103 protein-coding genes and 1 pseudogene (1 of these 104 only partly in view) are annotated in these 115,343 nt (G+C 43.8%); 73 read left to right on the top strand and 31 right to left on the bottom strand.

All coding sequences use genetic code 11. The features are described from left to right. The 12 genes and pseudogenes from A5867_RS07175 to A5867_RS07230 all read left to right on the top strand — a co-directional run. Nucleotides 1–1,005 (top strand): bacterial Ig-like domain-containing protein (locus A5867_RS07175; protein WP_140397124.1); only part of this gene is annotated, 1,005 nt, incomplete at its 5' end. 259 nt (nt 1,006–1,264) lie between these two features. Beyond that, a complete protein-coding gene (gene kdpA / locus A5867_RS07180; protein ID WP_087627242.1) occupies nt 1,265–2,941 on the top strand; it encodes a potassium-transporting ATPase subunit KdpA in 1,677 nt (558 codons plus the stop codon). A gap of 12 nt (nt 2,942–2,953) precedes the next feature. Then, nucleotides 2,954–4,984, top strand: a complete 2,031-nt coding sequence (kdpB, locus tag A5867_RS07185) for a potassium-transporting ATPase subunit KdpB (protein WP_087627243.1) — start codon at nt 2,954–2,956, stop codon at nt 4,982–4,984. A gap of 41 nt (nt 4,985–5,025) precedes the next feature. Next, nucleotides 5,026–5,562: a potassium-transporting ATPase subunit C gene (locus A5867_RS07190; protein WP_087627244.1), complete on the top strand. Its 537-nt coding sequence runs from the start codon at nt 5,026–5,028 to the stop codon at nt 5,560–5,562. A 12-nt stretch (nt 5,563–5,574) separates the two neighbouring features. Continuing rightward, on the top strand, nt 5,575–8,175 hold the full coding sequence (locus tag A5867_RS07195; RefSeq protein ID WP_087627245.1) for a sensor histidine kinase KdpD: 2,601 nt from the start codon (nt 5,575–5,577) through the stop codon (nt 8,173–8,175). Between the two features lie 11 nt (nt 8,176–8,186). After that, nucleotides 8,187–8,879: a response regulator transcription factor gene (locus A5867_RS07200; RefSeq protein WP_087627246.1), complete on the top strand. Its 693-nt coding sequence runs from the start codon at nt 8,187–8,189 to the stop codon at nt 8,877–8,879. Between the two features lie 219 nt (nt 8,880–9,098). After that, entirely contained in the window at nt 9,099–10,121 is a 1,023-nt protein-coding gene (locus A5867_RS07205) for a LacI family DNA-binding transcriptional regulator (protein ID WP_087627247.1), read from the top strand. A 150-nt stretch (nt 10,122–10,271) separates the two neighbouring features. Continuing rightward, nucleotides 10,272–10,373: pseudogene (locus tag A5867_RS07210) on the top strand (carbohydrate ABC transporter permease); the annotation flags it as partial. Nucleotides 10,374–10,392: 19 nt separating this feature from the next. Beyond that, the gene (locus tag A5867_RS07215) at nt 10,393–11,703 is read left to right on the top strand and encodes an alpha-glucosidase/alpha-galactosidase (protein WP_087627248.1); all 1,311 of its coding nucleotides are present in this window, start codon (nt 10,393–10,395) and stop codon (nt 11,701–11,703) included. A gap of 231 nt (nt 11,704–11,934) precedes the next feature. Then, nucleotides 11,935–12,774, top strand: a complete 840-nt coding sequence (locus tag A5867_RS07220) for a PRD domain-containing protein (RefSeq protein WP_231588407.1) — start codon at nt 11,935–11,937, stop codon at nt 12,772–12,774. A gap of 95 nt (nt 12,775–12,869) precedes the next feature. Continuing rightward, nucleotides 12,870–14,756 carry a beta-glucoside-specific PTS transporter subunit IIABC gene (locus A5867_RS07225; protein ID WP_087627250.1) on the top strand — a complete coding sequence of 629 codons (1,887 nt, stop codon included), beginning with the start codon at nt 12,870–12,872 and terminating at the stop codon, nt 14,754–14,756. 14 nt (nt 14,757–14,770) lie between these two features. Beyond that, nucleotides 14,771–16,177, top strand: a complete 1,407-nt coding sequence (locus A5867_RS07230; RefSeq protein ID WP_087627251.1) for a family 1 glycosylhydrolase — start codon at nt 14,771–14,773, stop codon at nt 16,175–16,177. A 158-nt stretch (nt 16,178–16,335) separates the two neighbouring features. Here A5867_RS07230 and A5867_RS07235 read toward each other — a convergent pair whose 3' ends face one another. Beyond that, entirely contained in the window at nt 16,336–16,767 is a 432-nt protein-coding gene (locus A5867_RS07235; protein WP_086338420.1) for a GNAT family N-acetyltransferase, read from the bottom strand. 284 nt (nt 16,768–17,051) lie between these two features. Between A5867_RS07235 and A5867_RS07240 the strand changes: the two genes are divergently transcribed. Continuing rightward, complete coding sequence (locus tag A5867_RS07240; protein ID WP_087627252.1) at nt 17,052–18,392, top strand: peptidoglycan DD-metalloendopeptidase family protein; 1,341 nt, start codon at nt 17,052–17,054, stop codon at nt 18,390–18,392. 76 nt (nt 18,393–18,468) lie between these two features. Here A5867_RS07240 and A5867_RS07245 read toward each other — a convergent pair whose 3' ends face one another. Further along, nucleotides 18,469–18,837 (bottom strand): DUF1801 domain-containing protein, encoded by a 369-nt coding sequence (locus A5867_RS07245; RefSeq protein ID WP_005225664.1) that lies wholly within the window; start codon nt 18,835–18,837, stop codon nt 18,469–18,471. A gap of 418 nt (nt 18,838–19,255) precedes the next feature. On the opposite strand from A5867_RS07245, the gene A5867_RS07250 reads away from it, so the two are divergent. The 23 genes from A5867_RS07250 to A5867_RS07365 all read left to right on the top strand — a co-directional run bounded on the left by A5867_RS07250 (nt 19,256) and on the right by A5867_RS07365 (nt 46,324). Next, nucleotides 19,256–19,768: a hypothetical protein gene (locus A5867_RS07250; protein WP_015509419.1), complete on the top strand. Its 513-nt coding sequence runs from the start codon at nt 19,256–19,258 to the stop codon at nt 19,766–19,768. After that, nucleotides 19,752–21,107 (top strand): PTS cellobiose transporter subunit IIC, encoded by a 1,356-nt coding sequence (gene celB / locus A5867_RS07255; RefSeq protein ID WP_016610408.1) that lies wholly within the window; start codon nt 19,752–19,754, stop codon nt 21,105–21,107. The genes A5867_RS07250 and celB overlap by 17 nt, the downstream gene beginning before the upstream one ends. 101 nt (nt 21,108–21,208) lie before the next feature. After that, nucleotides 21,209–21,937, top strand: a complete 729-nt coding sequence (locus tag A5867_RS07260; protein ID WP_015509421.1) for a GntR family transcriptional regulator — start codon at nt 21,209–21,211, stop codon at nt 21,935–21,937. A 778-nt stretch (nt 21,938–22,715) separates the two neighbouring features. After that, nucleotides 22,716–23,801, top strand: a complete 1,086-nt coding sequence (locus tag A5867_RS07270) for a DivIVA domain-containing protein (RefSeq protein ID WP_087627253.1) — start codon at nt 22,716–22,718, stop codon at nt 23,799–23,801. 137 nt (nt 23,802–23,938) lie between these two features. Then, nucleotides 23,939–25,246, top strand: a complete 1,308-nt coding sequence (locus tag A5867_RS07275; RefSeq protein ID WP_087627254.1) for a hypothetical protein — start codon at nt 23,939–23,941, stop codon at nt 25,244–25,246. Next, nucleotides 25,243–25,617, top strand: coding sequence for a hypothetical protein (locus A5867_RS07280; protein ID WP_005235091.1), 375 nt, complete (start codon nt 25,243–25,245; stop codon nt 25,615–25,617). The genes A5867_RS07275 and A5867_RS07280 overlap by 4 nt, the downstream gene beginning before the upstream one ends. Next, complete coding sequence (locus A5867_RS07285; RefSeq protein WP_087627255.1) at nt 25,550–26,929, top strand: glucosaminidase domain-containing protein; 1,380 nt, start codon at nt 25,550–25,552, stop codon at nt 26,927–26,929. Before A5867_RS07280 ends, A5867_RS07285 begins: the two co-directional genes overlap by 68 nt. After that, a complete protein-coding gene (locus A5867_RS07290) occupies nt 26,922–27,965 on the top strand; it encodes a hypothetical protein (RefSeq protein WP_087627256.1) in 1,044 nt (347 codons plus the stop codon). The genes A5867_RS07285 and A5867_RS07290 overlap by 8 nt, the downstream gene beginning before the upstream one ends. Nucleotides 27,966–27,978: 13 nt before the next feature. Beyond that, nucleotides 27,979–29,433, top strand: coding sequence for a hypothetical protein (locus A5867_RS07295; RefSeq protein WP_087627257.1), 1,455 nt, complete (start codon nt 27,979–27,981; stop codon nt 29,431–29,433). Nucleotides 29,434–29,471: 38 nt separating this feature from the next. Then, entirely contained in the window at nt 29,472–29,795 is a 324-nt protein-coding gene (locus A5867_RS07300; RefSeq protein ID WP_016610400.1) for a hypothetical protein, read from the top strand. 25 nt (nt 29,796–29,820) lie between these two features. Then, nucleotides 29,821–30,516: a prepilin-type cleavage/methylation protein gene (locus A5867_RS07305; RefSeq protein ID WP_087627258.1), complete on the top strand. Its 696-nt coding sequence runs from the start codon at nt 29,821–29,823 to the stop codon at nt 30,514–30,516. Between the two features lie 43 nt (nt 30,517–30,559). Further along, nucleotides 30,560–31,246: a type II secretion system protein gene (locus tag A5867_RS07310; protein ID WP_074536892.1), complete on the top strand. Its 687-nt coding sequence runs from the start codon at nt 30,560–30,562 to the stop codon at nt 31,244–31,246. Beyond that, nucleotides 31,233–33,281 carry a phage head-tail adapter protein gene (locus tag A5867_RS07315; protein ID WP_087627259.1) on the top strand — a complete coding sequence of 683 codons (2,049 nt, stop codon included), beginning with the start codon at nt 31,233–31,235 and terminating at the stop codon, nt 33,279–33,281. Before A5867_RS07310 ends, A5867_RS07315 begins: the two co-directional genes overlap by 14 nt. Nucleotides 33,282–33,295: 14 nt before the next feature. Continuing rightward, complete coding sequence (locus tag A5867_RS07320; RefSeq protein ID WP_249270028.1) at nt 33,296–34,870, top strand: GspE/PulE family protein; 1,575 nt, start codon at nt 33,296–33,298, stop codon at nt 34,868–34,870. A 91-nt stretch (nt 34,871–34,961) separates the two neighbouring features. Further along, nucleotides 34,962–36,272 (top strand): type IV pilus twitching motility protein PilT, encoded by a 1,311-nt coding sequence (locus A5867_RS07325; RefSeq protein WP_087627261.1) that lies wholly within the window; start codon nt 34,962–34,964, stop codon nt 36,270–36,272. Between the two features lie 3 nt (nt 36,273–36,275). After that, nucleotides 36,276–37,487 (top strand): type II secretion system F family protein, encoded by a 1,212-nt coding sequence (locus A5867_RS07330; protein ID WP_087627262.1) that lies wholly within the window; start codon nt 36,276–36,278, stop codon nt 37,485–37,487. A 74-nt stretch (nt 37,488–37,561) separates the two neighbouring features. Next, nucleotides 37,562–38,098, top strand: coding sequence for a prepilin-type N-terminal cleavage/methylation domain-containing protein (locus tag A5867_RS07335; RefSeq protein ID WP_167822923.1), 537 nt, complete (start codon nt 37,562–37,564; stop codon nt 38,096–38,098). 69 nt (nt 38,099–38,167) lie between these two features. Further along, the gene (locus A5867_RS07340) at nt 38,168–38,920 is read left to right on the top strand and encodes an A24 family peptidase (protein ID WP_008378680.1); all 753 of its coding nucleotides are present in this window, start codon (nt 38,168–38,170) and stop codon (nt 38,918–38,920) included. Nucleotides 38,921–39,027: 107 nt separating this feature from the next. Beyond that, entirely contained in the window at nt 39,028–40,074 is a 1,047-nt protein-coding gene (locus A5867_RS07345; RefSeq protein ID WP_087627264.1) for a hypothetical protein, read from the top strand. Nucleotides 40,075–40,076: 2 nt separating this feature from the next. Then, nucleotides 40,077–40,700: a hypothetical protein gene (locus A5867_RS07350; protein WP_074536887.1), complete on the top strand. Its 624-nt coding sequence runs from the start codon at nt 40,077–40,079 to the stop codon at nt 40,698–40,700. After that, nucleotides 40,693–41,319, top strand: a complete 627-nt coding sequence (locus A5867_RS07355) for a hypothetical protein (RefSeq protein WP_087627265.1) — start codon at nt 40,693–40,695, stop codon at nt 41,317–41,319. The genes A5867_RS07350 and A5867_RS07355 overlap by 8 nt, the downstream gene beginning before the upstream one ends. Nucleotides 41,320–41,340: 21 nt before the next feature. Further along, complete coding sequence (locus A5867_RS07360; protein WP_087627266.1) at nt 41,341–45,369, top strand: pectate lyase-like adhesive domain-containing protein; 4,029 nt, start codon at nt 41,341–41,343, stop codon at nt 45,367–45,369. 247 nt (nt 45,370–45,616) lie between these two features. Beyond that, on the top strand, nt 45,617–46,324 hold the full coding sequence (locus A5867_RS07365) for a demethylmenaquinone methyltransferase (RefSeq protein ID WP_087627267.1): 708 nt from the start codon (nt 45,617–45,619) through the stop codon (nt 46,322–46,324). A 105-nt stretch (nt 46,325–46,429) separates the two neighbouring features. On the opposite strand, the gene A5867_RS07370 is transcribed toward A5867_RS07365, so the two are convergent. From A5867_RS07370 to A5867_RS07390, 5 genes are all read right to left on the bottom strand, one after another. Beyond that, nucleotides 46,430–48,235, bottom strand: a complete 1,806-nt coding sequence (locus tag A5867_RS07370; protein WP_087627268.1) for an ABC transporter permease — start codon at nt 48,233–48,235, stop codon at nt 46,430–46,432. Nucleotides 48,236–48,248: 13 nt separating this feature from the next. Further along, on the bottom strand, nt 48,249–49,001 hold the full coding sequence (locus A5867_RS07375) for an ABC transporter ATP-binding protein (protein ID WP_005225671.1): 753 nt from the start codon (nt 48,999–49,001) through the stop codon (nt 48,249–48,251). A 7-nt stretch (nt 49,002–49,008) separates the two neighbouring features. Further along, nucleotides 49,009–49,371, bottom strand: coding sequence for a YxeA family protein (locus A5867_RS07380; RefSeq protein WP_010747916.1), 363 nt, complete (start codon nt 49,369–49,371; stop codon nt 49,009–49,011). A 167-nt stretch (nt 49,372–49,538) separates the two neighbouring features. Further along, complete coding sequence (locus A5867_RS07385; protein ID WP_005225673.1) at nt 49,539–49,889, bottom strand: hypothetical protein; 351 nt, start codon at nt 49,887–49,889, stop codon at nt 49,539–49,541. Continuing rightward, the gene (locus tag A5867_RS07390; RefSeq protein WP_087627269.1) at nt 49,886–51,187 is read right to left on the bottom strand and encodes a DUF1576 domain-containing protein; all 1,302 of its coding nucleotides are present in this window, start codon (nt 51,185–51,187) and stop codon (nt 49,886–49,888) included. Before A5867_RS07390 ends, A5867_RS07385 begins: the two co-directional genes overlap by 4 nt. Before the next feature lie 377 nt (nt 51,188–51,564). On the opposite strand from A5867_RS07390, the gene A5867_RS07395 reads away from it, so the two are divergent. Beyond that, complete coding sequence (locus A5867_RS07395; protein ID WP_087627270.1) at nt 51,565–53,358, top strand: oligopeptide ABC transporter substrate-binding protein; 1,794 nt, start codon at nt 51,565–51,567, stop codon at nt 53,356–53,358. Here the strand turns inward: A5867_RS07395 and A5867_RS17800 are convergent. Together A5867_RS17800 and A5867_RS07400 are read right to left on the bottom strand one after the other, a co-directional pair. Continuing rightward, a complete protein-coding gene (locus A5867_RS17800) occupies nt 53,355–53,627 on the bottom strand; it encodes a hypothetical protein (RefSeq protein ID WP_140397104.1) in 273 nt (90 codons plus the stop codon). The genes A5867_RS07395 and A5867_RS17800 overlap by 4 nt on opposite strands. After that, entirely contained in the window at nt 53,617–54,480 is an 864-nt protein-coding gene (locus A5867_RS07400) for an Rgg/GadR/MutR family transcriptional regulator (RefSeq protein WP_087627271.1), read from the bottom strand. Before A5867_RS07400 ends, A5867_RS17800 begins: the two co-directional genes overlap by 11 nt. Nucleotides 54,481–55,543: 1,063 nt before the next feature. Here A5867_RS07400 and A5867_RS07415 point away from each other — a divergent pair. From A5867_RS07415 to A5867_RS07425, 3 genes are all read left to right on the top strand, one after another. After that, on the top strand, nt 55,544–56,386 hold the full coding sequence (locus tag A5867_RS07415; RefSeq protein WP_008378663.1) for a PRD domain-containing protein: 843 nt from the start codon (nt 55,544–55,546) through the stop codon (nt 56,384–56,386). A gap of 169 nt (nt 56,387–56,555) precedes the next feature. Beyond that, complete coding sequence (locus A5867_RS07420) at nt 56,556–58,457, top strand: beta-glucoside-specific PTS transporter subunit IIABC (protein WP_087627272.1); 1,902 nt, start codon at nt 56,556–56,558, stop codon at nt 58,455–58,457. Between the two features lie 91 nt (nt 58,458–58,548). Continuing rightward, a complete protein-coding gene (locus tag A5867_RS07425; protein ID WP_015509445.1) occupies nt 58,549–60,018 on the top strand; it encodes a glycoside hydrolase family 1 protein in 1,470 nt (489 codons plus the stop codon). A 50-nt stretch (nt 60,019–60,068) separates the two neighbouring features. Here the strand turns inward: A5867_RS07425 and A5867_RS07430 are convergent, their stop codons facing one another. From A5867_RS07430 to A5867_RS07440, 3 genes are all read right to left on the bottom strand, one after another. Further along, nucleotides 60,069–60,254, bottom strand: coding sequence for a hypothetical protein (locus A5867_RS07430; protein ID WP_016613442.1), 186 nt, complete (start codon nt 60,252–60,254; stop codon nt 60,069–60,071). Between the two features lie 346 nt (nt 60,255–60,600). Continuing rightward, nucleotides 60,601–60,858 (bottom strand): hypothetical protein, encoded by a 258-nt coding sequence (locus tag A5867_RS07435; RefSeq protein WP_005235163.1) that lies wholly within the window; start codon nt 60,856–60,858, stop codon nt 60,601–60,603. A gap of 108 nt (nt 60,859–60,966) precedes the next feature. Continuing rightward, nucleotides 60,967–62,142 carry a helix-turn-helix domain-containing protein gene (locus A5867_RS07440; RefSeq protein ID WP_249270029.1) on the bottom strand — a complete coding sequence of 392 codons (1,176 nt, stop codon included), beginning with the start codon at nt 62,140–62,142 and terminating at the stop codon, nt 60,967–60,969. Between the two features lie 160 nt (nt 62,143–62,302). Between A5867_RS07440 and A5867_RS07445 the strand changes: the two genes are divergently transcribed. From A5867_RS07445 to A5867_RS07475, 7 genes are all read left to right on the top strand, one after another. After that, the gene (locus A5867_RS07445; protein WP_087627274.1) at nt 62,303–64,504 is read left to right on the top strand and encodes a glycoside hydrolase family 3 N-terminal domain-containing protein; all 2,202 of its coding nucleotides are present in this window, start codon (nt 62,303–62,305) and stop codon (nt 64,502–64,504) included. A gap of 19 nt (nt 64,505–64,523) precedes the next feature. Then, nucleotides 64,524–65,876: a PTS transporter subunit EIIC gene (locus A5867_RS07450; RefSeq protein WP_087627275.1), complete on the top strand. Its 1,353-nt coding sequence runs from the start codon at nt 64,524–64,526 to the stop codon at nt 65,874–65,876. A 9-nt stretch (nt 65,877–65,885) separates the two neighbouring features. Next, nucleotides 65,886–66,791, top strand: coding sequence for an ROK family protein (locus A5867_RS07455; RefSeq protein ID WP_087627276.1), 906 nt, complete (start codon nt 65,886–65,888; stop codon nt 66,789–66,791). Further along, nucleotides 66,784–68,148: a glycoside hydrolase family 1 protein gene (locus tag A5867_RS07460; RefSeq protein WP_087627277.1), complete on the top strand. Its 1,365-nt coding sequence runs from the start codon at nt 66,784–66,786 to the stop codon at nt 68,146–68,148. Before A5867_RS07455 ends, A5867_RS07460 begins: the two co-directional genes overlap by 8 nt. Nucleotides 68,149–68,151: 3 nt before the next feature. Next, complete coding sequence (locus A5867_RS07465; RefSeq protein WP_087627278.1) at nt 68,152–69,123, top strand: alpha/beta hydrolase; 972 nt, start codon at nt 68,152–68,154, stop codon at nt 69,121–69,123. A 2-nt stretch (nt 69,124–69,125) separates the two neighbouring features. Next, nucleotides 69,126–70,826, top strand: a complete 1,701-nt coding sequence (locus tag A5867_RS07470; RefSeq protein WP_087627279.1) for a DUF4091 domain-containing protein — start codon at nt 69,126–69,128, stop codon at nt 70,824–70,826. 246 nt (nt 70,827–71,072) lie between these two features. Further along, nucleotides 71,073–71,960: an SDR family oxidoreductase gene (locus tag A5867_RS07475; protein WP_086338394.1), complete on the top strand. Its 888-nt coding sequence runs from the start codon at nt 71,073–71,075 to the stop codon at nt 71,958–71,960. Nucleotides 71,961–72,042: 82 nt separating this feature from the next. On the opposite strand, the gene A5867_RS07480 is transcribed toward A5867_RS07475, so the two are convergent. Beyond that, nucleotides 72,043–73,548 (bottom strand): helix-turn-helix domain-containing protein, encoded by a 1,506-nt coding sequence (locus A5867_RS07480; protein ID WP_087627280.1) that lies wholly within the window; start codon nt 73,546–73,548, stop codon nt 72,043–72,045. Nucleotides 73,549–73,778: 230 nt separating this feature from the next. Here A5867_RS07480 and A5867_RS07485 point away from each other — a divergent pair, with 230 nt between their 5' ends. The 5 genes from A5867_RS07485 to A5867_RS07510 all read left to right on the top strand — a co-directional run bounded on the left by A5867_RS07485 (nt 73,779) and on the right by A5867_RS07510 (nt 79,383). Then, entirely contained in the window at nt 73,779–74,447 is a 669-nt protein-coding gene (locus A5867_RS07485) for a WxL domain-containing protein (protein WP_087627281.1), read from the top strand. 16 nt (nt 74,448–74,463) lie between these two features. After that, entirely contained in the window at nt 74,464–75,513 is a 1,050-nt protein-coding gene (locus A5867_RS07490; RefSeq protein WP_087627282.1) for a DUF916 and DUF3324 domain-containing protein, read from the top strand. A gap of 18 nt (nt 75,514–75,531) precedes the next feature. Beyond that, entirely contained in the window at nt 75,532–77,694 is a 2,163-nt protein-coding gene (locus tag A5867_RS07495; RefSeq protein ID WP_087627283.1) for a legume lectins beta domain protein, read from the top strand. A gap of 680 nt (nt 77,695–78,374) precedes the next feature. Next, nucleotides 78,375–78,743 (top strand): hypothetical protein, encoded by a 369-nt coding sequence (locus tag A5867_RS07505; RefSeq protein WP_087627284.1) that lies wholly within the window; start codon nt 78,375–78,377, stop codon nt 78,741–78,743. 277 nt (nt 78,744–79,020) lie between these two features. Beyond that, on the top strand, nt 79,021–79,383 hold the full coding sequence (locus A5867_RS07510; RefSeq protein ID WP_005225688.1) for a hypothetical protein: 363 nt from the start codon (nt 79,021–79,023) through the stop codon (nt 79,381–79,383). A gap of 76 nt (nt 79,384–79,459) precedes the next feature. Here A5867_RS07510 and A5867_RS07515 read toward each other — a convergent pair whose 3' ends face one another. Continuing rightward, on the bottom strand, nt 79,460–79,894 hold the full coding sequence (locus tag A5867_RS07515) for a MarR family transcriptional regulator (protein WP_015509453.1): 435 nt from the start codon (nt 79,892–79,894) through the stop codon (nt 79,460–79,462). A 58-nt stretch (nt 79,895–79,952) separates the two neighbouring features. Beyond that, the gene (locus A5867_RS07520) at nt 79,953–80,363 is read right to left on the bottom strand and encodes an Ohr family peroxiredoxin (protein WP_060792506.1); all 411 of its coding nucleotides are present in this window, start codon (nt 80,361–80,363) and stop codon (nt 79,953–79,955) included. Nucleotides 80,364–80,610: 247 nt separating this feature from the next. Here A5867_RS07520 and A5867_RS07525 point away from each other — a divergent pair, with 247 nt between their 5' ends. Together A5867_RS07525 and A5867_RS07530 are read left to right on the top strand one after the other, a co-directional pair. Then, nucleotides 80,611–80,823: a hypothetical protein gene (locus A5867_RS07525; RefSeq protein ID WP_005225691.1), complete on the top strand. Its 213-nt coding sequence runs from the start codon at nt 80,611–80,613 to the stop codon at nt 80,821–80,823. After that, complete coding sequence (locus A5867_RS07530; RefSeq protein WP_074535638.1) at nt 80,820–81,779, top strand: SPFH domain-containing protein; 960 nt, start codon at nt 80,820–80,822, stop codon at nt 81,777–81,779. Before A5867_RS07525 ends, A5867_RS07530 begins: the two co-directional genes overlap by 4 nt. 66 nt (nt 81,780–81,845) lie before the next feature. On the opposite strand, the gene mprF is transcribed toward A5867_RS07530, so the two are convergent. Next, nucleotides 81,846–84,392 carry a bifunctional lysylphosphatidylglycerol flippase/synthetase MprF gene (gene mprF, locus A5867_RS07535; RefSeq protein WP_074931775.1) on the bottom strand — a complete coding sequence of 849 codons (2,547 nt, stop codon included), beginning with the start codon at nt 84,390–84,392 and terminating at the stop codon, nt 81,846–81,848. Between the two features lie 2 nt (nt 84,393–84,394). Beyond that, on the bottom strand, nt 84,395–85,120 hold the full coding sequence (locus tag A5867_RS07540) for an alpha/beta hydrolase (protein ID WP_005225694.1): 726 nt from the start codon (nt 85,118–85,120) through the stop codon (nt 84,395–84,397). Nucleotides 85,121–85,386: 266 nt separating this feature from the next. Here A5867_RS07540 and A5867_RS07545 point away from each other — a divergent pair, with 266 nt between their 5' ends. The 3 genes from A5867_RS07545 to A5867_RS17935 all read left to right on the top strand — a co-directional run bounded on the left by A5867_RS07545 (nt 85,387) and on the right by A5867_RS17935 (nt 87,790). Then, nucleotides 85,387–86,412, top strand: a complete 1,026-nt coding sequence (locus A5867_RS07545) for an NAD(P)/FAD-dependent oxidoreductase (RefSeq protein WP_005225695.1) — start codon at nt 85,387–85,389, stop codon at nt 86,410–86,412. A 200-nt stretch (nt 86,413–86,612) separates the two neighbouring features. Beyond that, entirely contained in the window at nt 86,613–87,488 is an 876-nt protein-coding gene (locus A5867_RS07555; protein ID WP_087627285.1) for a cation diffusion facilitator family transporter, read from the top strand. Between the two features lie 131 nt (nt 87,489–87,619). Continuing rightward, the gene (locus A5867_RS17935; RefSeq protein WP_005225698.1) at nt 87,620–87,790 is read left to right on the top strand and encodes a hypothetical protein; all 171 of its coding nucleotides are present in this window, start codon (nt 87,620–87,622) and stop codon (nt 87,788–87,790) included. A gap of 116 nt (nt 87,791–87,906) precedes the next feature. Here A5867_RS17935 and A5867_RS07560 read toward each other — a convergent pair whose 3' ends face one another. Continuing rightward, entirely contained in the window at nt 87,907–88,170 is a 264-nt protein-coding gene (locus tag A5867_RS07560) for a hypothetical protein (protein WP_015509456.1), read from the bottom strand. Nucleotides 88,171–88,338: 168 nt separating this feature from the next. On the opposite strand from A5867_RS07560, the gene A5867_RS07570 reads away from it, so the two are divergent. The 8 genes from A5867_RS07570 (at nt 88,339) to A5867_RS07605 (ending at nt 95,772) form a co-directional block, all read left to right on the top strand. Then, on the top strand, nt 88,339–88,824 hold the full coding sequence (locus A5867_RS07570; protein ID WP_087627286.1) for a GNAT family N-acetyltransferase: 486 nt from the start codon (nt 88,339–88,341) through the stop codon (nt 88,822–88,824). Between the two features lie 306 nt (nt 88,825–89,130). Beyond that, a complete protein-coding gene (locus tag A5867_RS07575) occupies nt 89,131–90,429 on the top strand; it encodes a PTS transporter subunit EIIC (protein ID WP_005225702.1) in 1,299 nt (432 codons plus the stop codon). 28 nt (nt 90,430–90,457) lie between these two features. Next, nucleotides 90,458–90,709: a hypothetical protein gene (locus tag A5867_RS07580; RefSeq protein ID WP_005225703.1), complete on the top strand. Its 252-nt coding sequence runs from the start codon at nt 90,458–90,460 to the stop codon at nt 90,707–90,709. 1 nt (nt 90,710) lies between these two features. Further along, nucleotides 90,711–91,805 carry a MupG family TIM beta-alpha barrel fold protein gene (locus A5867_RS07585; RefSeq protein WP_034695473.1) on the top strand — a complete coding sequence of 365 codons (1,095 nt, stop codon included), beginning with the start codon at nt 90,711–90,713 and terminating at the stop codon, nt 91,803–91,805. A 4-nt stretch (nt 91,806–91,809) separates the two neighbouring features. Continuing rightward, complete coding sequence (locus tag A5867_RS07590) at nt 91,810–92,922, top strand: amidohydrolase/deacetylase family metallohydrolase (RefSeq protein ID WP_087627287.1); 1,113 nt, start codon at nt 91,810–91,812, stop codon at nt 92,920–92,922. Continuing rightward, a complete protein-coding gene (locus tag A5867_RS07595) occupies nt 92,906–94,012 on the top strand; it encodes a DgaE family pyridoxal phosphate-dependent ammonia lyase (RefSeq protein WP_010747946.1) in 1,107 nt (368 codons plus the stop codon). The genes A5867_RS07590 and A5867_RS07595 overlap by 17 nt, the downstream gene beginning before the upstream one ends. Beyond that, on the top strand, nt 94,009–94,758 hold the full coding sequence (locus tag A5867_RS07600; protein ID WP_074931736.1) for a KDGP aldolase family protein: 750 nt from the start codon (nt 94,009–94,011) through the stop codon (nt 94,756–94,758). The genes A5867_RS07595 and A5867_RS07600 overlap by 4 nt, the downstream gene beginning before the upstream one ends. 9 nt (nt 94,759–94,767) lie before the next feature. Continuing rightward, nucleotides 94,768–95,772, top strand: a complete 1,005-nt coding sequence (locus A5867_RS07605) for a sugar kinase (RefSeq protein ID WP_087627288.1) — start codon at nt 94,768–94,770, stop codon at nt 95,770–95,772. A 106-nt stretch (nt 95,773–95,878) separates the two neighbouring features. Here A5867_RS07605 and A5867_RS07610 read toward each other — a convergent pair whose 3' ends face one another. From A5867_RS07610 to A5867_RS07645, 8 genes are all read right to left on the bottom strand, one after another. Continuing rightward, nucleotides 95,879–96,457: a TMEM175 family protein gene (locus A5867_RS07610; protein WP_010747949.1), complete on the bottom strand. Its 579-nt coding sequence runs from the start codon at nt 96,455–96,457 to the stop codon at nt 95,879–95,881. A gap of 99 nt (nt 96,458–96,556) precedes the next feature. Beyond that, the gene (locus tag A5867_RS07615) at nt 96,557–97,117 is read right to left on the bottom strand and encodes a TetR/AcrR family transcriptional regulator (protein WP_010747950.1); all 561 of its coding nucleotides are present in this window, start codon (nt 97,115–97,117) and stop codon (nt 96,557–96,559) included. 2 nt (nt 97,118–97,119) lie between these two features. Continuing rightward, nucleotides 97,120–98,043 (bottom strand): phytoene/squalene synthase family protein, encoded by a 924-nt coding sequence (locus A5867_RS07620; protein WP_010747951.1) that lies wholly within the window; start codon nt 98,041–98,043, stop codon nt 97,120–97,122. Then, complete coding sequence (gene crtI / locus A5867_RS07625; protein ID WP_005235239.1) at nt 98,033–99,520, bottom strand: phytoene desaturase family protein; 1,488 nt, start codon at nt 99,518–99,520, stop codon at nt 98,033–98,035. Before crtI ends, A5867_RS07620 begins: the two co-directional genes overlap by 11 nt. After that, nucleotides 99,517–100,233 (bottom strand): ABC transporter ATP-binding protein, encoded by a 717-nt coding sequence (locus A5867_RS07630; RefSeq protein ID WP_005225713.1) that lies wholly within the window; start codon nt 100,231–100,233, stop codon nt 99,517–99,519. Before A5867_RS07630 ends, crtI begins: the two co-directional genes overlap by 4 nt. An 11-nt stretch (nt 100,234–100,244) precedes the next feature. After that, nucleotides 100,245–101,309: an ABC transporter permease gene (locus A5867_RS07635; protein ID WP_005235249.1), complete on the bottom strand. Its 1,065-nt coding sequence runs from the start codon at nt 101,307–101,309 to the stop codon at nt 100,245–100,247. A 314-nt stretch (nt 101,310–101,623) separates the two neighbouring features. Further along, nucleotides 101,624–102,283, bottom strand: a complete 660-nt coding sequence (locus tag A5867_RS07640) for an HD domain-containing protein (RefSeq protein WP_005225715.1) — start codon at nt 102,281–102,283, stop codon at nt 101,624–101,626. Continuing rightward, entirely contained in the window at nt 102,273–103,196 is a 924-nt protein-coding gene (locus tag A5867_RS07645; protein WP_087627289.1) for a dihydrodipicolinate synthase family protein, read from the bottom strand. The genes A5867_RS07640 and A5867_RS07645 overlap by 11 nt, the downstream gene beginning before the upstream one ends. Nucleotides 103,197–103,532: 336 nt before the next feature. Here A5867_RS07645 and A5867_RS07650 point away from each other — a divergent pair, with 336 nt between their 5' ends. The 3 genes from A5867_RS07650 to A5867_RS07660 are packed head-to-tail and all read left to right on the top strand — an operon-like array spanning nt 103,533 to nt 107,744. Then, nucleotides 103,533–105,365, top strand: a complete 1,833-nt coding sequence (locus tag A5867_RS07650) for a beta-glucoside-specific PTS transporter subunit IIABC (protein WP_015509471.1) — start codon at nt 103,533–103,535, stop codon at nt 105,363–105,365. A gap of 46 nt (nt 105,366–105,411) precedes the next feature. After that, nucleotides 105,412–106,875 (top strand): family 1 glycosylhydrolase, encoded by a 1,464-nt coding sequence (locus A5867_RS07655; protein ID WP_087627290.1) that lies wholly within the window; start codon nt 105,412–105,414, stop codon nt 106,873–106,875. Nucleotides 106,876–106,895: 20 nt separating this feature from the next. Continuing rightward, the gene (locus tag A5867_RS07660; RefSeq protein WP_005235258.1) at nt 106,896–107,744 is read left to right on the top strand and encodes a PRD domain-containing protein; all 849 of its coding nucleotides are present in this window, start codon (nt 106,896–106,898) and stop codon (nt 107,742–107,744) included. A 67-nt stretch (nt 107,745–107,811) separates the two neighbouring features. Here A5867_RS07660 and A5867_RS07665 read toward each other — a convergent pair whose 3' ends face one another. Continuing rightward, nucleotides 107,812–108,216, bottom strand: coding sequence for an HIT family protein (locus A5867_RS07665; protein ID WP_170927518.1), 405 nt, complete (start codon nt 108,214–108,216; stop codon nt 107,812–107,814). A gap of 170 nt (nt 108,217–108,386) precedes the next feature. On the opposite strand from A5867_RS07665, the gene A5867_RS07670 reads away from it, so the two are divergent. From A5867_RS07670 to A5867_RS07685, 4 genes are all read left to right on the top strand, one after another. Further along, nucleotides 108,387–109,367, top strand: coding sequence for an aldo/keto reductase (locus A5867_RS07670; protein ID WP_087627292.1), 981 nt, complete (start codon nt 108,387–108,389; stop codon nt 109,365–109,367). A 75-nt stretch (nt 109,368–109,442) separates the two neighbouring features. Then, nucleotides 109,443–109,847 carry a MerR family transcriptional regulator gene (locus A5867_RS07675; RefSeq protein ID WP_087627293.1) on the top strand — a complete coding sequence of 135 codons (405 nt, stop codon included), beginning with the start codon at nt 109,443–109,445 and terminating at the stop codon, nt 109,845–109,847. A 63-nt stretch (nt 109,848–109,910) separates the two neighbouring features. Further along, the gene (locus A5867_RS07680; protein WP_087627294.1) at nt 109,911–110,471 is read left to right on the top strand and encodes an NAD(P)H-binding protein; all 561 of its coding nucleotides are present in this window, start codon (nt 109,911–109,913) and stop codon (nt 110,469–110,471) included. Between the two features lie 164 nt (nt 110,472–110,635). After that, entirely contained in the window at nt 110,636–111,259 is a 624-nt protein-coding gene (locus tag A5867_RS07685; protein WP_016610336.1) for a YitT family protein, read from the top strand. A gap of 102 nt (nt 111,260–111,361) precedes the next feature. Here the strand turns inward: A5867_RS07685 and A5867_RS07690 are convergent, their stop codons facing one another. From A5867_RS07690 to A5867_RS07705, 4 genes are read right to left on the bottom strand one after another with little or no spacing between them, the layout of a single operon-like run. Continuing rightward, nucleotides 111,362–112,126 carry an ABC transporter permease subunit gene (locus A5867_RS07690; protein ID WP_087627295.1) on the bottom strand — a complete coding sequence of 255 codons (765 nt, stop codon included), beginning with the start codon at nt 112,124–112,126 and terminating at the stop codon, nt 111,362–111,364. Beyond that, nucleotides 112,123–113,034: an ABC transporter ATP-binding protein gene (locus A5867_RS07695; RefSeq protein WP_087627296.1), complete on the bottom strand. Its 912-nt coding sequence runs from the start codon at nt 113,032–113,034 to the stop codon at nt 112,123–112,125. The genes A5867_RS07690 and A5867_RS07695 overlap by 4 nt, the downstream gene beginning before the upstream one ends. After that, nucleotides 113,031–113,258 (bottom strand): PLD nuclease N-terminal domain-containing protein, encoded by a 228-nt coding sequence (locus A5867_RS07700; RefSeq protein WP_087627297.1) that lies wholly within the window; start codon nt 113,256–113,258, stop codon nt 113,031–113,033. Before A5867_RS07700 ends, A5867_RS07695 begins: the two co-directional genes overlap by 4 nt. Next, a complete protein-coding gene (locus tag A5867_RS07705; RefSeq protein WP_087627298.1) occupies nt 113,251–114,441 on the bottom strand; it encodes a helix-turn-helix domain-containing protein in 1,191 nt (396 codons plus the stop codon). Before A5867_RS07705 ends, A5867_RS07700 begins: the two co-directional genes overlap by 8 nt. Before the next feature lie 170 nt (nt 114,442–114,611). On the opposite strand from A5867_RS07705, the gene A5867_RS07710 reads away from it, so the two are divergent. Then, nucleotides 114,612–115,343, top strand: the 5' portion of a protein-coding gene (locus A5867_RS07710) for a glycerate kinase (RefSeq protein WP_087627299.1). 420 nt of this gene lie beyond the right edge of the window; the window shows 732 of its 1,152 coding nt (coding positions 1–732); its start codon is at nt 114,612–114,614; its stop codon lies beyond the right edge, outside the window.

Consider the following 115,343-nt stretch of genomic DNA (forward strand, 5'->3'; position numbering starts at 1 on the left):
AAAGCCGAAGCGACTGCCACGATCACCGTGTTAGCTGATCAAACGAGTGTCAAAGCCAAAGACAGTACTCTGTATGTCGGCGACGATTGGGAAGCTGCCGACAACTTTGTCTCAGCCACAGACAAAACGGGAGCAACGGTTGAATTATCAGGAGTAATGGTTACTGGTACCGTCGATACCAATCAAGAAGGCACATACGATGTCACTTATACGAATGGAAAAGTCAGCTCCACAGCGACAATCACTGTGGTTGCTCACCAAGAAACGGTCGTAGCAAAAGATAGTACAATCTATGAAGGAGAGAAATGGCAAGCCGTCGATAATTTTGTCTCGGCAACAGATAAAAGCGGACAAGCAGTTGATTATGATCAAGTATTGATTAGCGGTACAGTCAATACTGATGTGCCTGGAAAATACCAAGTCATCTATCGCAACGGCAAAGCCGAAGCAACTGCCACGATCACCGTTTTGGCAGACCAAACGTCTGTGACTGTGAAAGATAGCGTGATTGATGTCGGTGACAACTGGACAGCAGCCGACAATTTTGTCTCCGCTACAGATTGTGACGGTAAGTCACTCACGTTGGAGCAGCTGCTGGTGGACGGTTCGGTGGATACGAAGAAAACGGGCACCTATCAAGTCATTTATTCAATCGTCACTGATGAAGCAGCAACTCCTAACTTTTTCGCACGTTTATTTGGTACTCGCTCACAAGAAGCAGTCACCGCCACAGCGACGATCAAAGTCGTTGAAAAAGCAGAAGAACCAGAGGAGGACGATCAGCAGCCTACGAAAGATGATTCTGACAAAGGGCAACAAAAACCAACGGATGAAGGGCAGACTGGTAAACAAACCAAAGCGACCGCAAAGGACAAACGGGTGCTACCAAAGACTGGTACAGCCATCACTCAAGGCTATTCGATTGCAGGAGTGAGCCTTGTTGCTCTAGCGGGGATCGTCTTCTTTCGTAAGAAACACACGAACAAAAGCAGAAAAACGAAATAAGTCGCAATGACTCTAGCAGCGGATATCGTGAAGGATATCCGCTGTTTTTTTTAATACCTGCTGTATTGCGGTTTTCTTGTTCGATAAGCAGCCGTATAAAGAAGATATAAAGACTCTAGAAGAAGATTTACACTATTTTTATTTCTTTTTGCGTATGCTTACGTCATGAAGGAGTGAAGAATATGAATCTTGTTTTAGGAATAATCGGAGTGATCGTAATGATTTATCTCTTTTGGTATTTGTTTGAGGGGGGAGAACGATGAGTAGCTATTTTGTGCAAGGCTTTTTATTTTTACTGATCTTACTAGCAGCAGCGGTTCCTTTGGGCTGGTATATCAAAGAAATCATGCAAGGAAAAACACCGCGGTTTGTCCGCTTTATTCAACCCATTGAACGGTTGACCTATCGAGTGATTGGTTCGGTCAGCAAAAAAGAAATGACCGCCAAAACCTATCTATTCTCCGTCTTGGCCGTTAGTGTCTTTTCCATCATCGGCTTGACCGGATTATTGATGGTTCAGCACTGGTTACCGCAAGGGGCAGCCGTTGAGAATATGTCCTTTGACTTAGCATTGAACACAGCCGTCAGTTTTGTGACGAACACGAACTGGCAAGCTTACGCTGGGGAAGAAGCACTGACCAATCTTTCCCAAGCATTAGGATTAACGGTGCAAAATTTCTTGTCAGCGGCAGTAGGACTTGCCGTACTGTGTGCCTTGATTCGTGGGCTGCAGCAAAAACAAAAACGAACGGTAGGGAATTTTTGGCAAGACATCACCCGTTCCTTGCTCTATATCCTTTTACCACTCTCATTGATTTTAGCGATCTTGCTCCTGTCTCAAGGCGTCGTTCAAACGTTGAGCAGCGGCATGGAAGTCAATGGATTTGAGGGGGAATCCTTTTGGATGGCGCTCGGACCAGTAGCGAGTCAAATCGCCATCAAGCAATTAGGGACTAACGGCGGCGGTTTCTTCGGCGCCAACGCTGCTCATCCATTTGAAAACCCAACGATGTTCAGTAATTTTTTAGAAAACTTAGCGATCTTGTTGCTGCCAGTTGCTTTGATTTTTGCCTTTGGCTTTTGGATCAAAGAGTGGAAACAAGGACGTACGATCTTGATCACCGCAACCGTCTTTTTGATCCTGGCTTTTATTGGCGTAGTGATCAGTGAAGCTTATGGACCGCAATTCAGTCAAGTGCTTGGGAATGCCAATCTAGAAGGCAAAGAAGTACGCTTCGGTGTCGGTTGGTCGAGTCTCTGGGCAGTGAGTACCACCGCCGCTTCCAGTGGATCAGTCAATGCCATGCTGGATAGTTTCACACCACTCGGGGGTGCGATCCCGATGTTCTTGATGCAGCTGGGAGAAATCATCTTTGGCGGTGTCGGTAGCGGGCTTTATGGCATGATCGCTTTTCTATTATTGACGGTCTTTATCGCTGGTTTATTAGTCGGACGAACACCCGAATATATCGGCAAAAAAATCGAAGCCTTTGACATTAAAATGACGAGCATCGTTATTTTGACGCCATTGCTACTGACGCTTTTCGGGGCTATGTTGATGACCTTGCATCCTGACATCATGAGCTGGCTAACCAATCAAGGCGCCCATGGCTTTAGCGAACTGTTGTATGCAGCAACTTCCTTCAGTAACAACAACGGGAGTGCCTTTGGCGGCTTGACCGCAGATACTGTTTTCCTAAATAGTTTGGGTAGTATCTTGATGTTCGTTTCACGTTTCGTTCCCATCGCAGCCATCTTGTACATGGCAGAAAACATGGGGGCCAAAAAGAAAACCGTTCGTAATGAAGGAACCTTGTCAACCACGAGTCCAGTCTTTGTCACGATGCTGATTATTGTGATCATCGTGATCGGTGCACTGAGCTTTTTACCAGCGATGGCTTTAGGCCCAATCGCAGACTTCTTTACAACGAAATAGGAGAGAGAAAAAATGAAAAAAATCTATCAATGGGCGATCGGCGAATCCTTTAAGAAATTGGATCCTCGCCAACAAATCAAAAACCCCGTGATGTTTGTGGTTTACCTAGGGGCGATCTTGACAACGATTTTATGTTTTCAAGAACAAACGGTCTCGTTGTGGTTTAGCATCAGTGTGACCGTCTTCTTATGGTTGACTATATTGTTTGCCAATTTTGCCGAAGCAGTGGCAGAAGGGCGCGGCAAAGCACAAGCGGATAGTTTGAAGCAAGCCAAAAAAGACATCATGACCTACAAAGTCATGTCCTTGGAAGATGTCGCCAAAGAGGCTTTTATCGAAGTCCGTTCCTCCGATTTGAAAAAAGGCGACTTGGTTTATGTTCCTTCTGGCGAACAAATTCCTGCCGATGGGGATGTCGTGGAAGGTGCTGCTTCGGTGGACGAAAGTGCCATCACAGGAGAATCAGCACCTGTCATTCGTGAATCTGGTGGCGACCGTAGTGCAGTCACGGGAGGAACCTTAGTCGTTTCCGATTACTTGGTCATTAAAGTGACTGCTGAAAATGGTCATTCTTTTTTGGATAAGATGATTGCGATGGTGGAAGGGACACAGCGGAAAAAAACACCCAATGAGATTGGCTTGCAGCTGTTCTTAGTGACACTGACCATCATCTTCTTGGCTGTTTCCATCACATTGATTCCCTTTACTGATTTTAGCAGTCAGTTATCTGGTCGGGGAACGGCGATTTCCAGTGTGATCGTGATCGCTTTACTGATTTGTCTCGCACCAACCACGATCGGCGCCTTGATTTCCTCGATTGGGATCGCTGGAATGAGTCGTTTGACCAAAGAAAATGTCATCGCCATGAGTGGACGCGCGATTGAAGCTGCAGGAGATGTGGATGTTTTGCTACTGGATAAAACAGGAACCATTACTCTGGGAAACCGCCGTGCCAGTGAGTTCTTGCCAGTACCAGGGGTCACCGCCAAAGAGTTGGCAGATGCAGCGCAGTTGGCATCCTTTGCTGATGAAACGGCGGAAGGCCGCAGTATCGTGATTTTAGCCAAAGAAGCCTTCAATATTCGTGAGCGGGAGTTTCAGCAAGCCGATGTCCATTGGATCGATTTTAGTGCCAAAACACGGATGTCTGGGATCGACTATCGTGGCGATGAGATCCGTAAAGGAGCTGCGGATACGATCAAGCAATATGTGACGGCAAAAGGGCAGACCTATCCCACTGCGTGTGACGAGATCGTAGAAAAAGTCGCTAAGGCTGGTGGAACCCCATTGGTCGTAGTAAAAAATGGCCAGGTACTTGGAGTCGTTTATTTAAAAGACATCGTGAAAAACGGCGTCAAAGAAAAATTTGCCGACATGCGCAAGATGGGTATCAAAACGATCATGATCACTGGGGACAACCCTTTGACGGCAGCTGCTATTGCCGCCGAAGCGGGCGTCGATGATTTCTTAGCCGAAGCAACACCAGAAAACAAAATGAACCTGATTCGCGAATATCAGGAAAAAGGACATTTGGTGGCGATGACAGGGGATGGAACCAACGATGCACCCGCACTCGCCCAAGCCGATGTGGCAATGGCGATGAACACTGGTACGCAAGCAGCCAAAGAAGCGGGCAATATGATCGATCTTGATTCCAGCCCGACCAAATTACTGCAAGTAGTCCAAATTGGTAAACAGCTGCTGATGACCCGTGGGGCTTTGACGACCTTTAGTATCGCAAATGATATCGCCAAATACTTCGCAGTGATCCCTGTTCTGTTTTATGCCATTTATCCAGAACTCGCAGCGCTGAATATCATGAATCTTGGTAGTCCCTTAACGGCGATTTTGTCCGCAGTCATCTACAATGCAGTCGTGATCATCGCCTTGATCCCTCTGGCGTTGAAAGGGGTCAAATACCAAGAAAAACCAGCCAGCCAAATGCTGCGGCACAATCTGGTCGTCTACGGCCTAGGCGGCATCATCGCACCATTCATTTGCATCAAGCTAGTAGATTTGCTTTTGTCAGCTGTTCTGCTATAAGAAAAATCCATCAGAGTCAAGGAGTCATTTAGGAGGAAAACATGATGAAGAACACCCTCTTTGCCAGTATCAAATTTTTACTAGTTAGTACCGTGTTATTTGGCGGTCTCTATACATTGTTGGTCACTGGTGTCGGACAAGTCTTTTTTGCCCATCAAGCCAACGGCAGTCAAATCGTGGAAGACGGAGCGGTCAAAGGATCTGAGCTGCTTGCGCAACCCTTTGACCAAGCAGGTTACTTCCAAGGGCGTGATCAAACCGTTTCACAATTATCGCCCTATGATACGACCCAAAAAAAGACTGTAACTGAGCGGACAGCGACGTTGCTGGCAGAAAACCCAACCCAAACCAGTGTGCCGATCGATCTCGTGACCGCTTCGGGTAGTGGCGTCGATCCTGATATCAGTGTCGAAGCGGCACTTTTTCAACTGCCGCGGATCGCTGACACAAGAGGCATCGATGAACAAATAATTCATGATATAATAAACAGGAATAAAGTAGCTGATCTGTTCTCCACGAGAGAATACGTCAATATCATGACCTTGAATCAGCAGCTCGATCAATTACCCGAGGAATAGGGGGAAGCATCTATGAGTGAAAACAACCAGCAGACGATCCCAGAAGAGATGCTGCTGCAAGCAGGCTTTGGACCTAAACGTGGCAAACTACGGGTGTTTTTCGGTTTTGCTGCCGGTGTCGGAAAAACCTATACGATGTTAACCGAAGCCCATGAGTGTTTGCTCATGGGCAAAAATGTGGTGATCGGCTATATCGAACCTCACAAACGTCCCGATACCAATCGATTGCTTGAAGGGTTACCACAAGTACCATTAAAGCAATACCAGCACAAGCAATTGACCCTTTATGAGCCAGATATCGATCGACTGATCCAACTAAAACCAGATATCGTCTTGATCGATGAGTTGGCACATACCAATCCCATTGGTGCGCGAAACAAAAAACGTTACCAAGATGTCGATGAACTATTGAATGCAGGAATCACCGTCTACACGACCATCAATGTCCAGCATATCGAAAGTCTGAATGATATCGTGGAAAAGGTCACGGAAGTGGAAGTCAGAGAAACGGTGCCTGACACCTTTTTCCAACACGCCAGTTTGCGGGTAGTGGATGTTGAACCAGACGAACTGATCGATCGATTGGAACAAGGAAAAATCTATGCTGATGAAAATGCCAAACGAGCGCTAAAAAATTTTTTTACGCCAGAAAAACTTGATCATCTGCGGGGATTAGCGATCCAAAAAGCTTCCAATCATATCAATCAAATGAACGGCGGTCGAAAACGAGTTCAAAGCAAGCTTTTGACCATCATTGATGATCGCTTGCCGAAAATGGCAGAAAAATGCATTCGTTGGACCGCTCGCTTAGCCCAAGGAGTCGGTGCCGAATGGACGGTCATCCAAGTTCGATCGTTAGATGATACACCTACCGAAGTGCCGTTGGCAGAGCGTTTGGGTGCAGAAGTCATCAACATTGAAGCGGATGACAGTTTTGAAACCATCGTAGAGTATGCCAAAATGACGGGTGCCAGTGACATTATCATGGGGAAACAGGTTTCTCAAAAGTGGTTCCAAAAATTGTTTGTCGAGGATTTAGAAGACCGCTTGATTCGCCGCCTTGATGACATTGAGATCCATTTGATTCCTTTTAAAGAAAAAATGCAGCGACCACGGCTGACGTTTTCGCAATTATTTGAAGGCGGCGGTCGAGATTTCACCTTGACCTTTGGGCTGATCATGCTCGCCACCTTAGTGACAGAAGGCATGCAGTATCTGCATTTCGGCGAGCAGAACTTGATGCTGGTCTACATCTTTTTTGTTCTCTTAGTGGCCCGTTACACGAGTGGCTATCTATGGAGTGCCATGGCATCGATCATTAGTGTCCTTTCTTACAACTGGTTCTTTGTCGAACCCTTGTATTCCTTGACGGTCTATAAAGCAGGTTATCCAATCACATTAGTGATCATGCTGATCGTTGCCTTGATGATCAGTAACTTGATGGTTCGATTGAAGACCCAAGCAGAAAATGCCAAGGAAAAAGAGCATCAAATGGAGATATTGTATGAACTGAACAAACAATACATGGAAACGCGGAATGAGCAAGAAATCTATGAAAGTACGACCACCTATTTGGCACGCTTACTCCAGCGAGAAGTGGCGTTATATGACAGAGAAGGCCATTTAAGAAGTCTGCATTCTTCAAGAGAAACACTGTCTCAACTGACTGGCAAGGATGAGAAAGCCGTCGCTTTTTGGGTCGTGAAAAATCAAAAAGAAGCCGGTCGCGGCACAGATACTCTGATTGGTGCCAATGGGTTCTACTTGCCGATCGTTTTAAACGGCAAACCACTAGGCGCCCTTGGGGTAGAACGCAACGAGGAGCATCAGTTGGCCAATAGTCAATTGAATTACTTGCGCCTTGTAATCACCCAAATCGCGACCGTGTTGGAGCAAGTCTCATTAGCGAGTGAGAAAGAACAGATCCAATTAGAAAACGAACGGGAAAAAGTTCGCAGCAATCTACTACGTGCGGTCTCTCATGACTTGCGGACCCCCTTGACGACGATTTCTGGCATTGCCGAAACATTGAGTGAAACCGAAGGCGTGATCAAAAAGGAAACGAAACAAAAGCTGCTAGGAGACATCCAAAGTGAATCCCAGTGGTTGATCCGCATGGTCGAAAACTTATTGTCGGTGACCCGTATCAACTTGACCAATATGGCGGTCAAGCGCAGTGAAGAACCAATCGAAGAAATTATCGAAGCGGTTTTGACACACCTAAAGAAAGTCTATCCGCAACAAAAAATCATCGTGAAGATGCCTGATCAGCTGATTTTTGTCCAAGTCGATCCCATCTTGATCGAACAAGCCTTGTTTAATTTGATTGAAAATGGGGTTCGCCATGGAACCGCCGATACACCGATTTTCTTGCGAGTTTCTCAAGAGCAAGAAGTGGTCATTGAAATCGAAAACCAAGGGGAGATCCCCTTAGGACAATACCAAAAAATCCAAGCGAATTTGACCAATGACACCGAAGTGCCGGTGGATTCAAAAAATGGATTAGGTATCGGACTGAGTATCGTCAAAACCATCATCCATGCCCATGAAGGCAAATTAGCAATCGAAACGAAAGCAGGCAGTACGATCTTTCGTATTTATTTAAAGCAGTAAGGAGGGAGAACATGCAGCGACATTTTTTATTGATTGAAGATGATTCGAATATCGTTGATTTTATGGAGGTCGTCTTGCAAAGAGAGCATTACAACTTTACGTCAGTCGGCACTGGCATGGAGGCATTGATGCTCTTACAGGAAGAAACCATCGACTTCATCTTGCTGGATCTGGGCTTACCGGACATTGACGGCATGGAGCTGTTGAAAATCATTCGTAAGCGCATGAACACACCGATCATCGTGATCTCTGCCCGCAAAGATGAACAAGACAAAGTGCAAGCATTAGACCTCGGTGCCGATGATTATGTAACGAAGCCCTTCAGTACCAATGAATTATTTGCCCGCATTCGCACGGCATTGCGGCACAAGGAGACAACTGCCTTTAGCAGCAGCCCAATTCTTGTAAACAAGGAGTTAACGATCGATTTTGAAAAAAAAATCCTGTACAAGAATAAAAATGAGATCCATTTGACCAAAAACGAATACCGCATCATGGCAGTTATGTTCAAGAATTTAGGCAAAGTCGTCACTTATGATACCCTGACTAGTGAAGTCTGGGGACCTTTTGCAGCGGATGCACAAACCTTGCGAGTCAATATCTCAAACATTCGCAAAAAAATCGAAACCAATACGCTGCAGCCAGAATATTTGATCACTGAAATCGGCGTCGGGTATCGCTTGCGGGAGTATCCAGCAGAGTAGCGGTCGTCATAGGAAATAAGGAGGAAAAACGTGCAGCGGCTCTTTGGTCGCTGCACGTTTCTATTTTTTGTTAATTGCGAAGAGACGTTGAACTGATTGCTTCTCCATAGATGATTTGAAACTGTGGGTAAACAAGTAGGTTGGTTGTTAACTAAAATTTCTTTTCATTCTGATCATTTTGTGTTTATATCATAGTATAAAGTAAAAAAGGAGAGTATTATGGCAGGAATTAGAGACGTCGCAAAACGAGCGGGTGTATCGATCGCAACTGTATCGAGGGTGCTCAATGAAGATCCTACGTTATCTGTCACGCAAGAAACAAAAAATAAGATCAACGAAGCCGTGGAATATTTTCACTATAGTAAGAAGAAAGTACCTGTGAAAAAGGCAATCAATATTGCAGTGGTATCCACTGTTTCGGAAGAAGCTGAATTAGAAGATCCCTATTTTCGGGCGATTCGTCGTGGCATTCAAGCACAAGCAGAACAAAATAAGTTTCGCATAAAAAAAACGTATTATATGTCTGAACGCCCCGTTGCCATTGAGGAGCTAAGGGAGTATCAGGGAATCCTTGTCATTGGTCAAGTCTTGCCAACTTTTTTAGCAAAGATCGCAGCAGTCAATCCTCATATCGTCGTGATCGATGATCCTTCTTTGTCTTCAGAATGGGATGCGGTATATACGGATTTCTCTATAGCAGCAACCGAGCACTTAGAGCGTTTGTATAAAAAAGGGCATCGAAATATCGCTTTTATTGGGGGATATCGGGTACGTTTGGATGCATCCAGTGAGAAACATCAATCGCCAGATGATATGCGGATGAACACTTATGTGTATTGGATGAAAGAAAAAGGATTGGAAGAATACATCAATGTTTACCTAGAAGGATGGAACACATTAGACGGTATCAAAGCCACTGAGCAATTGCTTGAACAATGCAAAGAGAGCCTTCCTTCAGCTATTATGGTCGCCAATGATTCGATTGCAGTTGGTACATATCGCTCCTTGCAAAAACGTGGGTATCGGATACCAGAAGATATCTCAGTAGTCAGTTTCAACAATATTGAAGTTGCAGAATTTTTGACCCCATCTTTAAGTACCGTTGCCATCGATATGGAAGAACTGGGAAAAATTGCTTTACGGATGGTAGAAGAGCGGATCAAAGGCATTCGTCAAGTACCTGTTAAAATCATGGTGGCCAGTAAGATGATCGTCAGAGAAAGTGAAAAAGAAAGAGATTAATGCTGGGAGTAAACATTTTAAAGTGTTTACTCTTTTTATTTTAGTTAAAAGTTATTGACAATCTGATTAGTAAACAGTATATTTGTTTTGTAAAAAGAAAACGGATACATAAAAAACAGTGGATGAATTGTTTCAAGAAAGTGGCTCTAAATGGCAGGCTCGCTACTAGCGATTTGGCCCATGGTTGCTGTCTTTATCATTTTTCAACGTAAATTTATTGAAGGAATTGCCACTACTGGCGGTAAATTATAAAAGAATGGAGCAATAGAAAATGACAAAAATCACCTTTATCGGAGCAGGAAGCACTATTTTCGCTAAAAATGTTCTAGGAGATGCAATGTTGACCCCGAGCTTAGCAGATTCCCACATCGCCCTTTACGACATCGATGAGAAACGACTTCGTGAATCCGAGGCAATGTTAAAGACGATCAATAAAAATGCCAATCAAAACCGAGCAGAAATACAGGTCTATCATGACCGCAAAGAAGCACTAAGAGATGCCGACTTTGTAGTAAACGCCATTCAAGTTGGTGGCTACAAACCTTCCACCGTCATTGACTTTGAGATACCGAAGAAATATGGCTTACGCCAAACAATAGGTGACACGATGGGCATTGGCGGAATATTTCGGACGTTGCGTACGTTACCAGTCATGTTGGAATTTGCTCGAGAAATGGAGGAAGTTTGTCCAAATGCATGGTTGCTGAATTATACGAACCCGATGGCGATGCTGACGATGGGGGTATTGAAAGCAACATCCATCAAAACGGTTGGGCTTTGTCATAGTGTGCAAGTATGTGTTCCAGAATTATTCGAGCATTTAGGGATCAAAGAACAATATGATCTGGCTGACTTCCAGTGGAAAATTGCTGGGATCAATCATATGGCATTTTTATTGGAAATTACCAAAGATGGGGAAGATTTCTATCCAACGATCCGTCAGTTGGCTGAAGAGAAAGAAAATCCCCACCGTGATTCAGTCCGCTTTGAATTGATGAAACGTTTTGGCTATTATATTACCGAATCTAGTGAGCACAATGCCGAGTATCACCCTTATTTCATTAAATCAAAATACCCAGAATTGATCGACGATTTGGGGATTCCGTTGGATGAATATTTAACCCGTTGCGAAAATCAGATTCGCGATTGGGAAACGATGCGGGAGGATATCGTCGATAATGGCGATTTGACCCATAAGAGAAGTCGGGAATACGCCTCTTATATCATGGATGCCATCAAGACCGGCAATCCAACCGTTATTGCTGGAAATGTGTTGAATAAAGGCTTGATCACCAATTTACCAGAGGATGTCTGTGTGGAAGTTCCATGTTTGGTGGATAAGAACGGCATCCAACCAACCTACGTCGGCGCTTTGCCAACGCAGCTTGCTGCATTGAACCGAACCAACATCAATGTGCAAGAATTGACTGTCGAAGCAGCGTTGACCCTTGAGAAAGACAAGATTTATCAAGCAGCTTACCTCGATCCTCATTTATCATCAGAGTTATCATTGGCAGATATTACCCAATTAGTCGATGATTTGATCGAAGCCCATGGGGATTATTTACCAGATTATCACTGATAAAAAAATGGACGCGCAGTTTTCTTTACGAATACTGATAGCGCCAACATTTCTTTGGTTTTTTTGAAGAGATATGGCAAAAGAGTTGTTGACAACCAAATTGGTCAAAGCTATAATCGGACTTAGGATTGCTACTGAAAAGGCGACACCGACAAAATATACACTAGCTTATTTATGCTCGGAGTGTATATTTTTGTCGGTTTTTTTGTCTGTTTGAAGGGGGGAGAAAAGATGAAACCAATCACGATCTACAATAACAATGCCGTCCTTGTGGAGGATAATGGCACAGAATGTGTAGTGATTGGCAACGGTGTTGGTTTCGGTGTAAAAGGCAGTGGGGTGATTGATCAAAGGAAAATTGATAAAAAATATGTCTTAGATGCAGAATTTACCCAAAACAAATTTGGGTCGCTGATGGCAGGAATGGATGAACGGCATGTGATTCTGACCGCCAAAATTATTGAAGAAGCAGAAAAGGATCTTGCACGAACATTTGATTCCAGCATCTATCTATTTCTTGGTGATCATATTAATTACGCAATTGAGCGTAATCTTAAAGGAGAAGCGATCACCAATGACTTAATGTGGGAAATCAAAAAATATTACCCACGAGAATTTGCAGCAGCAAAGCGATCGTTGCAGTTTATTGAACGATCAGAGAAGATTCGTTTTATTGAAGATGAAGCTGGCTTTATAGCCCTGCATTTTGTAAACGCTAGCTCAAGTTCACGCTTTAAAAATGAGACGATTTTTACGACAAAAGTAATTGCAGAAATTGTTCAGATCGTGGAGTATGATTATGGGATGAAGTTGGATGAGACGTCCATGAACTATGATCGATTCTTGACCCATATACGCTATTTTGTAAGCCGAATTTTTTCGGAAAGTAAAGAAGTAAAAGATGAAGCTGATTTATTGCAACATGTGAAGCAATTATATCCGAAAGCTTACCAAACTGGCTTGAAAATCAAGAAACATATTGCTGGTCAATATAAAGTGAAAATTACAGATTCAGAATTGTTATATTTTGTTATTCATATCAATCGAGTGACCACAAGAGAACTAGATTAAATGTTTTGTTACCGTATGGGCAAGACCAAATAAAGATTGAGCCAAATATGGGCTTAGTTTTTATTTGGTCTGTTTTATTTATAAGGAGGAAAAAAATGACTAAGTATCAAGAGCTTGCACAGAATATCATTGAAAATATTGGAGGAACGTCAAATATTGAGTCTGTAACGAATTGCATGACACGGTTACGATTCGTATTAAAAGATAATTCAAAAGTCAAAGAAGATCATCTTAAAGCAACACCAGGTGTTCAAGGAACAGCCTTAAAAGGCGGACAATATCAGGTAATTATTGGAACAGATGTAGCAAATGTTACGGAAGAAATCAACAAAATGGGGAACTTTGGAAGTGATTCTTCAGAACCAACGTCACCGAAAGAAGAAAAAGTCATCAATCGAGTTTTAGGAGCGATCACCTCAATTTTCCAACCGATTATTCCAGCAATCTGTGGGGCGGGAATGTTAAAAGCTGTTTTAGCTTTACTTGTTTTCTTTGAAGTATTAAACGCAGAAGCTCAAACGTATCAGCTTTTAAGTTTACTAGCCGATTCAGCATTTTATTTTCTTCCTGTAATGTTAGCAGTAACAAGTGCACAATACTTTAAAGCGAATCCATTTTATGCAGCGGTTTTAGGCGCAATGCTGATTCACCCAGCTTTTACAGCTATGGTTGCAGCTGGTGAACCTATTTCATTTGCAGGTCTTTCTGTCAGAGCTGTATCTTATGGTTCGGCAGTTGTACCGCCAATTTTGATTGTATGGGCAATGGCGCACATTGAACGTTTAGCCAAAAAAATATCGCCAAATCCTGTGAAGATTTTTCTGGTCCCTTTATTGGTTTTCTTGGTTACGGCTCCCTTAGCTTGGATCATTATCGGTCCACTAGGAGCATTAGTTGGTGATGTGTTATTAGTAGTCTTTGAATTCTTCAATGAACAAGCACGCTGGGTTTTACCAGTCCTGATGGGGGCATTTACCCCATTTTTCGTCATGACAGGGATGCATTACAGTTTTATGCCTGTTCAACTAGCACAATATGCCACATTGGGCTATGGAACGTTATTAGGACCAGGAATGCTAGCATCAAATATTGCTCAGTCTGGTGCTTCACTTGCAGTAGCATTAAAAACCAAAGATAAAGAGATGAAGCAAACGGCTTTTTCGGCTAGTACCACAGCGTTATTTGGAATCACGGAACCTGCTTTGTATGGGGTGACGATGAAACTAAAAACGCCTTTATGGGTTGTGGTAGCCTCTGGAGGAGTAGCTGGTTTATGGGCAGGTTTGACCAACATGCGAACTTATGCATCAGCAACTGCAGGTGTTTTGGCCTTACCTGTCTATTTAACGGATGATCTGTCAAATATCGTTAACGCAGTGATTTGTATTGTTATTGCATTCGCAATGTCTTTTGCACTTACTTTGTTTTTTGTGAATGCAGAAGGAAAGAAAAAAGCAGAAGTGTCTTCACAAAGTCAAACGTCAAATGCGAATCAGGTTGCTGAACCACTTCGATCATTACGGACACCTTTAGAGATCAGCAGTCCTTTGGCAGGGGATCGGTTGGCGACTCATGAAATTCCCGACAGTGTATTTGCCAATGAGATCATGGGGAGAACAGTGGCTATTCAACCAAAAAATGGTCAAGTAGTTGCACCATTTGATGGTGAAGTAGTGACGATTTTTCCCACCAATCACGCAATTGGGATCAAAAATAAGCAAGGAGTTGAGCTGTTGATCCATATTGGTATCGATACGGTCGAACTTGATGGCAAAGGTTATACTGCAGCAATCAAAGTAGGAGATACCTTTAAAAAAGGCGATTTGCTAGTAACCTTTGATCCAGAATATATTGTTAGTCAAGGATATTCTACAGTGACACCGATCGTAGTGACAAACACAGCAGATTTTACAGATGTTATTGTCCATTCTGAGGATGGAACCATCAAGCAGGGTGATGTTTTAGTATCGATTTTTGAATAAAGAGGAGGACAAACATGGCAAAATTTCCAGAAACTTTTTTATGGGGTGGTGCGATTGCCGCCAATCAAGCGGAAGGTGCCTATAACGAAGATGGCAAAGGACTTTCCATTCAAGATTTCTTATCAAATGGAGTCACAAGGCCACTAGATCCTGAGCTAAATCCGCAAAACTTAAAATTAGAAGGCATCGATTTTTATCATCGTTATCGAGAAGATATTCAAATGTTCGCCGAGATGGGCTTTCAAGTCTTACGTTTCTCGATTGCTTGGACACGAATTTTCCCTAATGGCAATGAGGAAAAGCCAAACGAAGCTGGATTGCAGTTCTATGAAGAGGTGATTGATTGCTGCTTATCTCATGGGATCGAACCGCTAATTACACTTTCTCATTATGAAACACCATATTTCCTTACAAAAAGTTACGATGGTTGGCGTAATCGGGCATTGGTAGACTACTTTGATCGTTTTTGTCGGACTGTGTTTACTCGTTACCAAGGGAAAGTGAAATATTGGTTAACTTTCAATGAAATCAATGCGCTTTGGAATTTCCCCTTAATGGGAGCAGGAGTAATGACAGAAAAAGATTGCTTATCTAAGCAAGATCTCTTTCAAATAGCACATCACGAGCTTGTTGCCAGTGCCCAAGCAGTCAAAACCGCCCATGAAATTGATCCACAGATGCAGGTAGGGAATATGGTGTTAGGGATCTATAATTATCCGATGACTTCAAACCCGAAAGACACATTGGCTGTTTTGGAGGCAGATAAAAACTTAAACTATTTTATGGATGTTCAAGCTCGTGGATATTACCCTGATTGGATCAAAAGAGAATGGCAGAGGTATAATGCAACTATCGAGATGGAACCTGACGATCTCGAATTATTAAAAAATACCGTTGATTTTATATCGTTTAGTTATTATATGTCCCGATGTGTTTCTGCTACGCCTGAAAAGTACCAACAGGGAAAAGGAAATATGACAAACGTTCTAAAAAATCCCTACCTTGATGAAACGGAGTGGGGATGGGAGATTGATCCAGACGGATTACGTATTCTCTTGAACCGTTTTTCGCATCTCTATCAGTTGCCACTTTTTATCGTTGAAAATGGTTTAGGTGCTGTTGATCAGTTAATTGAAATTGACGGAGAATTAACCGTTGTTGATGATTATCGCATCAATTATTTAAATGATCATCTATCAGCCGTTGCTAAAGCCATCGATGATGGTGTCAATGTATTGGGTTATACCATGTGGGGGTGTATTGATTTAGTAAGTGCTTCGACCGCAGAGATGAAAAAGCGTTATGGGTTCATTTATGTAGACCGAAACGATGATGGAACTGGTTCACTCAAACGGTATCGAAAAAAATCCTTTGATTGGTATCGCGAAGTGATTGTCACCAATGGGGGAACCATTGGTTGAAATACCGCTAGTAAATAAAGAAAGCATTGCCGATCCAGCAAATGGAAGGCAATGCTTTTTGTCGTTTACTGTATTCATTGATTCGACGGGGAAGCCGATCAGCGGTTATGGTCGTACGATTGATCAAAAGGGGAAAAAGAAGGTGAAAAAAAGCAGCATCAACGATGCCACTCCATGGTGTTTTCGATTTCATTGGTATCAGAGTCTACTTGTTCAGAAACGATGGTAAAGTCATGTTTGAGATAAAACGCAATAGCAGCTGTATTTTTTTGGTAGACGTTCAGAGTCAGCTTCTCGTGTTCTGCTTGTACTTTTTGTAAAAGCTGCTTGCCAATGCCGTGGGCACGATAGTCTTTCAAAACGAAAATACCAGCGATATACTCATCCAACATCCCGATGAAGCCGACGGGCTGATCATCCACCGAATAGGTGTAGATAAGGGCATCGGCAAAGGCTTTTTTCACAAAGTCATAGTTATCTTGCCAATGGGCAGCTGAGATAAAGTCATGGGCATCCAAATTGCTTTGAAGCCAAATCTGGGCGATAGTTTCTAATTCAGAATCGGTAAATTGGGTCACTTGTTGTATCATGAGAACCTCCGTTTTTTAATTCAGTATAGCATAGGTCCACTGCTGATTACTGCAAATCGCGGCATTTTCGTAGGCAATCGGACAGGAGATGAACCAATTAACAAGTAACGAAGGTTAAATGACGAAGAAAAGCAATCTTTTTCGTTGAAATATTCTAACAATTTTGTTTCAGCTAGATGTCAATTTCTTGCAGCCAGATGTTATTTGTGTGAAAACAGCCCCAAGAGTGACATCTTTCGGTATGCTAGAGAAAGCGATAAGACACATCTAGTTAAGGAGAAAAAATGAAAAAGACACTTTTGGTTGCAAGTTCACTTGTTTTGCTGACGCTGCCTGTCGTGACGGTATCCGCAGACAGCTTTGATCAGAAGATCCAGCAGCAAAATGAAAAAATCAATGACATAAAAAATGAATCCACCTCATTAGAATCACTGAAACGATCTACAGAGGCAGAGATTCAATCGATTGAAGGAGAAATCCAAGCAATCCTACAAAAGAAAACGGCGACGGAAGAAGAAGTCAATGCCTTGGCACAAGAGATCCAAGTCCTTGAAGAGAAAATCATCAAGCGCACAGAAGTACTGGCGAATCAAGCGCGTGACATTCAAACGTCGGAACCTTCCAATCGTTTGTTCCAAAAAATCGTTGATGCGGAATCCATCGGAGAAGCCATTCAACGGGCGATCGCTTCTGTAACGATCATGAATGCCAGCAACAGTATCGTCGAACAACAGCAAGAAGATATCGCAACGAGCCAGAAATTGGAAAAAGAGTTGCAGGAACAATTGGTTGCGATCGAAGAGCAGTCAAACGCATTGCAAGGAAAACAAGCGGAATTAGCTGATGTCAAATTGAATCAAGAAGTTGCACTAGCCGACCTTGCCTTGGCGTTGAACACCGAAGAAGAGAAAAAAGACCAATTGGAAGCGGACAAAGCAGAAGCACAACGGCAAAAAGAAGCAGCGTTGAAGCAACTGGCTGAACAAGAAGCACAAGAAGCAAAAGCGCGCAAAGAAGCAGAAGAAGCAGCAAAACGTCAGCAAGCAGCAGAAGCCAAGTCAGCTGAAACCGCCGAAAGTCCTGCCGTTCAACAAGCAGCAGTGGCAGCAGCCCAGCCGAAGACGGAAGCCGCAGTGGCGCCAGAAACATCGGTGTCGTCAGAAAAAACTGCAGCTACGCCTGCACCTGTGCAGCAAGCAGCTGAGCCAAAGGAACAAGCAAACACAGGTGGATGGCAAATGCCAGTCGATTCGGTTCATATTTCGAGTCGTTTTGGGTATCGAACAGATCCAACAGGTGCATCAGGAAATCAACATAATGGCATCGACTTTACTGGGGGGACAGGAACGCCGATCTATGCGATCCAAGCAGGCGAAGTCGTTGAAGCGGGCTATGGTCCGTCAACTGGTAACTATGTGATCATCAAACATGCCAATGGCGTTTACAGCTACTACATGCACTTTAGTACGCTGCCAGCTGTCTCGGTCGGACAAAGCGTCTCAGCTAGACAATATGTTGGCGGTATGGGAACGACTGGGAATTCAACTGGCGTCCATCTACATTTAGGGATGTCAACAAGCTTATGGTCAGGATTCTTTGATCCGGCGCCAGAATTAGGCTTATAATAGTCAGAAAAACCGCAGAAGCGAACAGGCTTCTGCGGTTTTTTGGTTGCTCTTCTTTTACAAAGTCTCGATTGGCTCAGCGCCAAAAACGGGTCATCTCCGCTTTGTCTTTCAGGTTGAAAGCGATCATGTCCTCAATCAATGCTTGATCGATCGGCTCAGTCCACTTGATGCGAAAAATGTTATCCGTATGGCTGTAACCGGCGTTTTCAATGGCATCGGCAAACTGTTCAAGACACTTGGTTTCAGGGGAGACAGAAAAATGCGGTTTTGAAACGCTGAAACCGATAATAAAGGTCTCATGGGCGGTGAACATCGGCTGATTCCACTTGATGACTGGAACGAGGTCAGGAAATTTCTTGGTAATAGCGGCAAATAAGGCACGCAGTTTTTCTTGCTTTACTGGATCTTCAATGCTGGTTAAGTAAGTTTCTAATACATCCATTGGGAGGATCTCCTTTCGTTTTAAGGAACGAGTACAGGGAATGTCGATCACTAAAAATAACGCGTGTTCGAAATCAAACATTTTGTTACTTAGAGTGTACTGTAAAGTTAGCAAGTTTACAAACCTGTTGCCTTGTTTGGGGGATAAAGCCTTCAGGAACAAACACTGTTTGCAAAAACGAATGCTAAAAATAACTTTTTTCTACTCGAACAAAAGCCAAGAGTCAGGAACATTCCCTCATTATCCTGCAAGGTTCCTTGAGATTAGCTTAACTTTTCAGAAATAACGAATGAAAAAGCAGATTATTTTCAGAGAACACTTTCAAAAAGAAATCGGTTGCATTCAACAAGAATTCTGCTAGAATATAACTTGTTCGAACAAGTTGTTGAGCGAAAGCAAAACGAAAGGAGGAGGACTTGTGACCAAAAGGAAACCGGTAACCCAAGCAGCCAAGAAAGAATATGCAAACAAAAGTATGCGGTTTAATCGTTTTTTACTTTTTCGTTATATGACTGCGATCTTTTTCTTTGTCAATCTTTATTGGACCCTATTGAGTCTGTCTCAATGGACATGGGCTGGTTTGATTCCCATTGCCTTATTGATCGTTGATGGACTTATACTTATTGAACAAACTCAAAAATATTGGCAGCAATCGAATCGTTTACTGGTGACAAAGATCGGTTATTGGCTCCAATTCGGCGTCAATCTCATTGCAATTTTTGGTATTTTGATCGGGCAGCAAGCAACGTTGATTCCTTTTATGAATCAATCGGGTAGAGGGATCTTACTTGCCTTGTTTTCTGTCGGCATGATGGCGTGTTTGTTCATTCAGCGTAAAGCGTGGTTGATCGAGCATGACCGAGACAAATATTTCACGTATTTGACTACATTTGAAACTCAAGGAGGAACAGTCAATGGATTCAGAAAATAACAAAATGTTTGCCTTCTTGGACCGCTACTTAATGGGTCCAATGGGGAAAATCTCACAATTACGGATCGTTCGTGGGGTCATGGCAGCCGGGATGGCGTCGATTCCTTTCACTATCGTAGGATCAATGTTCTTGATCATCAGCGTTTTGCCACAAAGTTTTCCTGTATTAGAGGGCATTTGGAGTACATCATTTGATAAAGTAGTTAATCTCTATATGCTGGGTAACACTGCAACAATGGGGATTTTAGCACTATATTTTTGTATTGTTTTTGGATATGAGTATACTAAGATTCAAGCACAAGAAGAAAAACTTGTTTTAAGCCCAGTCAATGGAGCATTACTTTCTATGATGGCGTTCTTTATGTGCTTGCCGCAATTAGTCTTTGAAGGCGGAGTAGCCACGCTAGTTGAAGTGATTTCTGACGATCAGAAAATCATTAATGGTTGGGAAATCGGTGGAGGCGTTACTCGTTTAGGAACAACTGGGATCTTTACAGCGATCATCATGGCGATCATTGCCGTAAAAATCTACGCGTTTTGTGTGAAGCGCAATATTGTCATCAAAATGCCTGATACAGTACCTACAGGTGTTTCTTCCTCATTTACTGCTTTGATTCCTACAGCCCTAATTGCACTCACTGTGATCGTTATCAATGGTGCATTAGTCGCAATGGGCACAGATATTTTCAAAGTCATTGCGATTCCGTTTAGTTTCGTGACGCAATTGACCAGTACCTGGATCGGACTGCTTGTTATCTACTTCTTCATGCATGCACTATGGATCGTCGGTATTCATGGGGCAACGATCGTGACCTCATTCTTGACGCCAATCGTGTTGTCAAATATGGTGGAAAACCAAAATGGTGCCAACATTGCCTTTGCGGGTGAATTTAACAACAGTTTCGTTACGATCGGTGGTTCAGGAGCGACGTTAGGAATGGTGATTTTCATCGCATTCTTTGCAAAATCAGCGCAGTTAAGTGCTTTAGGAAAAGCAGCGATCGTGCCATCCTTCTTCAATATTAATGAACCGATTTTGTTCGGGATGCCAGTGGTATACAACCCGTACACAGCGATCCCATTCTTCTTAGCACCGATGGTTTCAATGTCCGTTGCTTATTTTGGTATCAACTTAGGCTTTGTTAACCCACCGATTGCTCAAGTAGCGTGGCCGACCCCAATTGGATTATCTGGCTTTATTGGTTCAGGTGGTGACTGGCGTGCCTTTGTCTTAGCAATCATCTGTGCAGTCGTTGCTTTCTTAATTTGGTTCCCATTCATCAAAATGTATGATGGCAAATTATACAAGGACGAACAAGCAAACGCAACGAAGGCATAATCAATCCGTTTTTTTGATAAGCCGGCTATGAAAAATAGCTGGCTTTTTTTACGCCAAAGATGATAATAGTAGTAGAGAATCCGAAGGAAAGGAGTAGGCAAATGACGAAACTCAGTATTGAAGACTTAGCAGCGGAATTGATCAGAAAGATCGAAGCGGGTGACATAGGAAATGAGCAGGGGAAGATGCCTAGTGAACGAGAGCTTTTGGCGATTTATCCAGTTTCTCGTTATACGTTACGTCAAGCCCTCAATAAATTGAGCAAGATGGGCTGGATCTACCAGATGCAAGGCCGCGGCTCGTATATTCGCTTTCAAAACAACCAAAAACCGGCCATTGAACAAGGAGATCTTGGCTTCAATGAAGACTTGACCCGGGGCGAGAAAAACATTCGAACGGTCAAAGCCTCAAAGCGGCTGGTCAAAGTATCAGAGGCGCTGTTTCTTCCAAGTCAAAAACAATTTGCGAAAGATCAACACTTTATCGAAGTCCAACGTTTTCGCACATTAGATGACAAACCCTATTTGATTGAACGTTCCTATTATATACCTGAAATCGTGGGGGAGATCTCCGAAACAATGATGGAGGGGTCAATGTTCCAAGCTTTGGCAGAAGAAAAACAACTGACAGTCGCCTTCATCGACAAGTTTATCCAAAGCAAACCGCTATCACAGGAACAAGCTGCGTTTTTTCATCTAGAAGAAGGCATGCCCGCACTGATCGTACGAGACGACAGCTATCTGAGAAATGGCGAACTATTAGCCTTTTCGATGATCCATTATGATTATCGGATGGCGACATTATATATGCATAAAAAGTTGTTCGTTTAAAGAAAACGGATTTTCAAGAAACGGTTCTTTCTTTTTTTAAGGCAATAGAAAAGCAGCCCATCAGGGAGAAAATAACTTACAGTTGCGGAGCAGCTGACTGGCAAACTGAGAGAAAAGGGATCGCTTCCAATGGATGAAAGATGACTGAGCAGGAAAACTATATAATAGGTAAAGAATCGATCAGCGACCTTGGCTTATAAGGTCGCTGATTTTTTTTGAGGGGATTGATCGGCGGTTAAGAAGGCGTGATTGTTGATTTAAGATAAAGATCGTTTAAAGAAGAACGCCTGTTTTTTAATACGAGGATATTTTGCTCATTTTTAACAATATCACTGGGGATAAATGGTTTCCTCTGACAAATATTTCATCAAGTGAAGAAATATCTGATTTTTCAATCTGTTTTTGCTTTGATACTATCAAATAGACAACAGATGTTCTGCGAACGGAAGCCGTCTTTTCGTTTAATGGCTATTTTATTGAGAAACAGGCCGATTCATTTACTTGATTTCTATCTTCCAAAATACATGGAGGTCGTGGAAATCCAGGGATGTGGGGGTCTTTGCTTTCTTTTTTAAGCGAAGGGGGACAAGAAGGAAGCGGACATCACTGCTCAAAAGGTCACAGCAGAAACGTCAGCTCGTTTGAAAAAAAGCCCGAGGGTAGAACAGCCAAAGTGCAACTTTTCACGAAAGCAGACGAACAAGCAGACCAATTTGTAGACACATTAAATTGTTCAACGAATCAAATCATCGATGAGTGAGGAATCAGGAGGGGTAACATGGCATTATTTCGCAAAAAGAAAGATGAAGAAACTTACGAAGGCGTTCATGTCTACGACGAGGAATATGATGAAGAAGAGTACGACGAAGACGAGTACGATGATGAAGAATATGATGACGATGAGTATGACGATGAAGAATATGATGACGACGAGTACGAGGACGATGAATACGATGATGAAGAATACGAGGAAGACGAGTATGAGGATGATGCCCAAGAAGAGCTGCTGGCATTAGAAAATACCGTTTCACAATTGACCAAAACCGTCGAACATTTGACCAAGCAATTGGAAAACAAACAAGAATCCATCAATCGGATGGCTTCGCAAGCGACGCAACAAGAAAGTATCATTTATGAAAACAAGCAGCTGCAAATGCGCTACAACGAGTTACAGCAGCAGTTAAAAGAAGCAGAACGTCAACAAGAAGCCCTCAAAACCAATTATGAGCAAGAAATTGAGCAGTTGACGAGTCAAGAAGACGAATTGATCGAAGTAGAAGAAGAGCTCGAACAATTGCGTCAAAGAGAAGATGAACTGCTAAAAGAATTAGAAGAAAAAAGCAAGCAAGTCCAAGCGTTTGAAGAAAAAGCGATTCATTTAGAAGAAAAAGCGGCGATTATCGAAAACTACAAATTAAAAGAAGTCGAAAGCATGCGGCGGATCACTTCGCTTGAAAATGAAAATCAACAGTTGAACATGCGCTTGCAAGAAGCCGAAGCGAAATATCGTGATCTCGAGCGTTCAAGAGTCGAACAATTGGCAGATAAGAATGTCTTACAGCGTGACTTGGAACGTGAATTGACTAAGGTCGAACAAATGAAGGACGAGCTGGCGACGATTTTGATCGAAGCAAAAGAAAAAGCACGGGAAACCGCTGCTGAAGCAGAACTGGAAGCTGACAGAAGACGTCAAATGGCGGAAAATGAAGCCCACAAGATCATTTCAGAAGCATCGATGGAAGTGATGAAGATCCGTCAAGAGATCAAGCAATACCAAGAACGACTTACGGCGTTTCATCATGAGTCGAAAGGGCTGTTTGAGCAGTTGATCCAGCATAGCAAAGTATTGAATCTGCCAGACTAAAACGAAGGTTATAAGTCGGAATAGACGAAAAGGTCTGCTGAATAATTTCTGAGAGCGACACGACAAAGGAGGGAAACCCACTAGGACCATATGTGCTGTTTAAGAAATCACGGGCAACAACTACGAGTTGATTTCTTATGAGAATGTTGGTTATTGGGACGAATGTGACGAATGATATTTTAAAAATTGCCATCTATCCAACCTTGAGTCCAAATCTTGAGGAATTATTTTATAAACAAGAGGCACTTCCATCAGTAATCACTGCCTGCGACAACCTCTATCAAAAAAAGTGGCCGCTCAAATCCTCGATCCGCAAACAAGTGACGCATTACTTTGAGCAATTTTATTCCATCGAAGCCTTCACCCATCATATCGAGATGGAGATTTTACGAAAAAAAATCGATTACTCAAAATTACGCATTCCCTTGGAACAGCAATTTCCTCAGTTTGTGTGGACGCAAATCGGCATCAATCATGTGTCCGATGAGAAAAGCAATTTGTTTTTGGAGTTTGTACCAATCGCATACACAGAAGAAGAGTTTCCCTTTACGATTCAGTTGGATGCCAGCTTGCAGCAGCAAGCCTCGGCTGGTGTAAGTGATGCGAACGACTTTAAAGAGCAACTGGCAAAAATCGTTCAAAGTGTGATCGATGAACAAAATGTCACGTTTGTGAGTCGCCCGAAAGCGCAAGTCCATGAAGAAAAACGGCAAGGCAAAACCGATGCAGTGAAAAAAGAGCTGGAAGACACAGTCGAGTTCCAAAAGGTCAGTGCGGATGAGCCACCAAAGTTCAAAAAGAAAGTTCGCAAAAAAAGCAGCAAAAAAAAACAGTCAAAAAAAGCCAAGCAATTACCCAAAGTCAACGCCAATGAATTAGCGTTGGAGGAAGAGGCGAAGCGAGAACGTGCAAGCAAAGAGCGTTTGCGCTTGGCCAATCAAAAGCTTGAGATCTACATCGAAAACTTAGAAGCCTCTTTGATCAAAAATAGTATCCACTATTTAAACAGCTTGACCGATGAAGAAGACGAGAACTGGCATACGCAATTGAAGATCAGCTTACGAGAATATACCTATCTTTTTCAAAAAGCCAAATACCTAGAACAGGTTTGGCGCATCAATGACAATCTCGTACAAAAGATCGAAAAGATGACCTTGAACGAAAAAGAGTTGACCTATGAGAGAGGGCAAGTGCAGCAAGTGGTCGACAACAACCTTTCTGCTAAAGATATCAGCTTGGTTTTTTATGAATGCAGCGTGATTGAGTCACGGGTCAAATTGTATGAGCGACCATGGTTTAGAAAACCTTACGCACGCATTATGAAGATGGACTATGACAATCTTTTACGAAAAGCCGCTTACTTTGATCTTCTCCAAAGCGAAAGCTATCTATTAGAAAAAAAAGCATTGATCGAAGGCAATACAGACGTTAGGAGCAGTCTATGAGAACCCAAAAGCAAAAACAACGATTCTTATTCTTATACCGCATCTACTTTATTGCTTCTTTGATCCCATTAGCGGTATTTTTGCAGCTGACCGCCTATTTTTATCTCTCTGCCTTTCGAGAATATGTCACTATCAGTCATTTGTTTTTACTCGCTCTTTTGCTAGGTTTTACGATGTATTTGCGGAACAATGCCTTTCATTATCAATTGCTGCTTGTACAGCTTGAAAAAAATGAAAGCAAAGACCATGAACGACCAAAAAAAGGCACCAGCAAGAACAGCCCCAAGGAGGAGGATCAAGAAGATGAAAAAGCCCAGAAGAAACGTAAAAAGTCTGTTAGCGATCGGAGCATTTATCGGAATCATCAATAATCAAACGATTTCTGAAGCCATGGTTCGATCGATCTTAGGTGTAGAACCATCTACTTATATGGAAACCATCGATGCACAACGAGAAAGTCGTGGGCAATCGATAACGGATGCCCTCCGACCGGTCTCTTACGAAGGAGCTGACAGGATAACGGAGCAACTTGATACTCCTCCAGAACAAACAAATGAAAGCCTCCCAGAAGAATCGGAGCAGGCCGAAAAAGGAACGGAAGTCCAAGTCGTAAATGATGTTGAACGACCGGCAGATGATGGGCAGACAGACGAGGAAGAAACAGAGAGCGGCACCGATGAAACAGAAGACCAAGAGACTGAAGATGTTCCGCCGATGCCAGAGCCTTCAGAAGGCGATCAACAGCCGAATCAGCCTGCTGGACCTGAAACGAATGAGGAAGAAACCAACGATACGAACAGCAGCAACAATAGCGGAAACAACCAATCAAATGGGAATCAAACCAATCAGGACAAAGAAAAAGATCCCGATCCAATCACTGAAGAACCCGAATCACCGATCGATGAAGAAGAGCGGGAAAGCAACTTTCAGTTTTCGGTTTCTCGTAATCTAACGACACAACAATTCATCAATGAGATCGGTTCTGACGCGCAGGATGTTGCCTATAACAATGATCTTTATGCTTCAGTGATGATCGCACAAGCCATCTTGGAGACTGGCTCAGGAAATAGTGCCTTATCCAGTCCACCAAACCACAATCTTTTCGGCATCAAGGGCAGCTTTCGTGGGCAAAAAGTGACCTTCAACACGCAAGAAGATGATGGAAGTGGCGCGTGGTATACGATCTCTTCCAATTTCCGTAAATACCCAAGTTACCGTGAATCCATCGAAGATTACGCTCGCTTACTAAGAGGAGGCATCACAGGCAACCCGCGCTTTTATGCCCCCGTATGGAAAGAAAATGCCCCAACCTATCGGGAAGCAACTGCATGGTTGACAGGGCGCTATGCCACGGACATCCATTATGACCAAAAGCTGAATGCGTTGATCGAGGCCTATGATCTAACCATCTATGACAACGAGCCGACCGAAGAGGTCTTGGAAGAGATTGAACGCACACGTGCACAAGCAATCGAAGCAGCCCGCAAGGAAGAAGCTAAGACGACCCGTTCGTTGTTTGAAGACTTGCAAAGAAGCTCGGCAAATCGTCGAGGCTCAGGGAATTTGCCAGCGTCCATTCGGACTGTCAAGGATCGCTTGCAGGAAAATGCCAATGCCAATACTTATGCAAACCAATTAAGAGGGATGGAACGAGCGGGCAGCGAGGTAGATGCCAATGAGTAATCAGTCGCAAGCACCTAGAAGAAAAAAACGTCCGCCACAGCCTGCCAAACGTGAAAAAAAACGAGAACAACCAGAGGATACACCGAGAAATCCCCGAATCGAAAAGTTTCAAGCGCAAGGCAAGCAAGCCAGCCCTTCAAGTGGCAAGAAACGACCAAAAAAGCCACCTCAAAAAGAACCGACAGGACAGGCGCCTGCGAAAGAGAAACGAAAAAAAGCGGCTAGCACAGCGAATCGCCCCAAATTACCGACCGAAAAGCAGCATCCTAGCAAGCAAAAAGAAAGAGCAGCTGCCAGTACGACCAGTGAAGCACCACGCAAAAAGAAAAAGCGTCCACCGCAGCAAGCACGTCCAAGCCAGCGCAACGAGCAGGGGAAAACTAAGAAATCAAGTACTCCGAATGCCAAATCAAAAGGGACCCACAAGCAAGGAAAAAAACCAGCGGAGGTTTCCCAGAAACGACCAACCCCGCAAAAAGGCAAAGCTGCGACGAAGAAACCAACAGCTAAAAAGAAATCTGGTGATCTCGTACTGAAAATCATTTATCTGATTTTCTTGGTTTGTAGCATGACTGTCCTCTTTACGTTTATCGGCTTATATGTAGCTGATCAAAACGAGATGACGGTTTTCAATCATCGGGTGGTGCGTTTATCAGATAATGGCATGGCGAATCTTGACAGCTCCGCATTACGCACACAAGATTTGATCATTTTAAGAGAACAAGCCTTCACTCAAGTACAGCCAAACGGGATCGGAGTCTTTACAAATAGCTCAGGAACAGGCTATATTGCCCGCCGAGTGCTATCGATCGAGGCTGACGAAGAGCAAGGCTATCATTTATCCGTCATTGGTGATGGACAGGCATTTGGGGAAGAAGCCATCGAAGCAGACCGTTTCGTTGGGGAAGTCTCAATGAGTATCAACCATGTAGCAGATGTGTTTCGTTTTATTGATCAAAACTTGATATTATCTATCATCTTCTGTGTATCATTGATCGCCTTATTCATTCTATTAGGCATTTATCTCTTTACTTGAGAGCCGTCATTACTTGAGAAAAGAGGAAACAAGGTTGCAAAAAAAAATAGTGTTAAGAAATAGTATCGCGGGTCTGCTTTTCTTTCTTTTGTTGCTTAGCATCTTGATTTGGCAGAATAATCAGTCTATTCACATTCGTCGTTTAGCGGATGAAAATGAAGTGTTCGAAAAAATCGAGATTTTGGAAGAATGGCAGGAACGAATGACCCTTATAGGGACGACGATCCAACGATCCGTTCGGGTAATGAACGCCAGTGAAGTGCCAGTGTTTGTTCGAGCAAGCTTTGAAGAAGTGCTGCGCTATGTCGCGCCAGACAGTGAGGAAGCAGCTTTTGAGCAGGCGGCAGATGCGAGTGATGCGCCAGACTTATTACCAGTACTGTCTCGCTTTGATGAAAACGAAATTTTAGCAAGAGGGTATCAGAACGTGACCCAGCAGATCCCAGAACTCGTTGGAAATGCTCTTGATGGTCAAGTGATGGTTTGGATCAGCGATGAGACGATCGAAGAGTTGGCACCCACGCCTGCCTTGGATGCCTTCGATAGCGAAGAGATGCAGGAGTTATTGGGGGAATTAGACGCTGAAGGACAGGATAATCCTGAGAGCTTCTACGATCACACCGAAGGCAATGAAGAAATGGAGGAGCAACCGTCATCAGACTTGATCGATGGTCCGCCAGATCTCTGGCAAGAACCGGTCCTTGTCGAAGCGCACTTCAGCTATTCCTTTCGACGAAACCAACAACCGGTCATGCAGAAAATGAGTGGGGAACTGCTGCTGCTCAATCCTGCTGATCCGGTTGCTGAGTGGACCTTTGAAGCAGCCAACTTGACCTATAGTTATTATCTTGAAGGGTATCGTTATTTTGTTCGAAACTGGGCGGAGTCGCAGCTAGCCAGCCCCTTTTCCACCAATGAAGAACCTACGGGATTCACGTATCTCGGAGAACAAGGAACGATTGACCAGTCGTCATTTGATTACACGACGACAGAATCTGGGTTAGGCAGTGCCTTTCAATTGCCAGAGATGATCAGTGCGTTTCCCGATGCTGCTGGGTTGTATCCGACCCAAACGGTGAAAACGCTAAGCAGCTTTGTGTCTGAAAGTCCCGCCCAGATCGACTCAGAAGCCATCATGATCGAATTCGGCTCTTTGAGCGATTACCGTCAGATCGATCGAAATACTTGGATCTATAATCCCGATGATGGCTGGTTTTATTATAGTTTCCCTTTGGACCGATCCTATCAAAGTGAAGACGGTTATGGCGTCACCCGTTCACTGATCGAACAAGTGATGATCGATACAAGTGTCGCAGACGATAGCCATCTTGCCTACGAACTTTTACCGAAAGTCGAAGTCATTCAGGCTTCTGATCGACAATCATCAAAGGAGGTCTTTCAGTTAGACAATGATCGGCCAGAGAGTGCCACTGCGATCATCTATCGGCATTTGCACTCACTTCAATAAGTTGCTAGAAAATAAGTCAAGGAGAGATTCACGTGAAAATGGTCATTGAAGAAATTGAATACCGTTATTTTCTTCAATACGGGAAGTATTTGGATTATTTCTACCAACAATACATGCAAGCGAATGTCGAAGATCCTGATGTTGAAAAAGGGATCGCCGAGATTCAGCGACTGGTTGAAGAAGAAAGGTATCATTATATCAGGGAACGAATTCGCATCACACGCAAAGCCAAAAAAAGTATTCCATTAGCTGACTACCCTGATTTCAATAAACTGATTCACTGGGGGTTCACCCTTAGCAAATTATCTTTTCTTGACCCAGATACAAGTATCAACCAGCTAGAAGAAAAGGACTCTCCTTGATCGGGGGCTAGGCAAAAAGCAGGTGATGAAACTGAAAAACGGCAGACAAGCACATAGAGTACTTGATGAATCAGGGTTCAGCCTTGTTGAGATCCTTGGAGCGATCGTCATTCTCGGGATCGCGATGGTCATGATCGCCATGCTGATCATCCAAAACAACCTGATCCTTAGCTACAATACCCGAATGGAAGAGGCCATCGCAGCACGAGATGACGTCAAGGAATGGCTAATCTACCGAGCGCAGACCCAAGATTTGGCGGATTTGAATATCGGAATCTTTACTGCTCGACCATCTTGGATGATGGGCGATCCAGATGCCCCCTCAGAAATTCGCAGACACCATTTGGTCCTCGATAATTCAGGGATTCAATACAATGCGCAAGGGCAACCGATGTATGAAGAAATCCCGATTGCTGTAGATGATCTCAATCGGGGACGATTTATTCGCAAAGTGGTATACGATCATTCTGGCGCTCATTTGCCGCAGCCCTTGGCAAATTCGGAAGAAAATCGCCTCTATATGGGAACGTACTTGTCGGAGAATGAAGAAACCACCAACTATTTAGTCAAGGTCTCCATTCGTGAAGACCCCAGGCATGGACTGCGAGAAGACAGTTATGATCGTCGGCAGCTGGGCATCGGACTTATTATTCAGGTCTTCGATAAACAAACGGGCGCATTTTTGACAGAAACGTATCTGCATTGGGTAGTTGACTATTGAAGGGGCTGGCTGTTCTTGCGGAAGTTGCAAAGGAGGGGCGCAGATGAAGCATCGGTTACAAGATGAGCAAGGAGTCACGCTTGTCGAATTGTTAGGGGCGATCGTGATATTCGGCATTATCATTGCTCTCTTTTCTGGGACACTCTTTCTGATCGTCCAAGCCTCTGTCCGTCAAGGTCGAATTGCTGCCTTTCAAGGGATCGCGAATGAAATCATGGCGCAAGCAGACCAAATCGCCAAAATTGACGGCATCTATGAGCATGCGGGGTATTTAGGAAAATATGATAGTCTTCTTTTCCACGAGGAACATATTGTCAAAACCATGCCCGAAGGAACCTTAGGGGCAGCAATTACGGAAGAGGGCAGTCCGCGAATGGTTGTGACGGATATCACAGATACCAACAATATCCGTGCCAGAGTCTATGATACGAAAGACCCTACCATTAAGCTAAAGATCATTCAACAAAAAAATGAGAATGAAGCGACGCTGACCCATCACTATACGCCAAATTATCGCGATACGTTCAGTATCCAGACCAAATTTTTCGTTTTGTTTTACACGGAAACGATCAATTTTGCGGATTATTATGATGATTTGACTGGCTGGTGGCAGATGGAGGATCTGGTCACTGATTACCACGAGCAGATTATCTATAGACGAGAATTTACGATCAATTATCGGGACAATGAGAAAGCAAGAGGGGGGGTACCCGGGAATGGAAGATGGTAGACAAAATGAAGCTGGTTTTGCGCTGATTTATGCCCTCGCGGCGATCATTCTTTCCTCTTTGATGATTAGCTTGGTCTTCCTTGTTGCTCGAAATGTCAATTCACAAATTCGAACGATAGATAGCTTCCGTCGAGTGGAAGATGTACACGAATATTCCTTTCAACTCGCTTCTCAGGAGCTAAAACTGAGAATAGATGATTTCATCACTCGAACCATGCAGAATGGCGGCTTCTATTCTAATAATAATGACTGGCAAGACCATCTAGATAACGAATTGAGATTTGTGCTGGACGAAGTCGATGTGAATGAGAACATCGATGATAAATTTTCTTTTACCTCCTCTGTCGTTGACTATGAATATAATGAGATCGCCCCTTATGTAATGACCAAATCTGGTGGGGAGCAAGGATGGATCCAATCCGCCTCGATGCTGCCAGATAAAACCAATCTTCAAATCATTATTCAAATTCAATCGCAAGTCACGGATCAGACGCAATTGGCTGAAGGGCAACCGCGAGTACATACAGCTTCTGCTGAATATATCTATGAAATGCAGCTTGAAGAAGAAGACCTCGAACAAAGACAAACACAGCTGGACATTTGGCGAAACATTTTTTATCCCTATTACTTACCCTCTACAGCAGGGCAAGCTGTATCCGCCGATACTTGGGTTCGAAAATTGTTTGAAGTCGCCGATTTCCAGCGCGTACGTCCATCGTTTGATTATCTCGCTTTTGAATCGGATGACTTCTTGCAATTCGGGTTTGCCAACAATGTCCTGCAAGATTTTCAAGACGGCAGATTTTTAGATTTTCGAACAAAGCCGATTCTTAATTGGCTGCATTTCGATGGTTCCTTTTTCTTTAATCATGGGGTCCAGATGGAAGGACAGGGAAGCGGGCAATTTTCGTCAAAAAGTCTGCTTGCGATCCAGAATGATGGCGGACAGCCTAGTAACGGGTTGAACGTGATCAAAGACATCTTCTTGCAAGCCGGTTTAGGAATGTATATCGATTTGGGCAGTCGAGCTGGCAGTCGCTTGGTCCTCTCACAAGCCTATACGGATATCCTTGCTGGAAACGTATGGATCAACAACACCAATAGTTCGGCTTCGAGAGTTGAGCAAGAAGGGGTTCTCTTTGCTGAAGGCCATCTAAATGTTTCCGTAAATTCACCGGATGCGGGCACTGGGTTAGGCGAATTAAATAGCAATTATTTTAATTTTTATCATCGAGAAGCCACGAAACAGAATCCTGCGGCAGATGGTAGTTTGACGTTTATGAAGCCGTCGATGGTTCTGACGAGCAGCAATTTTTATGCGGGACCAGTCACGGAAGGCTCGATCGTACATAGTACCGAAGATACGGAACGAAGGATTACTGTTTATGGTGATTTTATGCTGACGAATACGATGATGCCTAGTGGTGGAACAATCGATGATTTCTCGTATTTTCAGAATCAAAATCAATTCACAGTGCCCCATGACCCGTCAAGAATCACATTGGATGGCAGCAATACCATAATGGAGGTTCACGGGCTTTCATTTATCGATGCGCCGAAAACTGCTCGTAGATTGGCATTAGCAGAAGCCGGCAGTTCAGCGGTTTTTGATTCTTATTATGAAGATCCAGCGTATTGGAATCAAATCACCTTAAAAAATGGTGCCCAGCTGATCTTGGGTCATACAGGCGTTGAACCCTTTCATTTAGCTGTGGATAGAGAGTCGACCTTTGTCATGGAAATACTGCCAGATTTGGCATTATTTGACCCGACTTTTTTAGCAACAGGGGCTCATAACCGTCGTCTTGAAGGAACGGTCGTTCTCGTACCTTACTATATGGATGACCAGGTGGAACTAGAAAATCAACTGCAACAATTAGGCGTCAATTATCGCGTCCGCGACTTTGAAAGTCAGGCACAACCGGGGGAGGTAACGATCCTCAGAAGTTTTTTGGATCGAAACATGTGGTCTGATGATGAAGCATATTTAACCGTTACACGAATGTTTGACTATATCAACAAACTCGATTATTGAAAGGAGGGCGCCAGTTGCCGCAATCAAGTGAAAGAACGCCACGTAGAAAACCTAGAAGGCCTCTCAAAAAGTCTGAGAGTAGTCCAAGTTCAACCACCGCTGAGAAAACACAAACAGGCAACCTGTTTGACTTAGAGATCAGCTCAGAGGTTTTGTCCCTGATCCCCCGCTCGTTTGCCAAACAGCACAGCGTCTTTCCGTTAGAGAAAAAAGGCAATCGTTTGACCGTTGCGATGGCAAACCCTGGGGATTATGCGGCGATCAATGAAATGCGTTTAATCACTGGGTTATTGATTCGTCCGCAAAAAGCCCACAATGCCGATATCCAACAACTGATCGTTCGCGATTACCCTTCTGAGATCAGTTTGGATGGCTTGAGCGACTCTCTCGTTGAAACCATCGACCCAGAAGGCGACTCAAAATTAGATGATTCGCCGATCGTCAAATTGGTCAATACCCTGCTGCAAGATGCGGTGGATCGGGGCGCCAGTGATATCCATTTCGATCCCCAAGAAAAAGGATTAGTCGTCCGCTTACGGGTCGATGGGGAGCTTCGCACCCATGAAAACTTGCCTAAGAGTATTCAGACTGGTGTTACTTCACGACTGAAAATCATTTCCTCCTTGGATATCACCGAAACACGTGTGCCACAAGATGGTCGGGCAATGATTCGTAACGGGGGCAACGTGGTTGATTTGCGGGTCTCGGTTTTGCCTGTCATTCATGGGGAGAAAGTCGTGATTCGGGTGTTGGATCGCTCCAGTGGTATTCGGCGCCTAGATGAGTTTCGCTTTGAACCGAAGGTATTGGCAACCTTTAAAGCGATTTTGCATAAACCCCACGGGATCATTCTTGTCACTGGACCGACAGGATCAGGGAAATCATCTTCCTTGTATGCAGCGCTGCAAGAGTTGAACACGCCGGAGATCAATATTATCACCGTCGAAGACCCAGTAGAGTTTCAGCTGCAAGGTATCAACCAAGTGGCAGTCAACAGCAACGTCGGTTTGACCTTTTCCGCTGGGTTACGGTCGATCTTGCGGCAAGACCCCAATGTCGTGATGGTAGGAGAGATTCGGGATGGCGAAACGGCGGAGATTGCGATTCGGGCTTCCATGACTGGGCACTTGGTATTATCCACCCTTCATACCAACGATTCCGTCAGTACCATCAATCGCTTAGTCGATATGGGGGTAGAACCGTTTCTGGTCGCCAATGCGTTAGAAGGCATCTTAGCTCAACGGCTCGTCCGAACCCTTTGTTCTTCTTGTAAGACAGTGGGACCAGCCAGCGACAAGGACAAGCAGTTATTTGAATCCTATGGCATCACGGTTACGGAACTGGCACAGCCTGTGGGCTGTCCAAAGTGTGGCAATACAGGATTCAAAGGGCGAATGGCCGTCCAAGAGCTGTTGACGATCGATGCCAAGCTGCGCCGTATGATCACGAAAAAAGCGACCAACGACCAGCTGATGGATTATGTTCAGGAACGAAAGATGCGCTTTTTGTTGGATGATGGGTTAGACAAAGTGCAACAAGGCTTTTCCACCATCGAAGAAGTCTTGAAGGTGGTCGCTGCAGAAGAGTGAGGCGCTGATTGATTTATCGGTGATCCAGGGATCACCGGAGAACTACATACATTGTTTTAGAAGAAAATGCACATAGAAAGGGGCTGGTTTAATGGATCAAACGAGAGTGGCAACACAAGAGCGAGCAACCAAAAGGGCGACGAGAGAAAAAACAGCTCCGACCCGTACCCGCATTCGGGAAAATCGTGAACTGAGAGAAAAAAAACGTGCCCACAGTCGCCAGAGCGATCAAGACCGATCTGTCTCGACGCGGGAGATCATTCAAAAAGCAGAACGGCAAGCAGCAACAAAAACGACGACTGCCAGCAGTGCACAGGGCGTCAATCGCAACGAAGCGGCGCAATTTGCTGCCATGTCACCTAAAGAGCGGATCGATCATTGGCTGATGATCGCTGTCGAACAAAAAGCATCGGATATCCATTTAGTCGAAGGCGTACCGCCGATTTTTCGTCGCCACGGCGACTTGCTACCGATCGAAGGGGTTCCGACCATCGACACCAAGGACATCGAAGCCATTGCCGAAATCCTTTGCAACCACCGGCAGTGGGAGGAATTCAAGGAAAAAGGCGAGACCGACTTGGCCTACGAACTAGGCGACATCTGTCGCTTTCGGGTCAATATTTTCCGCCAAAAAGATACCGTTTCGATCGCCTTACGGCAGATCCCCATCGAGATCCCGAAGTTAAGCAAACTCGGTATGCCGACCGTCTTGCGGACCCTGATCCATAAAAGCCAAGGCTTGTTCTTAGTTACAGGGCCGACCGGTTCAGGGAAATCAACGACACTTGCTGCGATGCTGGACTATTTGAATGATACCAAAAAGACGCATATTTTGACGTTGGAAGACCCGATCGAGTACATCCATAACCACAAAAAAAGCATCGTTGCCCAGCGGGAAGTTGGCAGTGACACCATGTCCTTTGGCAATGGCTTACGAGCTGCCCTGCGGCAAGATCCAGACGTCATCTTAGTAGGGGAGCTGCGGGATTTTGAAACGATCTCGATTGCCTTGACGGCAGCGGAAACGGGACACTTGGTATTAGGAACCTTGCATACGTCAAGTGCCCCAGCGACTATCGAACGGATCGTCGATGTCTTTCCTGCCGATCAGCAGACTCAGATTCGTACACAGCTTGCTGGCGCATTACTAGGGATCTTGTCCCAACGCTTGCTGCCAACGATCGATGGCAACGGACGGGTAGCAGCAACTGAGATGATGCTCAATACCCGAGGGATCGCCAGCTTGATCCGTCAAGGGAAAACCCACCAGATTCATAATATGCTGCAGATGGGGAAAAACGAAGGCATGCATACCATGAGCGCCTCTTTAGAAGAACTGGTTGCTGCGGAACGGGTCGATGCCGATGTGGCAGATAACTTAATGGAGGAAGGGGGCGAATAGCCGATGGCACTCTTTGCCTATCAAGGCACCAATGTCCGTGGCGAAACGTTTTCTGGCAGCTTGCGTGCCAATTCCTCCGTCGAAGCCCGCCAAAAACTGCGCCAAAAGCATATCAAAGTCAACAGTTTGATCGAACAGCCAGAAACCTTGGCGAACAAAGAGATTCAACTCTTTACGAAAGTTTCGTTAAAACTGTTGGTAGGGTATTTGCGCCAGTTTTCGACACTGATCGCTTCGGGGATCACGATTGTTGATGCCTCACGAATGCTGGAAGAGCAACAAAAAAACCCGAATTTCAAGAAAATTCTTGGCGAAGTTCGGGATGAGATTGATAGCGGGCGCCCGCTATCAGAAGCCTACAAAGATCATCCCAATGCCTTTCCGACACTTCTGACCAGTGTCATCGCTGTTTCGGAGATGTCTGGATCACTGGAAGGAAATTTGAAGGATATGGCGGATTACTATGAAAAAAGCGCCGAAAACCGCAGCGGGATCGTCACAGCGATGGTCTATCCGATTATTTTAGTGATTTTAACCTTTATCGTAGCCATTATTTTATTAGTAACGATCGTCCCGATGTTTGTGGAAGTATTCGAAAGTTTTGACACGGATCTGCCGACGATCACCGTCGCCACGATGGCGATCAGCGAGTTCCTTCAAACCAGAGGGTGGGTTTTAGCCGTCTTGATCGTCGGATTTTTCGTCGGACTGTGGATCGCGCGACGCAATCCAACCTTCGATTTCGCTTTTCAAAGTTTTCTATTACGCATTCCACTAATGGGCGATATGATCACCAAAAATAGTTTTTCATTATTTATGACAACCATGTCGACACTGCTCAGCAGCTCCGTCGGTATGGTGACCGCCTTGAATATGAGTCGGGATGTCGTTTCCAATAAATACATCAAGCGAATCATCGATAATTGTGCCTTTCAAATCGAAGAAGGTGGCAAGATGAGCGATGTCTTTCGTGGCAACATGATGGTCCCGATGTTAGTGACCCAGATGGTCGAGATTGGCGAAAGTACTGGTTCCCTAGAGGATATGCTTAAACGATTGAGTATCATCTATCAAAAAGAGGTCGATGAAACCAGTAAACGACTGAAGACGATCATGGAACCAATTGTCATCTTAGTGATTTGTGTGATCGTTGGCTTGATCGTTTCGGCGATCATGATTCCGATGTTCGATCTTTTTGCAGCAATTCAAGGGTAATGATTTTGGTATTATCAAGCTACCTAGACGGCTTGTTTAATATATATGGAAGAAACAGGAGGAGTAAACAAACTATGATTGATGCAATTTTTGCAGAAGAAACAAGAGACAATCGATTGAATAAATTAATGAAAGATGAACGCGGCCTCTCCTTGGTCGAGTTACTGGCAGTAGTCGTTATCTTAGCGATCATCGCTGGGATTGGGGTTATTGCGATTGGTAACGTGATTCAAAATTCTCGTGAAGATGCTGCTATATCTGAAGTGCAGCAAGCATATGCAGCAGCTGTATTATATCAATCAACAAACCCGAGCTTAAATAGTAGCTCAACAACAACCACATTTACTTTGCTTGAAGTAATGGAGGCGGGACTAATGAATAGTACCTCATGGGGAACTTCGACATCTGGAGCTACACCTACAGGAGCTGGAAGAGTAGTATTTTCAATTGCACAAAACGGTTCGTTAACCATGACAGTTCCTGAAGGAGCTTTAATGGCTGGACAAGAGCCAAATAATGCCCTTACAAATGCAACACAAAATGAAATTAATTCACTGACTCGGGATGAATTCTTCCGTGGAAATGCTGGTGGCGGTGGCGACAACAGTTAAAACACCTCAAATCACTAACCTGACCTAAGGTGTACGGCAACTCAACCCCCAGGAAAAAAGGAGTTTTTTATGAACGAAATTTTGCAACAGATCCCAATGGGCCTAATCATTGGTTATCTTTTCATCATAGGAATGTGTCTAGGTTCTTTTTTCCTAGTGGTTGGTTGGCGGGTTCCCAAAAAGGAATCCCTGCTGACTCGCTCGCACTGTGATGACTGCCAACAGACATTGGGTGCAAGGGACCTCATTCCAGTTTTATCATACCTTATTTTAAAAGGCAAGTGCCGCAAGTGTCAAAAAAAGATCCCGCTGATTGCTTTTCTTTATGAAGTGTTGATCGGCATGCTATTTACGGGTACGACCTTGCTGTTTTGGGGCACTGCTGAAGTGATTGCCGCTTGGTGTTTATTAGCCTTATTAGCCATTATTTCTGCCAGCGACATCTTCTATCAGCTGATCCCCAATAAAGTGTTAGCCCCTTTTTTCGCCGGAGGGATCGGTTTACGGTTGATCCAACCGCAAAATGAATTTTGGTGGTATTGGCTCGTCGGCTTCTTTGCTGGCTTCTTGCCATTGTATCTCTTAGCGGAGCTCAGTAAAAAAGGCATGGGTGGCGGCGATATCAAATTATTTGCCGTCTTAGGCGTGTATATCGGCCCAGTGCAAGTTTTGACCGTTTTATTTGTCGCTTCTTGCTTGGCAGTGATCTTTTACGTGATTCAAATGCTACGGGGCAAAGTCAAAAGCCGCTACATTGCTTTTGGTCCCTTTATCGCCATTGCTACTGGCATGGTTTATCTTGGCAGCGGCTGGTTCCTTTGAATCGGGTTGCTGACTTTGGCGTTTGCTTGATTTGCTAAGCAAGCGTTGTACATAGAAATAACGTTGGTGCCTTCATAAAAACCAACAAGAAGAAAGCAGGTCCTCGTATGTTTGGCAAAAAAACAATTCCCCGCTTAGTTGGGATCGACATCCAAAAAAACTGCATCCGTTACTGTACCAAAAAAGGTGACCGCCTCAAATACGGCGAGCTGGTCGTGAATGGTACGATTTTTAAAGATGATAAGCTGCGCAATCCTGATAGTCTTGAAGCCGCCTTCAACGAGATTGCCAAACGCTTGGGATTACGCACGATGAGCGTGGTGATCACGGCGCTGAATTCTCGTCTGCTGATCAAACAGATCCCTATCGGCAAGATGAACTCGGAAAAAGAGATTCGCGAGTACTTGTATTTTGAATTGGGGGAGTCCATCTCCTTGCCTTTTGAAAACCCGATTTTTGATTTGCTGATCCTAGGCAAAGGCAACAAGCAAAAAGTGCCAAAAGAGAAAAAGAAAAGGGCCAGCAAGAAGGAAGAAAAAGCAGAGCCGCAAGCTGTGGTCATCCAACGGAATCGGTTTACCATAAATGGCAATGTGCCAGTCGTGGTCACATCCGAGCCGATTTTGATTCAACTCGGCGACACATTGAAGAAAGGCGGCCATCAGCTGATGGGCGTCGATTGCAGTTTTTTGGCGTATAGTCGCATGTTTCAGCGACAGATCAACTGGAGTGAAAATTTCGTGCTGGTCGAGTTAGATGCTGGCATCGCCAATATTACCTTTTTTGAAGAATTGGTGCCGACTTACCTGCAGTATGAAGATTATAATCAAGCCAACTGGAAATATATTGAAAAAGCCCAATCTGTGCAAGTGAACTTTAGGGAAAGCGCGGAGATCCAAGCACTGGAAGGGTTGGCAGAAACCCTGAATTCGGTGATTGCTTACTATTATCAGGAAATCTCGCCTGATTGTGAATTGAAAAAAATCTACTTAGTCGGCGGTCATCCAATGCTGCGCAAAGAAGTCCAAGAAATATTTCATGACGTGTCTTCTTTGCCAGTCAAGACGATTTCTGCAAAAGTAAGTGAAACCAGCAAGAAAAAAATTCCCGACCGCTATGTCTTGGCTGCGGGATTAGCGACGAAAGAGGTGTAACCATGAACATCAATCTATTGCCTAATAAATTTATCCGTAATCGGGCGTTTGAAGTCATTCTTTCGGTTTCGCTTCTCCTTTCGTTAGTTGTCGTTGGGGTTTGTGGGTTAGGTTTTTGGTATTATCAACGTTTGGTAACCAATAATCAAAGCAATATCATGTCTAGTCAAGCAGAGCGTATCGTCTTTCAGCGCCAGTTAGAAGAGATGTTGGCGTCAAAATCTCAAGACCTACAAGAATTCATTGCCCTGCAAAAGCAAGAGAAATATTTCACGGCACCTATTATGGAAACCTTTGAGGAAGTGGCATCAGGGATCGATGTGACCATCAATTCGTATAATTTGCTGCTAAATAGCGATGGGGGAACGTCCGAAACTGCCCAAGACGGCACGCCATTGTTTCCTTCGGTGAACTTGGCGGTCCAAGGGGATGTTTATGAAAGTCTGATTCGCCTTAAATCGGCTTTTGAAGCAATCGATTGGGTGCACCATGTGACCTATCAATCCTTCTCTCATAGTTCAACGCCGCAAGATGGGCGCATCACTGTCTATCTCTCACGAATCGATGCACCACAAGTGATCAGTGAAGACAGCGAAGAAGAAAGCGAGGTGGAAGCGGATGACTAGAGTTTTTTTCTCCAAAAAACACATCATCATCTCCGCGGTGATTGCACTAGTTCTCGCTACCTCCGTACTCATTTTCTGGCTATTTTTGCTGAATCCCAAACGTGCCGAAGGGATCGAATTGGCTCAGGAATTAGCTGGGATCGAAGCTGAGATCCGCGACATTCAAGAACAGCTGGTCTACCTGCAAGGGGAACCAGACCTTCTTTCATCAGAGACGGTCAATGAGGTGCCGATCATTCCCAATGGCATGGCGATCGAGTCTTATTTTACTGATCTCGCTGCTCTTGAAACGGAATTGCCGATCACGATTTTGCAATCGACCTTTAATGAGGAGATGCTTTACCCTACACCAGAACAAATGGCAGATCAGACTGGTGACAATCCTTTGGCTACGCAATTTCGGGTCACAAGGATCGGCTTTGACCTCCTGAGTGAGACGAATGAAGGAATCGTGCGTTTTATTGATCGGATGGAAAACCTGAATCGCTTTTTAAAAGTTGAATCAGTCGAATATCGGCAAGGAAGCAATACGTCAGGAGCAGATGCGTTTTCGGCAAGTGTCGTTATCAAGCTGTATTATCTATCGAGCTTTGAAACGGGACAAGAACTGTTGGAGTAATCAAAGGAAAGGGGTGCCTAGATGAAATCATTTACTGTTCTGGCGACTGTCTCGAAAATCAAACTGGCTGCCGCTGCATTAGGGGGCTTTATCGTTATTTCTGTCTTGTATGCGGTCTTTGCTATCCATGGTGGCAATTCTTATGAAGTGTCCGGTCACTTTGACCCAGAAACAGGACAATATGTAGTGACGATCGAATCGGAACAAGCTGCGGGCGAGACGCTTTTCTTGATGGCGAATCATGAAGCGCTGGTGTCATTAGAAATGTTTGAAATGCTTGAGCTGGAAGAAGCGACCTTGCATCCAGCTGAACAAGAGGGTGTTTATGGTGTGGAAATCGAAGTGGCGCCTACGGAAGAAACGTTGTCCTTGGCATTACCAGTCTCTTTAGGAGAAGAAGACGCCATCGAATTTGTTCTAAAGCGGGGAAACCGGACGCTGCAAAAAATCGCTCCGCCTTCTCTCGAGGAACGACAAGCCTTGCGATTGGAAGCTGACAAGGCTGTAGAAGACATTCAGCAGCAGGAAACCAATGAGTCAGCGGCAGTCGAACTGCTTTCAGAACGGGCGACGCAAGGAGAGCGTGCCGAAGTTTCGGACTATCAAGAGCTTCGGGCTGCTTTTAGTGATTCATCGATCTCTGAAATCGTGTTTCTCGCTGACATTACCGCTGATTATACGGATGAGGCCAACAATCGTTTAACAGCGTTGGATCGGTCGGTGTCCATCGATGGGAATGGCTTTACCTTAACCACACCGAAGCGTTTCAACACGAACGGGACACCAAACTATAGCACGAATCCTACTGGACGTTTCTTTGAACTGACGACTACCCATGATCATCAGCCAGCGGTCTTTGAGTTGAAAAATATGACGATCGATTTTCAGGGAAACAATCTAGGATTAAACGCGTTGATCTATCAACAATCGTTGGCAGCCTCAGCTTTTTGGACGGTCAAAATAGAAAATATCGAGGCAAAAAGTGGTGTGCTAGAGGGAAGTACGGGCAATAATTTCCTTTATTTGCAACAAGGAAATCTCGAGATTCGCGGAACGTTCCATTGGGTGGCTCACAGGAACCCAGCCGCGGGCAACAGTTCAGATACTGGCAGCTTTAATGTCAAAAGTGTCTTGATCACAGATGAGGCGGATGTCAAGATCTCAAATACGCAGCCGATTTTTCGGCTCCGACCAGACAACAATAATATCTCAACCTCGTTTCGGGTCAATAAGGGTTCCAAAGTAGATCTCTATAGTGTCCAGTGGCAAGCAATTTGGGCAAATCTCGAAGGACGTACTAACGAGGTGATTTTTGAAGTCGATGGAGAAGGCACGGTCTTAAATGCCTCATCACAAATGGACTTAGCGGGAGCAAACGGCGCAATCATTTCCTTGATTGGACAACGGGATGAAACGCAAAATAAGTTTTCTCGTACGATTATTTCTGGTGGTGCGGTCGTAAACTCCTATTCTAGAGCGCCTGCTCCCACGAGTGGTGTACCGAGAGGAACCACTGCTTTTGTCAATCAAATTTCAAAAGCGGGATCGACCACCAAACTCGGCGGCAATGTGACGGTAACTGGGGAAGGGTCGCAGTTTAATATGTTTGGCGAAGGTCAACATCATGAGTATGGTTCAGTTATGCGGTTTCGCTTAGTAGGGGAACAGACCTTTGTGCTTGCCGACCAAGGGAGAATGAATATCATCAAATACCACGGAAATGCGGCTGCAGTGCGGATGTACGGGCGGAACAACGAATTCTATGTGGAGTCAGCCGGTCAGTTGAATATCTTTAACCATGCAGGCACCAGGACTGCGGCAGATGATGGCATCTATATTGATGAAACAGGTTTTGCCGTATTTGATCAGTACAATGATGAAGAACGAGAATTTGATCCGTCAGCCGATTCTACCATTACTGCCAGTAATGGCTCAGATACGGCTGGTCGGCAAGGCATTCAATTTCCTCTTGATGGCAGTGGAACCTCGGTCTTTCATGCACAAGGTGAAAACAGTCGAATCCACATCTATGCACATCGTGGTCCTGCTGTTTGGATGCAAGGCGGAGAAGCCGAGTTCTTAGCTGGAAAAGACGCGACCTTTCGAATGGAAGGTCGGACCCTAGGCGCAAATAACGGAATAATCAGTTCGGCCGCAAGAAGCAATTTTGTGATTGATGAACCACTTTTTTATGATTTTCGAAACAATCGACCCAATGGCGGACAAGCGTTCTCAAATACAAATCGCAACAGTACCTTTACGTCTAATCGTGTTGGACTAGCGGTTTGGGAAAAACGCAACGGAGTGAATCTAGATGGTGATCCGGACAATTTCTGGAATCCATTGAGCTATCAACTAGGCAATGTCAATTTTGCACAAATCGTTAGTCCGCAGCCGGGAGAGCCTTTTTCAAATGAGTTCAACAGTACGACTTTTAGGGGCGGGAATGCCTACACGCGATTTTCTGCCAATAATTATCCGCCAATGATCCAGCACTTAGTGACCCCGACCAATGCCGACAAAACCTTTTATGCCAAAGCGGTCGTTCCGTATGAATACACGGGGGCGATTCGCGATGCTTGGGATGATGAGGTCTGGGTGGAAGTTGCTTTGAAGGACGAAGCAGGCAACCAGCTTGAAACGCAATGGCTTTCCTCCAAATCAACTGTCGATGTTTTTGGTGAGGTGCATAATGGTGTGATCGCATGGACGCGGGACGACTTTTTCAAGACAGGTCAACGTTTTGAAGTGCTGCGTGCCCACCGAGGATTAGACCCAACGATGGAGGATGTTGACGATTCGATTTTCATTCATGCAACAGAAGAGAGTATTGCCGCTTTGCCTGATGCGGTTGTCGTGGATGTACGACCACCGACTGGTCTGCAAGTGGTAGAGGATCAGGTCTTTAATGAACGGACGACAACAGTTTCGGGGATCATGGATTTTCATTCTCCGCAAGACGACCAGCCAAAAGAGCGCGTCGCCATTTATGCGAGTACCGCGCAAGGATTGATCCGTGATGCTTCAGGTGACCCATATGTCATTACGCTTGATGCCGAACAAGGCAACTCCGTGCCATGGCAGTATCAATTACCACGTCGCCTTGATCCTGAAGAGGATGTGTATATCGAATTTTATGCGAAAGATTTTGCCAATGATCGTTACGACGATTTCGTAGGAACGTTACCAGATACGACCACGACGGAACCCAATGGTCAGTTGGGGAGCACGAATCCGTCCGCCAGCGATTATGAGGACTATTTAGGGTATCGTGATGCCATTGGCGATGAACGTTTCCCACCAGCGCTCTCCTTTGAAGTCACCAGTATTCGACCTTCTGACCCATCGATTACGTTGCGAGTACCGCAAAGCTTTGATCGAGATGAAGAAGGCAATCCCATTATCACCGTCGGCAATCAATTGATCTTGCGGACGATCGTAGAAAGCAACGATGCACGAAATTCTGGGAAAGACGATATTGAAAATGCTGTCGTGACGCTAGATATCTCGCCGAATTTATTGACGTTCTTAAATGTCGATGCGCTCGTGTATCAAGACAATGTCGCCTCGGCTACTCTTTCTGGCGATCGTATCACGATCCACTTAGAACGCCCGATCGCACCTGGAGATCGCATAGAATGGAACTTGACTGCTCGGGTGGATGAACAATCAGCTGCTGGGAACGGTCTGACCCCAGTAACGATCAACGGTAGAGTTTCGGGGAATCAGCCAGAGACGGAAAACATCCTGGTAGGGGAAGACAGTCTCACGCTGCAGACAGGTACACGCGCGGTCACTGGTGAGTTGATCAACCTTGCTGTTCATAACAATCAGCTGCAGATTTTTTATTCCAATCTTAGTACCTTTGACGTCTATATGGATGGCACCTTTTATCGAACATACAACGTGCAGCAAAGACCCGTCACGGATTCTGTCACCCTTGATATTCCTGTCCATGACATCCGCAATTTGATTTCTGTGCGCTACAAAGATGAAAATGGCGCAGACCGTGTTTCTTATTGGAACAATATCTGGGACTTCATCGATTAAACGTGAATAACCTGTTTTAAAAGCTAGAAGAACAGTCTTTCACTGCTGGATCCGCTTATTGCTGACCGAATTGCCTTGGTCAACAACGTGGGGATCTATGTAGGAAAGGCTGTTTTTGGTGGGGAAATGACTGAAGGAAAAGGAGAAAGCAGGGTTTTTGTTCCGCAAGTTTTTTCGTGCTAGACTAAAAAGCAGAAGCACGTGAAGCAACAGCAAAACGAAGGGAACAAAGAAAGGACGTGCCGCAATGGCAACAACAGCCAAAGAAACCAAAGTACATGATGTATTTGAATCGATCGCTTCCCGTTATGATCGAATGAACGGTATTATCTCCTTTCAGCTGCACAAACGGTGGCGCAAGGACACCATGAAACGAATGGCAGTACCAATGGGTGCGGAGATATTAGATTTATGCTGCGGTACCGGGGATTGGGCGTTTGCGTTGAATGAAGCGGTCGGTCCGACGGGGCAAGTGACTGGCGTTGATTTTAGCGAAGAGATGTTAACGGTTGCCAAAGAAAAGGCCCAGAAAAAGCAACAAACGCAGATCCAGTGGCAGACTGGCAATGCGATGGCATTAAGCTTTCCAGACGAGCACTTTGATTATGTGACGATCGGGTTCGGGTTGAGAAATGTCGCAGATCGCCAACAAGTCTTGGCAGAGATCCATCGGGTGCTGCGCCCAAGCGGGAAACTCGTTTGTCTCGAAACATCACAGCCCACACTGATCGGCTGGCGGCAACTGTTTACTTTTTATTTTCACCATGTCATGCCGTTATTTGGCAAACTGTTCGCCAAAAGCTATCAAGAGTATTCCTGGCTGCAGGAGTCCGCACGTGATTTTCCTGACAAGGAGGCATTGAAACGAGAATTTCAGGCAGCTGGCTTTGATGTGTCGCAAGTCAAAAGCTATGCAGGAGGTGCGGCGGCGATGCATCTAGGGGTCAAACCCTAAGATTGCCTTCCCTTTGTCCGAGAAAAAACAAGAAAAATGAAAGAGACCATCATGCCCTTCATGGCTTGATGGTCTCTTTGCGTTGAGCAATTCAGAGTGTGATTGTTATTTTTTCTTTGGGTTTAAAACAATGTTGGTGTATAACCCAATGGTCACCACGTAATAAATGGCGTAGAGGGCGATAAAGATGCCAAAAGGTAGCCATAGGTCATGGTACGGATCGATCATCAAGGTGGTGAACATTTTTAGACCGAACAAGACATGGATCATTCCTAAGATACCAGGAACTAGGAAGAGCACGCCGATCTCTTTGCGGATCGAGCTTTTCAGTAAACGCGTGCGGGTACCGATTTTTTTCAACATCGTGTAACGTTGAATGTCGCTGTTTGCCCCTGAAAGAATTTTGAACATCAGGCAGCTAGCTAACATCGTCAAGAAGGCGATACCCAGGAAGAAGCCCATAAATTCAAAACCAGAGAAAATCCCGTTATAGCTGTCGTAGGCGAAGACCCGTTGTGAGAAATTCATATCGGCGGTTTCTGAAGAATTTGCGTCTTGATTTGCTTGCGCCAAATCACGCAGACCATCGTAGCTTGCTTGAAAGTCTTTGACTTGTACCATTCGCAAGCTAGTTTCCGGCGCATTGACCGCACCAAAAGCGGTTTGATCCACGACTTGGATCTCCTTACCTCGTTGTTCTGGTAAGAGGTAGCTACGCAATTGGTCTTGGGCGGTCACATCAGAAGCTAATTGATCGCCAGTCAGCTTGTTGTAAGTGACATCGACACTCAACTGATCCATACTGGAGCTGAGCAAGTTGTTTTCGTTGAATTGTTCCTTCACGTAATAAATGGTGTCATCTGTTTCTTTCATGCTGTAGGTCACATCAAGGGTCGGGTTTAACGCGTTGACTTGTTCGTCAGAGGCGTTTTGGGCATTGTTCAAATACAAGTCATAAGGGGCAACAGTTTTTGCTAAGATAGGGATCTCGTTTTTAAAGCCAAGACCAACCGTCAAGGCACCTAATGCTAAAGCAAAAAGCATCGCCACCATTGAAAGCATCTGGGTATACTCACGAATCCGAAAGCTTAATTGCGACAAGGTGAAATTGTTTAACTTTTTCAATGCGATCGTATCGTTCTTCTTTAATAGGGATAAAAGAGCGATGATCACCGAACGAAAGACTAGGTATGTGCCAAGAACGATGGTGACTAGGGCGATGCCGATCCCGATCAATTGGAATTTCATCAAGTCGCTCATCATATAATAACCGACTGCTAAAGAACAAATTCCTAAGACCGTTTGCAAGAAGAGCAAGAATGGTCGTTGTTTGACTTGTGCCGGCGTGCTTGTTTCTCGTAATAATGCTAAAATCGATTTTTTGGCAATTGCCCGTGCATTGAAGATGGCAGCAATCAAAAAGAGAATCGAGAAGAAGACGACGGTTACGATCAATGCCTCTGGACTAAATGCTGCATAATGGGTGATCTGCAAGTTTAATTGATTGACTAGCAAAGTATTGACACCACTAGCTAAGCCGATCCCTAAGATAGAGCCGACGGCGGTGGCAACGATACCTACCATAAAGGTTTCGATAAAAATCATTTGGGCGATCTTTCGTCCTTTGGCTCCTAACATCATAAACATGGCATAATCCTTTTGGCGCATCGCCATCAAGAAAGAATTGGCGTATAAGATGTAGGCAAAGGTAATGATCCCTAAGAGGACCGAGCCAAAACGAAAGACGAAGACCACCATACTGATGATCGAGTTGCTTTTTAAAAAGGCTTCATTGCTCGCCATTGATTCGAACATATAAAAGATGGCTGAAGCCATGACTAAACCAGAAAAGAGGACGATATAATCCTTCAACCGAGCTTTGATCCCGGTAAGTGATAGTTTCCAAAGCATGTGTTCTTCCTCCTTATTGTTCCAAGTTTCCTAGAATGACAAGGATCTGGCGGTAAAATGCTTCGCGGCTTTGATCCTCACGTTTGACTTCTTGATGGATCTTTCCGTCCTTGATAAACAAAATACGTTGGCAATAGCTGGCAGAAAGGGGATCATGAGTGACCAATAAAATCGATACTTGGTCATTGGTATTCAAGTCGTCCATCATATTCAATAAATCTTTCGCACTTTTTGAATCCAAGGCACCTGTCGGTTCATCCGCAAAAAGGATCGTTGGTTCCGTGATCAAGGCTCGAGCGGCTGCCACCCGTTGCTTTTGTCCACCAGAGATCGCTGCTGGATATTTGTCGAGAATATGTGTGATGGACAAGCGTTCTGCGACTCGTTTGATCCGTTGTTGGATGATCTTTGGTTTGACCCCTTGTAATGATAGGGGAACGGCGATGTTTTCTGAAGCCGTTAAGTTTTCTAATAGATTGAAGTCTTGGAAAATAAAGCCGATTTCACGGCTGCGGAAATCTGCCAAGGCATCGCCTTTTAGTTTGGTGATATCACTATTGTTGATGCGAATGGCACCTTTTGTCGGATGATCCAAAGTTGAAAGAATGTTTAGTAGGGTGGATTTCCCTGAACCAGAAGCCCCCATGATCCCAATGAATTCGCCTTTTTCAATATCAAAGCTGATGCCTTTTAAGGCTTCGGTTTGTTTTTCGTTGGCTTTTCCGTATACTTTGGTCAGTTCATTTGCTTGAATAATTTTTTCCATCGTTGCGTTACGCTCCTTTTAATTGGGTTAATGCTTTGGCTGGGATGTCTTTTTCTTTGACTTCTTCATAGCCAGTTACCCCTTTTTTTTCGTTCCAAGTAAGCTTCAAATAGGCTTCTTTGCGCAATGGTCGTTCTTGGAAACCATTGAAATCAAGGGTTTTGCTTTTGCCGTTCTCATCATACCCTGGCAATTCGTAATGGTATTGCGTATAGACATTCCCATTGTCATCCTTAGAAGTCGTCTTTTCACCATCTGTGGTGATTTGGACATAGTAGCTGTCTCCGCCCATGATGACGGTTTGTGCGACCTGCAATGCGCCGAACCCTATGAGGAGGAGCGCTGCAAGTCCAATCAGAAGTTTTTTCATCTATCGGTCACCTCGTTTTTTATTATGATGAAAGTATAACGCTGGTTTTCTGAAAAGTAGTGTGAAAAATCTATCAATAAACTTTCATTTTTGTCACGACAAACGAACAAAAAACGTTTCTAAAGGGTGAAGGTCACCGCTTAGAAACGTTTTTTGCGTAGGGCTTTTCAATTGTATTTTTTGCGAAATAGTTCAACGATTAGTTGGCCCTCGTCATACATAATGGCGGCTTCGTCGATCATTAATCCTAATAGATAGTAATCTTTTTCTTCATGGATCGTTTGATGACCGCCTAACAGCTCCACATAATAATTTTCTAACGTGCTATCTCTTGGTGTGTTGAGCATGTCGATAAAATGTTCTAAATCAGAGGGCTGCTCTGGAAATTGACCTTGCACAACTGCTTTAAACCCCTCTGCTTCAAAGGCCATTTCACTTATTATCTTTTGACAGTCATGGGACAAAAAGTAGGTGACCACTTCATCGACGATTCGCCGTGCCCGTTCTTTTTCAATCATTTTCTTCTCCGCCTTCTGATTTGCTGGTATTCATCTAACAATGGTACCATTGCTGCCGCGACAAATCCACTGGAAAAGCCATTATTGTATAAGTTCAATCCTCCATGTAAATAGGTGATATTTGTGACCAAGGCTGCATGGACCACCCCAGCGATTACGCCAGCAACTGGACCATAATACCCACTGATGGGGGCTAGACTGGTGCCGAAGATCGCTGTCAGCAATAAACTGAAGGTCGAGACATCAGAGGTCAAACCGACCTTGGTTGCTAAAACCACCCCAATCATGACAGGCAAACTATTTCTCCAGTGATTCCCGAATGCACTGAAACCAATTACGGTCAGTATTGCGCCTAAAAGGGGACCAGATAGTTCGCCTTGTAAGAAGAAGACAAAGAGCAGCATCAACATCCCCATCATCGCCATGTTCATCATCGTGACCCCAAGGGAAAAAATCGTGACATAGTCCGTCATTAGTTTCCCTGACGTTTGAAAAAGCTCAGGCAAGCCTTTGAGGGATCGCTGATTTAGAAGATACCCGATAAGAAACATGGCAAGACAAAGAAGAAGCAAGAACGCAGTCAGGTAATAGTGATACTCCGTCGTCAACTGTTTGTTTGAATAGACTTCTAAGTCGAACAGGCGTAAAAAACTCGTGAAAAACATAGTGATGATGCCAGCAGCAAACCCGATATTATACAAAGAAAAACCTTGGTGGAATTGTAAAAATTGAGCTGCTAGAGGAGGGAGCGCCAAACCGATCAATAGACCGATGCCATAACCAAAAGCGATCCCGACGGGTAAAGGCAACCCTAAACCGAATGCTAAGTAACTGATCACCGGCGAGGCGGCACTACCAAATAAGGCAACCAGTGAATATTGTGTAGCGGGGCGTTGCTGTATGTAAGAGTATAAATAGACACCCAGTGGAATGGGAATCGAGTTAAAGATGTTTTTTCCAAAAAAAGAAAAGCCAGATATGGTAAAAAAAGCAGCGATCATTGGTCCACTAATAATCGTTCCTTGCTTTTTCGCGAGGAGGATACTGATCAATGTCAATAAGCCACTGTTTAAAAAGGCGCTTCCAAGATTGCCGATCGCAAAATAATCAGAAATCAAATTGCTGGGGGCATTTAAGATTGCCAGCGAGCCTTGCCACAAAGCTTGAGGAGGGGAAGCAAACAAGCCAATGAGGATCAAGACGATGCTATACGCCAAAAGCAAGCGCTGGGTTAAGAGCTGTGAGATAGGTGCAAAGGGTTTCGATTTTGTTTGTAAGAAAACTCGTTTATCTGCCATAGTTTCATTGAACGCTCCTTTTTTTCATAGTATCACACCTTTTAGCGACAAAAAAGTATTTTTTGACAGTTTTAAGTAGCGGGAGAACAAGGTAAATGAGAACAAAAAAAGGGAGAAAAAGAAAAATTTAAGAAAATGCGAATAAAAATAACGGCGATGTATCAAGGAGAATCGCCCTTTTTTCAATAATTTCATCAATCGGTGAAATTATTGACAGAAAGAATTTTACGAAAATTGTTATAATTTAGTTAATCTCGTTCAGATTTTCTAATAAAAAAGCCATTTTAAGATAAAAAAAACTGTTTGCTTGGTTTTTTTATTCGAAGATCGAGTGGTCACTGAATCACGAGGAAGGGATTTAAATAAGGAGGAAGAGTATGAAGAAAACGAAGTTTGGCATGATTACTTTATTGGCAGCGCTTGTTTTAGGGGCTTGCGGACAAAGTAACGGAGGTGGAACAGGTTCGACAGATACACAAGAATCATCAACTGAGGCAGCTGGATTTGATATCAATGATTTGCAGCTTGCAGTTGAAAATAACGATGAAGTGATCGATGGGGGCGTCTTAGATGTTGCGGTAGTAACAGATACGCAATTCCAAGGGTTGTTTCAATGGGAGTTTTATCGGGATGCTTATGACCGTGACTTCATGTTGCCAAGCCATGAATATTTGTTCCTACAAGATGAAGATTTTCGAGTTGTAAATGGTGGACCAGCTGATTTAGAATTAGATGTCGATAACAACAAAGCAACGATCACTTTGCGTGAGGATTTGAAATGGTCTGACGGGGTTGATGTAACGGCTGAAGACGTAATCTTCTCTTATGAAGTCATCGGACATCAAGACTATGATGGCGTTCGTTACAACAATGATTTTACGAATATCGTTGGTATGGAAGAATACCACAGCGGCGATGCCGATACGATCTCAGGGATCACAGCAGTCAGCGACAAAGTCGTTGAAATCGAGTTTAAAGAAATGCATCCAGGTATGCAGCAATCCGGTGGAGCGATCTGGCATTCTGCACTAGCGAAACATGCCTTTGAAGGCATTGAAGTAGCAGATATGCCTTCAAGTGATCCCGTTCGAACCAATCCAATCGGTTTTGGCCCATACAAAATGAGTAATATCGTACCAGGTGAAACGGTGGAATATGTACCGAATGAATATTACTATGGCGATACACCGACCTTAGAAAAAATCGTGATGCGTAACGTCCCTTCTGCTTCAATCAATGAAGCATTAAATGCGAAGCAATACGATTTAGTCTTAAAAATGCCAACAGATACCTTTGATACGTATCAAAACATGGATGGCTACCAAATGTTAGGTCGTCCAGAACAATCTTACACGTATCTTGGCTTTAGTTTAGGTTCATGGAATGATGAAACAAATAGTGTTGATTTTGATCCAAATGCAAAAATGGCGAACAAAGCATTACGTCAAGCAATGGGCTACGCCATCGACAATGATGCGATCGGTGAGCGTTTCTACCACGGCTTGCGTTCAAATGCTTCGACATTGATCCCACCTGTTTATGGTACGTTGCACAACAGTGATGCCGAAGGATACCATTTAGATATGGAGAAAGCAAATCAACTTCTAGATGACGCTGGCTTCATCGATGTGGATGGCGATGGCTTCCGGGAAGATCCAGATGGCAATAAATTGACCATCAACTTTGCGTCAATGTCTGGTGGGGAAGTTGCCCAACCATTGGCGGATTACTATGTTCAACAATGGCAAGAAATCGGTTTAGATGTTCAATATTCAACAGGTCGTTTGATCGATTTCCAAGCCTTCTACGACAAGCTGAAAAACGATGATCCAGATATCGATGTCTTCCAAGCTGCTTGGTCTACTGGTTCAGATCCATCACCAACCAGCTTATGGGGACCAAATTCAGCATTTAACTACACTCGTTTCGAGGCAGATGAAAATACTGAATTGTTAGCTGCGATCGATTCAATCGATTCCTTTGATGAAGCAACACGGAAAGCTGCTTTTGATGCATGGCAAGAATATGCGATTGAAGAAGCTTTTGCGATCCCAACGTTGTATCGAAATCAAATCTTACCAATCTCTGATCGTGTCGCAAACTTTACCTGGGCATTTGACGCCGATCATAACCCATGGGCAACCATCGGTGTGACTTCAGAATCTCGTTAATCGGTTAGTAAATTACACAAATGAATCGGCAGCAGCATGCTCGTTGCTTTTGCCAAACAAAACCAGTTAGGTCTAAAACCTAACTGGTTTTTTTCTTGATCCATGCAGACAGAAGAAGCAAGTCGCATGTTGACCCCTTCATTTCGAGCGGTTGTTTCGTGGGCAGGATAGAATGACGTTGACGAAAAAGCTGAGATCCGTTGGAAGACCAGCTTTTTTTGATAGATAACATTACATAAATGACCTTTTAATAAGCGGCTAGATCGCACGATTGGTAACAGCAGCAAGCAACTGTTGGAGATCGTCTTTATGGTTCTGGTAACCCGCTTGTTCAATAACGACTAAGGTGTTTTTTAGAATTTCTTTGTTCAACTGAGCGGATTGCAAATACGAGTATATTTCCTGATACAGCACTTGATGGATTTTCAAATAAAAATAGAGGGGTGTATTGGGTAGCGGTTCAGACAAGAGCAGAAACTTGTTAAGCAGATAGGCATCTTTATTTTCGCTGGCAAAGGCACAGCCGTTTAGGATCACGACACTTAACAGATTTGCATAAAATGGATCATTGGCGTAGCGAAGGATTTTTTTGATCCCGTGATCTAAGTAATAACTGATTGTTTCTTGGTCAAAAATAAATAACAAATTTGAGAATAAATTTAACTCAAAGCGCCCCCAGGTTTCGATATCAAACAAGTATTGCTTTACCAGTTCCACTTCTTGGGTGTAAGCTCCTTGATTCATCAGAAATGCTTCACGGTTGAGCAGCAGCAATCCTTGGACATACAAAGAATAATAGAAAAAATTTTGTGTCTCAAAGTAGCGTTTTTCCAGGCTAGTCAAGTAGTCGAGAGTCAGTGTTCGCTCATAGTAACGGGTATAGAAATCTTGCACCAGCTGACGTTTCTGATCCGTGGCTTCGCTGTCGATCAACAGACTGAACTCATGAACCGTAATATTCATTTTGTCTAAGTAGTCAAACAGGGTTTGTGAAGAGAGGTTTGTTTTACGATTTTCGAATGAAGAAAGGGTGGTACGTGAGGAAATACCTTCGGCAAGCTTGGCTTGCGAGATTTTGCGATCTGTGCGCAGTTTTTTGATTAAAGAGCCTTGCTGTTTCATGGGGGACCTCCTTAATTGTGACGCATTTCTGAACAATGTGATTTTAATAACATGTTATCAAATATAATAAGGTATAGCAAATAATAAAGGAGGTAGTTTTTCATGGAATTTGAACCATTCGGCCCTTGGGAAATCAACCCATTTAAAAACTAGTACTGCCTTTTCTGCGAAACCTTATCGTTGACCTTTCAATGATAAGTCTTGTGACTGTTTCCTTTATGATAGGAACAGCATTTTCCTCGCTCTCTGCGGTTTTTATCGCAGGATCGAGCAACATCTTGAAGAATCGAAAGGTTATTTGATTGCTTCCCCCTCTCAAAGACACCTTTTCGTTTGTGGAAGTCATGAAGCGCATGAATCGCTAAAAGCGGTCAGTCACATTGAATGTCTGTCATGCACCAGACCTTCCCCAATTCTTTGATTCTTTGTGATTGATCGTTTTTTGTAAAGCATCATCCTTCTAGCTATGACCGTAATGTACGAAGATTACGGTTTTTTTGTGTTGTGCTGTTGGATAAAAAATGCCCAAGCTGTTACAGAGGATTTATACAGAAAAACCCCTCACTATTAGTAAAAAATCCACTTCAAATAAGAGTGAAACGAAGCCGAAAACGAAAAAAGAAAAACGTTTGCAAAAAAAGTGTTGACATTTTTTCTCAGAATGAGTACTATTATCTCAACGGAACACGAGAGTGTTCTCATTACTGGATTCGTTACTGTTCGGCAGGCAAGACCAGAGGAAAAAAGTGCATTGATTACCCAAGGTTTCTTGGGTTGTACACTTTTTTGCTTTGGTCTTCTTTTTTTGCTCCATTATTTCTATTCGCTAAAAAAAGAACCGGTTCCAAGGTAAGGTCCAGTCATTGATCATCAAATGAGGGGAGAAGTAAAACGCAATGAAGTGCCAGCTAGGTTTGACGATATCCTACAGTACTGCCTGGAGCAGACATTCACCTCGTCACTTAATGGCAAGTCAGAGAAAGAAAAAAATACAAGACCTTCTGCATAGACGTCAAACGATGCAAAGCTGTGTATGCGCTATGCTGATCAAGGAGGATCGTTCGTGAAGATTATCAAGAGGATCAACAACAATGTTGTACTTTCAAAAGAAGATGAAGTTGAAGTGATCCTAATGGGAAAAGGGATCGGCTTTCAAACGAAACCGGGTGACCTGATTCCGGCTGAGCGAATCGAAAAAAAATACTACCCAGAAGATGACTTGACAGTGGAACATATGTCGAAAGTCATGACGAAGGCTGACGAGAAACAAATGGCCGTCATTTATGAAATCGTGCGTCTTTTTCGGGAAAGTGTTGGAACCGATTTCAATCCAAACGTTTATTTCACACTGATGGATCATATCTTGTTTGCCATCAGTCGTCAAAAGCAAGAAATTGTTTTGACCAATCCCATGCATTGGGAAATCAAGAAAATTTATGCCAAGGAATATGCGGTCAGTGTCCAAGCGGTCGAGTTGATCCGCAAAGAGCTGTATCCCGATTTTTCGCAAGAAGAAGCTGCGTTTATCACTTTGCATTTCGTCAATGCGCAAATTGAAAAAAGCGCCAATCAAAGTGCCTATGAGCACACCGAGTTGACCAACAATATTTTACGGATCGTTAAGTATAGTATGAACATCGAGTACGATGAGAATTCTTCCTACTTCCAACGGTTTGTGACCCACATTCGCTATTATTTAATTCGACAAAGTCAAGAAAAAGAAGAGCCAGTATTGGCTAATCCGATGATTGCCTTGGCTTTCAGCAGCTATCCGAAAGAAAAAGAAACCGCAGATTCGATCAAAGAATACTTATTTGAACAAAAGGGCTGGCATGTCAACGATATGGAATTGATGTATTTGATTCTGCATATCGGTAACTTAGCCGCTCACTCAAAATTAACCTAAGAATGGAAATGGATTCGTTACAGTTCGGCTGGCAAGACCTGCACTTTCTTACAATACTCGTTGAGGAGACCCGTCTCGTTTTTTATGGGTGATACTCCTGCTTGTTTATTGTAGAAATGGCCGGTCTTTTTATTTTTATTAAATGATCTATTAAAAAGGAGAAATCAAAATGGCAAAATATACTGAATTAGCACAAGACATTTTGGCCCACGTTGGCGGCAAAGAAAATGTCTCTTCTGTAAAACACTGTGTGACTCGCTTACGTTTCCACTTAAAAGACGAAAGCAAAGCAGACACAGATTATTTGCAAAAACGTGACGGTGTCGTGACCGTTGTCAAAGCAGGCGGACAATACCAAGTGGTTATCGGTAATCATGTGCCAGATGTTTACGATGAAGTGCTGAAAGTCGGCGGATTAGCCGATGGCAGCAGTCTTGATATCGACGAAGGCGACGAAAAGAAAGGCAGTTTGTTTGACCGCTTTATCGATGTCATCTCAAGCTTGTTTCAACCGTTCTTAGGTCCATTAGCGGCAGCCGGTATTTTAAAAGGGATCACGGCGCTACTTGCAGCAACTGGGATGGAAGCGACCAATGGAATCTATGTAGTAATGAATACCCTAGGCGATGGTTTGTTCCAATACTTACCTATGATCTTAGCCGTAACTGCTGCAAAGAAATTCAAGATGAATACCTATACAGCATTAGCGATTGCAGGTGCGATGGTCTATCCTGGTTTAGCAGAAAGCGTTGCTGAAGCGAGCAAAGTCTTTGGTCTAACCTTGACCTTACCAGCAGGTGGCTACTTTAATAGCGTACTGCCGATTATTTTAGCGATTTTTGTCGCTTCGAAAATTGAACAGTTTATGCGCAAAGTTACACCTGATGTAGTCAAAATGTTTGTGGTTCCTTTTGTAACGATTTTGATCACTGTGCCGTTGACCTTCTTTGTGGTAGGTCCAGTCGCAAATACAGCATCTAGCTGGATCGGTATTGCTTTCCAAGCGGTTTATGATTTCAGCCCAATCATTTATGGATTTGCTTTAGGGGCATTATGGCAAGTATTGGTAATGTTTGGTCTTCACTGGGGTCTTGTGCCATTGGCGATCATGGATATGGCGCAAAACGGCTCTTCGATTATTTTGACCGCCGCAGTGCTACCATGTTTCACGCAAACGGGTGTGCTAGCAGCGATTTGGTTGAAAACGAAAGAACCAAAAGTCAAACAAGGCGCAATGCCAGCATTGATCTCATCGATCTTCGGTGTGACTGAACCTGCGATCTACGGTTATACTTTGCCAATGAAAACACCATTTATCGTTTCTTGTTTAGTTTCAGGTTTCGTTGGTATCTACTTGTCAATCTTTAACGTTACTGGTTACGCAATGGGCGGTATGGGTATCTTCTTGTACCCTGCATATATCGATCCAGCAACAGGCAGCTTCCATAGCGTGATCCACTTAGCCATCGGTACAGTGATTGCGATCGTAGCGTCATTTATCATCATGATGTTATTGAAAGTACCAACTTTGTATACAACTGTTGATTCACCAGTCGACGGTCAAGCAACACCAGCAGCGCCAGCGCCAGAAGCGAAAACCGTTTCTGCCAGCGTCAAAGATGAAACAGTCAAAAGCCCAGTAACTGGTCAAGTGGTTGCTTTAGCAGATGTGGAAGACAAAGTCTTTTCTTCAGGTGCTATGGGAAAAGGGATCGCCGTTGAACCAGCGATCGGTGAAATCATTGCACCAGCAGATGCAGAAGTCAAAATCTTGTTTCCAACAAAACATGCCATCGGCTTAGTCACTGAGGATGGGACAGAATTATTGATCCACATCGGCATGAATACGGTGGAACTTGAAGGCAATCACTTTACTGCCTACATCAACCAAGGAGACAAAGTCAAAGCCGGTCAAAAATTGATCTCTTTTGATACTGAAGCGATTCGTGCGGAAGGCTATTCCTTGCTGACACCAGTCATCGTCACAAACTCTAACGACTACAGTGACATCCAAACGACACAGTCAAAAGAAGTAACAGCGAACGACAATTTGATCGAAGTCGTAAAATAAATGCGTTTATCGGCACGTCGTAGGATCAGTAAGAATGCTTTCTTACTGATCCGCTGTGTCGATCAATAAAGAAAAAGAAAGTAGGCTAATCATGACAGAAAAACAATTTCCAAAAGGCTTTTTATGGGGCGGCGCCACTGCAGCCAACCAATTTGAAGGAGCATGGAACGAAGGCGGACGTGGCCCAGCGACATCCGATACGGCGATCGCTGTCAAACCAGAAGACCGTAAAAACATGGCAGAATTTGCTGCACCAATGACTCGGGAAAAAGTCTTGTTTGCCTTAAATGACAAAGAAGGCTTGTATCCAAAACGTTGGGGATCAGATTTCTACCATCGTTACAAAGAAGATATCGCCTTGTACGCAGAGATGGGCTTTAAAACGTTCCGTCTGTCCATCGCTTGGTCAAGAATTTTTCCAAATGGTGACGATGCTCAGCCAAATGAAGAGGGCTTGCAATTTTATGACAATGTGTTTGATGAGTGTGCGAAATACGGGATCGAACCCTTAGTGACCCTCTCTCACTACGAAACACCTATCGGGATCGCGTTGAACTATGGCGGCTGGAAAAATCGCCAAGTGATCGATTTGTTCGTCAAATACGCAGAAACTGTGTTGACCCGCTACAAAGACAAAGTCAAATACTGGTTGACCTTCAATGAAATCAATATCATGGGGATCTCTGGCTATGTTGGTGGTGCCTTGTTATCCGAAGACGGCACGCAAAACCTTTCTGACATGTATCAAGCCGTGCATCATCAATTTGTGGCTTCTAGTTTAGCAACAAAATTTGCCCACGAAATCAATCCTGACATTAAAGTAGGGATGATGTTGGCACGAATGCAAGCTTACCCAGCTACACCAAATCCAGCAGATGTGATGGAAGAAATCAAGCGTGACCACGAGAATCTCTTCTTCTCTGATGTCCAAGTTCGTGGGAAGTATCCCGCATATACGAAGCGCTTCTTTAAAGAAAACGGCATCGAAGTGACCTTCGAAGACGGCGATTTAGACATTCTTGCGCAATACCCTGTCGACTTCATGTCCTTTTCTTACTACATGAGTTCTATTGCTCGCCACAATCCTGAAGAAGGCGGCGAAGCAACGGCCGGCAACTTTTCTTTAGGCGAATCAAACCCATACTTGGAAGCCTCTGACTGGGGGTGGCAAATCGATCCAATCGGCTTGCGTGTGACTTTGAATAACTTGTACGACCGCTACCAAGTACCGTTGTTTATCGTTGAAAACGGCTTAGGTGCCTTGGATACGGTGGAAGAGGATGGTTCGATCCATGACAGCTATCGAATCGATTATTTGAAGGCGCATATCGAACAAATGTATGAAGCGATCGAAGATGGTGTGGAATTGATGGGCTATACGCCTTGGGGTTGTACCGACTTAGTTTCGGCTTCAACGTCAGAAATGTCGAAACGCTACGGCTTTGTCTATGTAGACGCGGATGATGAAGGAAACGGTAGCTTTGACCGTTCCCGTAAAGATAGTTTTTACTGGTACAAAGAAGTCATTGCTACCAATGGCGGTAGTTTGTTACAGGATTAAAAAATAAACCAAAGCGGCTCTCAAAAAAGAGAGCCGCTTTTTTGTTGTGCTCAGTAAAAAAAGAAGAGAAAGGGGGTTAGCAGCTGCCATGCTAGAAAGATCAATGAAACAGTCAACGCCCATTTTTTCATTTTGGGCTTAGGCACAACGGCTTCGGGCATCAAATAGACAAGAGAGAATACTGTAAGAAAAAACAACAGGGTCAGTGGTTGGACGACAAAGGTCAGCCAGTTCATAGGGCAAGCTCCTTTTATGAGGATTGATGATTTGTTCTTTCGTGTTATTATTTTGCAAATTCATTATATATTTAGTTCGTTAAAAAGGCAAGGAGCTCATGTAATAACGATTGTGTGCAGGAAGGGGGGAGAAAAACGAGTGGCACATCCTTGTATTTTGATTCGAATCTTTCTAGAGTAACACAGTAAGCTTGAGGTTAGAATCAGAACTAGCAATAAAAAAGCCCCTTTTCAGGGGAGGGGAGTTCTTTAAAAAGATAGGAAGAAACCCGTGTATTTGATGAAGCTATTGGTCCCTAGTTACTGGGGACCTGACTAATTTACGTGGAAAACCCGCCACTGTCATTCACCGTTTTCTGATCCTCAAGTAGAAAATAAAACAAAGAAGACTAGCCGAAATCAAGAAACCCATAAAATAGAAAGTTAGCTGCATGTCAGGCATCGTATAGGAATACTCTAAAATCTTACAAACAAAGATCACTAAAGAAACCGTGATGGATAAGGAAACCCATGTGAAACGCGGCAATCGTTTCGTTACGATGATCAATCCTAACGAAAAAAAGATGACTGGTACCCAAAAGATCAAGCGAGCAAGTTGGATCATTTTATCTCTCCTCATTCAATTTGATTTGAGTAAAAGGATAGCTTACAACGCTTGTTATTAAAAATGATAGCCATTGCTTATGAGTATTTTTTTTCGAAGCGTGTGTTTTCAACTTAAAGCATGGGCGTAATGCTGCTCTTTAAATTCTTTTGGTGTTTGCCCCGTCACTGCTTTGAAATTGCGGATAAAATGGCTCTGATTGGCAAAGGCTAATTGGGTGCTGATTTTTTCGTAGGAATAGTCTGTGAACAACAATAAATGCTTGGCTTCACTGATTTTTCGTTCCTGAATGTAACTGTGGATCGTTTTGTTCATTTCTTTTTTGAATTGATTGCACAGATGGGTCTTGTGTTTTTGAGTGATGGCTGCGAGATCATCAATGGTCACTTTTTCATAGAGATGGCTGTCGACATAATTAACGATCGTCTTGACCAACAGCGATTTTTGCGCCAGCGGATAGCTATGCAGAAGCTCCATAAAGCGGTAGGTGGCTTCTTTGATATAGCGGAGGCACTCCTCGGCAGAATGAATATAAACCAGACCTTGGATCAAGGAATCAGATAAGCCGAATGCTTGGTTGACTGGTACTCCTTCATCAATGCTCATGCGGGTCACGACAGCGACAAAGGCCGAAAACTTTAGTTTTAAGCCTTCAAGTTCATGAGGGGAAAGGGAAACACTGTAGGTCTCTTTCATTTTGTTAAATACCCAAACTACTTTTTCCGGCTCGTTTCGTTTGATGTAGTCAAGATAGCGCAATTCAAAATGATAGGAATCAAAGGTAGCTTCATGCACACGGCGTTCATAAAGATTGGTTTCCAAGCTAAGATCTGTTTGCATGGATCGGTCGTGGGATTCAGTTTGGTAATGCCAATGGATTTGGTCTTTTGCCAACGGCTGCTCCGCAAACAGCGTATAAAGCAGCTGGATGTATTCTTCAAAGGAGTATTTGTCTTCTTTGGAATAGTGCACATTGTAGTGGTATTCATGTTCAAGAAACAGGTAAGACCTATCTGGTGTACCAATCACACCACAGGGGCCGATGACCATATAACAGGTTTTTCCAGCTAACTGAAATGCAAAGCAACCAAGCATATATTTGCCGAAATGATAGAGATTTGCAACTGGGCCGTTCGTTTCTTCCAAATAGTGTTTCAGAGGATTCTGGGCTGTTAAGGTGAGTGGGGGATACAAAGGAGTTCCTTCTTGATCCAAGAGGATCATCGGGATCAAATATTTTCGATACAGCAGATCCATGGCGGTCGTCAGTGTTGTTTTGTTCATAAGACACCTCAAAGTCCAAACATTGTTTTTTCTTTTAGTATAACGTAAATTTTTTCGCATTCAATAAATATTTTATTATAAACAATATTTTTTTAGTATATCTAAGGAAGGATTCCTTTTATAATTCAGATAAATAAAACGGTTACATGAAGGGGCAAACATGGATAGTAAAAAATTGAAAGAATTGTTTCAGCAATTGACGCCAGAAGAAAAAATCGCTCAGACGATTCAATTGAATGGCAGTTTAGTCATTGAAAATGAGGTGATGTCTACGGGACCGATGCAAGATCTTGGACTTCCCAAATCGTTGAAGATTCATGAGATTGGTTCAATCTATAATGTCAATGATCATCAAAAATTGATTCAGTTACAAAGGGAAACGTTGGCACACAGCCGACTTAAGATTCCCATGCTGTTTATGTCTGATGTCATCTACGGGTTTCGGACGATTTTTCCGATCCCCCTTGCGCAAGCAGGTTCTTATGATTTTGACCTGATCGAGCAAGCCGCTGAGATGACCGCCAAAGAATGTTACCAAAATGGCCTTCATGTGATCTTTTCACCCATGCTGGATCTTGTTCGCGATCCTCGCTGGGGGCGGGTGATGGAGTCGCCAGGAGAAGATGTTTATACTGCCAAACGTTTTGCTAAAAGCGTCGTGACCGGTTACCAAGGCAATCTTGATAAAGGAGTGGCAGACAATCACGTTGCTGCTTGCATCAAACATTTTGCTGGTTATGGTGCACCCGAAGCAGGCAGAGAATACAATACGGTCGATATGTCGAATCAGCGCTTATTCAATGAATATTTGCAACCCTATCAAGCGGCGATCGAAGCCCAAGCACTGCTAGTGATGACGGCCTTCAACCTATTGAATGGTGAACCTGCAACGGGTAGCCGCTGGCTGAACCGAGAGATTTTGCGCGAACGATTCGGTTTTGATGGGGTATTGGTCTCCGATCATGCGGCCATCAAAGAATTGGTCCCTCATGGCTTTGCCAAAGATGAACGGGAGGCCGCTCAGAAAGGTTTGGAAGCGGGCGTTGATTTTGATATGATGACATCGGTCTATGCGACGCACTTGCCAGAACTGATCAAACAACCCGAATTAGCAGCTTTGTTGGATGAAGCAGTCTGGCGAATTCTCGTATTAAAAAATCAATTAGGTTTGTTTGAGGAACCCTATCGAGGGTTGAAAACGCAACAGACTGGAGAGGTTTTGTCGGAGGAAGCCAAAGAGCTAGCCGTTAAGTTAGTGGAAAAAAGCTGCGTGCTTTTAAAAAATGAGGGCAGCTTACCTTTGAAAAAAGACCAAACCGTCGCTGTGATCGGTCCTTATGGAGAAAGCCGGTTGACATTAGGCTTTTGGGCGTCAGTTAGCGGCAAGCCACAAGATACGATTCCTTTAAAAACTGGTTTGCTGAAGCACTTCGCACCTGAAAACCTGATCTTTGCTCGTGGATACAATTTATTCGATTCGTATGAGCAATTTGGTCCTTTAAAAGTCGGAATCGAACAGCTGAATGGACCGATTGAACCAGAAGACCAGCTGCTTTTAGAAGCCGTCAAAGCGGCTGAGGCTGCAGAGGTCATCGTCTTGACTTTTGGGGAACAATTTTTGGAAAGCGGCGAAGGGGCATCAAAAGCTCATTTGCAGCTGCCATTGAAACAAATGCGTTTGATCCAAGCGTTGAAAAAAACTGGAAAGCCTTTAATTGGCGTGCTTTACACTGGCAGACCGTTAGTCTTAACACAAGTGGAAGCATTATTTGATAGTCTGTTGCTCGTTTGGTATCCAGGAACGATGGGCGGGATCGGGATCGCCAATCTGTTGAGTGGGCAGGCTTCTCCGACGGCAAAACTGGCGATGACCTTTCCTCGTGGTGAAGGACAGATCCCAATATACAGTGCCCAGATGCCAACAGGCAGACCTTTGACAGATAGTGAGCATTCTGATCGCTTTTTGTCAAAATACCGCGATGAATCAAATGAACCCTTATTCGCATTCGGAACAGGTCTTAGTTACAGTACGTTTACTGGAGAATGGCTTGGTAGTGAAGTATCTAGCGAGACGATCCAATTGGCTTATCGAGTGAAAAACCAATCAGCAACAGCTGCAAAAACCGTCATTCAACTTTATCTCATGCAGCGCCCAGCGGCAATGGTTCGTCCAAGTCGCCAATTAATTGCGAGTGACCTCATCTCATTCGCGCCCCAGGAAGAAAAAGAGCGAAGACTATCATTGCCGTTGTCAGAACTTGTTTACTATGACAATCAAGGGACCAAACATTTTACCAAAGGTACTTATCGATTCTTAATACGGATCGATCAAAAAGAAACGATGCTTAGTGTAACGATTTAAACTAAAGGAGTGAGAAAGAATGGAAAAATTAGAAGCATTTTTAAGTAGCAAACTATTACCAATGTCACAAAAATTACAACAAAACAAAGTATTGGCGGCTTTGATGGAAGGCTTTATTCGAACAAGTCCCATCACTTTAGGAATTGCGTTTATCACGATCATTGGAAATTTTCCGATTCCCGGTTGGACGGACTATTTGACGAAAATTGGCATCTTCCAACATGTTGAAGCAATCACCAACGGAGCAACTGGCGTCTTTGCCTTGTATGTCGTATACAGTTTGGCGTATTCTTACGCAAAACAATTAGGAAGCAATGAACGCAATTCAGCGATTATTTCTTTAGCTAGTTTCATTATGTTGATGCCCCAAACCGTCGCAACAACTGTCATGCAAGATGGCCAAGCAGTGGAACAAACGATTGGAGCCTTGAAGCTTGATTTCTTAGGTGGGCAAGGACTGTTTATCGGCATGCTGACCGCTTTGTTGGTCACTCGCTTTTATGCTTTCTTGTCGAGAAAAAACATTATGATCAAGCTACCGGATAGTGTTCCCCCAATGGTAACCCAATCCTTAGCACCAGTGTTTGTTGTCACGATCATTTTTGTCGTCGTCTTTGTCTTACGTGTCTTATTTGGGTTTACTTCATCTGGTTCGATTTTCCAATTCTTTATCGATGTGATCAATGCGCCGTTGAACTCCTTAGTTGCCAGCCCGCTATCGATCATCATCATTATGGAATTATTAGCCGTCTTATGGTTCTTCGGAATTCACAATGCAGTTTTACAAGGACCGCTCGGCGCGATTAGTATGACCATGGTCGTTTCGAATATTGCCGCTTACCAACAAGGACAAGAACTGCCTTATCTAATTCCTTCAGTGATTTATATGGGTATGTATGCTGCTGGCTTCATGGGCTTTGTGACCTTCTTTATGATCCGCAGCAAATCGGCAAAAATGAAACAATTAGGAAAATTGTCGTTTATCCCGTCGATCTTTAATATCACAGAGCCAATCATGTTTGGGATGCCGATTATTTTGAATCCGTTGTTCTTTATTCCGCAAGTCTTTACACAATTGATCGCTGGCTTTGTGACTTGGGGATTGGCGACTACGATCCTCCCAATCAGCTTGAATCCAACCATGAGTCTATTGCCATGGACGACACCGACTTTTATCAAAATGCCCTTTTCAGGAGGGCTTAACTACACGATCTTAATGATCATCTGTATGCTGATCGGTATTGTGATGTGGTATCCGTTCCTAAAAATTGCGGATAAAAAAGAGTACGAATTAGAACTGGCTGCTGAAAAAAAGCAAGCAAGTGAAGCAGCAAAAATGACAGAAAAAGTCGTGGAAGAAATTCAAGCGTAAACAAAGGAAGTGGCACATTTGGTATATTTAGGAATTGATATCGGTGGGACGCACATCAAATCGGGATGGGTCGAGCACAATGAAGTCACCGACGGACGAAGTTTTCCCACCCCGGCAACGCTGGCGGCATTTAGTGAAACTATCAAAACGATCCTCCAAAGCTATGCCCGTCAAGTTTCTTTCACGAAAGTGGCGATCGCAGTCCCTGGTTCAGTTAATGAAACAGGGACGGTCTTCTTTGGTGGTGCCTTGCCATACCTTGATGGGGTAAATTTGCCAGAATTGATCTGCCAGTTAAGCGATGGCATGGTGACAGAGGTTAGTGTCGAAAACGACGCAAAAGCCGCCGCGCTAGGGGAAATGAAAGCTGGCAATCTGCAAGGGATCCAAAATGGTGCGGCGATCATTTTAGGAACCGGCGTGGGAGTTGGTCTTTGTCTCAATGGAAAACTCTATCGTGGGCATCATGGACAAGCTGGTGAAGTCAGTTTTATGATTCGTGACCGACAAATGAGAGGCGCGGACTCTTTTGTGGGGATCGGTCTTTCGGCTGTCGGATTAATTGAGCGTTTGGCTGCTAGTATGGCTATCGCGCCTGATGGTCCTTTGGTCTTTGATACCCTTACGAAAACTGCTGATCCTGAGGCAGAGGCTTTATTTTTAGCTTATACCAAAGAAATCGCTGTCTTGTGTTTCGATCTTCAGTGTCTTTTAGCTCTGGAGAAAATCGTTATCGGTGGCGGGATCAGCCGTCAGCCACGCTTGATCGAAGCCATAGCTAGCAGCTATCAAGCTATTTTTAAAACCGCACCAATCATTGAGAAAACGCTGCAGCCAGTTGCGATCCAAGCCGCTTATTTTCAAGCGGACGCCAATTTGATCGGCGCAGCCAAGGAGGAACCGTGGGATGAGTAAATTTCCGGAAGCATTTTTGTGGGGAGCATCCACTAGTGCTTATCAAGTAGAGGGCGCATGGGCAGAAGACGGCAAAGGTCCCTCAGTGCAAGATATCAAAGAGATTCCGCAAGGGACCACTGATTTTAAAGTAGCATCAGATCACTATCACCGATATGAAGAAGATGTGAAATTGTTTAAAGAATTAGGGTTAAAAGCCTATCGTTTTTCCATATCATGGAGCCGCGTCATGCCCGATGGTCAGGTCAACCCAGTAGGATTGGCGTTTTATCAAAAACTGATCGATCTGCTACTAGAAAACGAGATTCAACCGATCGTCACCGTTTTCCATTTTGACCTGCCCGTTGCAATCGCGAAGCAAGGTGGGTGGGAAAACCGAGAGACGATCCAAGCATTTGCTGATTACTGCCAAGTACTGTTCGAAAACTTTGGTCATCAAGTCCCGCTATGGCAAACCATCAACGAGCAAAATGTGATGGCACTTGCTGGTTCGGTCATTGGTACGAGTCAAAAATCCATGAAAGAAAAATTTCAAGAAAATCATCATATGCTGGTAGCACAAGCATTGGTCACCCAGCAATTTCATGCAGGCAATTTCAGCGGCAAGATTGGCCCAGCACCGAATATCGCCAGTGTCTATCCAGCTTCTGAAAAACCAGCCGATCAGCTGGCAGCTCTATATATGAGTGCGCTGAGAAATTGGTTATTCCTAGATGCGGCTGTTTTCGGCACGTACAATCACAACGCATGGCATTTATTAGAGAAGATTGGCGCAGCACCAACAGTCACTGAAGCAGATCGAAAAATTTTGGCAGCGGGTACCTGTGATTACATCGCATTGAATTATTATAATACGATGACCGTCAGCAGCTATTTTCAAAAAGAAACGAAACTCGATCAACAGTCTGGTTTCGGGATTCCAGGCTTTTTCCAAACAGTAGAAAACACCCATTTGCCAATGACTGAATTCGGCTGGCCGATTGATCCAGAGGGCTTTCGCTTTACGTTGAACGAAATCTATTCCCGTTATCGTCTACCGCTCTTGATCACGGAAAACGGGATCGGTGCCAAGGATGTTTTGACAACTGATGGAAAAATCCATGATGATTATCGCATCGACTATTTGCAGCAGCACATAAAGCAGCTGGCATTGGCGATCGAAGATGGTGTCGATGTGATCGGCTATTGCCCGTGGAGTGCCATTGATCTAGTCAGTACTCACGAAGGCATCGCTAAACGTTACGGGTTTATCTATGTCAATCGTACGGACGAGCAGCTGTTGGACTTGGCACGATACAAGAAAGATAGTTTTTATTGGTATCAAAACGTCATCGATAAAAATGGGTTAGGAGAGTAAGCGGTGTTTATTCAGGAATATCTATTTGATCCAGAAGCGCAAGCCGGTCTGACAGTGTATCTGCATGAGGAAAAAGCCGAGTATGAACGAGTGGGTGATCGTCCGTTTGTCTTGGTGATTCCCGGTGGCGGCTACTCCTTTTGCAGTGAGCGGGAAGCTGAGCCGATTGCTTTAAATTTTGCTGCCCAAGGCTTTCACGCCGGGGTCTTACGCTATCATGTAGGGACACATCGCAGTTTCAGCCATTCCTTAGCAGATGCCGAAAAAGCGATTACTAAAATCCGAGAACTTGCAAGTGAATGGGGAATCGATGCCGAAAAAATCGCTGTGATCGGCTTTTCTGCCGGCGGCCATTTGGCAGCGGCGTTATCAACACTCTCCTCAATGAAACCGAGCTTATGTATTTTAGGCTACCCAGCGATATTGTCTTCATTTGCTACTGTGATGAAGATCGATGCCCCTTCATTAGAGGAATGTGTCACAAAAGAGACACCGCCCACCTTTTTGTTTTCAACCTTTGAAGACAATGTCGTTCCTATCGAAAATTCATTGGCGTATCTGCAAGCCCTAGAAGAGCACGAGGTTCCCTTTGAAAGTCATATTTTCCAAAAAGGACGTCACGGTCTTTCTTTGGCGACCGAACGCTTCGGTAATCGGAAAGAGATGGTCGATCCACGCTTTGCCCGTTGGTTTGATGCATGCGTCGAATGGTTAGAGTTGAACTGGGCAGATAAAGCTGCCCAGCCAGCTTTGTTTCCTGATTTAGGGCAGTGGCCAATTCGAGCGTTGCTTGAATCTGGGGAAAACAAACGCTTGCTGTTGCAGGCTTTTCCATCATGGGCAGACAAAAGCCGCTTAAAAATCGCAAAAAACATCAGCTTGCAGCAACTACTAACGATCATGCCAGAAGCGTTTGAAAATGTTTCTTATCAAAAGCTTGTATCGCAGCTGATTGATCCTAGAAAGGAAGAGTAAAAATGAAAGCAATCCTGGTCCATGAAAGCTATAAGGCTTCAACAGAATTGATCACCCAAGAACCACAAGCGATTGAACAGTTATCAGCTGTTCGTAACAGTACTGCTGCTTGTCAGCTGCTGCTGCACGATGGCAATCGCAATCATTATATTATTGGCGACGAGTTTTCGATCCCCGATGAAATCGAAATTCCCATGATACGTATTGAGATTTTTAGCGAATTGCCGGTCAAAGCGCAATTCGTCGATTATTTTGTCGGTCAGCAGGAATTGGCGTACGCCGATAAATTGCTTGAACAAACTGCCAAAACCTATCCTGGCGATCGCTTTGCGCCTCTTTATTTGGAGTGGCAGGTCGATGAGACGATCAAACCGCAAGCATATCCCGTGAAAATCAAGGTCTATCGGGCACACTTGACTAGCCATGAGGAGTGCTTATTAGAAAAGAACCTAACGATTGAAGTGGATGGCTTTACTTTTCCAAAAGACTATTTAGAGACGTTCCACTTAAATATGTGGCAGCAGCCCAGCAATTTGGCTCGCACCTTTGACGTTCCGTTATGGAGCGATGCCCACTTTGACTTGATCAAGGAAATGGCTGAGAGTCTCGCTGCGATCGGACAAAAAGCGATCACAGTGATCGCCGGAGAGATCCCATGGAAGGGCTGGTTCAATTACATCGTCAAAGATTATCCTGCTAATTTATATGAGTATTCGATGGTCAAGGTCAAAAAGACGCCAGACGGAGAACTGTCCTGTGATTTTTCTGTGCTGACGCGTTACTTGGATTGTTTTTTTGCTGCGGGTATCAAAGAAGAAATTGACGTGTTTGGTTTATTAGGGGTCTGGGAGCCGCCATTTTTCCCGCTGGTCAACTTGGACCATCCAGAAAAGTTGGTGATTCGCTTTTACGATGAGGGAAAAGGCACCTTTGGCTTTCTCAATCAAAAAGCTGATTTGCAGGAGTATCTACGCCAAGTATTTGATTATTTTAAAGGGAAGAATCTATGGGAGAAGGTTCGCATCGTTTCTGACGAACCGAAGAAACAGCAAATCGACAGTTTCCGAGCCTCGTTAGCGGTCTTAAAAGAAATTGATCCGTCGATCCAGATCAAAGCTGCTTTTGATAAAGAAGACGTATTGTTTGAGCTGCTGCCAGTGATCGATCATCCTGTGACTTCCTATTACTGTACTTGCAACCATTACGAATCACTGATAAAAAGCCATCCAGGGAAGATGCAGTACTATGTCTGCAATTATCCCGACAAACCGAATACCTTTTTGCATAGTCCCTTGTTAGAAACGCGAATGCAAGGAATCTTATCGTATCAGTTCAAAACAGACGGCTTTCTGCGTTGGGCATACAATTGTTGGCCAGAACAGGCTCGGACCGATATTCGATACAACACGAGCTCACTACCGATCGGTGATCTTTGTTTCGTCTATCCTGGCAATCACGGACATATATTGCTGTCACTAAGATATAAGCAACTCCAACGGGGAATTGAAGATTTTTATCTTTTGAAGACAGCCCAAGCTGCTCAACAGAAGCAAACGGGCGCCTTAGTTGTAGATTTTCTTAAAGTTACAGACACCAAACACTGGATGATCGACAGCCACCACAGTCATCCCGATGTTTTTCTACAGACCGCAAAGGAGATGGAGGCCTTTCGTCGGGCACTGCTCGAACTGCTAGAAAATTAGCAAAATCAACCACTGCACACAGAAACTTCACTACGATTTCCCAGCAGAATGATGAGATGCCTGGGGGCGTTCTCACTACTGAGTCATGCAGCATTTTCGTTTTACTAAGCATCTGTTTTCTTACAGATGCTTTTTTTCTGGTGAGCGTTTCGTTTCTCATTCGCTCCATCTTCCTTTACACTTTTAAGTAAGGTCATAACAAACGATGACAAATAAGAAGTAGAAATAATCAAGGAGGAAACGAGCATGTCAGAAAAAATCAACAATCCGTTAACGAAGTATTATGATGGCACATTTGAAAAACAGGTGCAAGAAGCACCGGCGATTCAAGGAAAGATGCAGCCAGTACCTGATTGCGGGGAAGAAAGCTACTCAGGTTCAGACAAATTAGCTGGACGCAAAGCATTAGTGACCGGTGGTGATTCTGGTATTGGTCGAGCAGCAGCGATCGCTTTTGCCAAAGAAGGCGCCGATGTTGCAATCAACTATCTTCCTTTTGAAGAAGAAGACGCGCAAGAAGTCAAAGCAGTCATTGAAAAAGCTGGACGCAAAGCAGTCTTGATCCCAGGAGATTTGAAAGATGAAACCTTCGCTCGTCAATTGGTTCATGAAGCAGCCAAAGAATTAGGCGGGTTAGATACATTGGTTCTAAATGCTGGGATGCAACAAGCGGTGAAGGACATCAAAGAGTTGACTACGCAACAAATTCAAGACACCTTTACAACGAATATCATCTCGATGTATTGGACAGTCCAAGAAGCATTGGATTACTTACCAGCTGGTGGAAGCATCATCACGACCACTTCGATCCAAAGTGCGGAACCAAGCGCCCATCTTTTAGACTATGCAGCCACGAAAGGTGCCATTACTTCCTTTAGTAAAGGGCTAGCTGCGCAATTAAGTGAAAAAGGCATTCGGGTCAATACCGTTGCGCCTGGTCCAATCTGGACGCCACTTCAAATTTCTGGTGGACAACCACAATCTGCGATCCCAGAATTTGGTCAAAAAGAATTGATGAAACGTGCTGGACAACCAGTCGAATTAGCGCCAGTCTATGTTTTCCTAGCCTCTGATGAAGCAAGCTACGTAACTGGTCAAGTGTACAGTGTAACGGGTGGTAGCTTCTTCGCTTAACAATCCCTGGATAAATTTGTAGGAAAAAAGCTCGAGCAAAGATGCTCGAGCTTTTTTTTGGGATGAAAATGGAATCGGCAGCTTACTTTCCCTGTTTGGCAAACATCTTGGACATCATCAGTTGATTGATCTTTGCAAAAACGGCTGCCCACTCTTGTTCGGCTTGCAGGTTAGACAGTAAGACTAATTTTTCGGAAAAAATCACTTCTTCATAACTATCGGTGATCAATAGATCGGCTGCTTCCATCTGGTTAACAAAAGTCACTGAAGCTTTGGAATAAATCGAACGAATCCTTGTCTCGATCATTTGCTTCGTGCGGTATTGGATCGTCGTTTGAATATAGATCGACACGGTCGGGGGCGTATTCATCTGTGTTTCTAAAAACAAGAGATGCGCAAGATAAGGCAACTGTGTCTGTTCAAAATACTCTTTGTCCAAGTCAGCAAATGGATACCTTTCAACATGGGTCAGTAAAAGCTTGCAGATTGCTTCATAGGTTTTGTCTTTCGAAGGAGTGTTTTCGGTCAACAGTTGGTGTTCGAGCTGCCACACTTCCAGAAGATCGATGCCGATAATGATCGATAGATTGAAGACCAGCAGACAGCTGCTTAATAGTTTTTCAAATTCGGCGACTTCTTGACTTGGAGCAAAGGTATCGTGCCAATCTTTGATCATTGCGGTGAAAAAGCGCACAAGATCGGTGTCAGAATGTTTGATTTCTTGGATGATCGCTTGATTCTTCTCTTGGGGAATTACCCCTGGCAAAAAGACATGCAAAAAGAAATTTAAGTAAAGATATTCAGACTGAAGCGTCTTTTCTGAGGCATAATCGGCACTCAAAAAAAGCGATTCGAGAATTTCCTCTGGTAAAAAACAATAGAAATTCATCAATCCCATGTATTTTTCAGGAATCGCTGGCAAATATTTTTTCTGGATCGTTCGGCTGACCACTGCTTGCCAAAATGCAGCGAGTTTATTTTTCGTTAACGGATCAAAGTGAGAAATAGCAAAGAACGCTGTAAACTCTTCGACATTTTTATGGGAAACGCTCGGCAATAGCCACAAGTCAGCTGGCGCGCTTTGAGTCAAGAAACTGTAGGTGAAAATACGGATATCTAGCTCTTTTCCAGCAAGAACGATGCGATTATTCAGGTCTGTTCGAATTTGGATTTGAAATTTTTCCAATAGTTGGTTGATTTTCTTGATCAACCGATACATATGCGATTGGCTGACATGCAAATCCAAACATAATTGCGTCAAGGTCATTTGCGGGCGCCCAATCAAGTAGTGAATCAAGGTATATTGTGTGGAGTTGAGCAAGTAATGATACATCAATTTTGCATAGAATGGTTCATCATCCTCTGCTCGCTCAACAAAATACTGATTGTAATGATTTTTTGATAGAAGCAGGTGAGGGGAGAGCAGCTGCAAATCTTCATTTAAAAAATAAATATATTTTTGAAGACTTTTTTGTGGGATGTTCAAAACTTCTGACAGTTGGACCAATGTCACGCCATTGGAATTGCAGACAACTTTGAAAATCTCTAATTTCTTTTCTTCTGCGGGAGAAATGAATTCTCGATACATAAGGGATTCTCCTTTTTGGCGTTTTTTTTACGCTAAATCTGTGAACCGTATGATAACCATGATGGATTATACTTATGATAGATGAGAATAGAATGAAAAACTTATACACATCTAGATGTGTATAAGAGACAGATACATAAGGGATTCTCCTTTTTGGCGTTTTTTTTACGCTAAATCTGTGAACCGTATGATAACCATGATGGATTATACTTATGATAGATGAGAATAGAATGAAAAAACACCAATTAAATTATTATTTTTTAAGGCTGTTTTTTTCGATCAACCTCGGTTTCTCATTAAAAAAAGTGAAGGAAGAGATGAAAATGAACAAAAAGGCAGTAATGTTAGGTTTGGTCGGAATGGGTTTAGGAATGGCGCCCACTGCGGCAGCTGCAGCAGAAGCGAATCCAACGGCTTCAATGACGAGTCAAGCAACGCTAACGATCGAACAAGGAATCTTGTCACTGGATCAGGTGACCAATTTTAACTTCGGTACAAGCAGTATCCAAGAGATCGCTACCGATGAACAAGTGATTCAAACAACGTCGAATGAAGTGACATCGATCACGGATTACCGTGGACCAAATCAAGCTGGCTGGCAGTTGACGGCGCAATTATCGAAAATGACGAATGCCAGCGATAACGAGCTAGCAAATGCCAAAGTCACTTTAAATGGTTCAACGGCTTCTGGCGATGCAGCGCTAGTATCGGGCACCGAATTGATGGTAGGGGCAACAGAACCTACATTGATCGCTTCAGCTAATGGGACGACCGGCTTAGCAACCAATGACTTTAACTTTTCCAATGCTTCATTAACCGTACCAAAACAAAATGTGAACAGCGGCACTTATAGTGGAACGATCACTTGGACCTTATCAAACACCTATCAAGCAGAATAGCAAGGAAAGGGCGACAATGAAAAAACAAATCAAGTGCTTCGTACTCATTAGTTTCTTTATCAGTTTGTGTTGCTTTACGAAAGTCACCGGTCATGCACAGACCACACGGTTCACTGTAACCCCTGAACTTCCCCAAAATCAAGTCAGTGACGTCACTTATTTCGACTTACTGGTAAATCATGAGACCGAACAGAATTTGACCGTTGCCCTTCATAATACAAGTTCAGAGCCGTTGACCATTAAAGCAGCAGCACTAAATAGTTATACGGCCTCTACTGGGATCATCGCGTACCAAGCAGAACAGACCGCCGAAGAGAACAAAGGAATCTCGTTTAGTCAATTGATTGAAAATCCGAGACAGACGATCCAGCTTGACCCTGGAGAAAGTCGTCAGGTCCATTTTACCCTTTCAATGAAGGCAAAAGAATTTGCAGGAGAAATACTTGGTGTGTTTGACTTTGAAGAAAAACCGGCGGAAACAACTGAAAGTCAGCAAACAAATCTGCAAGCCAACTATAAAATTCAACAAGGGATCCGCTTGCGTCAGAATGTGGCAACCATGCCTGATCCTCAATTGTCTTTGATCAATTCTGAGGCGGTGGAAAGATATGGTTCTACAGCTCTCAAAAGTAGGATCCGCAATGATCAGCCCACAGCCTTTGGCAACATCACTGTCAAAACCGTGATACGCGAGCAAGACAGCGGCAACAAGGTCGGTGGGTTTTCTGCAGAGAATTTTCAAATAGCTCCGAATTCGGTTTTGGAGCTGTTTAGTGCCTTTGATCAGAACATTCTCGAACCGGGGACCTATCTGTTACGGATCGAGTTGAATGCGCCTAAAGGAACGTGGGTGTTTGAGGATTCGGTGGTGGTTGATCGCAAGCAAGCCAACCTTATCAACCGTCAGACAACATTAGGTGCAGCGTATCTTCAAAAACAATACTGGTTCTATGCAGGAGGGCTACTTCTCTTCCTGTTTGTTCTACTTCTCTTGTTCATTTTATATAGGAGACGTAAAAAAGCAGAAGCAGATGTTAGGCTGGCAGTGCAAGAAGAATCAGAATGAAGAAAGCGGAGGACAGTGATGAAAAAGTTTGGCATTATCCGATGGGGCTATGTGTTCTTTTTTAGCATTTTGCTGCTATGTGGGAAACAAGAAATCGTCCATGCTGCGGTATCTGCGCCAGATTTTCCTACGTTAGCGATTGACGATTCTCTGATCACTCCTGTGGGACAAGCGGGGTCGCCACAAGGAAAACCGGGCGTCAATTATGTTCAGATTAATGATGGAGCTACCACCAACTCCAGTGGTGGTGTCTGGTTCAATAAGCCGGTTTCTTTTACTCGTTCTTTTCGGTTAGAAATGGCATTTTGTATCGATAATACAGCAACGGACAGCGATGGGCTCGCTTTTGTGATGCAAAGCAATGGTTTAAATGCGCTGGCAGAACAAGCAGGACCGACGATTGGCGTCTGGTCAAATTCGGGAGGAGCGACTCCTTTAAGTACGGGGGCAATCCCGCAAAGTTTTGCGATTGAATTCGATACATTTTATAATAATGCAGGGTTGACGGGGGACGGAATGATGGATCGTGATGTTCCTTCCGGCCATCATATCGCTTGGAATTTTCCAGGTTCAAATGACGCATATACCACCGATGGTTGGCTGATTATTGACAAAGTCTTAAACCATCGAGATACGGTATCCGTACCAGATATTTCCGATGGGCAGTGGCATATTTTTACAGTAGTCTTTGATCAGCCGACGCAAACGTTGCGTTACACCGTACCAGATTTCGGTGTTGATGTGACGGTTCCTGTTGATGACACCTTCAAATCGAATTTGAATCTCACCAATAGTGCACCGGTCTATTTTGGTTTTACAGGTGCAAACGGGGGCTATGTTCAAGAAAAAGCTGTGGCCTTTGTCGATGTTGAAGGACTAGTAGAACTTGATATGCGAACCGGTGTTTTTGAAAAAGACCCAGTCAAACTATTGTTGGATACTGGTACGGCACTTGCCCAGCCAGCCACTGTCGACAATAGCAAAACCATTACTTATGCGACCTATCTCTCCTATAAAAGCACCAGTGATCTAGCTGACTTGGAATCGGGAATCTTGCTCTCATCGCTTTTTCCAGAAGGACTATCATTAGTTCCCGAGGCGGTTTATTTTGGGAAAGCCAGTGAAATCATGGTTAATGGCATGCCTGAAGGCGGAACTGCCTTGCCCTTTGCCATTGAAAATGGACAATTGGTTGTGACACTGCCCGACATGGTCAATGGGAATGAATACATCGTTCACTTTTCCGTCAATTACACAGAAGCTCCGCTCGATCAGAATTTAGATGTAGCCATCCCTGTCCAAACTGTTTTTAATGGAAATGCGTTTGTTTCCAGTATGACAACAGGTGATCCAGAAACTCATTATTATCAAATGACCGGATCCTTTCCACCGACTCTTTCAACAGGTTCGGCGTCATTGGCAGAAGCAAAAGCAGACCTGCAGATCGTGCGGCAAAAGCGCAATTCCTACATACCGATCACGATTGATGACCAAAATTCGACCCAAGCCAAAATATATGTCACGGATTTCTTTACGGAGGATAAGACAATCACCGAAACGGATTTCTCTGAAGCAGCGTTGGTTGAACGGGGAACATTGTCGGAGCCATTGTCGGATACATTGGCACTAGACACCTCAGATCTAGAACCGGGCACAACCTATTATCTTGCGTCTTATGTGATCGATACAGAAGGCAATCGATCGGCGACACGTTATTATGGCATTGACTTTCGAGGGATCGTGGTATTTGAGCGTGCGCCTGCTTCAATCAACGCAGCGGCAGTGACCTTGAATGAACTCGCACGATCCATCAGAGACGATGGCTTTGCTTATTTAACGATTTCTTTTGATCAAGAAGCCCTTTTGTCTGTCAGCAATACCAGCGAAGGGACCTGGCAGTTAAGCGGCCAGATGACTGATTTTATGCAAAATCAGCAACAATTAGCGGATGAAATCCAATTGGTCCTCTATGATCCGGTGACCAATCAGCTGGTGGCTTCTGTCACTTCTGAAGAACAAGTGATTTTCCAACAACAGCCAACAGGATCAACGGACTTAACTCTGGATCTTCAGGAATATGATTGCTACTTTCGCTTTGTTCCCAAGTTGGATTTGATAGAACCTGGTACCTATTCAGGTACGGTCAATTGGCAGTTGGAGAGTACGATTGTAGACAAATAAAAAAACGCCATTACGGCGTTTTTTTTATTAAAGTTCTCAGTCGATCAATGCTAAGCTTGTCGACTTTTCGCAATTTTTAAAACTAATGATAGGCCTGCTAAAGCAAAACTGCCGTATTTAACGAATTTTTCCAAGGAATCTAAAGTTTGCTGTTTTTTGCGTTTGCAGTCCGGACAGCTTTTTTCATTGCCAGTTAACTTCTTGCCGCATTTACAATGGTTCTTCATCTTTGCTCCACTCCTCGTCTCGTTTATTTTGATGACTTTCTCTACTTTAATTATACATGTTGCTGAAGGTTCTGTCTGAAATTATGCTGTCTCCGTTTTTTGTGAAGGGCAATAAGGGCTGCTAGTTGTTTGTTTCAAATCGATCGCTGATAAGGGATGCGATCCTTGGCGGTTGATTTTTCGTATAGAAGAGAGGCAATCTATCTAAAAAAGGAGGGTAATCTGACAAATTTCTCATTTTCAGATGTTGCTGATTCGCTTTGCTTATCAGTTCAGCAAAATTTTGCTATTGTGGAGTAAGATTGAGGAATCAAAAAACGACTTCTCCTTTTTTTCTTGATTCTATCCTTAATCTGAGAACGAAAATCACCGATAATATGCTATATATAGGAACAGGGAGCCATCCTTGACGATGTCGAATATGGCATTTGAATGAAAGGATTGATGAAATAAGTGATTTCTTCAATAATCTATACGGACACAAAGGCTTATTTGGATAAGGTGGTCGATCAAGCACTGTTGGATTTGTTAAAATCTGATTATCCCAAAGTCTATGATCATGTACAACAATTGATTGCTAACTTTGAAGAAACGATCCAACAAATTGATCACTCAAATTTTTGGCAATTGTTGCCAGAGATTTTAGGCTATGATTCACGCTTTGTCTTGTTGAACTCGCTGCAATTGTCAGAAGACAAATTTTTGACGGAAATCGAGGTTATTCAGATGATCGAACGCGATTATCCGAATTTGAACAAAGAGTTTTGTGGCTATTCCTTAAAAGAAAAAGAGCACGAAAGCCTGATCTTCAACATCCAATAAGCGGTTCTTCTTAGGATCACTTGATAGAAAAGAAAGCGACTAGCGCATCTAGTCGCTTTTTTTTTATGGAGAAGAAGGAGAATTAAACGTGTTATTTATCATTAAAATAAAAATTATTTTGAAATTATGAATAAAATAGATTATTATTGGTATATAATCCTTTTAGTGAAAGAAAAAACAATCGTAAAATGAAGAGGATAGATAGCTTATGTCAATAGCTGCGATTGTTTTGATTAGAAAATAAGAACCAGCCTGATTGGCATGGAAAGGAGCAGTTATGGATTACTTGAGTTTTTCAAAAAAAGAGTGGGAAGTCTTAGTTTGTTTTTGGGCTGTGGATGAGCCGCTATGCTGTACCGAATTTAGTGAACGCTTCGGCTTGAATCGCAACACGTCATTGTCAGTGATTCGTAAGTTAGTCAATAAAGGGATACTTGAGATCGCAAGTATCAAGATGAGTGGGTCAGTTTTGGCTCGTCGTTTCCAACCAGCCGTCACCGAATTGGAGATTTTGCAAAGTGGTTTGACGGAGGAACAAATTTTTGAACTGGTAAAAATTGCGATCAAAAAAATTGAAGACCCAGAACAATTAACTCAGTTGCGAAATGTTATTGGCGAATTGAAAACCAAAGCTTCTTAAGTCATCCACGTTTTCTTCGCTGTTTGTTAGTGAAGGTTTAAAAGATAAAAAAATGATCCACTGTGAAAACAGCGGATCATTTTTCTTGTTCTTGAAATTTTTGGACCATTTTGGTCGTCAATTCGTGGAGGACTGACAGTTCTTCCGGTTCAAGGGGCAAGAATTCAGTTACTTTGTAGGGGATCTCTAGTGCTTGTTCATGGAGTCTTTTGCCTGAATCAGTCAATGTGACCCGCAAGGAACGTTCATCGTCTTGATTTCGATTTCTTACTAGGTATCCTTTTGCTTCAAGCTTTTTTAAAACCGGTGTCAGTGTGCCAGAATCTAGACATAATTGCTTCCCCAATTCTTTGACACTGATCGCTTCATCTTCCCATAACACCAACATCACTAAATATTGGGTATAGGTCAAATTCAACGGGTCCAGTAAGTCTTTGTACTGTTTGATAATTTCTTTTGAAGCGGCGTATAGAGGAAAACACAATTGGTTTTCTAACGCTAAGACATTCATGTTTTCACCCCTTTTTCTAACATCCGCCTCTTATCATAGCTGTTTTTTCAACGAAAGTCTACTCGCTAACGGCTTTGACAGACACTTCAATGTTGCCAGCTGTAGCTTTTGAGTAAGGACATACGGTATGAGCGATTTCAAGCAATTCTTGTGTTTCCTCTGTTGATAAACCTTCGATTTGACCTTCGATCTCAACGCCTAAAACAAAGCTTGATTCACTTTCTGCGTATAACGTCACTTGTGCACTGACAGTCGAAGCACCGTCGATTCCTTTGTTGCTTTTTACTAATTCAAGGGCACTATTGAAACAAGCACTAAAACCAGCCGCAAAAAGTTGTTCTGGATTGGTGGCATTTTCAACACGTTTGCCAGGTGCAGTAATATTTAGTTCAAATGAATGATCGGGACTATGAACTTCTCCTGAACGGCCACCAGTGTTGATCATTTTTGTTGAATACATTTTTTTCATCATTTCTTCACTCCTGATTTTTATATTTTGTACAATTAGATTGTATGCAATTTAATTGGTAAATGCAAGGGATTTGTTTTCAGCTCGTCTTTTTTTCTAAAAAGGAGGGAATTATGAAATGTATACTGTCCTCTTGGGTGAAACGTGCTATTATAGTTAGTAACACTTGTCATAGAATGAACGAATCAATTGAAACGAAAAATAACCTGCACGAAGGCAAAGAGGGTGGAAAATCATCGTAGACTACATGGAACAACGAGCGGTTGGACGTTATTTTCGATCGCTGACGGATCATTATTCAGGCTATATCCGTCTTTATGGCACCTACACAGAATATCGAGTGATTGCAGGGATTCCTGCTGAAAATGTCATGTTAGAGATTATCGGGGTTGAAAACGGTGTCTTATTGACCCGTGTTAACAATACATTATTTGAAAATGGAAGAGGGTTTTTACAATGATCATTATCCAAATTATTTTAGTTATCTTCGTATTAGTGGTTCTGATTTGGCTGATCGCAAGCACTGCTGTGATCGTTCGTCAAGGGGAAGTCAAAGTTGTGGAAAGTTTTGGGAAATATGTTCGAACGTTGGAACCAGGTCTTCATTTTCTTGTTCCGATTTTATATACCGTAAGAGAAAGAGTGTCCTTGAAACAGATTCCTCTGGAGATCGAACCGCAAAGTGCAATTACAAAAGACAACGTAATCGTGCAGATCGATGAAGCAATCAAATACCACGTCACAGATGTTCGTGCCTTTGTTTACGAAAATGAAAACTCCGTTATCTCAATGATTCAAGATGCCCAATCAAACTTACGGGGGATCATCGGGAAAATGGATCTGAACGAGGTTCTAAATGGAACTGAAGAAATCAACGTGGCTCTATTTACTTCAATCAAAGACATCACTGCTGGCTATGGGTTAGCGATCGACCGGATCAATATCGGGGAAATCAAAGTTTCCCAAGAAATCATTGAATCAATGAATAAATTGATCACAGCTTCAAGAGACAAAGAATCTATGATCACAAGAGCCCAAGGGGAGAAATCTTCTTCAGTCTTAAGTGCCGAAGCCAAAGCTTCTCAAATGACGATCGACGCGCAAGCTCGGGCAGAACAAACCCAAATCGATGCAGAGGCGCGGGCAAAACGTGTACGGATCGATGCTGAGGCAGAAGCGGAACGAATCGCGAAAATCACTGAAGCTGAACGCAAACGGATTTTAGCTATCAATGAAGCAATCAAAGAAAGCCAGCTAGACGAGCGCTCCTTATCTTATCTAGGGATCGAAGCCTTTAAAGACGTGGTCAACAGCAATACCAACACGGTCATTCTGCCATCCAATATGACGGAACTAGGAAATATTCCAGTCGTCAAACAACTTTGGGAAAACGCACCATCTAAATCAGCAGAATAACTTCTAAGCGCAACAAATGAAAAAAGCTCAAATGCTCCGAGAATAAACCGGCGCATTTGAGCTTTTTTATTTCGTTTTGTCTGCCGCTTGATTATCGACAATCAACAGGGCAATCATGACATAACCGATCCAACTGTCCCGAGAATATAAGATGTAGCGAGGGGACCAAGAAGCGGCATATTTCTGTTTGTATTCCCGCAATCCTTCAAAGGAATAGAAGCGAGACCCGAAGGTGTAAACGAGATAGGCGATCCGCTCTTGCAAGAAACTACTGCGGAAAGTACCAACATTGGCTAATGGTGCCATACCTAAATCGAATTGTTGGTAGCCTTGTTCTTTAAAATAATCAAACAGCTGAATAAACAAGAAATCCATCGTTCCGTTCGGGGCTTTTTCAGGATCGTGACGCATCAGATCAATGGAAGCTAAGCCTGTCTGATAAGTTGGCATAAAGGAGGCAAACGCGACGATCTCTTGTTGCTGATTACGGACGACTGCAATTGGTGCGGTACTCAGATAGGATTCTGAAAAGAATCCAAGGGAGAACCCTTTTTCTTTCCGTCCATCTAGCCAGTTGTCAGAAATTTCCTTAAGGGTTGCAAAGGTTTCGGCTGAAAAGGGTGGGGTGAGCACATCAAAGGTAAAGCCTTCTTTGGTGATCTTGTTGTTCAATGCCCGCTGTCCCTTCATTTTCTTTCCTGAGAGGGTGAAGCTAGGCAGATCCACATAGGCTTTCTCACCGAATTTGATAAAGTCATACCCGAATTCATGCAGCAGCATCACCATTTCTTCACTACTTTCATAAAAGACTGGCAAGTAATTCCACTGATCCATCTCTGTTAGAAAGGTTTCCAGTGCCTGGGGAAAGTCTGCTTGCTTCCCAGAAGGATCCCCCATGACTAAGCATTTATTATTAAAGGTCGTAAATTGAAAAAAGACCGTCGGCTCGCCGATTTCTGGATAAACGTACACTTGCTTGTCTTTTAAATAGACAAGATGGCTATCGCTATTGCCGCCATAAGTGTTCAAAATATGCTTCACTTTATCGGTGGCGGCACTGACACCGAGTTGGTGCTTTGGTCCCATCAAGTAGCGGGCAAACAGCAGCATCGCAACGGCGACGAATAAAATCGCAACGAAGCCTTGGAGCCATAATTTTTCAGAAGGGAAAAGCAAAAAATCCATCGAATGGTGATGCGTCGGATGCCGATTGATATGGGGCATATTGTAGACCCCGATAATGACATAGAGGATCGTCAATGAACCAATCAGCAAACCATCGATCGTTAGCCATTCCCAAGCGAAAACCAGTTGCTTTCGGAATAACTCGCTTTTTGAAAAAATCATGATCGCCAGTAATAATAGAAGAAACAGCATGGTCGAAAAGCGGAAACCCGCAAAAATAGCATAGCCGATCGTTGCTGCAATCAACAAAAGCGTCGGCACATACGCGCGACTGACACGGGCAGAGATGCCGCGACCGGCAATCAAAAAGAGATAGCCGAGAAAGATACTCGGGTACTGCATTACAAAATTCAAGCGAATCGGATTGAGGTGGGCTAACCATTTGATTTGATCAAAGGCTTCTGGGATCGTGGCGGAAAGCACCAACATCGTTCCAGTCAGATAAAGCAACAACACCTCGATCTTGTGGAATACTTCCAACAACAAGCTTTTTGGAATACCAGAAAAGCGCTGGTTGAGGGAGACACCGACATTTTTTGAGAAAAAAAGCAAACCGATCAAAAAGGGAATGATGTAATAAAACAGACGAAACAGCAAGAGCCAGGCAATGACACTTTCACGGGGAATCTGTAGTGAACCCATTCCCATGATCATCATGACATCAAAGGTTCCCAGTTCCCCGGGAATCATCGAGACGATCCCAATCACGGAAGCAGCGATGAAAAGCGGCAACAGTTGAAACACATCGACCGAGAGACCCATCAACAGACCCGTCGTAAAGAAGGCGGCAAAAACACCTAGCCATTCCAATAAGGAAGCGGCGATCAGCTGCAGACGATCGCGTCGTTGCAGCCCACCTAAGTAGGCATTTTTTTTGGAAAAACTAAGCGCATAGACGATTGGAAAATAAAGACTGCCGCCTAAAAGCCAGATCCAATACTGTTGGAGATAATCGGTCGTGGGACCGAAGAGGACGAATGCCAGCGCAGCAAGCGATAAAATCGAAAGACCAGACATCAAATAGATAAAAATCTTCGATATTGCTTGGGCAACGTCTTTGCCTTTTTTTCCTTTGCCATAAAATTCCGACCGTAACCCGATACTGATGAAACCGCCAAAGCCGATCAAATTGTTCATGGTATTGATGATCCAGCTGGTTTCTAGTAAATAACGGCGATCAGGTTTGTCCCCTAGCAAGCGATTCAAGACGATATCATATAAGACCATGGGAAAGACACACAGTAAGCCAATGACAGCCATTAAAGCCACTCGCCAAAGGGATAGCTGCGCAAACAATTGTTTTAGTTGATCAATCGAGATCGTCTTGCTTAACGAAAGCAGCTCGCCGAATACGATCACGGCGACTGCAATTAAGAAGAGGGTTTTAAACAGTGAGCGGTGGTCGCGGAGCCAAGTAAAGATTCTCATAGTTATTCACCGACCTTTTCTAAAAAAGATAAAACTTTCGTATTAAAAACTTCTGGATTTTTTCGTGCAAAACTATGTCCTTGTCCTTTGACAACGATAAAATTGGACTGAGGGATACTGTTTGCAATATAAAAAGAATGGGAAAGCTTGATCGAATCACGTTTGCCGACCAAAATCAATGTCGGCACGCTGAGGTGATTCAAATCGGCTGTAGATAAACCGATTGGACGAAACAACAATCCCAAAATAGGCAGAAAGCCCCGCATGCCTTTGGAGAATGGGGAACAAAGCCAAACGATCAGATATTGCAAGACACTGCCGATTCGAGAAAAGAGCCTCACACCTCGCGGTTCCGTGTTGCCAGAGTTTAAAATCATGCAGCTGACATGCTCTGGGTAGAGATGGCAAAAGACCATCGCCAGATTGGCACCATCGCTAAATCCTAGTAAGGCGATTTTCGTTAGCTTTTCTTGCTGAATAATTGCTAAAAGATCTGTTGCCATTTTAAAAAAATCGATTTTCTTCTGCGTATTAGTGGATTTGCCATGCCCTCGACTATCGATTAAATACAGTTGATGTTTTTGACGCAAGGCGTCGACCTGCTTTGAGAAATAGGCACTGCTGCCGCCATTTCCGTGCAATAAAAAAAGAGGGCGTCCTGAACCGGTTTTCTCGTAATAGAGGACAGACCCGTCCGGTAAGGGCGCGTAACATTTTTCAACTTCCATTTTTTCACCTACTTTCTAAGAGTATACCTTGAAGTCAGGGACGATCACAAATATATCACTAGATAAAATGAGAAAAAATAACAATCTGCTCATCTTTTTTTTACCAGAAGTTCAGGAAAAGGCTTTTTTCTTTACAATGTAAAGAAAAATAATTGGTAAATATAATTAATTTGTTTTCAGAAAATTCTTTACAAATGGACGATCGTTGTCTATAATCGAACTAACTAATTGAGAATGATTTTCATTTACGAAAGAGAGGCTAGCCAATGACCACTATAGCAGATGTTCTAATTATCGGCGGAGGACCCACTGGACTCTATGCGAGTTTTTATGCTGGATTACGTGATCTATCGGTCGTATTGTTTGAAGCACAAGCCGAATTAGGCGGGAAGATCAATTTCTATCCTGAAAAAATGGTCTGGGATGTGGGTGCACTGCCGCCCACCAAGGGAAAGAAAGTCAAAGAACACTTGATTGAACAGGCCAAGTTGTTTGATCCAACAATCTATCTGAAAACGAAAATCATTTCATTGACCAAGGAAGACGACCTTTTTTATGCAGTGGATGACCAAGGGAGGACCCATGTTGGACGCACCGTTTTAGTCTGTATCGGCGGCGGTGTCGTTTCTCCGCAAAAATTGCCATGTTTCATCCATAATAATGTCGACAACTATATCCACTATCAGTTTCCTGACCAGCAAGCGATCCAAGGCAAGCATCTAGTGATCTCTGGCGGCGGTGATGCGGCAGTGGATTATGCGATCGAAGCAGTGTCTTATGGTGCCAAAGTCACCCTGTGTTACCGAGGAGAAAAATTGAAAGCTCATGAAGCACAAGTAAAGAAGATGAAAGCAGAAGGGATTCAAGTGCTGATGAATCACACCATCGATGGGGTGAATCAAGCCGAAACATTCAATATGGTTCTACGACTAAAAAACAGTGCCAACCATGAAACGATCGATTTTTTATGCGATCATCTACTGATCCAACACGGGTATGACCGTGACAGTGGCTTGTTAGATAAAGTCTCCTTTGATCTTGCACGCCATGAAGACTTTTACCTCAATTGCGAGATTCCTACAAAAACTAGCCATCCTGGTGTTTTTGCGGCAGGCGACATTCATTATTTCAAAGGCAAAGTGAATCTTTTGGCGGGAGCCTTTCAAGATGCTGCGCAAGCAGTCAACCAAATCAAACACTATTTAGAGCCGACCAGTGTCCCACAGGCGATGGTTTCATCCCACAATGAGAAATTCAGTGAAAGAAATCGCCAGTTGTTGGTGAATGAGTAGCCATGCTTCTTTGTGAAAGAAAAAGTAGAAAAAGCAGGAGTCCCTTATGGGTCCTGCTTTTTTGGTGTCCTCAGAACAGAAATTCGTTTCACTAGAAGTGAATGTTTGCCGCTCCTAAAAAATAAAATCTCTCAAATAAATGATGCAAACTGTGAAAATTTCAGCTATTATTTTCAAGTTGACTATTTGGAGGGGATGACATGAATCAAACAAGATACGCAGAATTAAAACAAGCAGAAAGAGGCGCCATCTTAAGTATCGTTGCTTACATTTTGGTTTCCATCGCCAAACTTTCCATCGGTCGTTTGGCAAACTCTGAAGGACTATGGGCAGATGGGTTGAACAATGCGACGGATATCGTAGCGTCGATCGCTGTCTTGATTGGTTTGCGTTTGGCTCAAAAGCCAGCAGATGAAGACCATAAATATGGTCATTGGAAAGCAGAAAACGTGGCAAGTCTCGTAACATCCTTGATTATGCTGGCAGTCGGTCTGCAGGTCTTATGGTCCTCCATTCAAACGATTCTACTCGGAGAAACGCAAAGTCCCGATATGATCGCGGCAGTCGTCGGTATCATTTCAGCTATTTTGATGTATGGCATGTATTACTATAATAAGCGATTATCCGCTCGCGTAAAAAGCTCCGCTCTGCTAGCAGCTGCTAAAGACAACCGCAGCGATGCGTGGACGAGTATTGGAACGGCGATCGCTATTTTTGCCGCCTCATTTGGTATCGGTTGGTTGGACAGTTTGACTGCGATCGTGGTAGCTCTTTTGATTATCAAAACCGCCGTCGATATTTTTCGTGAGAGTGCCTTTTCACTTTCTGATGGGTTTGATGAATCGTTAGTCGTGGAGTATGAAGCGGCAATCGCTGGTTTTTCTGAAGTGAAATCTGTCAAATCGATTCGAGGAAGAATGTATGGCGCCAATGTTTTTCTCGATGTCGTCGTGACGATGGACAAATCTTTGACGGTTGAAAAGAGTCACAACGTTGCAGATGCTATTGAAGATCTCTTAGCTGATCGTTTTCAGGTGTTTGATACTGACATCCACATCGAGCCTGCTACCGAATAAATTTTCTGGCAAAACCTTGATAGGACAAGGATGTAAACCACCCGTTTCCTGTTTGTAAACTGAAAAGTTCTTACGGAACCTGCTCATTCATGGCAAACTAGAGGTAACAAAGGAAGAAAGTAGGGAGCCCTATGAATAATAAGCAGGTAGTAGAAAATGAATTAGTTATTTCTTTAGATAAAATGGATGAAACAGAAATGATGGCACTTTGCCAACAATATATTGCGGCTATTGATGATAGCCAAGTCCTCTTCGCTTTACTGAAAAAAGTTCAAGCCTCAAAAGCAGCAGTAAGTAAATAAAAAACAAACCGGCATCTTATGCATTGATGTTCCCCTCAGCGAAAGCGAAAGGCGCATTGATCAACAGGAAAAGATGCCGGTTTTTTTAAAATTTGTTTGAGTCTTTTTAAAAACTTTTAAAGGACGTTTAATAGTGCGATTAACCCATAGATGATCAAAGAGGCTATTCCTAGAGGAACAATGCGTCGGAATATAATCTCTTTCAAGCGCTTGCCTGCTTGTCGTTCTTTTTCATAGTTAGGATCATGGGCATGCGCTTTAAATTGCTGAGGAGAACGAGAGAAGATCAAGCCGTTGGTCATCGATAAAACCCAGCCAATCAACGCCATGAAGAACGAAACAAAAATGATTGCCAGTAAAAGTAGTTGCAAGAGCTGCATCGTGTTGCTACCTCCTTTTCGTCACCATTTTTTCACTTCTAGTTTACCATCTTTTGAGACATTTTGGGGTCTTTGTTCCACGTGCCCTTTCTTTTTTTTCCTTATCCCTTATAATAGAGATATTTATAAACGATTTTTTGTTTCGTGCAGCAGAAAGAAGGGGTTCTTATGGCAATCACAAAAAAAATCATTCAATCACCTGAAGATTTCCAAACGTTGGATCGTTTAATCAAAGAAATCTGGCCAGAAGTGTTTACACCTATCATTGGGTCCGATCAAGTCGCGTATATGCTGGCTCATTACCAATCACCAGCAGCGATTCAAAACGAAGTCCAGCAAGGAGCAGTCTATCTTTTGTTATTAGAAGGAGACCGAGCAGTAGGATATACAGCGTATGAAGAAACGCAGCAACAGATTTATTTAAGTAAATTGTATCTCCATCAATCCACTAGAGGCAAAGGCTATGCCAGCCAAGTCTTTGATTGGTATGAGGAGATCGCCTCAGGCAAAACACTGCATTTAAACGTCAACAAACAAAACCAGCAGGCGATCGCTGTTTATGAGCATCGCGGCTTTACGCGTGTTTCTGAACGCACCGTTACGATTGGTTCAGGATTTGTGATGGATGATTTTATTTATGAGAAGGAAGTATAATTAAGTAGGAAATTTATATGAAAAACTAAAAAACATTAAATGAATCAAGAATACTATTTTTGATTTTAATATCGTGCCTATTGGAAAACATTGCCAATAGGTTTTTTTGTATCAAGCTATTCAAAATTCCCTTATCAACACATAAATTTTTAAGTTTTGATATTGTGTAAAATTACGATGAATAAATGTTATTTTGAGTTGTTAAAAATAGTTTCGTCTATTCGTAAAAAACATATTTACTCCCAGGAAGCACTGTGCTATTATCCTTGTATAAACATTATAATGTTATAAACTAAGGAGGCAATTATGAAAGGGTTTGTGGAATTTATTGAACAGAAGTTGATGCCGATTGCAAATAAAGTGGGGATGCAACGGCACATGGTAGCGATTCGTAAGGGGATCATCGCTACGTTACCATTAACGATCGTTGGGTCTTTTTTCACGATCTTACTGAATTTTCCCATCGAATCAGTCGCTGCGGTGATCGAACCGTATCGGGAAGTTTTGGATATTCCCTTTCGTTATACAGTCGGATTATTGGCATTATATGCAACGTATGGGATTGCTTCATCGCTAGCCAAAAGCTATAAGCTGGATTCATTGACTGCGGGTATCTTAGCAACGATGTCCTTTCTTGTAACCGCTGCACCACCGTTGCGAGTCTTTGATTCTGTGGAAGGCATCATTGATGCGGGACGTTATATCAATGTGGCAAATTTAGGGTCAGGCTCTTTGTTTGGCGCGATCGTCACGGCGATCTTGTCCGTTGAAATCTATCGTTTCTTTATCGTAAAAAACATTACCATCAAAATGCCAGATGGTGTGCCACCAGAAGTGACGAATTCATTTATGGCGTTGATTCCTGGAGGAGCGATCCTGATTTTGTTCTGGGTGATCCGTCATATGTTAGGCTTTGATATCAATGGCTTTTTAAGTAACTTGTTGATGCCGTTAAAAGACGTGCTAGCTGGTAACAGCTTGTTTGGTGGCTTATTGACTGTCTTCTTGATCTGTTTCTTCTGGGTACTGGGGATTCATGGACCAGCCATCATGGGTCCTGTCATTCGTCCATTCTGGGATATTTCCATTGCCGAAAATATGGAAGCGTTCCAAGCATCTGGCAATGCGCATGAATTGCCTAATATTTTTACGGAACAATTTTTACAATGGTTCGTCTGGATCGGTGGAGCCGGTACGACCTTAGCGTTGGTCGTTTTGTTCTTCTTCTCCAAATCAAAATACTTGAAACAATTGGGCCGTTTGTCCATCTTGCCAGGCCTATTCAATATCAATGAACCAGTGATTTTCGGTGCACCGATCGTAATGAACCCAATCTTAGGCATTCCGTTCTTGGTGGCACCATTGATTACGACAACGATTTCTTACTTCGCGACCATTACGGGTGTCGTACCGATGATGGCTGCCAGACTTGGGTTTGCCATTCCAGCACCAATCGCCGCCTGGATGAGTACGGACTGGAGTATCGCAGCAGCGATTTTAGTGATCGTCAACTTCTTTATCACACTTGCAATCTACTACCCATTCTTTAAAGTCTTTGAGAAACAGCAGATTGCCCGCGAACAAGAAGAAGAAACAGCCGCTTAAGCAAGACAAAAAAGAGTGAGGTGCAAACATGGGGATTTATGCCATTTGTTTATTTTTTGGTTGTCAAATTTGGTTAACAAAATCAGCACAAGGGAAAAAAATTCAAGAAGTGCCGTTTTGGCGGATGCTTTTGTTCGGGATTCTTGGCGTTGCTGCAGCGATCCTACTGAGCCGTCAGTTTCCGTGGGGACCATTTTTGACGATAACGGCGACGATTGTTTGCAGTTCGCTTTTACTGACACGTTTTACTGCTTTTTATGAAGAAATGAGGATGAGATAAGTTGAAAAGACAACTAGGAGTATCGGTGTATCCCGATCACAGTGATTTTGAAACAGACAAAGCCTATCTGCAATTAGCCCATGATTATGGCTTTAGCCGCATTTTTATGAGTATGCTGGAAGTGAGTGACGGCAAAGAAAACGTGCAGAAAAAGTTTAAAGCGTTGATTGATTTTGCCAAAGGATTAGGCTATGAAACGATTTTAGACGTGGCACCAGCCATCTTTTCGGAACTAGGCATCTCCTATGATGACTTGACCTTTTTCCATGAACTAGGTGCCGATGGGATTCGTTTAGATTTAGGCTTTGACGGCAATAAAGAAGCGATGTTGACCTACAATCCCTTTGGCTTAGCTGTTGAATTGAATATGAGCAATGATGTGGCGTATTTAGACAATATTTTGACCTATCAAGCCAACATTCCTTACTTATACGGCTGCCACAATTTCTATCCGCAAGAAGGGACTGCCTTGCCCTATGATTTCTTTGAAAAATGCAGTCGTCGTTTCAAGGAAAAAGGCATTCGAACCGCCGCATTTATCTCTTCTCAAACGGGAACGATCGGACCTTGGGATATCAATGATGGCTTACCGACCTTAGAAATGCACCGGAAAATGCCTGTAGAAACTGCCGCAAAGCATTTGTTTGCCACAGGCCTGATCGACGATGTCATTATCGGAAATGCTTATGCTTCTGAAGCAGAATTGGCAGCGCTAGGAGCGATTGATCGCTACCAGACCGCATTTGCTATTGAATTTGTGCCTGAAATCAATGAAGTTGAACGCCAAATCGCCCTGGACGAGCAGCATTACCGTCGAGGCGACATCACCGATCGGATGATCCGTTCCACAGAAGTTCGTAAAAAGTATAAGAACCATGACAATCCTGTCCATGACCACGAAGGCGTCTTTCAACGAGGGGACGTTGTGATCGGCAACGATCGTTTTGGCAAGTACAAAAACGAGCTGCAAGTCGTGCTGGAGCCTCACTCAGACCCACGAAAAAATAAAATCGGTTCGATCGTCGAACAAGAGTTAGTTCTGCTGCCCTTTATCCATCCTTGGTCGAAATTCACTTTCACAGAGAGGAAGGTGTAATGAAATGTTTGATATGATTATTCGTCAAGCCCGCACGATCGATGAAGAAGTATTTGATATTGGGATTCAAGACGGCAAAATCACTGCTCTGGCACCCACATTGCAGGAGCAGGCGAAACAAGAGCTGACCTTAGCAGAAGGGGAGTTCTTGTCAGCTGGTTGGATCGATGACCATGTCCATTGTTTCGAGGAAATGACGCTCTATTATGATTATCCAGACGAGATCGGTGTCAAACAAGGCGTCACGACTGTTATCGATGCGGGGACGACGGGCGCTGAAAATATCCATCGGTTTTATGATTTAGCCAAAGAAGCCAAAACCAATGTCTTTGCTTTAGTCAACATTTCCAAATGGGGGATCGTAGAGCAGGATGAACTTGCGGATCTGTCAAAAGTCAAAAAAGAATTGGTCAAAGAAGCACTGCAGAAGTTTCCTGACTTTATCGTCGGGATCAAAGCCCGAATGAGCAAAACGGTGATCGGCGAAAATGGCATCACGCCGTTGAAATTAGCGAAAACGATCCAAGCTGAAAATCAACCGCTGCCTTTGATGGTCCATATTGGTTCAGCACCACCGAATTTAGCAGAGATTCTCGCTGAATTGGAAACAGGCGATGTGGTAACCCATTGCTTTAACGGCAAAGCCAATGGGATTTTGGATCAGACAAACCAAACCATCAAGCCTTTCGTCTTTGCTGCCTATGAAAAAGGCTTGGTCTTCGATATTGGTCATGGGACAGACAGTTTCAATTTTGACGTGGCGGAGACAGCATTTGCCAATCAGCTGAAGGCTTCTTCCATTAGTACAGATATCTACATTCGCAATCGTACTAATGGACCAGTCTTTGATTTAGCGACGACTATGGAAAAATTAGCGGTCGTAGGGTATGATTGGCGTGAGATCATCGAGAAGGTGACCAGTGCCCCTGCGAAGCAATTTCATTTACAGAACAAAGGCGAGATCGCATTGGGATATGATGCTGATTTTACGATTTTCCGCTTTGAAGCGGGCGAAAAGGAATTGACGGATTCTAACGGCAATCGCCGAATCACGACACAACAGATCGTGCCGCAAAAAGCGGTGATAGGAGGGGAACTTTTTGACACTGAATATTGAAGAATTAGGCTTGAAAGAAGTCATCAATGCTTCTGGCAAAATGACGATTCTAGGTGTCTCGAAAGTCAGCGAAAGCGTGCTTGCAGCCCAGCGCTACGGCGGGGAGCATTTCTTTGAAATGGCAGATCTAGCAGAAAAAACCGGAGCCTATTTAGCAGAATTGTTGAAAACGGAAGATGCACAGATCGTTTCTTCCGCTTCAGCGGGGATCGCCCAATCAGTGGCGGCACTCATCGGTCAAGGCGACAGCTATCATTTGTATCATCCATATAGTGAGAAAATCAGTAAGCGGGAGATCATTTTGCCCAAAGGCCACAACGTAGATTATGGCACACCAGTGGAAGTGATGGTGACACAAGGTGGTGGGAAGGTAGTAGAAGCAGGCTATGCCAATATGTGTACACCCGAGCACATTGAACAGATGATTACACCCGAAACGGCGGCGATCCTCTACATAAAGAGTCATCACACCGTTCAAAAAAGTATGCTGACGGTAGCAGAAACGGCCCAAGTTGCCAAGGCACACGATCTTCCATTGATCGTTGATGCGGCTGCTGAGGAAGATTTGTTTGCCTATACCCAAGCTGGTGCTGATTTAGTGATCTATTCAGGTGCCAAAGCATTTTCAGGACCGAGTGCTGGCTTAGTGATCGGCAAGCAGCCCTATGTCTCTTGGGTGCGCCTGCAATCCAAAGGGATAGGTCGAGCAATGAAAATCGGTAAAGACAATATTCTCGGATTTACCCAAGCCGTGACGGATTATCTAGCGGAGGGAACAGAGTCTGGCGCTTCGATGCAAGAGCGTCTGCAACCATTTATTGCGGCAATCAATGAAATCACTGGTTTCGAAGCAAAAATCGTTCAAGACAGCGCTGGCAGAGACATTTATCGGGCGAGTGTTAAAGTGAAAGAACCAAGTGCCAAAGCAGTGATCGACGCGCTAAAAGCAGGAGAACCAGCGATTTATACCCGTGAGTACCAAGCCAATAACGGCATTATTGAATTTGATATCCGAGCAGTCAATGAACAAGAAATGGCAGTGATCACTGATCGCTTACAAGAAATTATGTTAGGAGCAACCCAAAAATGAAAACTTCACCCAATTATTTCGCTGACCGTGTCTGTCTAAATGTGTTAGCAAACTCCATCGACAATGCGAAAGCTTGTTACGAAGCAGCAGAGGGCAACATCGTCCTAGGTGTTTTATCAAAAAACTATGATAGTGACGAGGCGGCTATCGCTGACATGAAGAACTATCAAGTGGCAACAAATAATGCCCTTTCTGTAGGGCTTGGTGCTGGCGACCCCAATCAAAGTGAAATGGTCTCCCGAATTTCCGCTGTTCTTCAACCACAGCATGTTAACCAAGTGTTCACGGGAGCGGGGACCTCACGAGCTTTGCTAGGACAATCTGAAACGATCGTCAATGCCCTTGTTTCACCAACGGGAAAAGTCGGCTATGTCAATATTGCGACTGGTCCATTGAGTTCACAAACTCCAGCTGCAGAAGTCCCAGTTGAAACAGCGATCGCTTTATTAAAAGACATGGGCGCTAGTTCTATCAAGTATTTTCCAATGAAAGGGTTGGCTCATAAAGCAGAATATCAAGCGGTAGCCGAGGCTTGTGCCGCGAATGATTTTTATTTGGAACCGACCGGCGGTATCGATTTAGAAAACTTTGAAGAAATCTTGCAGATCGCTGTTGATGCAGGAGTGAAAAAAATCATTCCACATATTTACAGCTCGATCATCGATGGAGAAACAGGGGACACACGCCCTGGAGATGTACAGACATTAGCAGAAATGACGAAAAAGGTGTTGGCAGCAGCCAAATAGGGGGGATCAATGATGCGGATCGGTGCTTACGGTGAGGTAATGATGCGGTTGACGCCACCAGAATATCGAACGTTGGAACAAACCCACTCTTTGCGGATGGATTTTACGGGAACAGGGGTCAATCTGTTAGGCAATTTGGCGCATTTCGGCTTGACGACGTCGATGCTGACGCAGGTGCCAGCCAACCGATTAGGAGATACGGCAAAAGCCAGCTTGCGTTCCTATGGAATCCAGACGGCATTTGTTGGCAAAAAATATAGTCATATCGGCAGTTATTTCGCCGAGATCGGCTACGGCGCTCGTCCGACCTATGTGACGTATCAAAATCGCCATCATAGTTCCTTTGGCGTTTCAGGTCCAGAAGAATATGCTATCGATGGGTTTTTAGAAACGGTCGATCTCATTCATATTTGCGGGATCTCTCTTAGTTTGACTGAGAAAACCTGGCAAACAGCTTTGGCTTTGGCCAAACAGGCCCATGCCAAGCAGATTCGCGTCTGCTTTGATTTCAACTTCCGTCCAAGCTTGAATGAAGAATTCAATCGGGAGGTACTGAAACAACGGTATGAAACGATCCTACCCTATTGTGACCTAGTTTTCGGCTCTGTCCGTGACTTGGAGGAGCTCTTGGCTTATCCCTTAGAGGAAACAGAAGGTGCCGAGCTTGCATTGATCCAATCCTTTATTGACCAGTATCAACTAGAATGGTTCTGCGGGACACGGCGTCTAGCCGTGGAAGACAAGCAGTTTATCAGCGGAAGGATCATTACGGCACAAGATACCTACGAAACGGCACCGCAGCTGCTGCAAGTATTGGATCGGATCGGGGCAGGGGATGCCTATGCTGCTGGCGTATTATTAGGCTATGCCGAAAAATGGTCGCTCCAACGCACCGCTGATTTTGCTATCACCAATGCAGTATTGGCTCATACGATGCTGGGGGATGTCCCCTTAACCACCAAAGAACAAGTTGAACAAGTCTTGCAGGCACCTGGGAAAGACTTGATTCGCTAGAAAAAACACTTGCGTCCTTCTCTTGATGGATGACTGTGCAAAAGTAGACCAATCGGCTGCTTGTGCGCAATCATTCACCGCTTTTAGGAGAAGGACGCAAGTGTTTTTATTGTTTTAAAAAGGTTTCTACTTTTTTCTCAGGGATCACCCACAACAATAGTACAAGACTATCCAGTGTGATGATAAATAGGGGATGGATCAGCCAGCCGAGGAGCAATGCCAGCACGTTGATAAACAACGTAAAGTAGAGTTTCTTGTATCCGCGAAACAGTTCCACGATGGCTTGATTGTCAGGATTGGCACGAACCAAGGATTTTCCAACTAGGAAATAGCTGAAATCCGTCAATAAAATGACAGCCCCGTATAGCAGCTGTGGGGCAAGAGCGACTGGATAACGACTGACCCATGACGTTACAAAAGGAAAGAGGGTCAGTGCCAGAATCAACAAATGATTCGCCCACAAGGTCCAACCGTCGATTTTAGACACTACTTGAAATAGATGATGGTGATTGTTCCAGTAGATCGCTAACATCACAAAGCTGATCAAATAAATAATAAATTGCTGTTCCACTCCTAAAAAAGAAGCAAAGGTATCGCCTTCGGGCTGGTGCAATTCCAATACTAATAAGGTCATTACGATCGCAATGACCGCATCCGTAAAGGCTTCGATTCGATTTTTTGACATGTACATCCATCCTTTTAAGTTTCTGTTTACTGGATCAGTGTACGCGATTGTCAGAAATTCGTCGAATGATTATTCTCGGGACAAAAGCCAACGTTCCAGCTATTTCGCAATTGGCCCATTGCCTAGTGCACCGAATAAAAACAAATCGATCGCTTCTGGCATCTTGTCTTCTTTTTCTGGTGAGTCCAAATGAGCCGCCATCAGTACTAACAATTGACTGGTGACAAATTCTGGGTCGACATCCGAACGGAGATTGGAATCACTGCGACGAAACAAGTCAAGAAACGGTTCTTTGTAATTTTTCCGCCAAAGCAAGTACAGTTTTTTAGAAGTGTCCTCAGAAACGGTATGCTGAATGTCGTGCATCATCATATAAAAATTGATCCGATGCCGACTTCTTAAAAAAAGAAACATGTTCAAGATTTTTTCAGAGATCGTCAAGGAAGTATCTTCAACGGTCTGATTTAGCTTTCCAGAAACCTCTTGTGCCAAAGAGACCATCACTTCATAATAGATGGCTTCTTTGCCTTTGAAGTGATAATAAAGATTGGGTTGGGTGATGCCGACGGCTTCTGCGATCTGTCTAGTAGAAGTTGCTTGATACCCCTGCTGCATAAACAGGTTCTCTGCCACTCGTAATATTTTTTCTCGCAAGTTCAAAGTCAGCCCTCCCAACGTTCCTGACGAAGCATTTTTTTCGCGGTAAACAAAAGTTGGATTTTCCGTTGTTTCGGTACCGCTGTTTTTTCAGCAAATACTTGATAGTTGTTTTTGCGAATCACAGTCAAAATTTCCCGATAGATCAAAGCAGCTGCTAATAGAGCTTCACGGCAATCTTCATCGATTTGCGGCATCATGACAAAAGATTCTTGATAAAGCGTCTCTGCCAGTTGCGCCTCGTGTTCCCACATCTCGATAAACTGCGGGTTTTGATTGCCAGCTGCTAAAGCCTCTCGCGAAAGGTTGTATTGCGCCAAGACCGTTTGCGGCAAATAGATGCGGCCCATCCGCAGATCCTCGCCAATATCACGTAAAATATTGGTGCGCTGCATCGCTTCACCCAATTTGATGGCAGGCTCTTGAATCGCAGCGGCTGCTTGTGAGAGAATCGGCAAGAGCATCAGACCTACACTGCCAGCTACGTAGTAACTATAGTCAGAAAGCTCTTTTTCAGAGGTGGGCTGCTGGAAGTCAAGGTCTTGTTTTTGCCCCACCAATAGGTCGAAAAAGGGTTGAAATTGCAGATCAAACTGTTGGAAAGAAAGGGTCAATGCCCGCCAAATGGCTTCATCAGGATCTTCTTCCTTGACGGCTTGCGGCAAGTCGATCGTATCGTCTGATACTTGTTTTTGCATTTCTTCCAAGCGTTTTTTCATGGCTTCGATCAACAATGGGTCTTGCTTTTCATCGACGGCATCATCGGCACGTCGGCAAAAGGCGTAGACGGCATAGACGGCGCGGGCTTTGTCTTTTGGCAATTGAGAAAAGGCGGTATGAAAATTTTTCGAATGCTTTTTTATGATGGCCTCACAGTATAAAAAATCGTTGTCGTATTCATCAAAGACGCTTAATGATTTAACGGTCATCTTTTAACAACTCCTCCACAGCTAACTTGGCACTTTGCATCACGATTGGCACACCCGCTCCTGGATGCGTACTGCTGCCGCAGAAGTATAGGCCTTCTGCATAATCAAATTTATTATGGGGACGATAGTAATTGCTTTGGGCTAAGGTCGGTTTCAAGCCAAATGTCGCACCGTTGTAGGCATTGAACCGATCATTGAACGTATCTGGCGTATACATTTTTTCATACACGATGTGTTCATCGATATCCGTAAAGATCGTTTTTTCTTTTAATAATCCAATGATCTGCTGGCGGTAGCTTTGGATCGTTTCATCCGTCCATTGATCAAATTTAGATAATTCAGGTACTGGGACTAAAACATAAAGACCTTCTTGACCATCAGGTGCTAAGGAAGCATCTTTCAGGGTTGGGCGATACAAGTAGAAGGAAGGATCTTCTGGCAGCTTACCAGCCTCGAAAAGATCATCTACATTGCGTTTGAAATCATTGGCAAAATAAATGCTGTGGAGTGCGCTATCCTCATATTTTTTGTCCAGACCTAAATAAAGCAAGAAACAAGAACAAGAGTAATCCATCGAAGCGATTTTTTGATTGGTGTATTTGCCGCGTTTTGATTCATCAGGAATCAAGCTTTCCATGGCATAAGGAAAATCAGCCGCACAAATCACGGCATCTGCGGTGATCGTTTCTCCATTGACACGAACGCCTTTGGTTTGCTTGTTTTCGATCAATAATTCATCGATCGGCGTATTGTAATGGATCGTACCGCCTAATTCTTGGAACAAACGTGCCATACCAGTGGCTAACGTATACATGCCGCCTTTGATGAAATAGACCCCATACATCAACTCGATCATAGGGATGATCGTATAAAGGGACGGCCCTTGGTAAGGGGAGACACCGATATACAAGGTTTGAAACGCCAATGATTTACGCAGGCGATCATCTTTGACAAATTTAGAAATGGAAGAGTAGGCGTCACTAAACGTTCGCAGCTTTAACCCTGCCCATAATGATTTGGGATTGTAAAAATCTCGCCATGTCCGAAACGACTTGGTGATGAAGGACTCTTTGGCGATCACATAGCGTTTGTAAATATCTGCTAAAAAGGCAAAATAGCCTTGAGCATCTTCTTCTGAGATCGCTTCTAGCGTTTTGGTCAATTCTACTAAGTCATTTGAGAAGGTCAGCGGTTCGTCTTGGGCAAAATACAGCTGCAGCATCGGATCGACTTTCTCCATAGGAATATAGTCATTCGGATCAACGCCAGCAAATTCAAACACTTCACGATAAATTTCAGGCATCATCACGATGGTGGGGCCCACATCAAAGGTAAAGCCGTTTTCCTTGATCTGATTCATTTTGCCCCCAGGTTGACCTTCTTTTTCGTAGAGGGTGACGTCATAGCCAAGTTTTTGCAAACGGACAGCAGCAGCTAATCCTGACACGCCCGCACCGACAACAATAATTTTTTTCATGCTTGCTCCTTCTGCGAATCATCTGATTCGGCTTCTTTTTTCGTGTGTTCTTTTTCTTCTAAAACGCCATCTTTCATGACGAGAACCCGATCACAATAATCTGTTAAACGGGTATCATGGGTCACCATAATGGTGGCTTTTTGTTTTTCTTTGGTTTCTTTTGCTAAGATTTTGACGACTTCGACGGCTTTTTTTGAATCAAGACTCGCCGTTGGTTCATCTGCCAATATGATGGTGGGATCATGATAGAGCGCTCGGGCAATAGCCACACGCTGTCTTTCACCACCAGAAAGTTCATCGGGGTATTTGTTCTGCAGCTTTTCGATCCCAAGTTGTTCAAACAATTCAGTTGCTGATTGCTCTTGGGTTTCTTTGCTGACCTTATCCACTAATTGGAGTTGCTTTTTGACCGTCAAAAAAGGGACAAGGTTGGAAGCTTGTAAAATAAAGCCGATTTTTTTGAAACGAGTTTTTGCCCGTTGCTTTTCTTTTTGTTTACTGAAGGGTTCGTCATTGATAAACACTTCGCCTTCAGAGGGGGCTTGCAGACCACCGGCGATCGTTAGAAAGGTACTTTTCCCAGAGCCAGAAGGACCGATGATGGCGACAAATTCGCCTTTTTCTACCGAAAAGTTGGTTTCTTTCAAGGCTTCAATGGTCGCGTCCCCATCTTTAAATGATTTTTTGACTTGTTTGAATTCAATGGCACTCATGTTTTTTCCTCCTATCCGATTGCTTTCAATGGGTCGATTTTTACAATCGTTCGCACCGAGAAGAAAGCACCTAGCATCGCGATCAGAATCATCATGACACTGATACTAGCAAAGAATAATAGATTGATTTGGAATGGCACTGCCGCAGGTAACACGAGGGCGGTACCGATCGTTGCCAAACCACCGATCAAAACACCCGAGGTTGCCAATAAGAACGTTTGGGCGATCACCGAAAAAGCAATGTAGCGGCTAGAAATCCCTTGAGCTTTCATGACACCAAAAATTTCTGATTTTTGCATCGTTAGCACATAGATGAAAATTCCGATAACGATGGCAGCGATCACGATCAAGAACCCGATCATAAAGCCAAAGGTCAGCACTTGTGCGTTGTAACCAGGCAATTCATTAATAAATTTGCTGATATCCGTAGCGACCAAATCATCTGGCACTTCTTTGATTTTGCCACGAGTCACGATCGCGTTGATACGGGCATTTTCAGAATCATCTTCTTTTTCAAAACGAATTTCTTGATAGGCACCGATCGAGGTGTAGAGGACCGGAGCGACACTGAAGCGGGCGTTATCTGTAAAACCGACGATTTTCAATTTTTTGTCACTGCCTGCTAATTTGATGGTGTCACCAATGGAAATACCGTATTCTTCCTCAATACTGCTGTCGGCGACCGCTTCATCATCTGAAGCAAACATCTCGCCATCGGTAATATTGGGTGCTAAAAATTGATCTGGATCAATGCCGAAAAAGGTGACATCGACTTTTTCACCGTTGTCTTCTTTGGTCACAACTCCAGCGGTTTGCGCCAAAACTGCTTTTTCTGGTGCATCGACTTCATCATAAAGACTGCGAGGAAGCATCGACATGTTTAAATTATCATTTGCTTCTTCGGTCAACAAAATTTGATCTGCCTCCCATTTGTCGACCGCCATCCGATTATCTTGAGCCAACCCATAAGCTAACCCAGTTAAAAAAAAGACCAAATAGGCGATTAAAAACATGACCCCTGTGACTAGGGCGTAACGCAATTTGGAATGGCGTATTTCATTGATTGCCAAAAACATAACGATTCCTCCTAATATTTTATCACTTGATAAAATAAAAATACCATTTTTTTTATTTTCAGCAAACTATCTTGCTTACAAAGAGTAAATTCGGTGAAAAAAGGAAGGGTATTTAGAAGGGGCGTCTGTTGATTGAAGAAAACCACTTGCTGCCCTTTGATTTGAATAGGAGCGTAGGAGCAGCGAAGGGGCGGGGGATTTTAGTGGAGAAAGAACGTTTAGAATAACAGTAAAAGCCCTCTGATTCAGTGCAGACACAACTGCGGCGCTGAATCAGAGGGTTCCTATTTGAAGTCTGGTGCTGGATCAAAGTGTCAATCGTCAGTTTCTTTGCTTGTAGCGATAACTAACGGCACGATTTTTTCAAAGGAGTGACGGAAGCTTTCAGGTTGTGCTAATTTTTGATAGATGATCGCCAAACCGTCTTGGTTTTTGCGATAATCCAACCAAACCTTCAGCTCACTTTGAGGACCGTATTTCTTTGAAATGTACTGATACGCTTCATGATGCAATTGTTCTAAATCTGTCAGCTGCTTTTTTTCATAAGCAAAAAGCAAGGTTCGCTTGAGGATTCGCTCAAAATCTAAGTCGCGATCGGCTTCGGAAATAATTTTGCCATAAAGCGAGCGAGGCTCATAGGGCAGCGAGGCGCGATGATCTTCTACAGCTTCGCCGATCATTGAAATGACTGGAGGAGAGAAAAAGCGTGGCAACACAGCATCTTGTTCAACGATCTTGCGGGAATTGCTTTCGTGGTTTTTGCGGCCATAGAGCAAGCCGATATCATGGTAGGCAGCTACCGTATAGACGATATTCAGGTCAACGGGCAATGTTTCAGCAATCTCAAAACTATTTTGGATCACTTGGTGGACGTGCGCTGGGGAGTGACTGCTATCCAATTGGTTGTATTGCGGGATGATGGAGCTTTCAATATAGTGCTTTAGTTGTGGATCAATCGGTGCATCAATCTTCATTTGTCTGGTTCTCCTGCCTTTCATGTGCTAGATGAGGGGGAATTGAGCCAGTGCCAAACCGATCAATTGTTGCTAGACCTAGCGGCTGACGACAAAAGCCAAAGGGCTGTCCATCAATGGTGATTTGCTGCTTGAGCCACGGAAGGTAACTGATGGTATTGGTTGGATCGCCAGCAGCTGCTTGTTCCACATTCTGCCATTCATTCGACGTAGAAATCGTTGCATCACCTTTCAATAAGCCCTGCCAAATCACCTGGATCTCCTTGGGACAAAGGTTTCCTGCCATTGATGACAGCCCGTTAAACCCTAGTGCGACCTTTTCCGCCAAGTCCGCTTCACCACCAGCATAAAAGCGAAAATCGGCAGCCGTCTTTGTTTTTAGTTGAGGCACTCGCTCCTTCCTGCCAGCTTCTTTTAAGCCGATCACCCGAGGGGCAGCGATCAAGGTCAAGATACTTTCTGCAGATAAATCAAAGCCCGTGCGGCGGGGATTGTTGTATAAAATAACTGGTTTTTCGCAAGTATGGATCAATCCCTGAGCATAGAGCACGGCTTCCTTTTGCGTCAGGCAAAGATAAGGGGGAAAGCCTAAAACCACACCATCGATTCGGGGATTTTTGCTGATTGTTTCTGCCAACGCGAGTGTTTCATGAAATACAATGCCAGCTAAACCGAAGAGGACTTCGAAACCGGCTGCCCAGCTGGTTTCTTGCGCTAAGGCATGTAGAAGCTGTTTTTTTTCTGTTAAGGTCAATGAGTGCTGTTCACCGGTGGAGCCGCACACCAAAACCGATTTGATCCCTTGCTTTTGCAGTTGCAAGATATGAGCGATCGTCCTTTTCGTGTCAAGTCTTTCTGCATGATCAAATGCTGTTGGGACGGCAACATGCAGTGAGTGATTCAATGAAGTCATCCGATTCATCCTTTCTTGTGATACGTTTAGCCAGCGATGTTCTTCTTGCTTCTGGTGCAAGCCAAGGAAGACGAAACAACTGATTATCCACTAAGTGTAGCAAACTTCTCGTTTCAGCAAAAGGCTTAGCAAAATATTTTTAAAACGGTGGTTGCGTTTTCAAATAAAGCATGGTATTATGCAAGTAATAAAACAGGCATGTGACTGGTAATGCAGGCAGGACCTATAAAAAACATGGAAGGGATCGTTGGATTCCGTTCAATGTTTTTGTAGGTGCTGCCTGCTTTTTTCTTTGTTTGGCCAACAAAGGAAAACTAATTAAAGGAGAAGAAAATTATGAATGTAAAAGAAACGGCAACTGCCATCGTTGAGTTGATTGGCGGAAAAGAAAATATCGCACATTTGGAACATTGCTCCACACGCTTGCGCTTTACCTTAAAAGACAATAGCCTCGTACAAAAAGATGCCTTGGAAAAAGTCGATGGCGTGATTGGGGTGCGACAAAATGTCCAATGCCAAGTCATCATCGGCAATGATGTCGTCGAAGTGTATGATGAGGTTATGAACGTGTTAGGTCATGAGCTAACAGCGGATGGAGGAAGTGAAGGCAAACAAAAACAATCGTGGGGTGCGGTCCTGCTTGATTTTATTATCTCGATTTTTCAACCGTTGATTCCAGCAGTCGCTGGAGGGGGCGTCTTGAAATCCTTACTGTTACTTGCTTCTGTCACTGGATTGATGGACAATACCAGCCAAACGTATCAAATTTTGAATCTGATCGGTGGCGCACCATTGTATTTCTTACCGATTTTAGTGGCGATCACCACGGCAAATAAATTAAAGGTCAACCAATTGGTGGCGGTTTCCGCTGTCGGTGCCTTGATTTTGCCTGAACTAACAACACTATTGACAGATGGCGCAGCTTTCATGGGCTTCGGTTTACAAAATATCGCTTATGCGTCACAAGTATTTCCAGCAATTTTAACGGTTTTATTTTACGCTCAAATTGAAAAACTGTTTACCCGAATCTCACCAAAACCGATCCGTATCTTCTTTGTTCCAATGATGAGCTTAGTTATTACGGTTCCAGTTGCTTTATTGATTTTAGGCCCATTAGGCTTTGAAGTCGGAACGATTTTTTCAGCAGCGATCATTTGGCTGTATGCCCATTTAGGTTGGGTGGCAACAGGGATCTTAGCCGCTGTTTTACCATTGATGGTGGTTACCGGTATGCACAAAGCCATGATTCCCTATGCTGTTTCGTCCATGAGTGAGATGGGGGCAGAGCTGTTATACTTGCCTGCCTCATTGGCACATAACATCGCAGAAGCTGGTGCTTGTTTTGCGGTGAGTGTTCGGACCAAAGACCAAAAACTTCGTTCAACCGCTGTTTCTGCAGGCATCTCCGCCCTTTTTGGCATCACCGAGCCTGCTTTGTATGGGGTGACGATCCTGCATAAACGAGTGCTTTACGGCGTGATGGCTTCCAGCCTAGTTGGTGGTGCGGTGGCTGGTTTGTTTGCCATCAAGGCCTTCGCATTAGTTGGCCCTGGTCTAGCAAGTATCACTATGTTCGTGGATGAAGCCAACCCGATGAATCTTGTGTGGGCATTGGTCACGTTAGGGGTATCCTTTGCTGTTTCTTTTGTCCTTGTCCTTTTCTTATTCAAAGACAAAGTGGTAGAAAATAAGACGACGGTTGCCGATCCCAAAGCCGAAGTATTGAGCAAACCAGTAGATGGGCAAGTGGTAGCTTTATCTGAAGTCAACGATGAAGTCTTTTCAAGCGGCATGATCGGAGAAGGGTTCGGGATCATTCCGACGTCTGGCGAATTGATCGCACCTGAAGATGGCGAGATCACGATGTTGTTTGAAACCAACCATGCGATCGGGTTAAAAACCCGCAATGGCGCAGAATTGCTCTTTCATATCGGCTTGGATACCGTTCAACTAGAAGGCAAACACTTTACCCCTTACGTAAAAGCGGGGGATCAAGTGAAACAAGGGCAACCGCTGATCCAATTCGATCTAGATGCCATCAAAGCAGCTGGGTTTGATCCAATCGTGATCTGTGTGGTCACCAATCAAGAAAACTTTACGGTCAAAACGATCGAATCAACCGATGAGCAAAGCGACCAAGGTGTCCTATCGATCGCACCGCTCGTCTAAACCAATGAGCAATGCAACAAAAACAATGTAAAAGGGGATTGAAAAAATGACTGAAACAACTTTTCCAAAGGACTTCTTATGGGGTGGCGCTATCGCCGCAAATCAAGTAGAAGGAGGTTGGAATCTTGGCGGCAAAGGCTTGTCGGTGGCGGATGTGGCTACTTACAAACCGCATGTCGACGTGAAAAACTTTGCAGCACATATGAGTGTGACTGTTGAAGCCGTCAAAGAAGCAATGGCGGATTCAACGGATACCATCTATCCAAAACGCCGAGGGATCGACTTCTATCATCGCTATCCAGAAGATTTGGCTTTATTTGCGGAGATAGGTTTTAAAGTATTGCGTTTATCGATTGCATGGACCCGCATGTTCCCAACTGGGGAAGAAACGACACCCAATCCAGAAGGGATCGCTTTTTACCGCAATGTCTTCCAAGAAATGCAGCGTTTGGGAATCAAACCGATCGTAACGTTGTCTCACTATGAAATGCCGTTAGCGCTGAGCTTGAAGTACAATGGCTGGGTGGAACGCAAAGTGATCGATGACTTTGTCCGCTTTGCAACCGTCTGTTTTGAAGAATTTGGGGAGTATGTGGAGTATTGGCTGACATTTAACGAAATCGACAGTATCCATCGTCATCCCTTTACAACAGCAGGTCTCATTCCTGAGCAATCAGAAGCTGGTAAGGAAGAGCAAGACGTATATCAAGCCCTCCATCACCAATTTGTGGCCAGCTCATTAGTGACAAAAATCGCCCATGAAATAAATCCCGACAACAAAGTCGGCTGTATGATCACGAAGTTGATGACGTATCCATTGACTTGTGACCCATTGGATGTTGAATTAACTTTAAAGAAAAACTTGGAAAATGATTTTTATGCGGACGTTCAAGTCAAAGGTGCTTATCCGCGAATGATTGAAAAAGATCTCGAAAAACGGGGCATCAAGATTGAAATGGCACCAGAAGACCGCCAAATCTTAAAAGATCACACCGTTGATTTTCTTTCTTTCAGTTATTATATGTCTATGGCTGAATCAGGCGACCCACATGCGGAACGGACACCGGGCAATACGGTTTTAGGGGTAAAAAATCCCAAGCTGCCGTCAACTGAATGGGGCTGGCAGATCGATCCTAAAGGCTTGAAAATCTCCTTGCTTTCATTGTATGATCGGTATCAAGTGCCATTGATGATCGTTGAAAATGGTATGGGTGCCGTGGATGTCCTTGAAGACGGTCAAGTGCATGATCCGTATCGGGTCGATTATTTCAAGGCACACTTCAAACAAATGAAGGAAGCCATCGATGAAGGAGTCGATTTGATTGGTTATACTTCATGGGCACCGATCGATCTGGTCAGTGCGGGGACGTCACAAGTGACGAAACGCTACGGCTTCATTTATGTGGATGCCGATGATGAAGGAAACGGCAGTTATGACCGTTTGAAAAAAGATTCCTTCGATTGGTACAAAGAAGTGATCGCTACCAATGGCGCAAGTTTGGCAGAATAAACAGTGAGGAGCGAGAGTGCATGATTTACATCAAGAAAGTCTTAAATTCAAGTGTCGTACTTGTTGATAAGGAAGGCCAGGAAATGATTGCACTTGGGAAGGGGATCGGCTATGGAAAGAAAGTCGGCGACAGCATAGCCGATACCCAGATCGATCAAGTTTTTCTGCCAATCGATGAAAAAAAATCGGGTCAGTTTGCCGATTTGGTGGATGAGATTCCGTTGTACTATTTTGAAATGACCAAAGAAATCGTTCAGCTGGCGCAAAAAATGCTGCCGTATCCGCTAAATTCAACGATTTACCTTACCTTATCGGATCACTTGCACTTTGCTGTGGAACGTCAGCAAAAAGGCTTGAGTGTGACGAATCGACTCTATTGGGAAATCAAGAATTACTATACGGAGGAATTTCGAGCCGCCGAACAGGCACTACGCTTGTTGAAAGAGAAGTATCAAATTGATCTGCCGGAAGAAGAAGCCTCAAATATCGCGTTTCATTTGATCAATGCCCAGTCGAACACCGAGGAAAATCAAGATGGGTTGAAAAAAGCCAAATTGATCGGGTTGATCGTCAATATGGTACGCTACTCGATCCAGCAAGACGTCAACACCAATTCGATCCATTATAATCGCTTTATCACCCACGTGCGTTTCTTCGTTGACCGGTTCTTTTTGGATGGTCTGCTGCAAGAAGAAGACGAAGGACTATACCGTCAAATGTGGGCTCTTTATCCAAATGCTATGGAGATCGCGACAAAAGTCAAAGCCTATATCGATAAAGAATATCAAACGAAGATCCCTGTCAATGAAATCGTCTATCTAGGCGTTCATATCAATCGGTTGATGAACCATTCAGCGATCAATTCCTAAGCGTCCTCATTTTTAACAAACACAAACAAGCCGTTTCCCTTTGCTGGAAGAAACGGCTTGTTTGTATTTAGTAGGCTTGCTTGTCAGGAATCACGCCTCGAACGCCGCCTTTTGGTTCCTCCACGTCGCCTTGGTAGCGTGGGATCAAATGACAATGACAATGAAAGACCGTCTGTCCGGCAGCCTCCCCGCAATTGAAGCCGATGTTGAAGCCGTCTGGTCGATAAGTTTCCAATAAATAGGCTTTGCCTTCCTGCAATAAAGCCTGCAAGTCTTGTAATTCCTCTTGGGTGAGGACAAAATAATCCCTTCGATGTTCTTTGGGGATCAATAGCAAGTGTCCAGGGGTGACGGGAAACTTATCAAAGATCGCATAAAAGCGTTCGTTTTCAATGATCGCATGTTTTGAGGCAGTACAAAAAATACAAGTCAAAATCTTTCGCTCCTTTTTCTCGGCTAGATAGCGTATCAATACTTATCTTTAGTGTACCAAAAGCTGATTTGAAATGAAACGCACGAAAAAAAGCATGTCCTTTTGAGTCAATTGACAGTAAAATAAAAAAAAGTTTATAGATTCGCTTGACTTAGAGTGCACTTCAACCTGTATGCTTAGTGTAACTTGAAAAACAGGAGGACGAGCAAATGAACTATGTAAAATTTGGCAATACGGGACTTGATGTGTCACCTTTATGTTTAGGGACAATGGGATTTGGCGATCCCAATAGTGGCTTTCATGAGTGGGTGTTAGAAGAAGCCGACAGTCGGGAAGTCATCAAAAAAGCCTTGGATCTAGGTATCAACTTTTTTGATACGGCAAATGTCTATTCTTATGGAGCGAGCGAAGAAATCGTCGGTCGAGCATTGAATGATTTTGCGCCGCGAGATGAGATCGTGGTTGCCACAAAACTGTATTCAAAAATGAAGCAACGGCCAAACAGTGGAGGGCTGTCTCGAAAAGCGATCTTTTATCAAGTCGAACAAAGCTTAAAACGCCTACAAATGGATTACATTGATTTGTATATCATCCATCGTTGGGATTACCACACGCCAATTGAAGAAACCATGAAGGCTTTACATGATTTGGTGGTTTCTGGAAAAGTGCGCTATATTGGTGCATCCGCGATGTACGCTTGGCAATTTGCCAAAGCACAAGCAGTTGCAGAGAAAAATGGCTGGACCAAATTTGTTTCGATGCAAAATCACTTGAACTTGCTTTATCGAGAAGAAGAGCGAGAAATGATGCCCTTGTGTGCCGATCAAAAAATTGCCGTGACGCCATATAGTCCTTTGGCTGCTGGACGTTTAACCAGAGATTGGGGTGCAGAGACCAAACGGTACTTAACGGATAAAACCGCCAATCAAAAGTACGACAAAACGATGGAACAAGACCGGGAGATCGTGGCACGAGTCGCAAAGATCGCTGACAATCACCAAAGCAAACGGTCGCAAATCGCCTTGGCTTGGTTATTGCAAAAAGAACAAGTGGTCGCACCAATTATTGGCGCAACAAAAGAAAGCCACTTATTGGATGCTTTACCTGCCCTTGATCTAAAGCTGACTGCCGAAGAGATTGCTTATTTGGAAGAGTCTTACTTGCCTCATGCAGTGGTAGGAGCGGAATAACGAGTAACAAAAGGGCTTCTGGCTCGTAGCATACAAAACGATCTAGGAAAAAATGCAAAACAAGGAAGTGAAGCCATGAATATCAAGAAAGTCAGTGAACTGAGCGGTGTATCAGCTGATACCATCCGTTACTATGAAAAAATTGGGCTGATTCCGCCGGTCAAACGCAATAAAAACGGTGTTCGTGAATTTGATGATGACGACTTAAAATGGATCACCTTTACTAGGCAAATGCGTAATGCCGGACTATCGATTGATGGGTTGAGTCATTACCTGGCTTTATTTGAAGAAGGGCGAGGGACGGTTCCTGAGCGCAAGCAGCTCTTAGCAGAACAAATTGCGGTACTCAGGGAGAAAATCTCAGATATGACGGAAGCTGTTGAACGTTTAGAATACAAACTGGAACATTACGACGAGCATGTTCTGCCGACCGAAGAACGATTGCGTCAACGCAAAGCCAATCTCGTCAACAAGACTTAATGACAAGCCATTTTTTCTACTCAAAAAACGAGGCTTGAATTTTTCAAAAATGAAAGGGAGCTTATGAAACGACTTGCGATTTTAGATGCTGCTGGCACGATCGGTCAGCGATCACGGCAAAAACTTTTGGAAAGAACCAATCGACCACTCGTACTCTATGCCCGCCGTGCAACGGAGCGTTTGCATGAGATCGATGCTGCGCGTGAGACGATCATTGATGGTGACTTTCTTGATTTAGGACGACTCGTTCGGGCATTGCAAGGCTGCCAGTCGGTTTTTTTGACGGATATCCATGATCCTCGGGCAACGCTGCGGGTGATCGAGGCAATGAAATTAGCAGAGGTCAACCAATTGATCAGTGTCGCACCCGAAAAAAGACTTTGTACATCGGAGGCATTGAAGCAATTGGCAGACTTAACAGCGCCTTTTCTTGCCCCTGAAAAGCATCAGCTGCTCTTGCAGCAAAAAAATCGCTTAATGTCCTACCAATTGATTGTAGGCTCAGAGTTGGCTGTTCGCTTTGTTCATTTGCCATCAATGGAAGAATGCATGTTACAGCCAGGGGGATGGCAAGAAGCAGTCGCAGAAGAAATGCTTGCGATGTATCACTGCTATACAGCCTAAAGCCTGTGCATTTGTGATGAAAACCAACATGCTTTCTTGAAGTTCAGAATCATTTTTTTCATGTTTTCATGAAAAAAATGGTTCTTTCTTTTGAGCTTTTTTTGATAGAATAGACAGAAGCTTTTATCCATAAAATTAGTTGCCAGATTGAAAGGAGAACGTTGATGGAATCACTTATCAAAAAAAATCTTGCTTTATTGCTTGGGGTGCTGTGGATCTGCATCGCATTAAACTTTTTCCTTTTGCCTCACAGTATTGCTTCTGCTGGTGTCGGGTCGATCGGCTATCTGATCGAAACCGGCTGGTCGATCAATCGTCATATCGTTGTCTGGGGGATTAATTTATTGATGCTGGCGTTGGCATTTTTGCTTTTAAAGCGAGAGGTCTTTGTCAATACGGTTATCGGCAGTCTGGCATTTCCCGTTCTTCTGGCGCTTTTACCAGAGATCATGCTCTTGCGTTTTTATTCTGTTTCCTTGATTTTAGGTAGTTTCTTCTTTAGCTTCGGTATTTTTTCACTTTATAAAATCGGTGCTTCCAATGGTGGGGTCACGATTCCGCCGCTGATTTTGGAAAAATACTATGGCATTCGAAAGTCTAGTGGTGTCTTCTTAACCAATCTGATCATCATCTTGTTGAATCTCCTGATTTTTTCTTGGCAAGAAGCCCTCATTTCCGCTTTCTCTATCTATTTGATTGCCTTTTTCATGCGCTTCTTTATGCGGATCGAGCAAAAAACACAGGCAAAAAAAGCAGTGAACGTTCAAGAAACAGCAGAACTAGAATAAACTAGCAGAAGCAAACCATCGGTGCAACAGGTAGTGACCCCCAAGAGTTAGACGAAACGTCTACCTATAGGAGGTCAGTCCAACATTTGCACCGATGGTTTTTTAATAGTTTCTTTTTCTCAAAACAGCAATAGCCCCCGCTAGGCAGCTGATGATCAATAAGCAACTCAGCAGCAGCGCTGGCAGCAGTTCCCCTAGTTTGATTTGGTCGGTTAAGTAGTTAGGAAATTGGCTGGAAAGGGAATAAGGATTCCAGTTTGTTACTTGACTCCATAGGTTGCCTAACATGCCCATCAGATAACAGACGCCAATAAACAACAAACCTTGATAGATACTTTTAGCAAAGCTGGAACCTAGCAGCAGGATGCTGATTGCTAGTAAACCAAACAGCCAATAGCTGAACAATGCGCTAGGGACTTGAGCAGCGCTGGAATCATCGAAATAAATCATCGTATAAAAAGCACTGACACTGGCACTTAGGAGGTAACTCAAAGACCACAGAATCGTTAAATAGCCAGCTTTGGCACAGACGATCGTCGTTTTCGGTAATCCTTTCGTAATCAGCTGAATAAAGGTCCCTTGGGCTATTTCGGCAGAGAGCGTATCGGTAAAAAGAACCACAAATACCAGCAGACCAATCGTTCCAATATTGCTGTAAAACTGCAGCCATGCATCGATCGCAGTCGGATCAGCAATCGTGACCTCAATCGATTCTGGCATCATACTGGCCATCAAATCGGGCATGATTTTCGCGGTAAAGGGAGAGAGCATACCAATCAGCGCAAACAGAATCAAACAAATCAGCAGTTTTTTGCTGTGAAGACCACCGAGAAATTCTTTTTTTAAGAAAACAAGAAACACCTTCATTTGATCACCTCCAAATAAATCGCCTCTAAAGTCGGTTCGATCCGTTGAAAGGATTCAGGTACTATCTGTTGTTCATTGAGCAATCGCAGCAACTGCTTTCCAACATTCGTGTCGGCAGTTTCGTCGATCAGTAATTGATTGTTCTTTCTTTCTGCCGCAATGCCGTGGGATGCTAACAGATTGGCAAATTTCGAATGGTCACCTTCGTTGGTAAAGACAATCCCAAAGGCGGTTTTTCGATAACGTTTTTTTAAGGAATCCATCGGATCAAACGCCTGGATCTGGCCTTTGTGCAAAATCGCAATGTAATCTGACAGCTGCTCGACATCTGCGAGAATATGGGATGAAAAAAGAACTGTCGTTTCTTCTTTGATTTTAGCCAATACATCAAGAAAGGCCTTGCGACCTAAAGGATCAAGTGCAGAGGTCGGCTCATCGCAAATCAAGATAGCTGGTCGGTTGATCAATGCTTGAGCTAATCCAAGACGCTGCTTCATGCCTCGAGAAAAGCCAGCGATTTTTTGTTTCGAAGCTTCCAGGCCTACCAACGCTAAAACTTCCATCACCCGCTGAGGCTGAAAAGGTTCTTGATTGGGCTGGATCTTTCCGCAAAAAGTCAAATATTCTACAGCTGTCATAAACGAGTAAAACTGCGGTACATCTGGTAAATAGCCGATCCAGCGATTGGTCTTGGCTGAGCCGAATTGCACCACTTCGCCGCAAACGGTGATTTCGCCTTCATCAATGGGGAGCAATCCTAAAATCGCTTTCATGGTCGTTGTTTTGCCAGCACCATTTTCCCCGACAAACCCCACAACGCTGCCCTTTGGAACCGAAAAGGTTAGGTCTTGCAGCACTTGTTTGCGCCCAAAACGCTTGGATAAATGGTTGATCTCGATCATCTTCATTGTTGGTCCTCTTTTCCGAAAGCAAAATAAAGGATAGGACCGATCAGGCTAACAAAACAGGCGATGAAAAGCCAAAGAATACGGGAGCCGAATTTAAACTGTTCTTGTTTTAAAATATCGCGAACCGCCAAGATGATCAGGACCAATTGCAAAACAATCAAGGGGATCAGTACGGGCAAATAATCAGATATATTTTCTGGTATATTTAGTGAAACACTATTCATGTGAAGCCCTCCTTTGTGGCTCATTTTCTTGTTCGGACAGTTTTTGCAGCTGCTGAAATAATTCTTCAAATAGTGGTTGCTTCAGATAAGGTTCAAATAATGGTGTGAACTGCGCGATTTCGAGAAATTGCTTTTTGACATTGTCTGAGTTCCGCGGGATCTGACTGCCTAATTCTAATTCGCTGATCCACTCATCGATGCTGTTGAAATAATCGTCTCCTTTCAAAACGATTTCCTCAGGCGTGTCTGCTAATGTTTTGACATACAGTGTTAATGCTTGCAGCAATAAGCTTTCTTTTCCTAAAGCCGCAAACGAAACCATCCCAGCGGCTAGAAAATTCAGTAAAGAGAGGGGATGCAGCTGGGCCAGTTGGAAGCTCTCGCTGAGTGCCAGCCCACGTGCAAAGGTTTTTTCCAGTTGCTCCTCGTCTTGTGTGAGCATTGCCAAATAATTTGTCAGTAAGCTCATAAAAAGGATCAAGTATTGATAAATCGCACTTTGCGTCACAATCTCAGCTTGCTGCAACTGATTTTTTTGCTGAAATGCGGCGGCAATCAACGGTTCGCTAGGTAAGAAAGAGAGAGTTTTCGTGCCAAGGATCGCCAAGACCTCATCGGGCTTGTTTCTCATCAACAGACAATAGGCTTCGATTTGTTGCGCTTGTTGTGCCAACGCATTGTCACCATGCGCAATGATCCGTTGATAAAGGATTTCTGCTTCTTTCAAATAGGTAGTTTTCTTCGCTTCCATCAAGGCTTCTTCAGAGGGGTGCCCTTCTGTGCTATCTGCTACAGGGACATCTGGCAAAAGATCCCAATGATTTAAGTAAAAGGAGCCCATCTGTAACAAGAACGGGTAACAAGAGTAATACCGTTTGGTAAAACTTTGTGCCAGCGCGAGGACTTCGCTTGGTGTTTTTGTTTGAAAGGCGTCTTTTAGTAATTGATAGATTCGCTGGATCTCTTTAGGAGATAGCTGCGAGTCCAAAATCAATAATTCATCGACGCTGCAATCAAAATACGCTGCTAATAAGGGCAGCGAGGTGATATCTGGATAAGACTGTCCCGTTTCCCATTTCGAAACGGATGCTTTGGACACATTCATAAACACTGCTAATTCTTGCTGGGTAATACCTCGTTGTTTTCTTCTCCGAGCGATTTCCTCGCCAATTGGTAAGTCCATAGTGCACCTCCGATAGGTTTGTTTGGTATACTTCTATCATAAGAGGATAAGAGATGACTTACAATGGATTGCTAGTTAATTTTTGGTTGATTTAATTAACTACAAGTTGATTATAAGGCGAAGTATTCCAACTTTTGGGAAAGAGATGATCGTAAATGAGAGGTAGAAAAATGAAAGTTGTAGCAGCGATCGATTCCTTCAAAGGAAGTGCCACTTCCGCAGAACTAAATCAAGCGGTCTTAAGCGGGTTTTCAGACCAGTGGGAAACACGCAGTATCCCAATCGCTGATGGGGGAGAAGGGTCAATGGCAGCAGTCATTGCTGCGCTGGGAGGCAATTACGAAACGGTTTCAGTGACCGCTCCATTAGGCGGTAAGTTGCAAGCCCGTATGTTGATCACAAAAATCAAGGAAGAAAAAATTGCCCTGATTGAATCTGCAGAAGTGATTGGGTTGCAACTCGTGGAACCTAGTGACGAGACCACCCGCAATAGCTCTTCTTTTGGTTTAGGCCAAATGGTCTTAGCAGCTTGCAGGCAAGGTGTGAAAAAAATTTACCTGACCCTTGGCGGTAGCGGCACTTCTGATGGGGGTGTAGGCTTTTTACTTGCGCTTGGAGCAACCATTCAAAGAAACGAGCGGATGGAAAACAATCCTTTGCTGCAAGCAGAATCTCTGGCGCTCAGCCAGTTGAACCCTCTGCTTGCACAAATTGACCTGTTTGCATTAGCCGATGTAACGAATCCCTATTTTGGCAATCAGGGATTTGCGCAGGTTTTTGGTCCGCAAAAAGGGGCATCCCAAGAAACGATCCAGCAGTTGGATCAGCAGGCAAAGCGCTTGGCTGAGCACATCAAGCGGACCGCGGGGATCGATCTGGAAGTCCCTGGTGCTGGTGCGGCA

This window comes from Enterococcus sp. 6D12_DIV0197 (assembly GCF_002174385.1).
In the GTDB taxonomy this organism is placed as follows: domain Bacteria; phylum Bacillota; class Bacilli; order Lactobacillales; family Enterococcaceae; genus Enterococcus_D; species Enterococcus_D casseliflavus.

What these genes read in the sequence shown, in the direction of transcription:
- A5867_RS07590 (WP_087627287.1), top strand. Translation starts at nt 91,810, where the DNA reads ATGTTTGATATGATTATTCGTCAAGCCCGCACGATCGATGAAGAAGTA.
- A5867_RS07450 (WP_087627275.1), top strand. Translation starts at nt 64,524, where the DNA reads ATGGAAAAATTAGAAGCATTTTTAAGTAGCAAACTATTACCAATGTCA.
- A5867_RS07270 (WP_087627253.1), top strand. Translation starts at nt 22,716, where the DNA reads ATGGCATTATTTCGCAAAAAGAAAGATGAAGAAACTTACGAAGGCGTT.
- A5867_RS07445 (WP_087627274.1), top strand. Translation starts at nt 62,303, where the DNA reads ATGGATAGTAAAAAATTGAAAGAATTGTTTCAGCAATTGACGCCAGAA.
- A5867_RS07560 (WP_015509456.1), bottom strand. Translation starts at nt 88,170, where the DNA reads ATGCAGCTCTTGCAACTACTTTTACTGGCAATCATTTTTGTTTCGTTC.
- A5867_RS07555 (WP_087627285.1), top strand. Translation starts at nt 86,613, where the DNA reads ATGAATCAAACAAGATACGCAGAATTAAAACAAGCAGAAAGAGGCGCC.
- A5867_RS07530 (WP_074535638.1), top strand. Translation starts at nt 80,820, where the DNA reads ATGATCATTATCCAAATTATTTTAGTTATCTTCGTATTAGTGGTTCTG.
- A5867_RS07285 (WP_087627255.1), top strand. Translation starts at nt 25,550, where the DNA reads ATGAAAAAGCCCAGAAGAAACGTAAAAAGTCTGTTAGCGATCGGAGCA.
- A5867_RS07545 (WP_005225695.1), top strand. Translation starts at nt 85,387, where the DNA reads ATGACCACTATAGCAGATGTTCTAATTATCGGCGGAGGACCCACTGGA.
- A5867_RS07680 (WP_087627294.1), top strand. Translation starts at nt 109,911, where the DNA reads ATGAAACGACTTGCGATTTTAGATGCTGCTGGCACGATCGGTCAGCGA.
- A5867_RS17935 (WP_005225698.1), top strand. Translation starts at nt 87,620, where the DNA reads ATGAATAATAAGCAGGTAGTAGAAAATGAATTAGTTATTTCTTTAGAT.
- A5867_RS07220 (WP_231588407.1), top strand. Translation starts at nt 11,935, where the DNA reads ATGAAACCAATCACGATCTACAATAACAATGCCGTCCTTGTGGAGGAT.
- celB (WP_016610408.1), top strand. Translation starts at nt 19,752, where the DNA reads ATGGATTCAGAAAATAACAAAATGTTTGCCTTCTTGGACCGCTACTTA.
- A5867_RS07635 (WP_005235249.1), bottom strand. Translation starts at nt 101,309, where the DNA reads ATGTTTTTGGCAATCAATGAAATACGCCATTCCAAATTGCGTTACGCC.
- crtI (WP_005235239.1), bottom strand. Translation starts at nt 99,520, where the DNA reads ATGAAAAAAATTATTGTTGTCGGTGCGGGCGTGTCAGGATTAGCTGCT.
- A5867_RS07480 (WP_087627280.1), bottom strand. Translation starts at nt 73,548, where the DNA reads ATGTATCGAGAATTCATTTCTCCCGCAGAAGAAAAGAAATTAGAGATT.
- A5867_RS07580 (WP_005225703.1), top strand. Translation starts at nt 90,458, where the DNA reads ATGGGGATTTATGCCATTTGTTTATTTTTTGGTTGTCAAATTTGGTTA.
- A5867_RS07660 (WP_005235258.1), top strand. Translation starts at nt 106,896, where the DNA reads ATGATTTACATCAAGAAAGTCTTAAATTCAAGTGTCGTACTTGTTGAT.
- A5867_RS07645 (WP_087627289.1), bottom strand. Translation starts at nt 103,196, where the DNA reads ATGACTTCATTGAATCACTCACTGCATGTTGCCGTCCCAACAGCATTT.
- A5867_RS07440 (WP_249270029.1), bottom strand. Translation starts at nt 62,142, where the DNA reads ATGAACAAAACAACACTGACGACCGCCATGGATCTGCTGTATCGAAAA.
- A5867_RS07200 (WP_087627246.1), top strand. Translation starts at nt 8,187, where the DNA reads ATGCAGCGACATTTTTTATTGATTGAAGATGATTCGAATATCGTTGAT.
- A5867_RS07495 (WP_087627283.1), top strand. Translation starts at nt 75,532, where the DNA reads ATGAAAAAGTTTGGCATTATCCGATGGGGCTATGTGTTCTTTTTTAGC.
- A5867_RS07675 (WP_087627293.1), top strand. Translation starts at nt 109,443, where the DNA reads ATGAATATCAAGAAAGTCAGTGAACTGAGCGGTGTATCAGCTGATACC.
- A5867_RS07610 (WP_010747949.1), bottom strand. Translation starts at nt 96,457, where the DNA reads ATGTCAAAAAATCGAATCGAAGCCTTTACGGATGCGGTCATTGCGATC.
- A5867_RS07245 (WP_005225664.1), bottom strand. Translation starts at nt 18,837, where the DNA reads ATGGATGTATTAGAAACTTACTTAACCAGCATTGAAGATCCAGTAAAG.
- A5867_RS07195 (WP_087627245.1), top strand. Translation starts at nt 5,575, where the DNA reads ATGAGTGAAAACAACCAGCAGACGATCCCAGAAGAGATGCTGCTGCAA.
- A5867_RS07395 (WP_087627270.1), top strand. Translation starts at nt 51,565, where the DNA reads ATGAAGAAAACGAAGTTTGGCATGATTACTTTATTGGCAGCGCTTGTT.
- A5867_RS07340 (WP_008378680.1), top strand. Translation starts at nt 38,168, where the DNA reads ATGAACGAAATTTTGCAACAGATCCCAATGGGCCTAATCATTGGTTAT.
- A5867_RS07215 (WP_087627248.1), top strand. Translation starts at nt 10,393, where the DNA reads ATGACAAAAATCACCTTTATCGGAGCAGGAAGCACTATTTTCGCTAAA.
- A5867_RS07630 (WP_005225713.1), bottom strand. Translation starts at nt 100,233, where the DNA reads ATGAGTGCCATTGAATTCAAACAAGTCAAAAAATCATTTAAAGATGGG.
- A5867_RS07280 (WP_005235091.1), top strand. Translation starts at nt 25,243, where the DNA reads ATGAGAACCCAAAAGCAAAAACAACGATTCTTATTCTTATACCGCATC.
- A5867_RS07335 (WP_167822923.1), top strand. Translation starts at nt 37,562, where the DNA reads ATGATTGATGCAATTTTTGCAGAAGAAACAAGAGACAATCGATTGAAT.
- A5867_RS07435 (WP_005235163.1), bottom strand. Translation starts at nt 60,858, where the DNA reads ATGATCCAACTTGCTCGCTTGATCTTTTGGGTACCAGTCATCTTTTTT.
- A5867_RS07300 (WP_016610400.1), top strand. Translation starts at nt 29,472, where the DNA reads ATGGTCATTGAAGAAATTGAATACCGTTATTTTCTTCAATACGGGAAG.
- A5867_RS07475 (WP_086338394.1), top strand. Translation starts at nt 71,073, where the DNA reads ATGTCAGAAAAAATCAACAATCCGTTAACGAAGTATTATGATGGCACA.
- A5867_RS07600 (WP_074931736.1), top strand. Translation starts at nt 94,009, where the DNA reads ATGAAAACTTCACCCAATTATTTCGCTGACCGTGTCTGTCTAAATGTG.
- A5867_RS07365 (WP_087627267.1), top strand. Translation starts at nt 45,617, where the DNA reads ATGGCAACAACAGCCAAAGAAACCAAAGTACATGATGTATTTGAATCG.
- A5867_RS07690 (WP_087627295.1), bottom strand. Translation starts at nt 112,126, where the DNA reads ATGAAGGTGTTTCTTGTTTTCTTAAAAAAAGAATTTCTCGGTGGTCTT.
- A5867_RS07540 (WP_005225694.1), bottom strand. Translation starts at nt 85,120, where the DNA reads ATGGAAGTTGAAAAATGTTACGCGCCCTTACCGGACGGGTCTGTCCTC.
- A5867_RS07510 (WP_005225688.1), top strand. Translation starts at nt 79,021, where the DNA reads ATGGATTACTTGAGTTTTTCAAAAAAAGAGTGGGAAGTCTTAGTTTGT.
- A5867_RS07620 (WP_010747951.1), bottom strand. Translation starts at nt 98,043, where the DNA reads ATGACCGTTAAATCATTAAGCGTCTTTGATGAATACGACAACGATTTT.
- A5867_RS07315 (WP_087627259.1), top strand. Translation starts at nt 31,233, where the DNA reads ATGGAAGATGGTAGACAAAATGAAGCTGGTTTTGCGCTGATTTATGCC.
- A5867_RS07375 (WP_005225671.1), bottom strand. Translation starts at nt 49,001, where the DNA reads ATGGAAAAAATTATTCAAGCAAATGAACTGACCAAAGTATACGGAAAA.
- A5867_RS07305 (WP_087627258.1), top strand. Translation starts at nt 29,821, where the DNA reads ATGAAACTGAAAAACGGCAGACAAGCACATAGAGTACTTGATGAATCA.
- A5867_RS07370 (WP_087627268.1), bottom strand. Translation starts at nt 48,235, where the DNA reads ATGCTTTGGAAACTATCACTTACCGGGATCAAAGCTCGGTTGAAGGAT.
- A5867_RS07260 (WP_015509421.1), top strand. Translation starts at nt 21,209, where the DNA reads ATGACGAAACTCAGTATTGAAGACTTAGCAGCGGAATTGATCAGAAAG.
- A5867_RS07460 (WP_087627277.1), top strand. Translation starts at nt 66,784, where the DNA reads ATGAGTAAATTTCCGGAAGCATTTTTGTGGGGAGCATCCACTAGTGCT.
- A5867_RS07290 (WP_087627256.1), top strand. Translation starts at nt 26,922, where the DNA reads ATGAGTAATCAGTCGCAAGCACCTAGAAGAAAAAAACGTCCGCCACAG.
- A5867_RS07490 (WP_087627282.1), top strand. Translation starts at nt 74,464, where the DNA reads ATGAAAAAACAAATCAAGTGCTTCGTACTCATTAGTTTCTTTATCAGT.
- A5867_RS07310 (WP_074536892.1), top strand. Translation starts at nt 30,560, where the DNA reads ATGAAGCATCGGTTACAAGATGAGCAAGGAGTCACGCTTGTCGAATTG.
- A5867_RS07640 (WP_005225715.1), bottom strand. Translation starts at nt 102,283, where the DNA reads ATGAAGATTGATGCACCGATTGATCCACAACTAAAGCACTATATTGAA.
- A5867_RS07350 (WP_074536887.1), top strand. Translation starts at nt 40,077, where the DNA reads ATGAACATCAATCTATTGCCTAATAAATTTATCCGTAATCGGGCGTTT.
- A5867_RS07655 (WP_087627290.1), top strand. Translation starts at nt 105,412, where the DNA reads ATGACTGAAACAACTTTTCCAAAGGACTTCTTATGGGGTGGCGCTATC.
- A5867_RS07485 (WP_087627281.1), top strand. Translation starts at nt 73,779, where the DNA reads ATGAAAAAACACCAATTAAATTATTATTTTTTAAGGCTGTTTTTTTCG.
- A5867_RS07400 (WP_087627271.1), bottom strand. Translation starts at nt 54,480, where the DNA reads ATGAAACAGCAAGGCTCTTTAATCAAAAAACTGCGCACAGATCGCAAA.
- A5867_RS07275 (WP_087627254.1), top strand. Translation starts at nt 23,939, where the DNA reads ATGAGAATGTTGGTTATTGGGACGAATGTGACGAATGATATTTTAAAA.
- A5867_RS07420 (WP_087627272.1), top strand. Translation starts at nt 56,556, where the DNA reads ATGGCAAAATATACTGAATTAGCACAAGACATTTTGGCCCACGTTGGC.
- A5867_RS07345 (WP_087627264.1), top strand. Translation starts at nt 39,028, where the DNA reads ATGTTTGGCAAAAAAACAATTCCCCGCTTAGTTGGGATCGACATCCAA.
- A5867_RS07685 (WP_016610336.1), top strand. Translation starts at nt 110,636, where the DNA reads ATGGAATCACTTATCAAAAAAAATCTTGCTTTATTGCTTGGGGTGCTG.
- A5867_RS07330 (WP_087627262.1), top strand. Translation starts at nt 36,276, where the DNA reads ATGGCACTCTTTGCCTATCAAGGCACCAATGTCCGTGGCGAAACGTTT.
- A5867_RS07650 (WP_015509471.1), top strand. Translation starts at nt 103,533, where the DNA reads ATGAATGTAAAAGAAACGGCAACTGCCATCGTTGAGTTGATTGGCGGA.
- kdpB (WP_087627243.1), top strand. Translation starts at nt 2,954, where the DNA reads ATGAAAAAAATCTATCAATGGGCGATCGGCGAATCCTTTAAGAAATTG.
- A5867_RS07380 (WP_010747916.1), bottom strand. Translation starts at nt 49,371, where the DNA reads ATGAAAAAACTTCTGATTGGACTTGCAGCGCTCCTCCTCATAGGGTTC.
- A5867_RS07705 (WP_087627298.1), bottom strand. Translation starts at nt 114,441, where the DNA reads ATGGACTTACCAATTGGCGAGGAAATCGCTCGGAGAAGAAAACAACGA.
- A5867_RS07695 (WP_087627296.1), bottom strand. Translation starts at nt 113,034, where the DNA reads ATGAAGATGATCGAGATCAACCATTTATCCAAGCGTTTTGGGCGCAAA.
- A5867_RS07225 (WP_087627250.1), top strand. Translation starts at nt 12,870, where the DNA reads ATGACTAAGTATCAAGAGCTTGCACAGAATATCATTGAAAATATTGGA.
- A5867_RS07575 (WP_005225702.1), top strand. Translation starts at nt 89,131, where the DNA reads ATGAAAGGGTTTGTGGAATTTATTGAACAGAAGTTGATGCCGATTGCA.
- A5867_RS07205 (WP_087627247.1), top strand. Translation starts at nt 9,099, where the DNA reads ATGGCAGGAATTAGAGACGTCGCAAAACGAGCGGGTGTATCGATCGCA.
- A5867_RS07355 (WP_087627265.1), top strand. Translation starts at nt 40,693, where the DNA reads ATGACTAGAGTTTTTTTCTCCAAAAAACACATCATCATCTCCGCGGTG.
- A5867_RS07515 (WP_015509453.1), bottom strand. Translation starts at nt 79,894, where the DNA reads ATGAATGTCTTAGCGTTAGAAAACCAATTGTGTTTTCCTCTATACGCC.
- A5867_RS07390 (WP_087627269.1), bottom strand. Translation starts at nt 51,187, where the DNA reads ATGGCAGATAAACGAGTTTTCTTACAAACAAAATCGAAACCCTTTGCA.
- A5867_RS07190 (WP_087627244.1), top strand. Translation starts at nt 5,026, where the DNA reads ATGATGAAGAACACCCTCTTTGCCAGTATCAAATTTTTACTAGTTAGT.
- A5867_RS07360 (WP_087627266.1), top strand. Translation starts at nt 41,341, where the DNA reads ATGAAATCATTTACTGTTCTGGCGACTGTCTCGAAAATCAAACTGGCT.
- A5867_RS07230 (WP_087627251.1), top strand. Translation starts at nt 14,771, where the DNA reads ATGGCAAAATTTCCAGAAACTTTTTTATGGGGTGGTGCGATTGCCGCC.
- A5867_RS07570 (WP_087627286.1), top strand. Translation starts at nt 88,339, where the DNA reads ATGGCAATCACAAAAAAAATCATTCAATCACCTGAAGATTTCCAAACG.
- A5867_RS07525 (WP_005225691.1), top strand. Translation starts at nt 80,611, where the DNA reads ATGGAACAACGAGCGGTTGGACGTTATTTTCGATCGCTGACGGATCAT.
- A5867_RS07520 (WP_060792506.1), bottom strand. Translation starts at nt 80,363, where the DNA reads ATGAAAAAAATGTATTCAACAAAAATGATCAACACTGGTGGCCGTTCA.
- A5867_RS07325 (WP_087627261.1), top strand. Translation starts at nt 34,962, where the DNA reads ATGGATCAAACGAGAGTGGCAACACAAGAGCGAGCAACCAAAAGGGCG.
- A5867_RS07240 (WP_087627252.1), top strand. Translation starts at nt 17,052, where the DNA reads ATGAAAAAGACACTTTTGGTTGCAAGTTCACTTGTTTTGCTGACGCTG.
- A5867_RS07385 (WP_005225673.1), bottom strand. Translation starts at nt 49,889, where the DNA reads ATGATTGAAAAAGAACGGGCACGGCGAATCGTCGATGAAGTGGTCACC.
- mprF (WP_074931775.1), bottom strand. Translation starts at nt 84,392, where the DNA reads ATGAGAATCTTTACTTGGCTCCGCGACCACCGCTCACTGTTTAAAACC.
- A5867_RS07425 (WP_015509445.1), top strand. Translation starts at nt 58,549, where the DNA reads ATGACAGAAAAACAATTTCCAAAAGGCTTTTTATGGGGCGGCGCCACT.
- kdpA (WP_087627242.1), top strand. Translation starts at nt 1,265, where the DNA reads ATGAGTAGCTATTTTGTGCAAGGCTTTTTATTTTTACTGATCTTACTA.
- A5867_RS07670 (WP_087627292.1), top strand. Translation starts at nt 108,387, where the DNA reads ATGAACTATGTAAAATTTGGCAATACGGGACTTGATGTGTCACCTTTA.
- A5867_RS07470 (WP_087627279.1), top strand. Translation starts at nt 69,126, where the DNA reads ATGAAAGCAATCCTGGTCCATGAAAGCTATAAGGCTTCAACAGAATTG.
- A5867_RS07430 (WP_016613442.1), bottom strand. Translation starts at nt 60,254, where the DNA reads ATGAACTGGCTGACCTTTGTCGTCCAACCACTGACCCTGTTGTTTTTT.
- A5867_RS07700 (WP_087627297.1), bottom strand. Translation starts at nt 113,258, where the DNA reads ATGAATAGTGTTTCACTAAATATACCAGAAAATATATCTGATTATTTG.
- A5867_RS07235 (WP_086338420.1), bottom strand. Translation starts at nt 16,767, where the DNA reads ATGATACAACAAGTGACCCAATTTACCGATTCTGAATTAGAAACTATC.
- A5867_RS07605 (WP_087627288.1), top strand. Translation starts at nt 94,768, where the DNA reads ATGATGCGGATCGGTGCTTACGGTGAGGTAATGATGCGGTTGACGCCA.